We start from the raw sequence: 115343 nt of genomic DNA on the forward strand, positions 1-115343 counted from the left end.
TCTTTTTTTATAGACCGCTCTCAATTCATCTAAAAAGGAGGAATCATCAGCTAACGCCTGTACAGCAGCCATTTGAATAGGATAAAAAACGCCATAGTCAAGGTTAGACTTTAGATTACTTAAAAGAGAAATAACTTTACGATTTCCTGCAGCATAAGCCACACGACACCCTGCCATATTAAAGCTTTTAGATAACGAGTTCATTTCAATCCCTACATCCATCGCACCATCAACTGATAAAAAACTAATTGGCACCTCTTCAAAATATAATTCAGAGTAAGCAAAATCGTGGAGAATGACAATCTCATTTTCTTTCGCATATTCGATTGCTTGTCCAAAAAATTCTTTTGTCGCCAGGGCAGGAACCGGATTTCCAGGATAATTTAGAATCATTATCTTTGCTTTTTTACTAACTTCTTTTGGGATATCAGCGAAAGAAGGTAAGTAATCATTTTCTTCTTTTAAAGGCATACGATACATTTGCCCTCCTGCAAGATTCACACCTGCTTCGTACGCTGTATAACCAGGATCTGGAACGAGTACTATATCACCAGGATTACAAAGCACCATTGGTAAATGGACCAAACCGTCTTGTGAGCCCATCAGTAACGTGGTTTCTTCCTTCGCATCGAGGGTTACGCCGTATTTTCTACTGTAATAATTCGCCACTGCCTCATGAAACTCCGGAATCCCTTTTAATGTGTAACCATAAAGCTTTGGATCACTTGCCATTTCGCCCATTATCTTTGTTATAATTGGAGGAGGTGGTAAATCGGGACTACCGACACTAAGATCGATCATTTTTATGCCTTCTTCTAGTTTCCGTTGCTTGATTTCAGCTAGTTCCGAAAAAATACTCTCTTGGAATTGCTCCATTCTCGCTGCCATTTGAATATTCATGTTCATTGCCTCACAAAATTTTTCTTTTATTCTACCATATTTTATCACTTTTTGGGCATTGGTTCATGATTAATTGCTGCTTTTTTGGGGGATATATACAAATAAGAAAATAAGAAGGGGGAAGGTACATAATGGATTCTAGTTGGATTGCGCTTGTTGGTGGTTTAGTACTACTTGCTTACTTTGTTTATATGTGTATCACTGATTAAAAAACGTTTGCCATTAGTTTCGATTGCTGTAGCCATTAGTAAGGCAACAGCAATCTTTTTATCTTTTTTCCCACACACCGTAGTGGAATTTCGCTGATTTACGTTTGATTTGCTGAAATGCAAAGGCTTGGAATCTTTCACTACGGAAATGATCCTTCAATACCACTCTCTCTTTAGACACGCGCTTCGCCTCAATAATCATATCCTCAGTCAAATCACCTTTGTATGTAATCGAATGTAATGCATTGATATTAGGCGATTCTTTTATCGTTGTTTCAAACATGGGGTCAATATAGACACATTCAAAGGAAGCATCAGGGACAGATTTCAAGTAATTGATGGCTAAATCATGAACTACTTCGATTCTTTCCATACTGCCTTTCATGATTACGTTGTCATTTGGCCATTCTTTCAAACCTTGACCAACGAAATACGCTATCACCTTACTTGCTTCTAACCCAATTACCTTCCCTGTCTCACCTACAGCATAACTTGCCACAATGCTATCTGAAGCTAGCCCAAGTGTGCAATCAAGAAAAGTAGAACCCGCTTTTAGTTGACAAATTTCTATAAAAGGATCATGTTCACCTTTTTGCAGACGCTTAAGGCGGAACATTGCTGAACTAGGATGAAAGAAAAAAGGGCTTTCCTCACCTACTTTATATAGTTCCATTCGCTCTTTTCCAACGACAATTCCGTTCGTTTCGTATTGATTGACCATACTCTTTATTGTTCTTTTTCTTCTATGTATAAAGGGAAGGTTCAGCGTCCTTGCTACCTGCTTTGCCTTATTGGTTTCGTCAGGATTTGTCCTCGCTGATGTTGTAACAAACATCAAAACACCTACTTATTTTATTGAAATTAAAAAGCAACAGTTAGGATAAGAATGCTCCTAACTGCTGCACTCAATCACCTTTTATCGTGTGATCCTTTTTATAATTTATTATCAAACGCTGCTAATAAATTGTGCATAATTTCTTCCATAGAGTGATCTTCAATATCATGACGTGGAATAAAATGTACCACTTCTTTCCCTTTAAGAAGGGCCATAGATGGAGAAGACGGCTCAATACCTGTGAAATATTCACGCATTTTTGCTGTTGCATCTTTATCTTGACCAGCAAAAACGGTCACTAAATTGTCTGGTTTCTTCTCTGCATTTAATACAGCCTGAGTCACTGCAGGTCTTGCTAATCCTGCTGCACAGCCACAAACAGAATTCACGACAACTAATGTTGTACCTTCTGCTTGCTCCATATAATCGTTTACTTCTTCTTCAGTTGTTAACTCGCTAAAACCGGCCTGAACAAGCTCAGCTCTCATCGGCTTCACAACTTGTTTCATATACTCTTCATAAGCCATAGACATAAATATTCCCCTCCTTTACTAATGATTGCACAGTAAGCATACTATATTTCAAGCCTATATTGCAAAGTTATCGTTCTCGGATAAAAGGAATAGCCAATGATAGACGATTGAATAATTGGAAATCCAAAATATTTATGACTGGACGGATGCTTCTAAGTCTATTGCAGGGTTTCGCCTTTTTTGAGGTGTTGAAGCATGTGTTTTTTTCGGATAATACCAAAAGTGCGGTGTTAGATCACGTCTCAAAGGGAGACATCCCCACACACATTAAGCTAACAAACACAAGAGCCCACAATTGAATAGTCCTACTATAAATTTTTGACTAAGGTTAGTCAATTAGCCATAAAAACTGCTACTAGCTGAAGTTACTATTGATTGCCCTTCCACTCTTTTCTAAGCAAACTATAAGTGACAATATTGTTATAACATCCGTTGATGAACTCAGCTTCACGGTTTATACCTTCTTGTTTAAACACTAGACGTTTAGGTATATTTCTACTTTTAATATTTGCTTCTGCACACTGAATCTCGACTTTATTAAGCCCTAAATCACAGAGAATATAGTCAAGCAGTGCTTTTACACAACATTGAAATTATCCCCTTACCTTCAATAGTATCCAATGCTCGTATGTTTTGTCTTCCAATTGATAAAATGAAGTGAACTCATCCCAACTAATCTACCATCGTAAAATATACCTGTGTTAAAACCTTGATTTCTGCAAATTGCTTAACCAGATAGGAACTCAATCTCTTTTGCGAATCTGAGTGACTTGCAAAACCTGTTTGCTCTGCTCTCAATCTCATTTGGGAAACTGAGTGACTTGCAAAAACTGTTTGCATTGCTCTCAATCTCATTTGGGAATCTGAGTGACCTGCAAAACCTGTTTGCATTGCTCTCAATCTTATTTGCGAACCTGAGTGACTCGCAAATCCAATTTGCTCTGCTCTCAACCTCATTTGGGAGCCTGAGTGATCTGCAAAACCTATTTGCACTGCTCTCAATCTTATTTGCGAATCTGAGTGATTTGCAAAATTTGTTTGCACTGCTCTCATTACTTTTTTTCGACCTGAGTGACTTGCAAATCCAATTTGCTCTGCTCTCAACCTCATTTGGGAGCCTGAGTGATCTGCAAAACCTATTTGTACAGCTCTCAAACTCATTTGTGGAATCTGAGTGACTTGCAAATCCAATTTGCTCTGCTCTCAACCTCATTTTCGAATCTGAGTGACCTGCAAAAACTGTTTGCATTGCTCTCAATCTCATTTTCGAATCTGAGTGACCTGCAAATCCAATTTGCTCTGCTCTCAACTTCATTTACGAATCTGAGTGGCTCGCAAATCCAATTTGCACTGCTCTCAAACTCATTTCCAAACCTGAGTGACTCGCAAATCCAATTTGCACTGCTCTCAAACTCATTTCCAAACCCGAGTGACTTGCAAATCCAATTTGCATAGCTCTCATTCCCTTTTTCTAACCTGGCCGACGTGCAATTCCGGTTTGCCCACTCTTTTTCACTCAACTCATGGAGGCACGCACACATCTCGACATAACACTATTCCTGCCAATGTAAAAACCTTCTATATCTATGTCTCTATCTCTACTTTTTGATCGAGTTTCTTTTGGACTGAACCCTGCTTATCCTCAGTTCTAACACAAAAAAATTACCTACGGGCTTCGTCGTATACTGGTTATGATTGAAAAAGGACACCTGCATGTTGCGCATGCAGGTGTCCTTCTAACTCATCCATTTTTCCGTGATTCTGTCATTTGCTTCCATACAGACCCTTTTGCTTCTTCGCCTTGCTCAATTCTTTCAATTGCTAGTTTAATTTGCAGACTTACTTCAAATTCATTATCATTTTCAGCTGCTTTTAAGGCAGGAAGCGCTTTTTCGTCGCCTACTTCGTATAAGAACATTGCTGCACGCCAGCGAACCAGCTTGCTTTTATCAGATAATGCTTCCATCATTTTTTCAGAAGCTTCAGGGAAGCCGAGATCTGATAAACAATCCCCCGCTGTTCTTCGCACTGTGACTGATTTATCTGTTAGCGCTTTATATAGATAAGGTAGTACTTGAACGTCTTCAATCATCCCTAAGTAAACAGTTGCTAATCTTCGCACAGACGCTTTTTCATCTTGAAGGGCAAAGTCAAGTACATCTAAATCATCTAGAGAAGGATCAGCCATTTGCTCAAGCTTTTGATAGCGTATACGCCAGTCTTCCACTTTTAAATCATCTGGGGTAAGTTTAAGACGGACTCTTGGTGCCAATGCTTCTTCTGATTCTGGACTTTGGGCTGCAGTGATGAGTGTTTTTACTCTTTCCTCTGGGTATGCAGCTAGAATCTCATCCACTACTTCTTTACCTACTTGTTCGAATTCACCATAACGCACTCCTAGTTCTTTCCACTTTCTCACCATGACTACATTATCATCAGGTGCTTGTGCATCACCTACAGCTTTAACATAAAGTTCCGGTAAGCCAAAGCGCTTTTCTTCTGTACCATCTGTTAATTTCACTTGCATCGGTATGCCTTTATACGTTTGCACAAAAGCTTGTACTTCACCAAAATGTTCATTTACTTCCGTTCCCCCAGCACTCTCAGCTTCTTCACCAAAGGCTGCTCTCACTTGAGGAAGTAAATCTTTCCAATCGAATTTCGCATTTCGTTCGACTGCAAGAAAATCGGCTACATGATAGACACCTTTAATTCCATCTATTTTTAAGATATCAACAATGACTTCCGGCGCTCCTTCAGCCTGACCTACTTTGTAATTATTGCTTGTCCCCATAGGCAGTTCTTTATCTAAGATCACCTTCATCGTATTCGGACTTGGTGTAGGTTCAATCGCTTTTATAATCAATGAAATCACCCTTTACTTTAATTGTTCTCTCATGATAATTATTCTAACATAAATCATCGTCTACTTTCATTTATCTACATTGATTAAGCATCTGCCCATTCAGACAGATAACTCCAACGTTCAATGAGATATTCTAAATCATGATTTAGCTTTTTTTGTTCATCCATGAGCTGTTGAGCTTTTTCGAAATCACTACCAATATTGTTCATATCCTCATCGATTTCTTTCAAACGACTTTCAATCGCTTCCATTTTGTCATCGATTTGCTCCCATTCTCTTGCTTCATTATAGGAAAGCTTTTTCTTTTTTGGTTTACTTTCTTCCTTTACTTCTACTATCTTTTTCTCTTCCGCTTTTTTACTTGATGCTTGTTTTGATTTCTCAAGGTATTCACTATAATTCCCATAATAACTTGTTATTTCCCCATTTCCTTGTAATACAAGTAATTGAGTGGCGACTTTATCGAGAAAATAACGATCATGTGAAACCGTTATAACCACACCAGCAAAGCTTTCTAGATAATCCTCTAGCACCGTTAACGTCTGTGTATCAAGATTATTTGTCGGCTCGTCTAAAAGCAAAACATTCGGTGAAGTCATTAAGATTTTCAATAAATATAATCTACGTTTTTCTCCACCTGAAAGTTTTCTAATTAATGTACCATGCATATAAGGTGGAAACAGAAAACGCTCAAGCATTTGAGCAGCAGATATCGTTTTTCCGTCAGTTGTTTCGATTACTTCGGCCGCTTCCTTTAAGTATTCAATCACTCTTTTGCTCTCATCCATTTCTTCACTTTCCTGTGTGTAATAAGCGATTTTAACCGTCTGACCGATGATTCTCTCACCTTGGTCTAACGGTAAATTGCCGGCTAAAATATTTAGAAAAGTGGTTTTTCCTGTCCCATTTTGACCAATAATGCCTAGTCGGTCACCTGGTTTCACTAGCAGGTCATAGTTTTTTAGGATGGCTAAATCACCATAGTATTTTGTCGCTGATTTCAACTCAAATACTTGCTTTCCTAACCGACTACCACTTAAAGACATGTCTAATTTTTCACTTGAAGTAACATTTGTCAATTTTTCATCTAATTGATCAAAACGATCTATGCGCGCTTTTTGTTTGGTTGTTCGCGCCTTGGCACCACGTCTCATCCACTCTAACTCTCTACGATATAAATTCCGTTGTTTATCGATTACAGCTGCTTCATTCTCCTCTCGGACCGCTTTCGCCTCAAGGAATGCTCCATAGTTACCTTTATAACTGTATAATTGTGCCGCATCAAGTTCAAACATCCGGTTTGTCACACGATCAAGGAAATAGCGATCATGTGTCACAAGCAGAATTGCTCCCCGGTATCGGGTAAGATACTCTTCTAGCCATTGAACCGATTCATGATCAAGATGATTCGTTGGCTCGTCGAGAATTAATAAATCACTATCTTGTATCAACGTTTGTGCTAACGCTACCCGTTTTTTTTGTCCACCGGACAATTCACCAACTTTTTTTTCAAAGTCGGCAATACCTAGTTTTGTTAGGATCGTTTTGGCATTTGTACTTGCTTCCCACCCATTATTAGCATCTAATTTTTTTTGTAATTGGAAAAGATGCTCCTGTACTTCGCTATGTTCTGGATGTTCATTCAAAGCGATTAATGCTTGCTCATACTCTCTTAAAAGCACGAGTAAAGGAGAATCGCCTGCAAATACTTGTTCAAGTATAGTCAATTGTTCGTCTAATTTAGGTTCTTGTTCAGCGTAGGAGACTGAATAATCCTTAGGCGCAATAATCTCTCCAGCATCAGGCAAATCAATACCAGCGACGATTTTTAACAGTGATGACTTTCCTGTTCCATTTACACCAATTAAGCCAACGCGGTCATTTTCTCCGATAGTAAAATTAATTTGCTTAAATAGCTCTTTTTCACCGTAAGTTTTTGTTATATTTTCTAATGATATATTTTTCATTTCATTTCGACCATCCATTCATTAATCTATCTAAACCAGCTATATTGCGGTTAGGCTATTAACTATTCTAATAGCTAATTGTAACATGAAAAATGGTGACCCGTGATATATTCATGCTTATCAACTTTACTCATAAAATTTTTTATAAAAAAAGTCGAGACAATAGGAACTGGATTGTTCTACTGAGCACCGCTTTTTAGCGTTGCCATGTAAGAATACCATCTCACCTATTGTCTCAAACCTCTAATATTGATCTAATACTATTAATGTTTGTTGTGTGTAGTCAATTAAATCAAGTAAGTCTTCTAATTGATCTTCTGTTATCAGTCTGTCAAAATTGACTACTATCTCTTGCGTCCATTCATTCTCTACCTTAGTTAATCGTTGTTGAATGGTACGGCGATTCCCCCATTGTTTAACGACTTGCTCGTAAGCTGATTCTAACTTATTTTTTTCCTGTTTTTGCAGGATAAAAGAGATGGATAGATGAGCACCGATTTCATTTGTGAATGGGTGCGCAGGCTGCAATTCCGCCGTAATTTGTTGCAAATTGGCCTGTAAGGTAATTTTTGCTGATAAAGTGTTAGCAACGGTTGTATCCGTAAATGAGATGTCATAGCGTCGGCTAAATTTCGCTAGATTCATCCAATCATTTCGATCGATTATCTTCATTTCACCCGTTAAATCAAAATCATAAATATGCCCCTCTAAAACAACCTTCATATTATCAAAAGCTATTGGGTCAAACAATGTATCAATTCCCCTTTATATTGATTAAAATAATCCTTTCGCTTGTCCTTGTTGATCCACATCCATTTGCATCGCTGCGGGTACTTTAGGTAACCCAGGCATTGTCATAACAGCTCCTGTTAATGCCACAATAAAACCGGCACCTACAGAGGGCTTTAATTCTCTTATAGTTATTGTGAAGTCAGAAGGAAGACCTAATTTTGCTGCATCATCGGATAATGAGTATTGGGTTTTAGCCATACATATAGGGAGCTGAGACCAGCCAAAGCGTTCAAAATCGGCTAATTGTTTCTTTGCTTTCGATGTAAACTCAACTCCGCTTGAACCATACACATTTTTAGCAATTGTTTCAATTTTCTCTTCTAAGCTGTCATGTAAATTGTAAAGTGGCGTAAACGATTGGTCTGTTTTTGCAATTTGCTCTAACACTTTCTCTGCTAACTGTAAGCCACCTGTTCCTCCTTCTGCCCATACTTCTGTTAGTGACCATTGTATATTTTGCTCTTCACACAACTCTTTAAAAGTCTCAATTTCATCTGCGGAATCACCATTAAAGCGATTAAGTGCAATAACGAACGGCAATCCGAAACTCTGAACTGTTTCAACATGCTTTTTCAAATTAGAAAATCCTTTTGCTAGTGCAGCCGTGTTCTCTGAGCTGAGATTTTCCTTAGCGACGCCCCCATGCATCTTAAGTGCACGAATCGTCGCCACAATGACAACTGCATCAGGACTTACACCCATATTTCTCGCTTTTATATGTAAAAATTTCTCTGCTCCTAAATCGGCGCCAAATCCCGCTTCTGTTACAACATAATCAGCTAACTTCAAAGCAGTGTTTGTCGCGATCACACTATTACAACCATGTGCAATATTCGCAAATGGTCCACCGTGTATAAGTGCAGGTGTATGTGCTAAAGTTTGTACTAAATTAGGCTTGATTGCCTCTTTTAATAAAAGGGTTAAAGCACCTTCAGCACCTAAATCAGCCACCGTAACCGGTTGTTTGTTAATATTATAAGCAATAATCATTTTGCCTAATCTTTTCTTCAAATCATGTAGGTCTTTCGCTAAACATAGTACTGCCATTACTTCAGAGGCCACTGTAATATCAAAACCATCTTCTCGCGGAATACCTTGAGCAGGACCTCCCAGACCAACAATGACATTTCTTAACGCACGATCATTTAAATCCATCACTCTTTTCCAAATAATTCTTCTCTGGTCAATTTTAAGATCATTTCCTTGTTGGATATGATTATCGATTAAGGCAGATAAGGCATTATTTGCTGTAGTAATCGCATGGATATCACCTGTAAAATGAAGGTTAATATCTTCCATCGGTACGACTTGTGAATATCCCCCTCCTGTCGCTCCACCTTTAATGCCCATTGTTGGACCTAGAGATGGTTCTCTCATGGCAATCATCGACTTTTTCCCTAACAGATTTAATGCATCACCTAAACCTACAGTAACAGTTGATTTCCCTTCGCCTGCAGGTGTGGGATTAATGGCTGTAACAAGAATTAATTTCCCATTTTCCTTACTCTCCACTCTTTTAAGTGTTTCGGCTGTAAGTTTCGCTTTATATTTACCAAATTGCTCTAAATCATCGGCCGTAAGTCCGAGCTTTTCCCTAATCTGGTGAATTGGTTTCATCGTTGTTTCTTGAGCAATTTCAATATCTGACTTCACATATTTCCCCATCGCTTTTCCTCTCCTCTATACCAGTTGTCATTGCAAGCGTTACTATTGTATCACTTCCTAAATCTAAATAATGATATGTGACAAGAAATTTTCAAATTAATGATAATTTTAAGGTTTTCAGGTTGCTCAATAAGTTAAACGTCTTTATAATAAGTTTATTGAAATTTCACACAGTAGGGGATGATCACTTGCCAATCACCATTCCACAAGGACTTCCAGCACGGGAAATTCTCGAGGAAGAGCAAATATTCATTATGGATGAAGGTCGCGCTAAGGGGCAAGATATTCGCCCATTAAACATACTTATACTTAACCTCATGCCGCAAAAAGAAAAAACAGAAACACATTTATTAAGATTATTAGGTAATACACCGCTTCAAGTCAATATTACCTTGTTGAAAACCGTTACACATCATTCAAAAAATACAAGCCACATCCATCTTGAGCAGTTTTATTCAACATTTTCTGAAATCAAACAAAAAAAGTTTGATGGCATGATTATTACGGGTGCTCCGATTGAATTACTCTCCTTTGAAGAAGTCGATTATTGGGAAGAGTTAAAAGAAATAATGGACTGGACAAAAACCAATGTCACGAGTACACTCCATATTTGTTGGGGAGCACAAGCAGCACTTTACCATCATTTCAATATTGATAAGTTTGAGCTACCGGAAAAATGTTTCGGCGTGTTTGACCATGATGTAGAAAATTGGTCAGAAAACTTATTACGCGGTTTTGATGACTCTTTTGTCGCACCCCATTCAAGGCATACGGATATATCATTAGAAGAGTTAAAGAATCATAGTAAGGTCAAGGTTCTTGCTGCATCACCTCAAGCGGGTGCTTTTATTATGAGCGCCAATGAAGGTAAACAAATTATGATTACCGGTCACCTTGAATATGAAGCAACGACACTTGCTGAAGAATATGAGCGAGATCGGGCAAAAGGATTGCCCATAGCCATTCCGAATCACTATTATCCCAATGATGACCCAACCAAGACACCAAAAAACAAATGGCGTTCGCACGCCCATCTATTATTCTCCAACTGGTTAAATTACTATGTTTATCAACAAACACCCTATGAATGGGATTAAAAATAGCCGATCCGTAGAATATACGGATTGGCTATTTTTTTATTTTGCATACATTGTGAATAGGAATTGATTTTGAAGAACTAGACAGTTGACAATTAAGAGGATTCTACTCGGACAAAAATGGTCACAATAGCAATTTCGGCAATAATTTTGATTACTCCGTTTCGAGCAATAGTAGAACTATTATTGAGAGATTCCTTAATTCCTCTCCTTGGGAAACAGTATTTTAAAAACTGAGTTTCATTATTGCATTATGATCAGGTCAGTTTCCATAATCAAAAGCGGTGTTTTCCCCCTTTTTGCACTACTCCCTATAGTCACTTTCATCGCCCATGAGCAGCGCCTCTCTTTTGAGGCCCTTTTAAAAAATTCCGCTATACAAACAACCAATACATGTACACTAATTCTGCTGCACATAGCCACCTTCTTCATACGGTTGGACAACGACAAAACCTTCACCTGAAAATTTCATTTGCACTGAGTCACCGCTACCACGGCCTACAAATGTTTTGAATGAGACATCCGCAACGAATTCCGGTTGCAAATGGCCAGACCAAGCGACCGTTGCATGCGGATCTGTTAATACCGGTTTATCAGGAGTTACCTTTAGTGTTAATGGTTCATAATGAGTCGTTATTGCCGCCATTCCCTCCCCTTCTAAGCGAATATTGAATAGTCCACCTGAAACGATGCCAGCTACTTTTCTCATAAGCTTGACGTCCCACTTCAAACTTGGTTCAAACGCTAATAAATCATTGGCACTCACGCATAATGTATCATTATGAAAGCGGATGATGGAAATCTTCTTTCCTTGATCCGCTAAATAGAGTTTCCCCCTACCTGTTGCCTTCATAAGAGCTGTGCTCTCCCCAGAGAAAGCACGTTTGAACATTTTCCCAATTCCATGTTCTAAAATCCCTTCACGAACAAATTTGATTTGACCTTCATACGCAATCATGGAACCAGCTTTTGCCCAAATCTGCTGTTGTAAGTTCACTTCTAATAACCGGTCCGTTTCTAACTCAAATAGGCCCTGACCCCTATCTTCTTGCTCTGTTTTCTCTACAAACTCTGATAATGAGTACCTACTCATAAGCTCACTCCTTTTGAAAAATAAAAATCCACATAAAAGATAGTGCTTGTTGCAATGGAAGAGGTAATCCTCCTTTAGGTAACGACTCTGCAGCCTTTTTATAAACACCTTGCTCTGCCACTTTTTTCATTGGGAGCCCTTGCATTAGCTGTTCAAACTCCCATGGCATCATCGTGTTGCAAATGACCTTTTCTCCTAGTAATCTAGGAAAACTATTGTTTCTAGGTCCCGCAGTTGGTCCCAGTATCCCAAAACATCCATAACCACCCGGCTTCAATATTCTCACAGCCTCTTTCATTGCATTATACGGATTTTCTGTCCATTCCATAGAATTTATTGCCAACACCCCGTCAAAATGATGCTCAGCAAATGGAAGTTCTGATAAATCCCCTTTGATAAATTGGTTATCATTCGTTTGGTTCACCCGGTTTGCTTTTATAAGCATTTCATCAGATACGTCGACCCCAACTACATTGATGGCATGTGTTGAAAGCTTATAAGCTCCCATTCCATCACCACAACCAAGGTCACATACCTGATTATTCGCCTTTAGGTACTGAAGGAAGAAAGGGATAATTTCCTTGCGGCTCCCTTCATTCCACATACTTTCTGATCTTTCATGCCAACTATCCGACCGCTTATCCCATTCTGTAGCAGATGCCTTTTTCCAATCAAATTCAGCCATCAAATATTCACCTAACCCTCTTTATACCTATTTTTACATTATGCGATATAAAATATTTAATTTTCTGTCTATATTAATGTAAAAAAAGCAGAGTTATCCACCCTCCATAACTCTGCTTTTATTCTTCTTCATTTTTTCGTTGCACCACTCTTAATGACTCTACTCTATCTTTATTCTCTTCGAAAAACTGTACTAAATCACCAATGCGGTCAATAGCATCCCAACTTAAATGATGTTCAATTCCTTCAACATCTTCATATATATGTTCTTCTTTCACACCAATAATTCGAAGCATTTGCTCTAATAACTCATGGCGGTAAACGAGGCGTTTGCCTATTTTCTTTCCTTTTGTCGTTAATACTAAACCACGGTATTTTTCATATACGAGATATTCATCTTTATCTAATTTCTGCACCATTTTAGTGACTGAAGAAGGGTGGACAGATAGTGCTTCTGCGATATCAGAAACGCGTGCATAGCCTTTTTCTTCAATTAATAAATAGATTTGTTCTATATAATCTTCCATACTAGGTGTTGGCATGTGGATCCTCCCAAAAAAGGCTAACATCTATGATAAACGATATTTGTTACATACAGTATAGCCGCTTACTTGATCAAAAAAAGCATAATGATAGTGGTTTCATAAGCTGTTATAACGCAAATGAAAAACCACTACTTAAAATATTACTATAAGAATCCTCATGAAACAAGGAAGATATGGGAATAGACGGAAAGACTTAGGTTGGAAACTTAAATTTAATTTTATTTTCCTTTTTATCCCACACCAATGCTGCTGCAAACAATTTGTCTTTCCCTTGGAAACCCTCCAGCACATCAGTCTCACCACTTTTCAACAGTTGTTTCACTATTTTTTGTGTCATTGACTTACCGAGAATTTTCTTAGATAAGGTAAATGTACAATTCTTTTTCTGATAGTTGCTGCAACCAAAAAATTTACCCTTGTCTACCACTTGACCATCACATAATTGACAATTGCCTAATGGGGATTGTCGCTTTTTCTTAAATGTTTTTGGGATAAATTGTTGTTTATCTTCTTCAGAGAATATCCATTCATTCGTTACTTCCTTCGTAGCGGCAATTAAATGATGGACCATTTGACTTGTTTGATCCATAAATTGTTTAGGCGATGCCTCTCCTTTAGAGATTTGCTTTAAGCGTTGCTCCCATTTCGCCGTCATTTCAGGAGATGCTAATATCTCTTTACCAACCGCGATAATGAGAACCTTAGCTTTTGAAGTAGCATAGACTATATTCTTTTTCACATCAATATAACCACGATCTTTTAGCATCGTAATAATGCCCGCTCTTGTTGCTTCAGTTCCAAGTCCTTCTGTCTGTGTTAATACTTGTTCAAGTTCTTTATCATCGATATGTTTTCCTGCTGTTTTCATCAACGTTATTAATTGACCTTCAGTGTATCTTTTAGGAGGCTGTGTTTTACTCTCCTTTACTTCTGTTTTTTCTGTTATTCCTTTATCTCCTTTATCTAATAAGGGGAGATTCACATCCTTATCTTTCTCAACTGGAGAAATCACTTGGCGATAGCCTTGATCAACAATTACTTTTCCTTTAGAAATGAACATCGCTCGCTCATCAACCTTAGTTCTAATTGTTGAGTACTCGATTATTGCTTTCTTATGGTGGGCAGCGATGACACTTTTCGCAATTAGGTCATAAAGTTTTTTCTCCTCAGAAGCAAGTTTGGAGAAGTCTGGAATTTGCTCAGTCGGAATAATGGCATAATGGTCAGTCACTTTCTTTTCATCCACATAGCGCTTATTCTGAATGATGGAGGAAAACGGTAAAGGAAAGAAATCCTCATAATCCTTTATTTTTTCATAACGAGCCAAAATTTGTGGCAATGTGTTGGCCTCCTCCGTGGTAATATGCCTTGAATCGGAACGAGGATAAGAAACCCACCCTTTTTGGTATAACTTTTGAACAATATCAAGTGTTTTCTTAGGTGAGAATTTATAACGCCGATTTGCTTCTGCCTGAAGTGCTGACAAATTATACAATTGAGGCGGTAGGAATTCTTTCTTTTCCTTTTTTATATCTGCTATTGTTGCTTCCTTCCCTTGGCAAAACAAAGCAATTTTCTCAGCTAATGCGCTGTCCATAATACGACTATTACCCTTATCTTCCCATTTCCCCTTATATTTTTTCCCGGTGATCTTGAAGGTTGCTTCTACTTCCCAAAAAGGTTCAGAAACAAAAGATTCAATTTCAAGCTCCTTTTTTACAATCAATGCTAATGTAGGTGTTTGTACTCTACCAACCGAGAATACATCTGAGAATCCTTTTTGTTGTAATAATAACGTATATAGTCTAGAAGCATTCATTCCGACAATCCAATCGGCACATGACCTTGTATAAGCTTCGAAAAAAAGGTTTCTCGTATCTTCTTCATCTAATAGCTGTTGAAACCCTTTTTTAATGGCATTCGGCGTTAATGAAGAAATCCATAATCTCTTCATTGGCAAATTTGATTTTGCTTGACGCAATATATTTCTTATTATCAGTTCCCCTTCTCTCCCTGCATCTCCCGCATGAATAACTTCATTCACCTCTGGATGTGATAAGAGCTTTTTAATGACCTGGAATTGCTTTATTTTATCTTTGGAGACTTCGTGCTGAAACTGGTTAGGTAGAAGAGGGAGTGTATCTAATGTCCATTTTTTCCAAGTTGTATTATACACTTCAGGAGGAGAGAGTTGACATAAATGCCCGATAGCCCATGTGATAAAGCCACCATCTGTCAAAATAGGATTAGGAAGAATTTCGATATAGCCTTGGTGTTTCTTTTTGGGGAAAACAGAAGCGAGTGTAGCTCCTTGGTCTGGTTTTTCTGCAATAATTAGTTTCATTCTTACTCTCTTTTCTATCAAAATATTATGTTTCTATCTTACTAAAAAATGTGAAGAAAGCAAGAAGTAAGAGGTCGATATCTTAAGATGGATTACTATAAATGATTTACTACATTCCCATTCGTAAACTTTTATTTAACAAAAGTAGAATAAAGGCTGCTATTTTAAATAACAGCCTTTATTACATATGAACACGATTTAAGGAGCAGTAGTTCCTGATCGAAAACGTTTATGATTCAGCTTTTTACCTAACAGTCCTTTTGTTGGTGAAAAGATAAACACGAGCGCGAATAGAACCCCACTCATCATCGCCATTGAACCAGAGATTGAACTGTCAATCCAGGTAGCTACATAATAACCACTAATCGCTGCTATTACTCCGAAGAATGCACTTAAACACAGCATATGACTTAGTTTATTGGTTAATAAATAAGCAGAAGCACCTGGTGCTATTAACATCGCTACGACAAGTATGGCACCGACACTATCAAATGAAGCGACAGTTGATACTGAAACCATGCCCATCAATAAGTAATGAATAAACATAACTGGAATACCGATAGAAGCAGCAAGTGCAGGGTCAAAAGATGTAATTTTTAGTTCTTTATAAAATAACATCATCAAAATAATATTTAATATCAGTATACTCATTAACATGATGAATGCTTTTGGAAGCGGTGGTAAAAAACCGATTTCCACCATATCGAATGGAACAAAGGCAATTTCACCCATTAAAGCATGGTCGACATCTAAATGAACACTATCAGCAAACACTGTGATAAGTATCACGCCAATAGCAAAAAAGAAGGTAAACACGACGCCAATTGATGCGTCTTCCTGAATGCCCTTATGATTAAGAAATTGGATAAGCATAGCCGTAAATAAACCAACTATTGCAGCACCGATGAGCATATAAATTCCATTCATTGATTGACTGATTAGAAAAGCAAGCACAATCCCCAACAAGACTGTATGACTAATTGCATCAGCAAGCATCGCCAACTTCCGTAAAATGAGGAAACAGCCGATTACACCACAAGTAATGCCCACTAATGATGCGACAATAATAATCCAAATTTCATAACTCATCTACTTCACCTGCCCTTGTTCACGAAGAAGCTTTTGATTGGTCATTCTCCGTTTGATTTTAAGTGTGATGATACCACGGGCAGGTGCAAATAGAATGGATATAAAAAAGATAATCGTAGCAGTTACTACGATAAAGGGGCCAGTTGGAATCCCTCTATCTAGTGAACTAATCAAAGTACCAATCACACCTGATATCGCTCCGAACATGCCAGAAATCATGACCATTTTACTAAGTGAATTCGTCCAATAACGGGCAGATATCGCAGGTGTAATAAGTAATGCCGCCATCAGAATGACACCGACTGCCTGAATACCGATTACAACAACAGCTACTAAAAGGGTCATAAACAAAAAGTTTAACGCGCTAACCGGTAAACCTAAGCCTTTAGCGAATTCCACATCAAAAGTAATTAGTTTAAATTCTTTAAAGAAAATAATGGTCACCATAAGTAATAATGCCGCTGCCCCTGCCATTAATTTCACATCACTACTAACCATTCCTGCTGCCTGACCAAAGATAAAAGAATCTAGACCGCTCTTATTGCCAGAAGGCATTTGCTGTACTTTCGTTAATAAGACAATACCTACGCCGAAAAACGTGGATAGAATTAAACAAATGGCCGTATCTTCTTTTAAAATAGACGCGGAGGCAATGTATTGAATACAATAAGCAGCTAGTAAACCTGTAAGGGTCGCTCCTATTAAAAGGATGATGAGCGACCGCTCTCCTGTTAACATAAACCCTATACATATTCCTGGTAATGCAGCATGTGCAACAGCATCTCCGATTAAGCTTTGTTTTCTTAGTAAGGCAAAACTCCCTAAAATACCGCTAGCTAACCCTAGAAGAAGCGTACCAATTAACACCCACTGCGTATTTGCTGCTAGTAGCATTTGCCCTATTTGTTCCATCACTCATGTCACCTCTTTTGTTCCACCATTACTTTTCCTTTATCTAAAAAAGCTAGCTTGCCCCCGTATGTTTGGTGTAATTGTTCTACTGTAAAAACCTCTTCAGTCACACCAGATGCAATGACTTCTTTATTTAATAAAATACAATGGTCAAAGTATTCTTCAACTGTTTGTAGGTCGTGATGAACAACAATGACTGTTTTCCCTTGATCTTTAAGGTCTGTTAATAATTGTATAATCGCTTTCTCTGTTGCTGCATCCACACCGACAAAGGGTTCATCCATAAAGTAAACTTGTGCATCTTGAACGAGCGCTCTTGCTAAGAATACCCTTTGCTGTTGCCCCCCGGATAATTGACTTATTTGCCTATTGGCGTAGGAATCCATTCCCACTTTCTTCAAACTTTCTTTTGCGAGTGCCGTATCCTCTTTACCTGGTCGTTTAAACCAACCGATATGGCCATACCTTCCCATTAAGACAACATCTAATGCACTTGTTGGAAAATCCCAATCCACTGACCCTCGTTGGGGCACATAACCCACCAGACGATCTTTTGCTTTGTAAGGTTTTCCGTATATTTTAATCTCACCTGACACTTTAGGAATTAGGCCCAATATCGCTTTAATCAAAGTAGATTTTCCGGCACCATTTGGTCCAACAATTCCGGTTAAACTGCCTTTTGGTATTGAGAATTGAATATCCTTTAGTACTGCCGTTTTATCATAGGCTACAGTTAAATTTTTTATTTCTATTGGATTTGTCACTATAATCACTCCTATATACACTTACATAAAAACAACCTTTATTTTAATGATTGAACAATCGTATCTACATTATGTTTATACATACCAACATAAGTGCCTAGTTCAGTGCCCTCTTCTCCCATAGCATCAGAGTATAATTCTCCACCTATACTTACCGTATGGCCCTTTTCCTTCGCTCCTTCAATCACTGCATTAATTGATCGTTCGGATATACTTGACTCTACAAAAACGGCATTGATTTCTCTATCTGCAATTGTATTCACTAAATGTTGCACATCCCCTAAACCATATTCAGCGTCTGTACTTAACCCTTGTAAACCCATAACTTCCATATCATAAGCATTACCAAAGTAATTAAACGCGTCATGAGCAGTGACTAGAACACGTTTCTCTTCAGGAATTGAATGAATTTGTTCTGTGGCATATGCTTTTAATTCTCTCAGCTCTGTAAAATAGGCTTCTGCATTCGCTTCATAATCATCTTTATTTTCAGGATCAACTTCAATCAATGCATCCTTTGCTGTAGTCAATGCCTCTATCCACAAATCAATATCGAACCAAATATGTGGGTCTACCGCATTTTGATTATCTTTATCAGCTAGTAAGTTGGATTCTTCTAATGAATCGCCTACTGCCACAACAGTAGTTTTCTCGCCCATTTTCTCTAACACTTCAAGCATCTTGCCTTCTAAGTGCAAGCCATTATACATAATTAAATCCGCATCTTGAAGCAGACTAATGTCACTTTGCGTAGCTTTATATAGATGTGGGTCTGTGCCTGGTCCCATCAGACTATTTACTTCCACATGTTCACCACCGATATGCTCAATACCATCAGCTATTTGAGCAATAGTCGTTGTTACTTTCAATTGATCATTTTCGGTATTTCCTGCTTCATTACTTGAACAAGCGGCAAGCACCATTAAACTAAACATAGTAACTAATATTCTTTTCATCTCTACCCTTCTCTCCCTTTATATTCCTTATTTGATTATATGCATACTTTTTTAATCGATACACTTTTTTTAACTAAATCTATAAAAGTTTCCTATGTGCAACATTTTAACTCATGGTGAAAAAACCGTCAATAAGTAAACATGACAAAACAGAAAAAACCCGCAAACAGCGGGTTTCTCAATTTCTATTATAAACTGCATCAAACTAAGGTTCGTTTATCAACTTCAGGAACCATTTTTTTCTCATAAGAGACTAAAGAATCACTAATGCTGATCTTTTTTCCTCGAAACGATGCCATTTTTTATTTGGAACCAATCGACTTCATTTATAATGTTAGCAACGGTGAGGATATATGATGGGATCGTCTCAATTGAAAAAATGATCGCACCGATATCTTTGTCAAATAAAATAAAGGAATCCCCATGATTATAGTGTAAAATCTCATGTCCCATTTTAACAATCGATTGAAAAATAATATTCTTTTCTATATCATCAGCATCCACATTAATAGCAAAACGCAAAATCCACTCCCTCTCATTGATGCGAAAACGATACATATGGCCACCTTCTTTGATTGATTTACCTATCATATGAATGCCGCGATTAATTATGACACTTTCTTCCTAATAACCATAATAGAAAAACATGTATCTAAGCTTGTCATTCTTACTTTGAACCAATCATTTAGGAGGGTTATATTCTTCTAAATAAAGCTACTTCTATCACCAAAATATCCATTTGATAACTCAACTTAGTAGCGCCACTCCACACCCTGGAGAAAAAACTGAAATTTTTACAATATTTTAAAGAAAAAACTTTCAGATTTCTTGACGGAATTCGATTAGTATTGTATATTTAATACATCATTTAACAGAATATATTTCCTATATTCCATGATAATATTGCAGTATGTTTATGTTGGATGAAAATTTTTTCTGAAGGCTTGGAGCCTTCAAAGTTTTAGGAGGAAAAGTTCACATGCAAAACGGTAAAGTAAAATGGTTTAACAATGAAAAAGGTTTCGGTTTCATCGAAGTTGAAGGTGGAGACGATGTATTCGTACATTTCACAGCTATCACTGGCGAAGGCTTCAAATCTTTAGAAGAAGGTCAAGAAGTTTCTTTCGAAATCGTTGAAGGTAACCGCGGACCTCAAGCTGCTAACGTTGTAAAACTTTAATCTGTATATAATCAAGGCTGGCAAAATTGCCAGCCTTTTATTATGTAAAATTTTTGCCAATACTTTGGATTTTTTCTCCCACAGTACATTTGGTTATACAAAATCGGTGAGCAAAGTTTCGTCCATATTCTTTACGATGATATTTGTATAAGAAACAATCCTCACAATAAAAATCAATGACTTGATCAACCTCTTTTACTAATTTCTTTTTCTCATCCACAATAAACCTTCCTTCCTATAACAACTGCATTTTACTATAGATTCTTTTCCCGTTTAAACTTTGTGTCGCTAACTTATGTGCTTCCTGATTATCTTTTCTTACAATAGGAGTGTACGTTACATTTAATGATAATAGGCTCAGCTTTTCCTCAATCCGATCTAACCAATCATTTAATACTTTCTCATAACAAGGCCATTCGCCAGCTAATTGCATTAATAGTCCTTTTGCATCTCCTCTTATTTCACAACTCTGCCGACTGACATTTAATTCTTCTAATTGTGAAAGAGCAAAGAAAAGGGCAGCATATTCCGCTTCATTATTTGATTCTAACTCGTGAAAACATTCATTGGCTCTTATACGATACTTTTTCTTTCCTTGTCGATAGTAGATAACAGCACCTAAGCCTGAGGTCTTCGTTTCGTCATGAAAGCCACCATCAAAATAAATCACTAAATCATGCGGTTCTTCCTCTACTTCTTCTAATAGCTTATTTAATTCTTTTATGGTCCAAGATGTACCGTTTTCATCCAAACACTTTATTTCTGTCCATTTAGGATGATGAGAAAACTCTTCTCCCATATCAAGAGCAGACTCACCATCTAACCATTCGGAAGAAAATAAATAGCTTTCGTTATTTTTTAGTTTATAAGCTGCAATCAATTGATATTTCATTTATTTTAACACGCCTTTTAATAAAATGATGATTCAAAAATAAGGTGCTTGTATGCTACACTTACTTGTAGTTTGTATTTTTCATCATATGTCTTTCTGTAGCAAAATATCTCTTTAATGTTATACGATTATTATGAACATTTCTCCTTCATCGCATTACAAAGAACTCCCACTATTTTATCACAAAAGGAGGAATTGCATTGATTGAAGTATATATAGACGGTGCAAGTGCTGGTAATCCTGGTCCGAGTGGTGCAGGAATATTTATAAAAGCGAACGGAATTGTAGAGAGGCATAGTATTCCACTTGGAAATATGGAGAACCATGAAGCGGAGTTTCAAGCATTGATTTTAGCATTAAGAATTTGCATAGAAAATAATTATCGAACCGTTTCCTTTCGCACGGATTCACAAGTGGTAAATGCGAGTATTGAAAAGGAATTTGCCCGTAATAAAAAGTTTGCTCCACTTCTTGATGAAGCACTTGAATTAAGTAAGCAGTTCGACCTTTTCTTTATGAAGTGGATACCAAGTATACAAAATAAACCTGCGGACGAATTGGCAAGAGCGGCTATTCGAAGAAATAAAAAATAATGTGGCAGTCAACTAAAACGGCAGACTTCTCTCTTCTACTTGTCGCGTTCATTTGGGGAACTACTTTTGTTCTTGTACAAAATGCTCTCCACTCTCTTAGCGCCTTTTCATTTAATGGTATCCGCTTTCTTATTGCTGCATTTTTCTTAACAATAATGGCGATTATTTTTTATAGGAAGCAGTGGGAAAGACTAACTAAACGTACACTAATGGCAGGTATCTTGTTAGGTTTATGTCTCTTTATCGCCTATACATTTCAGACAATTGGGCTTCATTATACTTCTTCAAGTAAAGCAGGTTTTATTACTGGTTTGAGTGTGATTCTTGTCCCTATATTATCAATTTTTATATTAAACATAAAGATTACTCGTAATGCTTTTATTGGCGTATTTGTCGCTACCTTAGGACTTTACTTACTAACAGCACAAGATATCTCTGCATTTAATAAAGGTGATGGTTTTGTATTCATTTGTGCATTAGGCTTTGCTTTCCATATTATATTAACAAATTTATTTGCACAGGCTCATTCAGCTATTATTTTAACTATTATACAAGTAACAACTGTGGGTTTACTCTCTATTTTATCAGGTTTTGTCTATGAGGGATGGTCTTACGATAGTGAATTATTATTCAGGCAAGAGGTTATATTCGCCTTACTCATTACAAGTATTTTTGCTACAGGGCTGGCCTTTTTAGCACAAACACACTTCCAGCAATTCACCTCTCCAACAAGAGTCGCTGTTATATTTGCAATGGAGCCTGTTTTCGCTGCACTGACAGGCTATATCTTTGCTGGAGAACGTTTATCGATCATCGCCATGTTTGGTTGCCTATTCATTCTACTTGGTATGATATTAGCTGAGTGGCCGCAAAAAAAATCGTTTTACTGAGAATTCAATCGAAAAAAAATGAACTGTACCTCCAATTGTTAGCTCATATGTCTAAAATTTGGGGCGCAGTTCAGCCTCTACATCATGCTTGTTCATTTTTTATTTTTTAAATAGATATATGCAAACTCGTTTTCATATAGTTAATTGCTTCCTTGCGGTTCGGTATATTATTTCCCATAAAACGCTCTAATAGTGATAAATAAAAACTGCCATCAAATGATTTTTGCGCCTTTAATGTCATCTCTATTGCTGTATTAACTAATTCATCTGGTGCATTTGTGTAATGTTTACCGAAGTATATAAAGCCTATACTATCTTCTTCAAGCTGAAATCCTTTACCTTCCAAATGGCATAAATATTCTTCTAACGATTTCAATGGTCGCGCCAGTCCCCTCTTTTTCTCCTACTCAATACCTATATTTTAGCTTATTTTCCGACAAGTTTCTACAATATTAAGTGAAGTATTCTAACTTTGCTTCAGGAAAGAATTTTACCATATATTGATAGAGCGTCTCCTTTATATCTTCCTCTTCTTCTTTTTTATAAACATATTTTCCAATTCCATACTTTCCCCATTTATATCGTCTTTTTTCCTCATCTAGTTCAAGTTTTGTCATTGGATAGTTTTTTTCAATTACTCGTTTCGCCGGCTTAGTAAAACGATGTTGAATAAATTCAAAAGTTAAATCTTTTTTTGCTTCAATTGGCAACTCGGCTTCTAACCGTTCAAACATTTCATAATATCCTTGTTGCCAACCGTCATGTAAATAAATAGGTGCCACAATAAACCCGAGTGGATAACCAGCTCTCGCCACTTTGCCAGCAGCTGCTATACGATCTTTCAATCTTGATGTTCCAGGTTCAAAAAACTTAATTACATAATCAGCATTCACACTAAAGCGAAAACGTGTTTTACCATTATGGTTCGCATCTAATAAATGATCGACATGATGAAACTTTGTCACAAACCGCAACTTACCATATTCTGATTGCCCAAAATGTTCAATCGCTCTTTTTAATGTGTGAGTAATATGGTCAATGCCAACAATATCAGATGTACAAGAAGCTTCAAATCTTGTTATTTCTGGTGCTCTTTCCGCCATATATTCATCAGCAGCAGTTAGAATCTCGTCTACATTTACATATGTGCGAATATAAGGTTTACTTCCCATTGTTGTTTGTAGATAACAATAATGGCAATGTCCCATACATCCAGTCGCGAATGGAATCGCATATTCTGCTGAGGGCTTTGATGTATCAAACTTTAACGTTTTCCTTATACCGACAACTAACGTAGATTTAGCAACACGATATTTTTGAAAATCATTGTCCCCTGGTAAATTTCTGACTTGATTATGGGATGTTGTATATCTAATTTCTACATCAGTATTTTCAAACCGCTTCTTTAATTGTTGGCCAAGTGGATAATCCAGCGCGTTCGGTTCAAAATAAACAAGTTTTGGCTCGAATGGCTTCAATCGTCTATCCCTCCTTGAAGGGTATCATCAAAATAGTTTCCATATGTTTCATATGCTTCTGCTTCATTTGAGAAAACAGCCACTTCCTCTGTTAATGGATAATAATTTTCATATAAAAACAATGCTAACTCACCTGGTCGCTCTGGGTTATTGACGACAGCAGCAGCCTGAATATTAGCTACATCTTGTGTATGCGGATTACGATAAAATACATAAACAATATCTCCAGCAGTATAATTCATCATAACGTCTCCTTTTAATGAATGATCTATCATACATTTTGTGTTAGTTTCCTAAATACTTGCTATAATAATTTTGGTAAATTTATTGAGAGGAAGTGCAATATACGATTAACTGGAAGGTTTAGTTGGGGAAAACGTAATTTAGTATAACAAAAAAAAGCCATCAGGAATGACCATTCCCAATGACTTAAACGTTAAATCACTGCAGGATGACGCAGTAATTTAGCAATACCTCTTAGTTCAATTTCTTCTAGCTTCTGATTAACTTTATTTACGTTATATTTCCATTCAGCTTCTACTAAAGTACATTCAACAGGAACATCACATTTAATTTCTGCTAATTGTCTGCTTAAATGTAGCATGTCCAAATCTTGCTCGATTTTAGTTTTTTGCCCTTTTGTTAGTGCTTCAATGTTCTCTAATACGCCTTCTATGTGCTCGTATGTTTGTAAGAGTTTTAGTGCAGTCTTCTCACCAATCCCCTTTACCCCAGGATAATTATCGCTTGGGTCACCCATAAATGCTTTTAAATCGATTAACTGCCTTGGTTGTATCCCTTTCTCTTCATAAAAGCTATCTGGTGTGTGGACTTCATAATTACCCATCCCCTTTTTCAAAAGGGCAACCGATACATTCTTATCTAATACCTGTAAAATATCACGATCCCCTGTAAGAATCACAACCTCTGCTTCTTCTTTTAAAACCTGTGAAAGCGTGCCGATACAATCATCTGCTTCATAACCTGTAACACCGATATTTGGAATATCAAAGCTCGCTACCATATCTTTCGCCAGCTCAAATTGTGGGACCAATTCAATCGGTGCTTCCGGTCGATTTGATTTATACCCGTTATACATATCTGTTCTGAATGTTTTACTGCCCATATCCCAACAAACGGCAACATGGCTAGGGTTAAAATGGTTCACACCCATTAAGAAATGCTTCATAAATCCATATATGCCATTCGTTGGCGTTCCTTTAGAGTTATACATAAATTGACCAGTTACAGCTGTTGCAAAATAAGCTCGAAATAATAAAGCCATCCCATCTACAAGAAGGAATCGCGGGTTTTGTAGTTGTTGATTTTCGTTCAAAGTTGTTCCTCCTCCATCTAAAGTATCATTATTATAACATAGATATAAAAAATGTATGGTTTTCGCTCTGTAACTGATTTATTGCTGAAAAAAAAGAGGAAAATCCGTTGTCATCGCAACCAGTTAAGGTGACAAAGAGTTCGGATTTCCCTATAAAAATTATTTCTCTTTCGTTGCAACCGAATGCTCCTCATAAGAAATCCAGTCACTAAAGCTACCAGGATAAAGCTTTACATTTTTGTAACCTGCTTCTTTTAATGCTAAATAATTGGGGGAGGCCGTAATCCCTGAACCACAATAAACTATAATCTGCTTGTCTTTCTCAATTTCTGAAAACCGTTGCTTTTGCTCAACAATTGATTTAAACTTGCCTTCACTTAGAGTGTCCATCCAGACTTTATTCATTGCTCCAGGTATATGACCTGCTTTCTTATCAATCGGTTCAATCAAACCGAGATATCTCTTTTCTTCTCTTGAATCAATTAACACCACTTCATTATTCGGATGCTCAATTGCTTCTTTTACTTGTTTGTAATCGGCAACCATGTCCGTTTGAATGGTTGCTGTGAATTCACCGCGTCCAAATGACTGAACCTTGCTTTCAGTAGGATGACCTGAAGCTAGCCATTCTTTAAAGCCGCCATCTAAAATATATACTTTCTCATGACCAAAATAGTGAAACACCCACCAACAACGAGCAGCAAATGACCCTTCCCCGTTGTCATAAACGACAATTTTTGTATCATTCGTTAAACCGACCGCTTCTGCCTTTTCGACAAATTGCTCTGTTAAAGGCAGTGGATGTCTACCCCCATGCTTTTCTACTTTTGATGATAGATCTTGTTCTAGGTGAAAATAAACAGCGCCGGGAATATGACCGGTGCGATACTGCTCAAATCCTTCTTCAGGATTAGCGAGGTTAAATCTACAATCAATTACTCTCACATCATTTAGATGTTGGAAGAGCCATTCTACGTTAACTAAGCTGTTCATCCCCGTCACCCTTTCTTTTTTCAATGAGTCTTTTCACATGATCCTTAGGCTCCCAGCAATTAAACTGGTAATTAGGCTTCGTTTCATAACCTAAACGTTCACAAAAATATCTCATTCCATTTTCATTTTTAACGGCTAAGAAGTTTATACAAGTTGCACATACATGAAAGGTATTTACATCTTTCAAGCATGTCACCTCCAATGCCTTAATAGGCCCTCAGACGTTCTTCTGTTGCAACTAACTGTTCAATTGGGAAGTCTTGAGATAATGTTGCTAACAACCCTTTATAATACTCTTCTGATTCAGCAATTAAATCAGACAGTAGTTGTTGATAAACGGTTGAAAGTTTCTCATCATAATAATCTTTGAGTTGTTTAGATGATTCATGTAAATATACATCTGTTGGTTCTTGCAAGCTTTCCTCAAGACTTTCTGCCAGTAATTTTCTTTCATTCTTCTCAAAGAAGTTCTTAGGGTTTTTAAAATAACTCATTGCTTTTTTAAATGTAGTGCGATCCACGTTACTGAAAGCAGACTCAAAATTCACCCCTTCAAAAGAAGGATTTTCTGGACGACTAAAGGTTACATCGCGATTCAATTGGTTTACTTGGTTACTTCGTTTCTCGTATGTTTGTTGTAATAAATTTCCTATAAATACTTCTAGACGAATGGTCGTCGCTCGCAATTCTTGGGCAAAGTCAAATCCGAAACTTTGTAAAAAGTCCTCTAAAGCTACTTGGAGCGCTTTTTTCATATCACGGCCATCCTCTTTTAATTGTCCTGGATTAAAAGATTCTTTTAAGAAATCATTAAATCGTAAGAAAACTCTTTGTTTGATATAAAACACTAGTTCGTCCGCTTCTTGATTTAATGCTTGAGTTAATAAATCAAGATCATCTTTAGCAATCTTCTCTTTAATAATCGCTAGTTCATTCGTTAGAAGTTCTCTTTTTGCTAACTTTGCTTCTTTACTTTCTTTAGAAGATTCAATAAATGTACGCAATTGGTTCATTACTCGATTCCACTCAAGTTCAGCAGCAGATAATGAAAGTGACATCAAATCGTGATTAATGAAACGATAGAAACTTTCTTCAAAATCCTTCATTCCAGAAGAATGTTCTTCACCTGATTGTTTTTCGAATAATGCCTGTAAACTCGATAACCCATGTAAGGTTGGTCTTCTAATGCCGTATTGAATGAGCTGATCATGAACATATTGCAAGACATCGTTTTTCTCTTCTTCATCACTTGCAAGGTCAATAGCGTTGACAACAAAGAACATTTTATCAAGTTCAAACGCATCTTTAACCCGGCCCAACTGTATAAGGAACTCACGATCGGCTTTGGAGAAAGCATGATTATAGTACGTCACGAAAAGAATGGCATCTGAGTTTTTAATATAGTCAAAAGCTACTCCTGTATGACGTGCGTTAATGGAATCCGCACCTGGAGTATCAACGAGTGTAATGCCTCTGTCAGTCAATTCACATTGATAAAATACTTCAATCATCTCAACAAAACATGATTTTTCTTCTTTAGCAACATAATCTGCTAGTTCTGTGAGGTCTGTAATCACTTCTTTACCAAGCTTTTCTTGAAAATTATTATACCCTTTGGCAAAGGCCGCAAGAAAGGCAAAGTGCGTTTTTTCATGCGCATCAAAATCATGATGCTCTTTTAAAATCACATCTATCTTCCCTATAGCTTCAGTAAATGATTGTGCTTGTTGATTAAAGACTTGTAGCGAACGATTAATATCTGCAAACATGACTTTTTCACTTTTTACAAATACCTTAACGGTACCATGAGGGTACTCTGCAGTAACAGGCATAATTTTATTAATGGCAGCAGTTGTTGGATTTGGCGATACCGGCAAGATTTTTTCACCAATTAATGCGTTGGCAAACGAAGATTTTCCAGCACTAAAGGCACCAAACAAAGCAACAGTGAAACTGCGTGATTGTAGTCGGTCAGCTTTCTCTAATAGCTCTGCTGATATTTTGTGGAAACCTGGGATATCTCGTAACTCTTTTGCGGTATGCTCGAGCTTACTAATTAGAGCCTCGATATCAGCTTCATGATTATTTTCTTGGTTCATTTCTTTTTCAACAATTGAATGAGTACTCACTACTTGTTTAGTATCAACAAACTCTTCTTCACCTTCACGAATAATTTGGACATCTTCATCCTTTGGTCTCATTAACTCTTGGACGGAAGCTGAAACTTTTTTATGGTCTAGCTCTCCTGCCAATAGTTTCTTAATTTCTGCTTTTTGCTCTGATTGTTTTGCTTTAATTTCCTTTAATATACTAAGTGCCTCACCGAAACGAGCATAAGCATCCCATTCATCTTTCATTGCGAGAATTTTTTCATTAGCTAACTCTTCTAACTCTTTCAAATACAACTCTTTCCAGTTGATTATTTGTTTCTTCGTTTCTTTTTTTACAGCATCAGACACATCCCGTGTATATTGCAAAACATAATCACCTGAGAGCCTCGCCCCTTCTTTAATAGCTGTCTTTAACAGGCTTTCTGGTATATTGATATTAATGTTTTGAGCTTGTGACTGTAACTCATTATGATGTATGTGATCATCTTTTAATTTTTTTAAGAATAACTCTTTCACATGCCATTCAATTTGCGATTGGACTTTTTCCTTTAAATCGTTATATAAAAGACTTAGCCTTGTACTTCGTTCTTGTTCAGTTTTAGCCTTCGCAAATAATAGGCCCACTTTAAAGCCAGGTTGCATTGATTCTAAATAATTCTCAGCTAATTCTCTCGTTTGAAACGGCATTAAATAAGCATTATTTAAGATATCTTCCATATCATGATTCAAATCAATTTCTGCCTGATATTTTTTTTGCTGCAATGCTTGTTTATGTGACTGTAATTGTTCAATCTTTTCAAATACGAGCGCTCGTTCATCTTCAGGCAGAGCTGCTAAAATTTCCTCATTAGCTGCTATGTCATGAGCGTCTTTTTCTTCTAAGAAAATAAAATGTTCTTCAGTTAATTTCTGTAATGAGTGAAGAACAGATTGTGGTAAGAGCCTATCTCTTTGGCCAATTTGTTCGTAGATGAACTTCTGAAGAGAAGAAAAATCATTATGTGGTAACTCTGGTTTCTTCAACGATGTATAGAAGATTCTTTCAGGTTGAACGCCCCACGAGGCGAAAGAATCCTTTACACTTTCAGTAAAATGTTGAAAACTTAATTCTTCTTCTCGATGCTTATCTATTTGATTGATAATTAAGTATACTTGTTTACCCGCTGCAGTTAAGTCTTTAGTGAATAAGAAGTTGAGTTCTGATTGCACATGATTATAATCCATCACATAAAAGACCATATCAGCTAAATGTAGAGCCGACTCAGTAGCAATTCTATGCGCATCATCTGTTGAATCAATTCCTGGTGTATCCATAATAACCGTATCTTTTGGCAAATTTGTTTCCGAATGGCTAATTTCTACAGTATGAATGAGGTCTCCATCTTTACTATATTTTTTAATTTTTTCATAATCATAAGGTGCAGGATAGAGCTTTGGCATCCCTTCCTTAAGATACACCTTGGCATAATCCTCTCCAGATTTCACTTTAACTAAATTCGCACTTGTTGGGATAGGGCTGGATGGCAGTAAGTTTTCTCCCACAATTTTATTGATCATGCTCGATTTACCCGCAGAGAAATGTCCACAAAATGCAATCGCGTATTGTGAATCTCGTAATTTATAGACGAGGTCTCTTGCTCTTGAAGCAGAAACATTATCTCCATTTTGTTCAAAAAACAATGATAATGCTGCTATTCTTTCAATTAATTCATTTTGACTAAGTTGTTTACCCACTGTTTGAACCATAATTAATCCCCTTGTCACATCAATTTACTACTATTATAATTGCGCAAGCTTTTTTCCTATATAGGTATTAATATATTATAAATATGGGGTAAAGTGAACCTTTCGTTATGAAAATTGGTATTTTCACCAAAAAAAAGAAGAAGCCTCACTCACTAAGGCTTCTTCCTATATGTAATAAAGGGGTAAACGCTAATTTAAGATTTTGCTTCTGACTTTGTAACACCATTCAACACATATTTCATTACTGCACCATAAACAGCGATAGTGCCAACCACAAAAAGAGCTGTCAAATGTATCACGCCTTTCATTAATTGAGAATAAGTATCATCTTCAATTAATAATTTATCATAATCGAGAATGATTTTCAATACTAAAATAAACCTTTTTCAAATTTTTCCTATTTCTTCATCTCTCTTCATAGGAAACGCTTCTTCATATTTCGTTAATGCTTTTAATGCTTCTTCCTCAACTGGAATACGAATGGCTAAAATAAAGAAATTTAACAGAGTGAAAACCAGGGCAGTATAGTAAGCTTGAAACAATAGAGGCATAATAAGAAACTCCATTGCAACGACTGTATAGTTTGGGTGCTTTAGCCAACGGTATGGTCCTTTAGTTACCACTTTTGCTTTGGGTAAAACAATAATCTTTGTATTCCAGAACCTCCCTAAGGAAGATAACGCCCATATTCTTATCACTTGTGTGAGTATAAATAACGGCAGTAAATAATACCAATAAGGAGATAATCCTTTACCGAACACAATTACCTCAACTGTTAAAACAATAAAAAACAAACTATGTACCATAACGATTAGTGGATAATGACTTTGACCAAATTCAATGCCACCTCTTTTTTTCATCCAATCCTCATTGAATCTTGCGACGATTAACTCGATACACCGTTGAGAAATAACAAATAGAAGAAAATAAAAAAACATTTAATTCACCTCCATTTTAATAAAAGTAATTCCGAGCTAAAACCCGGCCCTAAGGCAGTTGCCAAACCTATATCATCCTTTTTTCCAAGGAGAAAAAACCTTCGCAAAACATATAATATTGTGCTTGATGACATATTGCCGAACTCCCTTAGAACGTCAAGTGAAGTGGCGGTCATCTCAGCAGGAATTTGTAAAGACGCTTGATAAGCATCAATCACTTTTTTTCCACCTGGATGAGCAATAAAATGTTGCAAATCGGTTATTTGTAATGAGAATTGATTTAAGAATGTCTGTACATTTGGCTTCAGCCAGCCTTCAATAATTGTGGGAATATCTCTTGAGAATATGACATATAAACCATCATCCTTTACGTCCCAACCCATTACATCAAGCGAATCCTTTTTTGTCGTTGATTGTGTCCCGTATATATGGGGGATGGCAGGCAATTTCTGATATTTTTGATAACCACTTTCATCACCAGCGATTAATGCACAGGCAACACCATCAGCAAATAAAGAAGTACCAACAAGATTACTCTTAGAGCGATCATTTCTTTGAAAAGTTAAACTGCATAATTCAATTGTTAATACTAAAACCTTTGCTTTTGGATAAGCTAAGCAATATTCATAAGCCCTTGATAAACCCGATGCACCACCTGCACAGCCTAAGCCCCATATTGGGATCCTTTTTGTTTGCTCAGAAAAGGGTAATAGATTCATTATTCTTGCCTCAAGCGATGGTGTAGCTAAACCTGAGCTAGTAATCGTAAAAATCGCATCTATCTCTTGATACTTAATAGGTTGATTTAGAAACTCCCTCGTTGTTAAACACTTTTCAATCGCCTCACACCCAAGTTTTACTCCCGTTTCAATGAAGGCATCATTTTTATCAGCAAAGCTATGGTCCTCTTTAAACCAATCTAGTTCTTTGGCAAAATGACGTTTTTCAATTTGTCCGTTTTGGAATACTTTTAATAAACGATCGATATCTTTGAAAGATTGCCCAAATAAGTGGCGTGCAAATGCTACCACTTCATTTTGAGTAATTTCATTTGATGGGGGTACTTCTGAGATAGATAAAATAGCTGGCATAAGGAACTCCCTTTCTGTCTATGTACGGGTATTTTTTCCTTAATAAGGATATTTATGCATTGATTGGTTTTTAATCTTTCTCGTTCATTTTTTGCATAAAAAAAAGCCGAATGAGTTATCTCATTCGGCTCAGAAAGATGTGTTTTGAAGGAGTTGCTGTGCCCTTTTATCATATCTTAAAGTGGCTCTCTTGGCATTACGCAAACTTTACCAATTATAATTGCTTATTTATTGCCTTGCTTATGCACATCAATGATAATCGTTTTATCAATGATTTGACCACAGACACGACAAACTCCTTGTTCTTTATATAGCGTTTTACAATAATCACAATAATATTGCTGCATTTGCTCACATCCAATATCTCTAATAGATTATTTTATGTAAGCTATGATGAATGTGCTTCTATTATGAAGCTTTTTTCAACTGAGATTTTGTTTCATTTTTTGGTTTATAAGAGACAAAGTAAGCTAGGCCAACAAACACAGCCCCTCCAACTACATTACCTAAAAAGGCAGGTATGATATTGCCAATGAAATCTACCCAAGTAAACGAACCTGCAAAAATCGCAGCTGGAATAACGAACATGTTGGCAACAACGTGCTGGAATCCAATCGCAACAAATGCCATAACCGGGAACCAAATAGCCAAAATTTTACCTGCAAAATCATGAGCACCATAAGCTAACCAAACAGCTAGGCATACGAGCCAGTTACAACCAATCGCTGAAACAAATGTTTGTAAGAATGTATCATCAATTTTTGCACCAGCAATCGCTACTGTTTTATCAAGGTATGGACCTGTCTCTGTTAATCCAACGACATGTCCAAAGAAATAAGCAACAAACAGTGCCCCTACAAAATTGGATAATAACACCCAAAACCAATTATTCAATAATTGCCCAAGACTAATTCTCTTTGAGAACAAAGCACTCGCAACTGACATCATGTTACCTGTAATTAATTCAGCCCCAGCCAATACTACTAATACAAGGCCTAAAGGGAAAACTGCTGCACCTAAAAACGATCCGAAACTTCCCCACTCTGCCGGTAAATTCCCAATAACACGAATGTCTAATAAAAATCCTAGTGCAATAAATGCCCCACCTAAAAAGCCTAAAACCAACAGCGACAAAAGTGGTATTTTCGTTTTTGCAACACCTGTTGCAATCGTCTGTTCCATAATTTCTTGCGGTTTACTAAATCCCATTCTAACTACCCCCTAAATAAAAAAGGCAGCACTCAGACATCCCTTACTTTTGTAAAGGATTTCAAAGAATGCTGCCTAACCCTTCTGCAATCCCCTACAGAAGTATCAGTCATCATATTTATATTGTTTGTAAAAAGAAATAAAACAGTGCTTGCCTTACTTCCATTTACCCATTGCAAACTATATGCTACCAAAAAACAAAAAATTTTACTAGACTATTTTTTATTTTTTTCGTGTAGCGAAGTATTTCTTTTTATAATAGGATTCGTTCAGGATAAGTATATATATTCATGTTGCCATTACGAATAAATCCAACAGTCGTAATTCCTAATTCCTCTGCTGAGCGCAAAGCAAACTCTGTTGGTGCAGATTTTGAGAGAATCATTTCACAACCAATTTTTGCTACCTTTAAAAGTATTTCTGAGGAGATTCTTCCTGTGAAAACAATAATCTTCCCTTTCATGCTGATGCCCTCTCTTAAACTATAACCATATATCTTATCAAGCGCATTATGCCTACCAATATCCATTCTGCTTAATAATATCCCATTTTTGTCACAAAGCGCAGCGCTATGTACACCACCTGTTTGTTTAAATGTAGTCGCAGACGCTTGTAATTGTTCCATTAACTGATTACATTCATTGACAGTTAATCGAATATTAACATCTTCCATTTTCTTAGCTGTTAATGCATCATTAACAAAAACAAAGCCTTGTCTACTCATACCACAACAAGAAGTAATATATCTTTTATTTTGGAAGTTTTGTATATAAGGATTTGTACGATCTGTTGTAACATGAACGAACCCTTCCTTTTCTTGTACCCATATATCTTTAATATGCTTGTAAGATCTTATGATACCTTCTGATGCAAGATAACCTATCACCATGTCCTCAATATATTCTGGTGTACATACCATTGTGACTAGCTCTTCTCCATTCAGCTTAACCGTTACTGCATATTCGGTAACAATGGTATCTTCCATTTTTTCAACTTTATTTCCAGTCACTCGTATGATTTTACGACTCGTTTCCACTTGCTTCATCTTTTCTCCTCTTTCTATGAATCTATGATATTTTTATCGAATACAAATACAGATATCGCCATATTCTCTTCCACTTTAATATCAGAAAACAAATGTAACAGCGTCGCACCGACCAATTCTTCCATTCCTTCTGGCGTACCTTCTGCATATACATCTTGAATCATTTTTGTTCTTGCTGAATGCACCATTTCTTTGCCATCTTCTGTACGAGAAATAAATTGTTCTGTCGGTGTGAGATTACCGTATAAAGTCGAAACGGCCATATTCTCTACAAACACTGTGTGGATTTTCTCCGGTCCCTTACCAAATAAGTCTTTTCTTAATTTACGAATGATATCATTAAACTCATGCACCATTTTTGACATCTTCTTTACCCCTTTATATAAGATTCTGTCTCAATTGTATAATCATAGTACATGCTTAAAAAAAATGAAAGGGGCTGCAAATAGGAAAAAAATTGCACGATGATTGCTTCACTGTTTCACAATACCAAAATTACCCTATTGGACTGTAATCGTTATAAGATTAAATTCATTATTGTTAAATTTAATTTTTAGCGCTATAATAACTAGTGGAATTGTTGGAGGGGTAATATTTTCATGTTGTCTCTCTATCAATGGTACTTTCTACATACTAAAAATGGTATGGATTGGTATAATAGCAAGCGTTGTTATTTAACTATTCCACCATGGATTATGCTCGCTTTTTGAAAGCGGTATAGTACATGGTGGTTTTTTTATTGGTTTAAGCAGAAACACTCACTTTATTCTCTTTAAACCATTGTTTGATCAAGTGTAAGGGGGAAACAAAATTGACTTCCAATGTAAACATTACAATTAATGGTGTGGATTATGAGGGGCATGAGGGGCAAACCATTCTCCAAATCATTAATCAAAATCAAATTGAACATCCACAGATTTGTTATTTACCAGAGGTTGACCCAATACAAACATGTGACACATGTATTGTAGAAGTAAATGGTCAACTTATGCGCTCATGCTCGACTGTAGCAGAAAGTGGTATGAGTGTTAGCTTAAGCTCCAACCGTGCCAAAGAGGCACAAACAGAAGCAATGGACCGTATTTTAGAAAACCATTTACTGTATTGTACAGTTTGTGATAATAATAACGGCAACTGTAAAGTCCATAATACAGCTGAATTATTAGAGATTGAGCATCAAAAGTATCCTTATACGCCTAAAGAAGATAAATCGGCTGTCGATATGTCGCATCCTTTCTATCGTTATGATCCAAATCAATGTATTGCCTGTGGACAATGTGTTGAGATTTGTCAAAGTCTACAAGTAAATGAAACACTTTCAATTGATTGGGAAAGAGAAAGACCAAGAGTTATTTGGGACCAAGGTGTATCCATTGATGAATCGTCATGTGTTTCATGCGGACAATGTGTAACGGTTTGTCCATGTAATGCCTTAATGGAAAAATCAATGCTCGGTAATGCAGGTTTCATGACAAAGATTGATGATGAGATCATGACACCAATGATTGACCTTGTAAAAGAAGTAGAACCGAACTATGGCACGATTTTTGCTGTATCAGAAGTTGAAGCTGCGATGCGTGAAGAAAGAATCGAAAAAACAAAAACCGTTTGTACTTTCTGTGGTGTAGGTTGTTCGTTTGAAGTATGGACAAAAGACCGTGAAATTTTGAAAGTGCAACCAAGCCACGATGCACCAGTAAATGCAATTTCCACTTGTGTCAAAGGTAAATTCGGTTGGGATTTTGTTAATTCTGAAGAGAGAATTACAAAACCATTGATTAGAAAAGAAGGTCGCTTTGTAGAAGCTAGTTGGAACGAGGCATTAGACCTTGTAGCTAGTAAACTAGGAAGTATTAAAGAAGAATTCGGCAAAGATTCAATTGGCTTTATTTCTTCTTCAAAAATTACAAATGAAGATAGCTATTCATTACAAAAATTAGCTAGACAAGTATTTGAAACGAATAATATCGATAACTGCTCTCGTTATTGCCAATCACCAGCCACTGATGGCTTATTCAGAACTGTAGGTATGGGCGGTGACGCTGGAACCATTAAAGATATTGCTGAAGCAGGTCTTGTCATTATTGTTGGTGCAAACCCAGCAGAGGGTCACCCTGTTCTTGCTACACGTGTAAAAAGAGCCCATAAATACCACGGTCAAAAGTTAATTGTCGCAGACTTGCGTAAAAATGAGATGGCTGAACGTTCTGATATATTTATAAGTCCGAAACAAGGAACAGACCAAGTTTGGTTAATGGCTGTAACCAAATACATGATCGATCAAGGTTGGCATGATGCTGAATTTATTAAGGAAAATGTCAATTACTTCGATGATTTTAATGAAGTTTTAGAGAAATATACGTTAGCATATGCTGAAGAAACGACTGGTTTATCACAATCACAAATCATCGAAATTGCCGAAATGATTCGTGATGCTGACGGTACTTGTGTCCTTTGGGGTATGGGCGTTACGCAAAATACTGGTGGTTCTGATACTTCAGCTGCTATTTCTAACCTGTTATTAGCAACAGGTAACTATCGTCGCCCAGGTGCTGGAGCTTATCCATTGCGTGGACATAACAATGTACAAGGTGCATGTGATATGGGTACCTTACCTACTTGGTTACCAGGCTATCAACATATTACCGATGATATCGCTCGTGCGAAGTTTGAGAAAGCTTACGGAGTTGAAATCTCAGGTACACCAGGTTTAGATAATATTCAAATGTTACAAGCGATTGAAAAAGATGAAATGAAAGCAATGTACCTTGTTGGTGAAGACATGGCACTTGTTGATTCGGACGCGAACCATGTAGATAAAGTACTTTCTAGTCTTGACTTCTTTGTTGTTCAGGATATATTCTTCTCTCGCACAGCTCAATACGCTGACGTTATTTTACCTGCCGCACCATCACTAGAAAAAACAGGTACATTTACAAATACTGAACGTCGTGTACAAAGATTGTACCAAGCGTTACCAACATTAGGAGACTCTAAACCTGACTGGTGGATTATTCAAGAAGTAGCTAATCGCCTAGGGGCAAATTGGACATATACACACCCTAGTGAAATCTTTGCTGAAATGGCGAGTCTTGCACCACTATTCTCTCAAGCAAGCTATGATGTACTAGAAGGTTGGGGTAGCTTCTTATGGGGAAGTCTTGATGGAGCAAGCACACCATTGTTATATGAAGATGGTTTTAACTTCCCAGACAAAAAAGCGCGTTTCGCCTTATCTGATTGGGCAGAACCTGCATATTTCCCTGAAGAATATGACCTCCATATTAATAATGGGCGTATGCTTGAACACTTCCATGAAGGAAATATGACCAATAAGTCAAGAGGCCTGACTGCAAAAGTACCAGATGTATTTGTGGAAGTATCAGAAGAACTAGCACAAGAAAGAAAACTTTCAGATGGCTCGACAGTAAGACTCGTCTCTCCATTTGGTGCAGTTAAATTGAATGTTCTAATTACAGACCGAGTGAAGAAAAACGAACTGTACTTACCAATGAATTCAGTTGATAAGGATTCTGCTATCAATTTCTTAACTGGTCCTTTATATGATAAACGAACGCGTACACCGGCTTATAAACAAACGAAAGTTCGTATGGAAATTTTAAATAACAAAGCCGGCGACAAACCATTACCAAAAACGAACCCGCGTAATAAAAAACGCAATCCACAAAACGGTGTGGAAGTTCAACGTAAATGGAATCGCGAAGGGTATGTTCATTTAACAGATCAATAAAGATTGGAGAGGTGATTCATTATGGCAGCGCCTATTACTGAAATTCATCGTGAGAGAAATGAAGCACTTGAACAAGAGCAAAAGCTTAACGAATTAAAATCATTACTCACTGAAAATGATCAAGCAGTACAAAGTATCATGGCTCTTATTGGCGAATTACAACAAGCAGGTATGCTTGATGCAGCCAATTCCATGTTAAAAGGGAAAGAACAAATTGCTAAAGTAGCACTTGGTCAAGTCACAAAAGAACCTGTAACCAACTTGATTAACACATTAATGGGTGCAACTGGTGCACTTATGCAAGCTGACCCTGAACAAACAACAAAACTCATTAAAAGTGCAGTATCAGGCATGGACGAAGGAAAAAACTTCTTACATGAAGAAAAGAAAATTGGTATTATGCAATTGGCCAAAGTTTTAAATGACCCTGATATTAATCGCGCTATTGGATTCGGTATTCATTTCCTTAAAGGCATGGGTAGGGAATTAAAAGAAGATAAATAATGCAGTAAACCTCCCACTCGATTGTTGTGGGAGGTTTTTCATTATCATTCACCCTGAGCAATATAAGTTATACAAAGAAAGATTCTCCCCCCTCTTCCTCTGGCTACATATAAAACCTAACTTATCGAGATAGAGGACTTCATCATCCTCCTTTCTTTTCTAGTTAATCGTTCACTTCCTAAAGCTATTCTTATACCATGACTTAATCTCATAGATGAGTGTCTATTTTGGTGCTCGATCTTCATTTCTGTTTTTTTCCTAAATGCTGCTAAGATTATCTACCTTATACAGCTTTGATGATCTATCATTAATCAAATACGACCGTTAGTTATCCCCCACGCAACCTCAACAAGCCCGTAAAAAAGGCTAACCCTATCAAGCTTTCAAGCCTGATTCTCTCATATGGAATCAATCCCCTTCAAATGTTTGTCAAGGTCCGTCACAGCAATGGTGGCCTTCTAAAAGGAGGTTTTATACGAAACGGGGTTTGCGCTATTTATCTTGTTGGTTCTTCTCTTTTATTGCGGGAATTGGGTTGCCCTACTTATCTTGTTGGTTCTTCTTTTTTTAGTAGCAGGGGTTAATTTCGCGCTACTCATCTTGTTGATTCTCCTCTTTTTAGTAGCGCTTTTTGGGATTACCCTACTTATCTTGTCTCTTCTTCTCTTTTTAGTCGCGCTTTTTGATTTTGCCCTACTCATCTTGTTGATTCTTCTCTTTTTAGTCGCGCTTTTTGGGGTTACCCTACTCATCTTGTCTCTTCTTCTCTTTTTAGTCGCGCTTTTTGATTTTGCCCTACTTATCTTGTCGCTTCTTCTCTTTTTAGTCGCGCTTTTTGATTTTGCCCTACTTATCTTGTTGGTTCTCCTCTTTTTAATCGCGCTTTTTGATTTTGCCCTACTTATCTTGTTGATTCTTCTCTTTTTAGTCGCGCTTTTTGATTTTACCCTACTCATCTTGTTGATTCTTCTCTTTTTAGTCGCGCATATTGGGGTTACCCTACTCATCTTGTTGATTCTTCTCTTTTTAGTCGCGCATATTGAGGTTATCCTACTCATCTTGTCGCTTCTCCTCTTTTTAGTAGCGCATTTTGGAGTTACCCTACTCATCTTGTCTCGTGCCCTTTTTTTTAGTAGCTTAAATTGATTTACGCTACTCACTTTACCCTCACATTTTAAGTAGCTCAGCTTGATTCTAATTATTGGCTTCCAAATCCAATTTACGAGGCGCTCAACTCTATTTTCTAATTTGAGTGACTTTAAAAGATACCCCCATTTTTTATCCCTACTTGGATATAAGAGCAGTTTTGTAACCTTCCATTATCTCTACTATTTTTATATCCACAATTAGTTATTTTTTTATAAAAGGCAAAATTGATAGTCTTAAATTTAGCATATCTCTCTCTTTTTCTTCATAAGCATTTTAATAGAAAGGATGGATGATATGCAAAAATCACAAGGCTATCAGTTATTTCTATTTATTAACACTACTGCTCTCTCCATTACTATTGCTTGCATTTTTTTAGCAAGTACCGTCGCACTCGTCACAATAAAGATGTCTTCTGATATTGCTAGTTCTGTCATCAATGGACCTCAATCGCATTCCATTTATCTACACTTATTAAAAAGTGCTAACCAAAGTTTTATTAGTGAGGATGCGATTGAAGAAGTGGCTATCTCTGACCTTGCTTTTAAGTTTGCAACAAGTATTACACCTGAGGATCCAAGAACATTCCTTGGTAGAGAACTTCCTTTATTCTCCTTTTTCGATGGCAAAATTCACATCGCTGGAAAAGGAACAGATTATACAACTTTACCAATTGAGTCAACAAACGTACCAATGGATAAATTAATAAAAGACAAAGAGACTATCGGAAACGATGATGATAATAACGATGACGAGCAGGAAGGAACAACTTCACCTAAAGAAAAAAATGTGTATATTTATCATTCACATAGCTATGAATCTTACCTTCCATTTATAAAAGAAGCACAAACAGCAGACGACGCTGTAAGTAATGATGAAAAGTATAATGTGATCTCAGTTGGTTCTAAACTACAAAAGGATTTACATGCTGAGGGTATCGGCGTTGAACATAACAGAACAAATATGACAGAAGCATTGCATAGTCAAGGATTACAGCATAATGATGCTTATACAAGGGCAAGAGATTTCGTTTCTGAGGCATTGGCTAGTAATAAAAACTTAACTTACATTATTGATATTCATCGAGATTCACAGAGAAAAGATGTCACTACTATTGACATTAATGGTAAAAGTTATGCTCGACTCTTCTTTGTTGTCGGTGCAGAGAGTAAGAATTACGAAAAGAATTTAAAACTGGCAGAAGATCTTAATAAAGCTGTAGAGGAAAAATACCCTGGTCTAAGTAGAGGAGTCTTAAAGAAAGATTACTCAGTAGGCAATGGTGTCTACAACCAAGACTTATCCGATCGCGCCATCCTTCTAGAAGTCGGCGGTGTCGACAATAACCGTGAAGAACTTGATAATAGTACAGATGCCTTTGCCGATATTTTTAGTGAATATTACTGGAAGCAAAAAGAAGTAGAATCTCAGTAATTAAACAGCGACTATTCATTTTGAGTAGTCGCTTTTTACTGGGGATATATTTAACTGTCACATTTCACCCTACTTACAATTGATATAGATAAAGAAATCAAAGGAATTTATAGTAGGGTTGATATAAACTTAATTATTGGGGAGATTATAAGATTCAAGTTCCGATTGGTGCAAGTGGAACGAACTCGAATTTTTAATTAAGTTGGTTAAGTAAATCGCTATTAAGCATTAATTAGTTTCTTTCATTCTTTTTTCTTAATTGACTTCATACTTATTTTAAATTTTACAAATCTGTGATGCAAATCTAATGTAATATCCCTTATAATGATAGTTGGAAACAATCGACTAATTATATTACAGAGGGGCGTATTTGAATGTTTAAAAAAATTGCTTCAGATGCATTAGGCTTATCAGATATCGGAAAAATTATAAAACCAGAGGATTTTGATAAAACACAATCAGATGATTTTGTACGTCATGAAGATAATGAAAAAATCTATTTTCTTATCATGACGAAAAGTGATGAATATTGCTTTACTAACTTAGGTTTAATTCATATTGATGGACAAAACGCAATCTCTTCAAAAAGAGTCATGAAGCGTTATCCTTACTTCCAATTTGACGTCAGTGACGTAAAGTTAGAAACTGCTGGTAAAATTGACTTAGATGTAGAGATTAAATTTAATCTTGGTAGTATCCCATTCAGTATTGATGTTGATAAAAAACAAGTAGATGAATTGAAAGATTTATATAAAGCCTTATTATATATTGCTGAAAAAGTGTATGAAAACAAAATTATGTTAAAAATGGCCAATGATAGTCTTGATAAAGCTGTGCAAGTTCTACATAATTCGAGAATCGGTGAACAAGATCTAGCAAAACAATTCCAAGCACTCACGGAATTTTCATTTAATTGGCTTGACTCAAGTAAAAATCAACTACATGAAAAAGACTTCGGTTCAGTGTTCGAAAAATACATTAATAACTAAACAGAAAAGGTTCTTGCCGATTATAGATGAAACAAAAGGCAAAGGCATGTCGTTTATACTTTCTTATGTATCAGCAGTTCGTAGTACATATCTAATAAAACGAGTTTTGCTCGAATATCTTGCATTTCCTTTAGATGTACGAGCAAATCCCTTTTGACGATTTCTCTCTCGATGAACGAGCAATCCTTTTTTCCTCTGCTATCATCCATTTTTATATCAAAGACGAATAATCAAATCGACTTTTAATGAATCGGATTTGAACCGCCTTTTTTTGAAGAAAAGAAAAGCAGCTGACTTGAATATCAGCTGCTTTCCATTACCTATTAAGAAGCTTTCGCTTGCTCAACTTCCTCTTCATTTACTCCATTCTTTTTGCCAAGCATATTAAAAACGATATTTAAAATAATTGCCGTTAAACTCCCAACCACAATTCCGCTTTCAGTAATTATACGGATATTTTCTGGTAGATTCGCAAAGATCGTTGGAACAAATGTAACCCCTACACCTAGCCCAACAGAACAAGCGATAATGAGTAGATTTTCTTGTGAGTTAAAGTCTACTTTGCTTAACATTTTAATTCCTGATGCTATAACCATACCAAACATAGCAAGCATGGCTCCACCCAGCACAGAAGATGGGATAACTGTTGTTAAGGCACCGATTTTAGGTACTAACCCTAAAATGACTAAAAATGCACCAGCAACATAAATAACATTTTTGGTCTTTACACCTGATAATTGAATTAAACCTACATTTTGCGAAAAAGTTGTGTATGGAAATGCGTTAAAAATACCACCAAAGACGATCGCTAATCCTTCTGCACGATAACCGTTTGCTAAGTCTTTATCTTTTAATTTTTTATTCGTAATATCACCTAATGCGAAATATACACCCGTAGATTCGACAAGGCTGACCATTGCCACGAGAATCATTGTAAGAATCGGAATCAAATCAAATGTAGGCATTCCGAAATAAAATGGCTGTGGCATATGGAAGAATGACGCCTCGCCAACCGCTGAAAAATTCACTTTCCCCATGATAGAAGCAATAATCGTTCCGACAATAATACCAATTAAAATCGAAATAGCACGTACAAAGCCTTTTGTAAACTTATACAAAACTAAGATAACAAGAAGCGTTGTAAAAGCTAAGATAACATTTTCCGTTGAACCAAAATCTGGGCTACCTTCCCCGCCAGCCATATTATTCATAGCTACAGGAACTAAAGTTAATCCGATAATTGTCACAACTGATCCTGTTACAACAGGAGGGAAAAATCTAACCAATTTACCAAAGAAAGTAGCAACCAATATTACAAACAATCCAGAAACAAGAATGGCACCATAAATGGATGTAATACCATAGTTTCCGCCGATTGTAATCATCGGCCCTACTGCTGTAAATGTACAACCTAGGACAACAGGCAAACCGATACCAAAAAATTTATTCTTCCAAACTTGCAATAATGTCGCAATCCCACACATCATAATATCAATTGATACAAGATAGGTTAATTGCTCTGCTGTTAAACCTAGGGCACCACCAACAATCAATGGGACAATAACTGCTCCAGCGTACATGGCCAGCACATGTTGTATTCCTAGGGAAGCTAATTTCAACGGATTTTGATTCATTTTGAGGATTCCTCCATCTCTTCAACTTGTGTAAAAGTAACCTTGCTATTCGCAAGTGATTGAACAATTGCTAAAGATTCAACTTTATAACCTTTTTCGCGTAATTGTTTTCCTCCATCTTGGAATCCCTTTTCAATGACAATGCCCATACCAGCGATAGATGCTTTCGCTTGGTCCACGATATCCGCTAAGCCTAGAGCTGCCTGCCCATTTGCTAAGAAGTCATCAATAATTAACAGACGGTCATTTTCACTTATAAATTTTTGCGATACTGAAATCTCATTGGTTTCTTGTTTTGTAAATGAATACACCTCTGCAGTTAACAAATCATTAACCAATGTCAAGGATTTTCTCTTCCTAGCAAAGACAACAGGTACATTCAAATATAATCCAGTCATGACAGCTGGAGCAATTCCTGAAGATTCTAATGTAAGTATCTTCGTCACGCCTTCTTCTTTAAACCGAGCTGCAAATTCTTTGCCTATTTCTAACATAAGCTCAGGATCAATTTGGTGATTAAGAAAAGAATCTACCTTCAAAACAGTATCTGAAAGTACTTTTCCTTCTTGTTTGATTTTTTCTTTAAGCAGCTCCATAATTATCCCCCTTGGCTATAATACAAAAAACCTAAAAGTCATCCGCTTCACTTTCAACTTGAGTGCAGCAAGGACCTTTAGGTTTTAAAGGTGTGGAAACAAGAGCAGATAAAGACTACTCCTCCACTTGCTCACCCATAGTCAAATAATTTACGGTTATTCGGTAGAAACTCGCGGACCATATTTCCGCTATTATATGAATGACAACTATTAAGTTATTTAATTTGAATTACTATCATTATATCATGCGACTTCAAAAATTCAATAGGATAATGATAGAAAAAACGAACAATAGAGAATTTCATGTAATTATCATTCGTATATTATTGGTAATTTTCTAAAATCTCATTTTCCGTTACTCCGTTTATATAAAGAAATAACCATGATAAAAATGTTCCCTTCCCTTAAAATCATCTTTACTCTTGATATTTCTGTAAACAATATCATTTCTAACAAAAAAACATCTAAGCCTACTTCAATGAATAGGTTCAGATGTTTAAATATCTTAATAATCGTCATTATTGGGTGATTTCATCGCTTGTATAGCGCTTCCTTTTCTTTTGCGGTAAGTTCACCACAACAACTGAACTGACAATAAACAGGGCACCCACTACTTGTAACCAAACAAGGCTTTCATTAAATAATAATACACCCATTATTGTAGCAACCACAGGTTCAACTGTGGAAATGACTGCGGCTGTACTTCCTTCTGTTTTCTCTAACCCTTTTGTATAAAGAATATAAGCAAGTACTGTTGGTATAAGCCCTAGGCCAACACTTAAAAGCATGACATCAGTTTGCATGAAGAGTGTACTTTTCTCCCACAAACTTGTTATTGGTATAAGCACAACAGCTGCGATAATAAAAGTAAAAAATGTTACGGCAAACGGAGAATAGCGGTTGAGCGCAAATTTACCAAATATTGTATAAAGCGCATAACCAATACCTGAGCCTAAACCAGTAATTATACCTAAAATGGTTATTTGACTCTCTCCTAAAGCTAAGCCTGCAATTAATATACAACCTGCCATTGTCATAATAACGGCGATAATTTTATTTATTGTCATTTTCTCTTTTAAAAACATAAATGATAGAATCGTTACAAATGCAGGTGCTGTATAAAGAAATATAACTGCCATGGAAATACTCATCTCACTCATTGTCGTGAAATAACAAAAATTGAATAACACGATGCTACAAATGCCTGTACCCAGGAAGTACCGTACATCACCTACAGCGTGTAACTTCATCTCTTGGCGATAATGGATAACACCTATCAGCAATAAAAATAAAACAGCAAAAATAGCGCGAATCGCTACGATTTCCATTGAAGTGAAACCAGCAGAAGCTAATCCCTTCACAAATAAGCCAATAATTCCCCATAAACTTGCTCCAGCCGCAATCATTATAAAGGGCAGAATACGTTTCATCTTCCACTCCCCGTTTCTAGCGATATCTAGTTTAGTTGATAAATTGCACGATACTTATCTGTTAAATAATCAATAAGATATTGTACATTTAAGCCTTCTCCAGTTGCTGATTGAATGATTTCTAATGGCTCTTTCATACGCCCGTAGCGATGGACATTCTCAGTTAACCACTCTCTAATAGGGGTAAGATTGCCCTCTTCTAATAATTGATCAAACTCAGGTATACTCTTCAACATACTTTGTTTTAATTGTGCTGCGTACATATAGCCTAACGCGTAAGATGGGAAATATCCAAAGCTTCCGCCTGCCCAATGAACGTCCTGCAACACACCCTCAGCATCAGTTTTAGGGGTAACCCCTAAATATTCTTCATATTTTTCATTCCATAGCTGTGGTAAATCCTTCACTTCTATTTCATCATTAAATATTGCCTTTTCTAATTCATAGCGAATCATAATATGAAGTGGGTAGGTTAATTCATCCGCCTCAATACGAATCAAAGATGGCTTAGATTCATTAATTGCACGATAAAATTCATCTAAGGTAATGCGGTCAAATTGGTCTGGGGCATATTGATTGAGCAGTTCAAAATTATGTTCCCAGAACCCTTGATGACGACTAACAAAATTTTCGTAAAACAGTGATTGCGATTCATGGATTCCCATTGATGCGCCATCACAAAGAAGTGTATCTACCAACTCCTTAGAAATATTTTGCTCATATATGGCGTGTCCACCTTCATGAATCGTACCAAATACAGCCATGCGAAAATCATTCTCGTCATATCTCGTTGTAATACGGACATCTCCAGGATTAATACCAGTGGCGAATGGATGTACCGTATCATCTAGACGACCTGCATCAAAATCATAACCCATTTGATCAAGAATTTGCAGTGTGAATTCCTTTTGTTTTGCCTTCGGGAAAGTATCATAAAGGAAATCTGTACTTGGTTTATTCAGTGAGTCAGCGATGTCTTTCACTAATGGAACAATCGATTGACGTAACTTACCAAACACTTCATCTAAGGTTTTTACTGTCATCCCTGGTTCATATTGATCTAATAATGTATCGTATTTATGTTCTTTATATCCCCAGTAACCGATAAAACGTTTATTATAATACACAAGTTTTTCTAAATAGGGTAAAAACATTGCGAAATCAGACTTTTCTCGCGCTTCTTCCCAAATCGTTTCTGCATGTGCTTGAATTGTAACATATTCTTTATATTCATCTGCAGGTATTTTCTTGTTTAAGTCATACTCTTTCTTACATTCTTCTACCAATCTATTTGTCCGTTCTGAAAGACTCTCTTTTGCCTCTTTATTACTTAGTTTTCCTATGTATGCTGCCATCTCCTCGCTCGTTGACATTGCAAATAATTCAGAAGATAACATACTGATCGTTTCAGATCGTTGCTCGGCACCTTTTCTCGGCGCACCGGTTCTTAAATCCCAGTACATGAGTGAAACAGCCTCTTTATAAGCCATCATTTTTTTAACAAACGCTAAAAACTCTTTTTCAATGCTTAACATCGTCGCATTCATCTTCGTCTTTCCCCCTTCTTATTTCTAGGTTTATTTTAGCATATTCCTTTCTATAAAACTTGTTGTTTAATATCACTATATTGGCCTAACAGCGCTTCATTCTCAATTAACCATTTGTTTTTTCGCTTAATTTTAAGAAAAAAACTATTCATATATAATAAAAATCAACCAGTAGAATCAAAAAAAGAGAGACCAGACAAGTCTCTCCTTTTTCATTTTTACCGTATATTCACTTCCACAGGAAGTATTTTAAACACTTTATCTTTCACATCTCCAGGTTGATCATCTTCTAGTAATATATGCACTGTACCATGATCCTCATTTGTACGAATAAGACGGCCAATTCCTTGTCTCATGCGCAACAACATATAAGGCATGTCCACCTCTTCAAAAGCCTTACTTGTTTGTTCTCTTTTTGATTGGAACACTGGGTCATTAGGTGGAAAAGGTAATGAATAGATAAAGACATTTTCAAGCGATGCACCAGGAATATCCAGCCCTTCCCATAAATGAACCGACGCAAGAATGGACTGCTCTTCATTTTGGAATTTTGAAACGAGTGTACTGATTTCTGCTTCACCTTCAAAATAAATCGGGTAGGTAAGTTTTCCTTCTGCATAGTCTTTAAACAATGCTAACTCTTCTTTCTTTGAAAAAAGAAGTAAACTACCACCTTGCACTTTATTTAATTGCGCAATCATATAATCCATTTTTTGTTGATGGTCGCCTGTCTCAAAGAATGGTGCCAAGGCAGTCATATTATTTTCGTAATCAAATGGTGATTCTACTGTGAAGGAAAGAAAATCATCCACACCTAAGCTTTTCGCAATATAGTTAAACGATTGGTCTTCAGATAAAGTTGCTGATGAAAAGATAAAAGGAATGTTCTGAGAGAATACTTCCTCTCTCATAATTTCTTCTACCAATCTCGGCATAATGATCAATGTTCTTTCTTCTTTTTCTTCTTCAAACCAGGCGATACCACTTTGGTCTTTAATAAATAGTGATAAAGAATAGGATATCTGCTCAAGATACTCTTCAACAACCTTTAGTTCGTATTCATTAATGACATACATTTCACTCTCAAACACGAGTTCTTCTTCTAGCTGACTAATATGGGCAAATAGTTTTTTCGCCTCGTCTATTAAAGCTTTCTCTCGTTTAATCATTTGTTTTTCAGAGCCTGTAATTTTCTCAGTCGTTTGTGATAGTATGCGAAAGAACATTTCACTTTGGTAAATTGTATCTTCAATTGTATGCAATGTTTTTTCACGTACATCGTTCGCCATTAATCTCGTTAATAAAGACTCTAAAATTTGTTCAGTTAGTCGATAAGTTAAAGCTTTTTGAGCAGCATATTCTAACAAATGTCCTTCATCAAAGACAACACTTGAAGCTTCTGGCAATAGTGGTAGCTGTCCTTCTCGCTTCCTTGATTCCTTTGTCCAAATATGTTCCATATAAAAATCATGCGAGCAAATAATGATGTCTGTTGATTGGCGATAATGGTCTCGATGCAATGTTTGTCCACAACGGTGACGTTTTTCACAAGTGAAACAATCTTGCAAAGAGTCCCAACCAATCTGCTCCCATTGATCATCAGTCAGCTCCGGATAGCTTTTGCGATCACCATAAGGAGTAAACTTTTTCATCGAGACATTTTCCTCAACAAAAGATGGGAGGCTTTCGTGTACATCCATAAAGATATCATCACTATCAATCGATGCTAGCTGTTTATCCAGCTTATTCAAACATAAATATTGCTCTCTTGATTTAGCTAAACGAACATCGATATTTAAATTTAAAGCTTTCTCTAACTTGGCAATATCTCCTTCTGGCTTTACTAACTGTTCAATTAACGTTTCATCAGCACAAGCAATAATCGCAGGCTGGTGGCGGTACCGCGCGTAACAAAGGGCATATAATAAATAGACTATGGTTTTTCCTGTTCCCACTCCTGCTTCAGCAAATACGACCTTTCGATCTTTCATCGCATTTTCTAATTGGAAGGCCATATAAATTTGTTCATCGCGTATATCAAATCCACTCTCTGGAAGTAGATCATAGAATACATCACCAATCCAATCCCCAAGTTTCTCGTAGAATGATTCTGTTTTTTCAACCGTAAACGGCATCTGACTCTGTTGCATGACGTTCCCCCGTTTTCTTCTTTTATGAACCCTATTGTAGCAAAAAAAAGTCGAAACCCCTCAATCATACAAGGTTTCGATAAGCGATTACTATCTCTTTAATTTATTTTTGATAATGAATACGATAATGCATGCCTAATTTCTTGTTGGGCAGATTGCAATTTTTTTAGTGCATCACTATCTTTCATTTGATCTGTTGATATCGCTTGTATAGATCCATCAATTGCTTGCATTATTTTGTGAAAATCAATTTGCGTATCTTTCATTATCATGACCTCCATGAACCATTCGATATATGTATTCTATTCACTTTTATGGCATCATATACCTGCTTTAAAAAGAGAAATACAATCATAAATCTCATGGAGAGTCCATTAATTATTGCGTGGAGGTCGCTTGCCCCAATATTGATAGTAGTCTGTTTTAATAAACCCATTAAAAAGTTTTCTTTTCTTTGTTGCAGGTTTTCCAAACACTTGTTCAAATTCTTCATCAGAAGTAAGGATATAAATAGACCATGTATCAAGTAAAGACAAAGCTTCACCCATTTCTTTATACATTCTTTGGACTGCTGGTTTATCACCTAACCGCTCACCATATGGCGGATTTCCTACAATGACACCGTAGTCCTTTGTTGTTGTAAAATCACGTACTTGCATCTGTTTAAATTGCACAAGATCGCCAAGTCCCGCTTCAAAAGCATTCTCTTCAGCAATTTTCACCATTCGATGATCGATATCCGTTCCAGTAATGTCTAGTGGTTGATCATAATTAGCAAGATCTTCCGCTTCCATTCTTACCTCATCCCAAACTTTAGTAGGGATAATGCCCCAACCTTCTGAAACAAATTCTCTGTTAAAACCAGGAGCGATATTCTGACCTATTAAAGCAGCTTCAATAGGTATCGTTCCTGACCCGCAAAAAGGATCGACAAATGGTTTGTCTGGATGCCAATTAGTAAGCATGATCAGTGAAGCTGCTAAAGTTTCCTTTATTGGCGCTTCACCTTGTCCAGTTCGATAACCTCTTTTATGCAATCCACTTCCACTCGTATCGATTGTTATTGTTGCTACATCCTTAAGAAGAGCCACTTCAATCTTGTACAATGGGCCATTCTCATCTAACCAACCATTTGTTTTATAATGATGCCTCAATCGTTCGACAATCGCTTTTTTTACAATTCCTTGACAATCAGGAACACTGAATAGTTTGGACTTAACGGATTTACCCGAAACAGGAAACTCTGCATTTTCCGGAAGAAATGCTTCCCATGGTAAAGCCTTTGTTTTCTCAAATAATTCATCAAAAGTTTTTGCTTTAAATTCTCCCACTTTGATTTTGATACGATCAGCAGTTCTTAACCACATATTGCTTCGTGCAATCGCATGCGCATCACCTTCAAAAGTGATTTTTCCATTATCAACTTGACATTCATAGCCAAGCGCACGAACTTCCTTGGCTACAAGTGCCTCTAGCCCCATTGCAGAGGTGGCAATCAATTGAAATTTAGACACAACGTTCATCCTTTTATCTCTTATTCGGTCTCGCTTAACAGCAAGTTTATTAAGTCTAAGCATATAATTTCGTTTATTAAAGTACACCTAATTAACTGATTTCTATTCTTTAATTGAAAGAAAAGCTCTCCTTATAATAGGAGAGCCTATAATTTCTTTTTTTACATTAATTCCGTTCTGTAAGCCATGTTTTGTTCTACGTACTACAAACGGCAATGTATTGCCTCGTACATAGTGGTAATCATCTATCTACAGACGAATACGCCTGTCCTTCCTATCAGTTCATTTCCTTTAGGAAAGTGCCCCTACCATAATTTGGGTTTCTCACTCGCGGGGTTTACCTCGTTCCACTCTTCTCATTTCTGAGAAGACTTCGTCACTGTGGCACTTTTATAGGTATTCATACCCTATCTTTAAAAAGACTTAGGTATTTTCCCTGCCGTCAACTGTTAAAGTTGCCCTAGCTTATGTCTTCGCCAGGCACGAACACTACTGGCATCTCAGCCTGTGTGAGCATGGACTTTCCTCTACAATTTAAAAAATTGCAGCGATTACCCGAACGTTATTAATGATACAACGAATATTATATGTAATATTCTTATGAATAGCAAGGGCTTTTTTGAAAGTCACTAATGTTTAATTAATCGTACAATTTACTCCCAAATACATGCTTCTCTAAATTTGATAACCTTTTAAGGATATCAAAATTTGTTGTACCAGCTGGTTGAGAAGCTGCTTGAGGTCTTTTATTATTAGACTCCTCAAGTTCTTTTCTTAATTTCAAGTTTTCATGTTGTAATTCTTCAATTTCAGTGTGGAAGGTTTCATAATCTTTAATAATTAAATCTAAAAACTTATCTACATCTTCAGGTTTGTAGCCTCTCATGGCGGTTTTAAATTCTTTTTCTAATATATCCTTACTCGTTAATTTTACTTTATCAGATAGCATTATACTCACCTCTAGTATCGCCAATAGTATTCTTTATTTTTTCAAATAACAACACTTTTGTCAATTTAATTTATCGGTTTCACGCGTTAAAATCCATCTTGGGTCATTTGATCTTCTTCTACTATTAATTGTATATCATAAAACGAGATTTGATGTATGGAGTAATTTTTTTTATTTTGATAATTAAGTGCCTCTTCAAATAAATATTTGGGAGACCCTTCTTTTTCCGTATCATAAAAAAGGATAAGACAATCACTCTTCGATAGATGAAAAATGTTTTTCATTTTAAATTGATTAGGATTTTCATAAGGCTTACGCGAAACTGCATCAACATAATCAGCACTTGCTACAATTGATTCATACCATTCCTTATTATCTTCTTTCCAATTCCCCTCTACATTTAAAAAAGGCGTAATCACACCTAACTGTAAGTGTTCAAATCCTTCCTCCTGCAACTCGTACACGACCTCTGCAGCCCATAGCTCCGTTCCAAGCTGTCCACTAATGAGCACCCACTCTAATCCTTCATCAAGTAATGAAAGCAATTGTTTTTTTATGGCTCTTTTAATATACGTCACTGCTTGTTCATCTTTTTTAAAAATTCCTAATTCGAAAGGCTTATAACCTGATACAGTGGTTACTTTTACCAATTTTAACTTCTCCTTGCGTCTATTTCAAATACTTATTAGCCTAATTTTAACATATTCCCTTATTTAAATCGAAAGATTATAAAGAGAGGACAAGATATCTTTAGTTTTAACGTGATGATACCTGGAAATGATAGAGTTTCTCTTCCCTTATATGTCGAACCAATCTTTTCTAATAAGTGAACTTTTTAAACCAGCTTTATTTTTATTCCTACATTAATCGTATATTTACGAGCAAGTTTCTCAGCTTTCTTTCCTCACTTTGCTCATTATTGAGAAAGTTCGGATAGCAAACCGAAATTCAATCATAATATGCCCTTCAAATACATGTTGTATATTCTTTTTCTCACGCTATTAGTGAATAATTAAAAAAGGACCCATACAATATTATGAGCCCTTTAGTGATTCATGTTCAATATCTTCTAAACCTTCTGTTGAAAGGATGAACTGGCAAAGGGCGATACGGTACTTGCCCATGTAAAGCCGGTACTTCTGAAGAAGGATGATTGAAATGTACATGCTGATAATTAATATGTTTCACTGTTGTCGTATGACTGGGATGAAAATGTGGAATAATGATGGTCTCATAAACATGGTTAACATGATGATTAGTTGGATGAACAATCGGTTGCAAGTCATTTGGTTTAGGTGGAAATTGGTGCATAAAAATCTCTCCTCTCAATCGATAAAAAAACCTTTTTTTCATTCTATGAGAAGTTAGGAAATCTGCCCTGAGAAATTCACCTATAATCGCACCCAAATTATTTCATTATATAAATAGTAAACTATAAAAACTATCCTTCATCGTGGTCATAAACACGGCTGTAATAATAACGACAAAAAAGAAAATATATAAAATAGCTCTGTACATTTAAATATCATCCTCGCAATTAGCATTCATTTCATACACGGAATATTGTACAAGGAAATATCTTATAAAACAACTAAGAAAGTTGTCCTTTTTAGTGGTGTTTTTTTACAAATACAAATCCGAATGTCGCAAACGAAGTAAGTCTAAAGTCTTATAAAATTTCAGACAGCAATCTGTCGGCAAAGAACCTTTCCTCTTTCTATAATAGGATTGAAGAAAGAAATGGAGGTTTTCCAATGACAAAGATATGGTCAAACGGCGCAGCTGTTGCTCAAGTAAGAGTCGCACGTCCGACAAATCAACTAACAGAAATAGAACGGTTTTATTGCAGCGGTTTAGGGTTACAAAAGATAGGGTCTTTCCAAGGTCATAGTGGATATCAAGGTATAATGATTGGTTTACCAAATGCTAGTTATCACTTAGAAATAATCCAACACGAATCTGGACAGCCTGTTCCTTCACCTACAAAAGAAGACCTATTAGTTTTTTATATTCCTCAATTATCAGAAATCCTAGAAATAAAAAATAGGTTGCATAGCTTGGGATACCACTCTGTTTTACCAGAGAACCCGTACTGGGAGGAGAAGGGTTTCACATTTGCAGACCCTGATGGCTGGGGAGTCATTTTAATGAATACTTCAGGTATATAAACAAAGCTTTCCACCGGGACAATTACTCATCCTGGTGGATCCTTTTCTGTAATTTCCTTAAGAGTCTTTCACGCCGTTTATACAGACTCTCTTTATGCTTTTTATATTTCTCTTTCGTTTCAATTTGCTTTAACGCCTTATCTGTATATTGTATCGCTCTCATGAGATCAGGCAGCCTGTGTTCATATATTTTTGCCAATTCAACACATGCACTAAATTTTTCTTGGTCATCACCATCAGAGGAAACCATCTGCCATAACTCTGCTGCTTTAACCCATTGCTTTTTCTTTTTTAACTGCCAAGCCAGCTGATGTTTCGCTTTTATACCTGCCACATCATTCATTTGTGCTAATTCTTCATACCCCTCTTGCGCTTTTTTGATTTCACCAATAGAGCTAAACCACCTTGCTGTCTCATAGGCTTCTCTTGTGGTTTGCTCTTTATCTAACCCTAGTAATTGGTTAGACAAGTGGATATATAATGTGATCAGTGAGAGGATGTCTATTTCATTATGTTTCATTATACCTAGCATGCCTTCAGGGTTTTTAGTATCTAAATAATCAAAGTAAATCATCGGCGCAAGATAACCTGGGATATCATCCTCTCTTTTTACTCCTAATACTTCTCTTTCAACAATAGATAACTTCGTCCGCTCAAGTTTATGTTTCCATAACCTTCTTGAAGCATGATATAAATCAAAATGACCGAATGGCGGTAGTTTGGGTAAATGTTCTCGAATTAATGTATGCCGTGTTTGTAACTGGGGCCAATCAAACGCTTTACCGTTATAGGTCACCATGGTTGTATAATCAATTGATTCTAAGAAGCTTTTATATAGAGCGATTTCTCCTCCAGGGTCAGGTAATATATGTTGTTTTAATGTGACGCCTTTTCGACTCACGCTCGCATACCCTAATAAGAAAATCGTATTGCCTACTCCACCTCCAAGCCCTGTCGTTTCAGTATCAAAAAAGAACAAATCCTCTGCTTGATGGCCTCTCGCTGTTAATGGGTGACTCTCGGTAGTTTCGTTCCATTTTTCAATGACCTTATATAATTCTTGAAAGCGGTAATTTCCATGTAAGTAATCTAAGGGATAATGAATTTCTCTAATGAGACAAGTACTACCTTCTATATCATGATAAGGAGAAACATGGTGTTGTTGCCATACGTCTTGGAAAGGGAAAACGGATGGGGATTTCTGCTCTACTTCTACTTTTTTTTCGGTAGTATGAGACATATGTGATTGTAAACGATTCAATTTATTTTTTAATGACACACTTCTCACCTACTCCTTATAGCCATGTTTGAAATAACTTTAACACATCACCTTTAGCCGTCTCAGAAGAAAGATCTGTTCCAATACAAGAAGGACAACCTGAGTCACAAGGGCATCTCTCAATCATTGAGATGGCTTCTCTTATTAGTTGATCAATTTCATCGTAGACTTTCTCACTTAATCCTACACCGCCAGGGTATTTATCGTAGAAAAATAATGTTGGTTTTTCATTATGAATAGCTTTTACTTGCGGAACGACATGAACATCCGTCTGATCACACATAACGAATAATGGCACGATTGCTTTAAGGGCATGAGCGGCACCTATTAAACCTTGCTCCAGTCGTTCTTTTCCGAACATCAATCCTTCTGCAAAAAAGGTCACCCACGTAGCACTTGTATGCAATTCTTCTTCTGGTAAAGAAATGGGTCCAGAGCCGATGTTATCATGCGTATCAAATTTAATTTTTTTGAATATCGTTGCCATTGCCGTTACACTCACATCACCATAGCCAATCTGTTCGTTTCCTATTCGCTTTGTTTTATCTTCCTCTAATACTTTTAATTCGACGGCTAAGTTGGCGTCTGTATAATAATCGACTGCCACTTCTCGTACAAAAGCTTTTTTCTCTTCCCAATCTAAATACTCAACTTGAAATTGAGTACCTTGGTGGAGATAGATGGCTTCATCATGTAACAATGTCATCGCAGAAAAACGGTCCATCTCACCAATCACCTTCACATTCGCCACATCTGATTGATCGATTATGACAACATTCTCTTGCGATGCGGACCGTAAACTGACATTATGAGCTGGAAAAGAATCATTCATCCAATAATACTTGTCTAGATTTTCGTGCAGTACCTGTTCTTCAGATAAATATTCTAATACTTCTTCAGTTTCAAAGCGACCAAATGACTCTCCTTTCTTAAAAGGCAATTCATAGGCAGCACATTTAATATGATCAATGAGAATGATTAAGTTATCTGGATTGATTCTTGCTGTTTCTGGATTTCGTTTAAAGAAATAATCAGGATGATCAATGATATATTGATCTAATGGGTTTGAGCTAGCAACCATAATAACGAGTGATTCACTATGTCTACGCCCAGCTCTACCAGCTTGCTGCCAAGAACTAGAAATTGTCCCTGGATAACCAGTCATAATACAAACTTGCAGCTGACCAATATCGACGCCAAGTTCGAGTGCGTTTGTACTGACAACTCCATATATCTCTCCATGACGCAAACCCTTTTCAATCGATCTTCTCTCAGATGGAAGGTAACCGCCACGATAACCTCTGATTGCTTTCGGTCCAATCTTATGCTTGACTAGCTCTTGTAAATACTTAAGTAATACTTCCACTCTCACACGGCTTTTAGCAAAAATAATCGTTTGTACTTTGTTCATTAGCATTTCACTTGCTAGCCTTCTTACCTCGAGTGTCGCACTTCTCCTTATATTTAATGGCTTATTGACAAGCGGTGGATTATAAAACACAAAATGTTTACGGCCGCTCGGCGCACCATTATTGTCAATTAATTTCATATTTGTTTCTGTTAGCTCCTCTGCAAGTTCAAGGGGATTGGCAATAGTCGCAGAAGTGCATATAAAAACGGGTTTACTTCCATAAAACTCACAGATTCTTAATAACCTCCGTAGAACATTGGCTACATGAGAACCAAATACACCGCGATAAATATGTAATTCATCAATAATAATAAAACGAAGATTTTCAAATAATGATACCCATTTCGTATGATGTGGAAGAATTGCTGAATGAAGCATGTCCGGATTAGTCATAACAATATGGCCAGCTCTTCTCACTTTTTGTCTAATATTTGAAGGCGTGTCACCATCATATGTATAGCTATTAACGGAAAGAGATGACTCTTCAATCAATTCATTGATTTCCATTTTCTGATCCTGAGCAAGTGCTTTTGTAGGAAATAAATATAAGGCCCTTGCTTGTGGATTATTTATGATAGTCTGCAATACTGGCAAATTGTAACATAAGGTCTTTCCCGACGCTGTTGGTGTAACAGCAACAATGGACTGATGAGCCATAACGGCATCGTAACTTGAGCGCTGATGAGTATACAGACGGGATATTCCTCTTTTTTCTAAGGCGCTCATTAAATGAGGATCTAGTCCAATCGGCATATCCGCTACTTGCGCTTCCTTCTCTTCCAATGTATGCCAATACGTTATTTGTTCTCCAAATTTATCGGATTGTTTGAGCTCTTTAATCAGTTCTTGTAAATTCTTTTTCACCTTCACGTTCTTCACCTCATCACTTTATTCTAGCGAATAAACGTTCGCAGAAAAAGGTTTTTTTACGATTTATTTATTAGAATATTATTCCATCTAGCCTATTTGAGTTTTAAAATCACCCAAACTTTATCGAGTGCATAGAATAAAAGGAATGTTTGATTTATTTGGGAGGGAGTTACATGAGTGAAAAAAGAAAGGAGCCGTTCGGAGATTTAATGAAATCCATGAATCAGTTTTTTCATGATAAACCTGTAAAAAACTTCATGCAGACAATGGACGACTTTTTTAAAAATCCGTTTCCTTTCGCTACTTCTTTTCATGTAGAAGTAAATGAAAACGCCGATGATTATATTATAAAAGCGGAACTACCAGGCATAAACCGTGAACAAATTGAATTGAATGCCATTAATAATTATATTAAAATTACGATTCACCGACTCGATATTGAGACAAGTGAAGATGACTTACAACAAATATATCAAAAAAAACAGGCATTCCAACAATCAACTAGGACGATCCCTTTACCTTTTATTATCGATGAAAGCACCATTCAAGCTTCTCACACAAATGGCTTACTCATCGTAAAAGTGCCTAAACCAAAAGGTAAAAGGATCAGCTTACAATAATATAATGACTGTAAAGCAAGTAGTAAATCTATTTTCTACTTGCTTCTGTATTTAACCACTGATTAAAAGCTCCTGAAGGTACACTGAAGTAGTCTCGTGTAAACTGAAGGAAAATTTCAGTATCTACTTCTCTTCCGGCAAACTGTTCGTAAAAGGAAGATAAATATTTCTCACCTACTTCTTCGGGACTAATCCCTCTATAAGCGTAATGTTCTTCGATTAATTCGATTATTTCCCAAGCAGGTTGTGCATTTAATATGGCTTCATGTTCAACCTCATTGATATTGGTATTGGATACTTGGCTTCCATTCACATGCTTTTCTAATGCCCCTAATTCTTCTTGTAAGTAAGCCAAAGCCTGTTGCTTACTTTCCTCACCTTGATCAACGCCGTATTGATAAGCAGCTAAATGCGATAGACCCGATCCAATCCAGCTATCATTTTGAGGATCCTGACTGATAGCCGATGCATAATAGAGAGCAGCCACCTCTTTAGCTAATATATATGGATTCCGAGCTTCTTCTGGATTCAGCATGACCATACCAGGCACACTCTCAGTTTCCAAGGAATCGCTAATAAAAATATCTGCTTGCTTAAATGGTAGAGGTGCTATCGCCTCTTCAAAATAATCAAAAACTGCCATGATCTCTTCTTCAGCTAAGTCCTTCCGTGATGAAGATTGATGCAAAAAGCTAACCTGCGTATCCTTTTGTGTAATCCTTCCACTTTTCTCCCAATTATCAGATACAATAGAAAAGGAGAAATTCTTCACATCATCGATGGAAACCTCTTCCTTGTCATTCTCAATAGCAGAAGATATAAATGTATATCCTGGTTGAAGGTCATAACTCACTTTAAATGAAGACAATAATGCATGATGATGATGAATATATGGATTATCTTTTGTCGCTTCTGCCCATCTTCCGTTTTTATATGGTGCTAAGGTAAAATACCAGTCTTGGAAAATATCAGCATCCTCTATTCCTCTCATTCTATAGTTAAATTGCACATCAAATTGACTCTCGCCTTGCCATTTTTTAGGTAACGTAATGTAATAAACGTCATCCTTTATTTCATATGGTAGATTTTCCTGGTTTACAATGATTTCATTCAGTTTTAATTGAGCTAAATTTCTCGGTGCAAAAAAAATGAGCTCTTTCCATTTATCTTCTGATTCGTTCTTAACTGACACTTCTTCTTTCACTGTAAACTCATTTGCACTTTCCATGGAAAGCTCTAAAGAATAGTCTCCTTTATTTTCATTTGTTACACCAATTTTCGAATCACTATATTGATTAACAAATATACCACCTAAAACAAATAATAGTAAAAGGATAGCAAAACCTACTTTATGTAAACTAAAGTTTAAAAATCGCTTTTCTCCTAATCTTTTTCGTGTTGGTCTCCCTTTTGGTTTAATTCCAGTTTTGATCCAAGGCATTCTAGCATAATCTGTTTGGAATTTATTTTTTAACCCCGCGGTTAATAAGCTAAAAGATATCGTGGTTATTAACAAAATGATAAGTGGCACCATTAAAATATATTGATTGCCCATCAAATTCTCTCTCGCTTGTCCAACAAGACCAGATAATTCTTTTGTAACCGATAAATAGATAACAGGATCATTTCTAACAATCGTTCCACCGATAAAAATATTTAATAAAGCTAACTGTCCCATGATTGTAATCACATAAACAATTTCCATTGTGAACATCACAAGTAAAGATTCTTTTAATTGGGGAAACACGTTACGCCATAACAGCCTCCACCTCTTTGCACCAAGAGTCATTGATGCCAAAACAAAATCTCTTTTATAAATTTCAGCTGTTTTTTGCCGAACAGAAGATACGATACTAGGAGTACCAATAAGTGAGGCAATAACGATGAAATATGCTATAAGAATAGGCGTTTCCAATATAGAACCAAAATTAATAGGCAACAAGCAGAAATATAAAATTAAAAATGCAGGTACATAACTCCAAGCTCCTTCAAAAGCGATAATGAAAGACGGTATTTTTTTCCATGTACCAATAAACATCCCCAGTACTGTACCGATTATCATCTTTATCGTAGCAACTGCAATGGCAATCCACACCGTATATCGCAAACCATAAAGTATCATTGATAATAAATCGTACCCCCACCGATCAGTCCCTAAAGGGTAAGCCATTGATTCAAATGGTTTTAATGGTGGTGAAATGACATCGCCATCAATATACTTCACCTCTAAGGCCATGAAGATGGAGTGTGGTGCTATTTTCGGACCAAATACCGTAAAAAATAAGACAATCGTTACACTAACTATACCTAAATACAATGCGTAATTTCGATTATATATCTTATTCATAAATAAACCCTCGTTTAAATAAATAAAGTAAAAGTCTAATAACTACAAAGACAAGTAGAGAAATGAATAGCATGCCAAATAGCCCGATGGCAATAGGCTGAGGATCACCAAAACTTTGAAAAACAAACTTGGTTAGACCTGACACGTTGAGCAAATATTCCACAATAAATAAATTACCGATGGCAAGGGATAAAACTTTCACCAAATCAGCTACGAGAAACGGCTCAATATTTTTATACACATGCTGAAAATTAATACGATCAACTTTCAAGCCTTTTGCTACAGCTGTACGAATATAATCTTCTCCAGCTATTAAAAAGTACCTCTCAGAAATCAATTTAAATAGATAAATAGAAGGAGCAATCGCAACAAGAACCATCGGGAACCAAATATTCAATGCACCTCCATTCGGTAAAAAGGAGACGACTCTAAAGCCCGTCCATTTATAAATATTCACCGCAAAGAGTAGAGCAAAAATAATAAAAATAAAATCTGGAATGGTTGAGATAATATTCATCATGACACGGAAAATTTTTGTTAAGTAAAATCGACTTAAGAAAATACCGAATAATAAACTTAATAGAATTGAAAGTAATACACCCACAAAAACAATATAAAAGGAAGTGAAAAAATTATCTCCAATTTCTGAAGCAATCGACCTTTGCTCCATCCCTACATAATATGTACCTAAGCTGCCGGTGCTCAACTCTTTAAAGAAATTTCCTACCATTGATGGAAATTGAGCAAAATTCAAACTAACCGTACCATTAGTAGGGTTAACTAAAACGATTGATGGTAAAGTTGCTAGAAATAAAATAAGAAAGATGACGATAATCATTTGCTGGATATAACGAACCATTTCTTTCCCCCTTCTGCTTCTTTCGTCATGCTAACTATTTTTCATCTTTCCTACATTATTGTCAATATTTTTTTGATAATTCCCCCATTTCCGAATACAGGACTTTTCATTCAGATTTATATTTATTAAATAGCCTTTCAAATGGAAGAAAAAAGGGCGGCCAAATATTACTTTGTATTACCTCTTTTTTATGATGACATGTCTGAAACAAGTCATCATAAAAAGCCATGTGATTTTTTGCGGTCACATGGCCAAAGTAAGTATATGTCTGCATTAATCCAATTAATAATTGCCACCTTAAAGAACATTGCCGTTTACTTATTCATCAATGAACCTTATGATCCTCTTTTTAGTATTTAAACCCTACACCTTAAAGAAACCACCGACCCCTTTTACCATTGACGAGACTTGGTTTACAGCATTCATCATTTGTCCCGCTGTATCCATCATCTTATTAAAATCAAGTGAACCATCTTGTGACTTAAAGCTATTCATAATCGATTGAACATTACTAGGTTGTTTCGCAACAAAAGATTGTTTTGGATAAGGGTTCATGGTGTTATATTGGCTTTGCATATTATAAGATTTATTTACCGGCTGTTCATTGGGCTCGAGTGGATTGTGAAAATAATTCGGACTATCCTGTAAAGGGTAGTTTGGTTGGTGATTATTTACATCATGTTGAGGTGGATACATATTCCCATATGGAATTGTCTGATAGGGATAATTATTCGTGTAAGCATAATTCATTTGAGATTGATTCCATAATGGCTGTTGTTGTCCATTCATTATTGGGTGTGGAACGGACTGCATTACCGGCAGTTGTCTTATTTCAGCAGGGTAGGACATATTAGATTGGTAAGGTGCATAATATGGATTAAAGCTCCATGCAACAGGCATATTTCGTTTACTTTTCTCATTTCTTTTACGGCCAAACATGGGCAAACATCCTCCTTATTCATCATCATTATACTGTATGATGAATAGGCGAATTAGGTGATTATCCTCAATAATATTTCCATTTTAGAAAAGATATCCTTACTTTTCAATCTGTCATTAATTGTTGAACTTTGTCGGAAGTTTAAATTTTTGAAAAATAAACAATCTATTTATTTCGTGTTACTATAAATTTAAAGATTTGTTTTTTCCTACATTTCTTTAAAACTTCATATTTCATCGCATGATTGGATGAGTATCCTTTTAAGATTATTTCATTATTTGGGGGAGGAAGATTCAAATGAATATTCACGAGCTAAAGCAGAAGTTTCAACAAGTGAAGGAAGTTAAGCCAGATCACGCGAACCAACTACTAGATTTCTCTAAACGAGCTTATATCCACAATGAAATTTCCATTTTGGATTATCGAAATCTTGTTCGTGAATTAGAATCATTAGGTGCTGTCATTCCTGAAAGTTTTTTTAAAGACGGATCCCTAATTACTATGAAATAGGAAAAAACATTCATAACTCAGAAGGAAAAAGGAGTCACTTTTTTAGTGACTCCTTTTTCCTTCTATAATTTATACTGAAGCTGGCTCTCCCTTTCCACTCATTCTGTGTAAGAAAAAGTCGCTCAATTATTTCATTCGCCCGAAGTTAGGAGCTTTAAATCCTCTGTCTTAGGCTTGTTCACATTTCACTTTCTTCTACGATTCTTAACAACGTCTCAACAACATATTTTGCAGACTGCAATTGATTTGTAAATCTCGATTTACTTGTTTCAGGGTAAAAGGCTTGAATGGAGCATGTTTCAATTTGGTCATAGGCGGAATTAATTTGCATCGGCCACAGCTTCTTTGTTGCTTTGGACTGTAAAAAATGAAGTGCTTCTTCCTTCCATACATCCAACTCTTGTTTCACCTTGTCTGCATACGGCTTAACTTCGCCGAAAAAATCCGCTTTTTTATTTTCTTTTCTACCATCTATATAGCGCTTCTCTATCCATTCCAAATGCATTAACATCTCTTTTGAGTGTTTGGCTAGCTTGTTCATCATGTTCATCTCCAGTCATTCTGTAAAAATCATAGATGAGCTAACCTTATTGTAGCTTACGACTATACTACTCGTAAATGATTAGCGATAACCAAGTTTGTATTTCACAAAATGTGAATCCGTCGTATCTTGTTGATGAAGCTCGTCCATCGGAAACTTTTCTAATTCCTCTAACTTTTCATGACACGCTTCTACTTTTTCTATTTGTTCTTCTTGTTGATTGAACTTTAATTGTTGTAGATTCTTTTGCACAGCTGTCTCTAAAGCCTCCAATTGATTATAGATATCCTCTAGCATGAGTAACAATTCTTGTTTTTCTGTCATATTGGGTTTCATTGACAAGTCATGCCTCCTTTAAGGTCGCGTCTTTGATATAATGTACATTCGCTTTCCTATTTCTTTCTCCTTTGCGATTGACAAAACTAGAACTGATTCGGCAAAGAAAGAAGGATTTTTTATATAATGACCTTCTTTCGACAGCATATGAATAAACGTTTGAAAATATGACTAAACGGCAACACTGAAAAGAAAATGAAACATTTTTGCCTTCTATTACGTCAAATATTACAAAACAAGTACACCTTGTTGGATTAGTGCTTTTTGACCACCCGATTACATCTTGCTTCTGGTATGATAAGGTATAGTTTGTGAGGTGAAGTCTATGGCATTTCATTACCCGAACGGGAGGAAATACGTACCTGCAGAAAAAAGCACATTAGAAAAAAGTAAACGCAAGAATCCGTCATATGGTAAAAGAGGTATGACATTGGAGGACGATATTAACGACAGCAACCAATATTACTTAGATAGAGGGATCGCGGTCATACACAAGAAACCAACACCAGTACAGATTGTTCAAGTGGATTATCCTGCAAGAAGTGCAGCCGTTATTAAAGAAGCATACTTTAAACAGGCATCCACAACTGACTATAACGGCATTTATAAGGGTAAGTATATTGATTTCGAAGCAAAGGAAACTAAAAACACTACTTCATTTCCTTTTAATAACTTCCATTTACATCAAATTGAACATATGAGGAACATCATTAAACAAAGGGGCATTTGCTTTGTCATTTTACGCTTTTCGACAACTGACGAGTTATTTTTACTAGAGGCTAAGGAATTACTCGTTTTTTGGGAACGTATGGAAAATGGTGGAAGGAAATCGATGACAAAGGATGAAGTGAGAGAAAAAGGGCATCGCATAATACTTGGCTTTCAACCAAGAATTGATTATATTAAGATATTAGATAACATTTATCAGCTTGATAGCTCAACATAAGGTTTGAGATAGAAAGGAAGGACTTATATGTCAGAACAGTATAAATCTAGGGAGGAGCGCCGAAAACAACAACAGCAATCACCTAAACCGAAGAAGAAAAAATCAGGGAAAACGCTATTCAAGAAGATTTTTCTCACATTAATTGCACTCGGTATTGTTGGGATGATTGCAGGCGCAGCTACATTTGCCTTTATGGTTAAGGATGCTCCCGAGCTAGATCCAGCACTATTAAAGGACCCTATTCCGTCGGTACTTCTCGATATAAATGGAGAAAAAATTACGGAAGTCGGTGCTGGAAATTTAGATTATGTTGAATATGAAGATATACCCGACCTTGTTGAAAATGCTTTTCTAGCAACAGAAGATGTTCGCTTTTATGAACATAATGGCATGGATTTAATTCGATTAGGTGGAGCAGTTATCGCCAACGTAACAAAAGGTTTTGGTTCTGAGGGCGCTAGTACGATTACACAACAGGTCGTAAAGAACTCATTCTTAAATAATGAAAAAACAATTAGCCGTAAAGCACAAGAGGCTTGGCTTTCATTCCAATTGGAACGAAAATATACAAAGCAAGAAATCTTTGAAATGTATGTGAATAAAATTTACATGTCAGAAAATAGTCACGGTGTTTTAACAGCATCACGTTTATATTTTGGTAAAGATTTGGATGAACTGGAGTTACATGAAGCCGCATTACTTGCAGGGATGCCGCAAAGTCCAAACAACTATAACCCGTTTACTCATCCAGAAAATGCTGAAAAACGACGTAACATTGTTTTATCTTTAATGAACCAACATGGATTCATTTCCGAAGAGCAAAAGACTGAAGCACAATCTATTCCTATCACTGAAGGGTTAGTTCCTGAAGGTGAAAGAGAAATAGAAGATGATACACCATATGATTCATTTGTCGATGTTGTCATTGATGAAGTAACTGAAAAATACCCTGACCTCGATATCTTTTCCGATGGTTTAACAATTCATACAACAGCAGACAAAGATATCCAAAAATATGTTTCAAATATCTTAAATAGCGAAGATGTCATACAATATCCAGATGAAGAATTCCAAGCAGGGATTACTTTATTAGATTCAAGTAATGGTGAAGTTCGGGCGATTGGCGGCGGACGGAATCAAGAAGTAAAACGTGGCTTCAACTTTGCCACAGACCAAAAACGTCAAGCAGGTTCAACATTTAAACCGATCGCCGGATATGCACCTGCCATTGAATTTAATCAATGGGGCACTTATCATACACTTGTTGATGAGCCATATAAATACAGTGAAGGAACCGAAGTAAATAACTGGGATAACTCGTTTAAAGGGACGATGACTATGCGCCAAGCATTGGCAGAGTCACGGAATATACCTGCTGTTAAAGCTATTCAAGAAGTGGGCACTGAGCAATCAATGGAATTTGCTAATCGACTAGGCTTTAACTTTAAAGATGAGTATTATGAGTCATCTGTACTTGGTACAAAGGCCGTTTCTCCAATGGAAATGGCAGGTGCTTATAGCGCATTTGCCAATGAAGGTTTCTATACAGATCCTCATACTGTCAAAGCCATTGAAATGCGTGATGGTACGAAGATTGACACCACACCTGAAAGTGAAGCGGTGATGAATGATTACACTGCCTTTATGATTACAGATATGCTGAAGACAGCTATCTCAAGCGGTACCGGTACAACAGCAAATATCCAGGGATTACCTGTAGCTGGAAAAACAGGAACAACAAATTATACAGCAGAAGAAAAACAAAAGTATGATATCCCTAACGGTGCAACACCAGATGCCTGGTTTGCTGGTTATACAACGAATTATACGGCAGCAATTTGGACCGGATATGAAAGTAGGAAGACTTACCTACCATCAAACGGTTACGATCAGAAGATTGCCCAAATGCTCTTTAAAAACATTATGCAATATGCTTCAGAAGGGAAAGAAACAGCTGATTTCAAAATGCCTAACTCTGTTGAAAAAGTGGCGATTGAAAAAGGTAGCAACCCTGCAAAACTAGCAAGTGAATATACACCAAGTGATCAAATTATTACAGAGTACGCTGTCAAAGGAAATGCACCAAAAACAGTCTCTGAAAAGTTCGATAAGCTTGAAGCACCGAATGGTTTCAATGCCAAATATAATAAAGAAGCCAATACGATCGAACTCGTATGGAAACATAAAGACAAAGATAATACTCAGTTTGTGGTAACCGGCGCTATTAATGATGGCGGAGCCCAAGAGCTCACGACAACATCTGAAACATCACTTACGATTGAAAATCCTGAACCTGATAGCACATATACCTTCACTGTAAAAGCGGTTCAAGATGGTAAGGAAAGTGATGCTGCCCAAACATCTGTTAACATACCGGCCAATGAAGAAGAGCCAGAAGAAGTCGAACCACCTGAAGAAGAAACGCCAGGTGATGGACAACAACCACCTGGAGACGAAGAAGGTGGCAATGATAACGAGAATGGCAATGGTGACGGAAATAACAGCGAAAATGGCGATGGTAATGGAAATAACAATGGTGAGGGCAACGATAACAACAATGGTAATGGTAATGGTAATGGTAATGAAGATAATAGTGAAGAAGAAAATCAATCACCTGAAGAAGAACCATCACCACCAGATGAAAATCCTGAGGAATAATCGTTATTTTAAAAGCAGAGAAGATATCTTCTCTGCTTTTATCTTACCTGTGTGATTTTCTTCAAAATATTCAAGCAGGCATTTACTTAAGTTTCTGCATAAGAAAAAAACACTCTTCGCATTTTTATTGCTTCGAGTGTTTTTTTCTTATCCTATTCTTAGCATCTAATTTAATCACTTCATTTATGAGTTCAATTAATTGAATAAAAGCTAAATGAAGTGCAGGTTGCCCCATAATAAATTGTAATCGATCGGCAAAGTTGAATGGGAGATGTACCAAGCCATCACCTATTTGTTGTTCATCCAATGATACTGGTTTTTCATTTAACCAATAAACATATTGAACTAAAAGGGCAACTCCCAAAACCATGAGTTGCTCTGCTTCCTGCTTATTTCTTTGTTGATGGGCTGATTTTAGCCTGATCTTTAATTGATCCCATTCTTTAAGAATCATTGCGATGAATCGCTCTGACTCTTCCCAAGGTTTTTCAGAAGCTATTCCTTGATACAACTTTCTTTCGTAATAAAATGGGACAAACTCTCCTACTTGATCCTGTATATTATTAAAAAAAGGATGCTGTAACCTTTTTAACCGCTCATTCATATTATTTTACGCACCTAAACTTTTCATTCTCTTTTTACCTTCTCTACAAATATCAAGAACGGGACATTCCTGACACTTTGGATTTTGTGCTTTGCAATGGTAGCGCCCAAAGAAAATTAAGCGGTGGTGGGTCACAGACCACTCTTCTTCTGGTATTTTCTTCATAAGTGCTTTTTCGACCTCTAGAACTGAATCCTTCCATCTACAAAAGCCAAGACGTTTACTTACCCTCTCCACATGTGTATCAACAGCTATTGCAGGGACATTAAAAGCCACTGATACAACCACATTCGCTGTCTTCCTTCCGACTCCTGGTAACTTTGTTAATTCATCCCGATCAGCAGGAACCACACCATCATAGTCATCTATTAACATCCGACATAGTTTTTGAATATTTTTTGCCTTATTTCTATATAAACCAATCGAGCGGATATCCTGTTGTAATTCTTCAATGGATACATTTAAATAATCCTCTGGTGTTTTGTACTTTAAAAAAAGCTTGCTCGTCACTTTGTTCACTAATACATCGGTACACTGCGCTGATAATGCCACCGCAATCACAAGTTCAAAAGGATTCTTATGAACGAGCTCGCAGTGAGCATCGGGAAACATTTCTCCCATCTTATCTAAACAATATCTAATGTCTTTCTTATTTAACATATATCATCACCATTCATACTATTGTTCTAACCAATTATAAAAAGGTAGCGACTCATTTCTCTTATCACTATTCTCTACACTTTTCATTCTCTTCACTTGGTTTTGTCTAAATTTCTTCCCTTGATTCGTTGCTTGTTCTACTGTTTTTATACCATTCTTTTTCCATTCAAACAAGATACGATCAATATAGCGGAAATTCAATTTACCAGATATGACCGCTTCTTTTAATGCTGCCTTAATGATTTTCACCTCATGATGGTCATCATCTAACCAAAGCGCTAGAGTTTCACATTCAAAAGGAGAGAGCGGCCTGCCAAATTCACTTTCAAACACTGAATACAAATCAATTTCGTCTTGCTGATTTTCTTTTGCTTCATTTCTTTTATCTGCAATTAAAAAAGCATCTGCTAATTTTTCCCAAAAATTATCTAAACAGTATTTTTCAAAGCGAATACCCTCTTCACTATAACCCTCATTTATAGTGATTAACCCTTTTTGTATTAAACGGCGAAGCATCCCCGCACAGTCCTCTGCTGAATAGGTCATTACTTCTGCAAGTTCAAAAGGTGTCGGGAAGTCATTTCCCTTATCACTAATTGAAATCAAATGGAGGATAAGGACTACTTCCTCTTCTTTTAGGTTCATTGCTTTGTACTGCGTTAATAAAGCTCCAGGAATTGTAATGTCTTTTTCCTGTAACCATTTTAATAATATCTTCTTTGGCATCATACACACCTCCATACAAGTATATCATGAACCCTTTTAAGAAAAGTATAGAAATGTATTCAAATAAAAGGTGTAAAAAAGTGAAAAAGAGCCACAAAATGACTCTTTTTCGTTTGTTATTGTGTGAAAAGCTTAAGGATATAAACGGTTTAGAAGTCTTGGGAATGGAATCGACTCTCTCACATGCTCCACACCACTAATCCAAGCAACTGTTCGCTCTAGACCTAATCCAAAACCAGAATGAGGAACTGAACCGTATTGTCTTAATTCTAAATACCATTTGTATGCATCCATGTCTAATTCATGTTCTGCCAATCTTTGTTTCAATAGCTCGTAATCGTGGATACGCTCTGATCCGCCAATAATTTCTCCATATCCTTCTGGCGCTATTAAATCCGCACAAAGGACAACATCTTCTCTTTCAGCATCTGGCTGCATGTAGAAAGGCTTGATTTTTGTTGGGTAATGTGTAATAAAAACGGGTTTATCATAGCTCTCGGCAATCGCTGTTTCGTGTGGCGCGCCAAAGTCTTCTCCCCATGTAATATCATCAAACCCTTTTTCTTGTAAAAATGTAATGGCTTCATCATATGAAATTCTTGGGAATGGTGCTTGAATTTTCTCCAATTTAGACACATCTCGGTCTAATGTCTTCAATTCAACTTGGCAGTTTTTCACAACAGCTTGGACAATATAGGAGACATATTCTTCTTGCACTTTCAGATTGTCTTCAAACTCATAAAAAGCCATTTCCGGTTCAATCATCCAAAATTCGATTAGATGGCGTCTCGTTTTTGACTTCTCAGCTCGGAATGTTGGCCCAAATGAGAAAACTTTCCCTAAAGCCATCGCCGCAGCTTCCATATATAATTGACCGCTCTGAGATAAGTATGCATCTTCATCGAAATACTTGGTAGCAAATAATTCAGATGTTCCTTCAGGTGCACTACCGGTTAGAATCGGTGGATCAACCTTTGAGAAACCATTTTCATTAAAGAATTCATATGTAGCACGAATGATTTCATTACGAATTTTCATCACAGCATGTTGTTTTCGTGAACGTAACCATAGGTGACGGTGATCCATCAAAAACTCTGTTCCATGATTTTTCGGCGTAATTGGATAATCAGTAGATTCATGAATCACTTCTACATCTGTAACGAGTAATTCATAACCTAAAGGTGAACGATCTTCTTTTTGTACTTTCCCTATTACGTACACACTAGATTCTTGTGTAACCGATTTTGCTGCTTTAAATACTTCTTCAGAAACATCTGCTTTTACAACCACACCTTGGATAAAGCCAGACCCATCACGTAGCTGTAGAAAGGCAATTTTCCCACTGGAGCGTTTATTTGCAATCCATGCACCTATTTTTACTTCTTGATCAACATATTTATACGTTTCAGCAATTGTCGTTTTAATCAATTTAATACCCCTTCCAAAAACATTTACCAATTAGATTCAAGTCGCCTTTATTATACCCTTCTCTGATTCTCGAGGCAACTTTTCATCATACATAACTCTAGCATGAGAAAAGGAAGTGAAGGGCTCCACTTCCTTTAACGATTACTGCAGTTTTTGATTCACAAATTCATGTATTCGACGAACAGCTGCTTCTAATAGGTCAAGTGATGTCGCATACGATAAACGAATATTTTTCGGAGATCCAAAACCAGAACCAGGAATAACAGCTACCTTCGCTTCTTCTAATAATCCTTTTACAAACGCATCAACATCTTCATAACCTGTAAGCTTTGCTGCTTCTTCTACGTTAGGGAATAGATAAAAAGCACCTTGTGGTTTAATACATGTGAAACCTGGAATAGCTACTAATTGTTGATAGATAATATTTAAACGTTCTTCAAACGCATTTTTCATTTCTTCTACAGGTTGCTGTGAACCATTATAAGCTGCAATCGCTCCGTATTGAGAAGGAGTAGTTGGATTAGATGTACTATGACTTGCAAGGTTTGTCATTGCTTTTATAATGGCTGTATTTCCGGCAGCATAACCAATTCTCCACCCTGTCATTGAATGAGACTTTGAAACTCCATTGATGATAATCGTCTGCTCTTTCAATTCTGGACTGATTTGTGCGATCGAAATATGCTGATGTCCATCATAAGTCAACTTTTCATAGATTTCATCAGAAATAATTAAGATATTATGTTTCAAACAAAATTCACCAATCGCTTCTAGTTCCGGTTTGCTATAAAGCATGCCTGTTGGGTTACTAGGTGAATTAATGATGACGGCTTTTGTGCGATCTGTTATAACTGTCTCTAACTGCTGAGGCGTGACCTTATATTCATTTTCTTCAAGACCATCAATAAATACCGGCTTTCCGCCTGCTAGTTTAACTTGCTCTGGATAACTTACCCAATACGGAGTTGGAATAATGACCTCATCACCTTTATTCAAGATGACTTGGAATAAAGTGTATAACGCATGCTTAGCACCACTTGTAACAATAATATCCGACGCTGGAATATCAATCCCTTGATCTTGTTTAAACTTGTTAGAAATGGCTTCTTTGAGTTTAGGAAGTCCTGCAGCTGCAGTATACTTCGTATATCCTTCATTCATAGATTGAACAGCTTCATCAATAATATGCTGGGGTGTATTAAAGTCTGGTTCACCCGCACCTAAACCAATAACATCAATTCCTTGTGCCTTCATTTCTTTTGCCTTAGCTGTAATTGCTAAAGTTGTAGATGGTGTCAGTGATTGCACTCTTTGTGCTAGTTCAAAGTTCATTATCCTAATCCTCCAGAATGTGTAATCTATCTTTATATATATAAGCTGACCATGGAATAGTCAGCCAAACCACTTATTTAAAGATTTTCTAATATTTTTAATTCTTCGTTACCTGTCTCATAATCTATTACATAATAATTCAGAAGGCCTTCGCCAGTTTTATAGGAAATCTCCCACAGAGGGATAGATTTTTCCATTCCAAGGTTGACAGAAATAATATCATTGGGATTTTTTTTATTCTTTACCTTCTCGATTGCTTCTTCTTTTGAAATCCCATCTTCTTTATTTTTTATAATCACTTCATCCTCAGAATCGGCTGAAACCCATACATACACCTCTTCATCTTCTTGTGTAATGCCATCAATAATGTAATACGTTTCATTACCATTATATAGAGTTACTCTTTTTACGGTCTGTAGATTCGCCTCATTTTCCGCTTTTTCTTTTGCCACTTTTTCCGCTTGATTTATCGGCTCCATCGCTTTTATATAAACTTTTGCCGAAAAACCGATAATGACAACCATAATGGCTAGTACGATGATTAGTATTTTTTTCATTCTTTTCACTACCTATGTACGATATATTGTAAAAACAGCTTTGCTATCATCATCCTTATCCAATGCTAAGCCGAACATTAAATCTTTTTCTTTTAATGTTCTGTTTAAACTATCAACAACTTTGTATAAATCTGGACTATTTTGAATCGTTACTGTTGATAAGATCTCAATCTTGCTTTCCATCTGTATTTCCTCCTTGACAAGTAAGGCCGATTTTCTCTGTTACGTCTAATAGTATACCAGTAAAAATGGTTTGCATAAATATTAGACGATTAGTTTTTAAAAATTATAACCATTCTTCAATGATATGAATCGTTTCATTCAAATCACACTCTTTAGCTTCAACAGACGGTATCGATTGTAGAAAAGCTTTTCCATAACTTGCAGTTTTAATTCTTCTATCAAATACAATCACAACACCCCTGTCGGTATTCGAACGAATTAAGCGGCCAAACCCTTGTTTAAAACGAATCACAGCTTCCGGTATAGCGAGCTCTTTAAAAGGATTTCCCCCATCTCTTTTCATCTTTGCAGCTTTCGCACTAGCTACAGGGTCATCAGGCGGTGCAAATGGTAGGCGAACGATAATCAAGCATGATAAGTCTTCTCCAGGAATATCTACACCCTCCCAAAAACTACTTGCGCCTAATAATATCGCTTTATCAAACTTTTGGAAATTTCTCGTCAATCGCGAGCGACTACCTCCTGAGATTCCTTGAGCAAAGATCGCGTACTCACTAAGAAAGTCCGATTCCTTTATGAGTTGATACGTTTCTTTAAGCATTTCAAATGAAGTGAATAAAATGAGCATGCGCCCCTTGGTTACTTCAGCAACGGAAATAATTTGCTCTGCGATACTGGCAATATACTCTTCCATTTTCACCGCTTTAATATCTGGTAAGTCTTTCGGTATAATCATTTTCACTTGTCTTTCATATTGAAATGGTGAAGGGATTTGCTGACTAGTACAAGGTAAACCTTCTAGGCCTAATTCTTTCTCCATATATTGAAACGACTGGTTTACGGTCATTGTAGCAGAGGCTAAAACAACACTTTTTTTCTTGGTAAAAAAGGACTGACTTAGCCGTTCAGAGACATCTAATGGTTCCGCATAAATAGAAGTGACATTCTGAATTGCACGTAAATCAACTTCTACCCATGATGCTAAGGGAGAATCTTGGCTGTTTTTAAAAAAGAAGTCCAACGAATTGACATAACCTTCTAAGTCCCTTACAGCAGATGCGACATCTTCTAATAGAGGCTGTGACTTTTCCGCAATAGGAGATGGTCCATTTTGAATAGCATGTAGCCTTGCTGTCAACATTTGAATAACCTCTTTTAGAATAGAAGAAAACCTCTCCACTTGGATATCCATTTGACGCCCATATTTAGCGATTAGGTTTTGGACATTCATTTTCACTCGCACTAATTTACTCTTCTTAGGACTAGATTTTTGCACAAGCTTCGAAATTAAGTAAAAGAACTCATCCATTTCTGTATGTAAGCTCTCCATCATCTCATTTACCTCAAATGAATGAATAACCTCATTTGAAACACCGACTTCTTCTAGCAATTGCTCAAGCTGAAAGATCCACTCTTTTTGTTCGAATAATCCTAATTTATTAATCGTGAGCCGAACAGTCATAAAATCTAGCATGCGTCCAAAATAAGGAGATGCAGCTTTTACAAAATGATGAGCCTCATCAATAATTGCATATTGATATGATGGCAAGATATCATAATCACTGATTGTATCAGAAAGTAACATACTGTGATTCGTAATAATCAATTGTGCTGACTCAGCTTGCTTCTTTGCACGATTATAAAAGTCTTTTTCTCTAAAGTCCTTGTCGTTAATAAATAACATGCGGTTATTTTTAATTTGATTCCAATACAATTGACCGCCACTAGATAAATTAAGTTCGTCGACATCGCCTGTTGTTGTTTCCGTTAACCATACTAAAATTTGCATCTTCGTTAAGCATGTATCATAGTTATCATCATGACTTCTAAGTGTATGAATAAACTTTGCTAAACTAATATAATGATTTCTTCCCTTTAGAATACTTGCCTTTATTGGCATTGGTATCATTTGCGTTAGTAAAGGTAAGTCTTTCTGAAGCAATTGATCTTGAAGTTGAGTTGTGAAGGTACTAATCACAATTCTTTCGTTTTCCTGCAAAGAAAAAATAATAGAAGGAAGTAAATAAGCCAATGATTTACCTACACCAGTTCCCGCTTCAATAAGTGAATGTTGTTCGGAAATAAATGCCTTATAAACTGCATCCATCATCTGATATTGTCCCTCTCGTGATTCAAAAGGTTTGAACACTTTTTGCAAATAAGCTTCTTTTTCTTCTTTTGTATAAGGATACAAGATACCAGATTTGTTTAATTTACCTTCTTGCTTGTTTTGACTTTTACGAAGAGCGATTCCATGATCAATTTCTAAATTGCTAGGAAGGGATTGATGGCTCTCCTCTTTCCATTGAATCCAATCATCTAAATATAAATCTAAGTCACTTTTTAAGCCAAAGGAAATATCTTTTAATTGTTTCAAAGTAAGCAATGGTAAGCTTTTCATTTTCTGTTCTAATATTAAAAGTAATTCTGCCGTTACATAAGCATCGCTATCCGCTTGATGTGGTCTCACATGAGAGAGACCTAAGTTTAGCGATAAATCAGATAGCTTATAGCTATCCTCACTTGGTAAAAAAATCCTTGCCAGTTCAACTGTATCTATAATTGGCCCATAAAAACCGGCTAAACCAGCCATTTTAAACTCTTCCTGTAAAAACGATAAATCAAAAAGGACATTATGTGCAACGAAGTAGGCACCTTCAAGCATTTGCTCCACTTTCTTGGCAATCTCTGAAAATTTAGGTGCTGTGGCCACCATTTCGTCTGTTAGTCCGGTTAGTTCTTCTATAAATGGAGGAATACTGTGACTTGGTTGTACAAGTGAAGCGTACTGTTCAGTTATCTGTCCATTTTCAATCACTACTGCTGCTAATTGTATAATTTGATCACCCTTTTTAGGTGAATTTCCTGTTGTTTCTAAATCTACGACAACATATTTATTACTCATGGTTACACCTCGAACATTCTGTCACACAAAACGTTATCATAAAAAGGATAAAAGAGAAAGTTATCTTTCTTTATTTCGCAAATGAGGAGTTTAATCATCAAAAAGATACCCTTCGTTTATAGTAAATAATTCTAATAAAATTTGCATAACCCTATCAATTTACACCTAACCAAATGAGCTTTTCTTCTCTTCTGAACACTTTTGCAAATTGTACATTCTATCTTCTTATTCACTCACGTTTTTTAAGAATATCTCACTAATCTCTTCCCAGTTATCAAGAAATGATTCCCTGTTCAGTTGATCCAGTTCAAGATAAAGATTACGTGCTTCTTTATCGACTTGTAAATAGTATGCCCGATAGTTTTCATCTAAGCGTAAGAAAACATCGGTATCTATCTTGTTTTCCTCATTTAAATAATTGATAGCCAATTGTAGATTTTTACGCTCTCTATTCATCTTTTCCTGCTCTTTTTGATGCCAGTCATTTAATTGTTTTTGCACCGTTTTATTAAGATTATTAATGGCATCATTGCTATTTCTATGCCATTCTGACCATACTTCAGCCATTTCCGTGGTTCGTTTAAATTCTGCCTTTAAATCCTCTTGATTTTGGACATTAATAAACTGTCCATTTGCAGCCCTTGCCATTTCTTTCAACTGCGTTAAGCCATCGTTATTAACTTGATAGCCAATGATTTGAACGACTGGACTTAAGTTAGAATCACTCAGTTTTTCCATTGCCTGTACAGGATTTCCTCCACAAGTTTCGATTCCATCACTCACAAGATAAATAATATTCGTATTCTCTGAACCATCATGTGATTCTAAATTAACCATTGCTTGTTCAACTGCTTTTGTCATTGGTGTCCATCCAGCTGGATTAAATTTACCTAGAGCATTTGTAAACTCTTTACTATCATAGGCTGAAAGAGAATACACTTCTTCTACAGTACTGCATGAAACTTCTTTATCTGCTTCATCTCCTGTTCCTTTATGTCCATATACAGTTAATGAAACTTTCGCTTTTTCTGGCAAACTATCAACAAATTGATTAATCGCTTCTTTTGCAAGTTCCATTCTTGTTTTTCCATTTTCTAGGGCACCCATACTACCACTAGCATCAAGTAATATAGCTACATTATAATTTTTCTTTAATTGGCTTTCCTCATCTGTAACGGTTGGATCTGCAAATTTCATTGCTTGCCATTGATCAATCGGTACATTTGGCATACTTAAATTCTCTTTAAATAGGGAAAAGATGTCACGTTCATAAGCATCAATCTCTTCTTCTGTAGCCTCCATCGTAATAGAGGGTAGCTGATCAAGTGCCGACTTTACTTCATTGGAAAATTCCTTCATCGCCCATTCCCCTGTGTAACCATAGTCAACTGATTCCTTAAACGATTGGGGAATAGGTAACGAAGTTTGAGAAACTGGATTTTCTTCATCTTTTATATCATTTGCTTTATCTGCTACAGCCTCAATTGATTCATCCTCATCTAAAACTTCTTCTTTTTTTGTCTCTCCGTTACTACACGCAACAATGATGAATATCGACAAGACTGCTAATGCTAATAATAAAGCTGTTTTTTTCACCTTGACCGTCTCCTTCAATGGTTTATTTCTCTTTATCCCTTCATACTCATACGAATTATTTTACCATTATTAACTAAAACTGTTGTCATTTTGTGCAAAAAGAAACTATGAATATAACAAGTCTGCAATGACCCCTATCTGCTTAGTAACTATTTGTATCGATAAACACAATAAAAAGCACAAACAAATCCTTTTTTAAAACAGAATTTGTTCGTGCTTATTCACTCAAGCATTTTTCTCAAACAGTTCTATAATTTTACAAAATCGTACTAGCTGGTTCCTGGTGAAGCATATCAATGATTTGATTATCTGCTCCCATAATCGCTACTTTTGGTTGATGACCTTTGAGTTTTTCCTCCGCTACTTGAGCATATGAAATGATAATCACAATATCCCCTTGTTGAACGAGACGTGCGGCAGCGCCATTAACACAAATAACACCACTCCCTCTTTCACCAGGAATAATATACGTTTCGAATCTTGCTCCATTATTGTTATTAACGATTTGTACCTTCTCATTTGGTAACATATCAACAGCATCTAAAATATCACTATCAATCGTAATACTGCCGACGTAGTTTAGGTTCGCTTCTGTTACTGTTGCTCTATGAATTTTGCCATTCATCATTGTTCTGTACATATTAAACCCTCCTCTATGACCTCATGCTGTGATGATGATATTATCGATTAAGCGGGCCTTGGTAAATTTCACGGCCAACGCTATAATGATTACACCATTAACTTCATCGCTTGGTTGTAATTCTGGATAAGAAAGAACCTCAATATAATCGACTTCACCACTTGTCTTCTCATGGAGCATTGTTTTCATCACGTCAATGATACGTGCTGTATTTTTTTCTCCTTCTGTGATGATTGCTTCCGCTGCCTGTAAACTCTCAAAAAGCACAGCCGCCTCTTTGCGCTCTATTTCTGTTAAAAATACATTTCTTGAGCTCTTTGCCAACCCATCACTTTCTCTCACCGTATCCACTGCAATAAGTTCAATCGGAAAATTTAAATTTTTCACAAGCAAATCTATTACAGCAAGTTGTTGTGCGTCTTTTTTACCGAAGTAAGCTCTTTCCGGCTGAATTATATTAAATAATTTAGAAACAACCACGACAACACCGTCAAAATGTCCAGGTCTAGAAGCACCACAAAGTCTTTCTGTTCTTTCTTCAACATGCATTGTTATTGCTTGCTTCTGCGGATACATTTCTTCTGCTGCTGGATGAAACAGGTAATCTACCTTCACTTCTGCTGCTAATTGCATATCTCTTTCTAAATTTCTCGGATAAGTGGCTAAATCTTCATTTTCTCCGAACTGTAGCGGATTTACAAAAACACTCATGACGACTATATCATTTTGTGAACGTGCTTTTTTAGCTAATGTTAAGTGGCCTTCATGCAAATAACCCATAGTCGGGATAAGCCCAATTGATTTTCCTTCTCGTTGGAAGCCTTTGATGATTTTCTGCATTTCTTTGATGCTTGTCACTTTTTTCATTTCTTTCCTCCGTAGAGACTTAAAAGTTCTTCTTCTTTCATATTAAAAGAATGGCTATCCTCTGGAAATTGTCCACTCTTAACCTCTTTTACATACGAAGAAATGGCTTCTTCCATCATTTCTCCACTATTTAAATAGCGCTTAACAAACTTTGGTACGCGCTCCACGCCATATGTGAGAATGTCGTGGTACACAAGTACTTGGCCATCTGTATGCACACCCGCACCAATCCCAATTGTCGGGATATTTAAGATTAATGATACTTCTTTAGATAGCTGTTGCGGCACACATTCAAGAACAAGAGCAAAAGCCCCCGCTTGTTCACATTTTCTTGCATCATTGATTAGTTTTTGGGCTGCTTTTGCATCTTTACCCTGTACTTTGTAACCACCTAACACACCAACGGATTGTGGTGTTAAACCTAAATGTGCGACAACTGGTATACCTGCATTTGTCATTGCAGTAATTTTATCTATTACTTCATCTCCACCCTCAACCTTAACTGCATGAGCACCAGTTTCTTGAATCAGGGTTCTCGCATTTATGAGCGCGTCTTCCATGGAAATATGGTAGCTCATAAACGGCATATCTACCACGATAAAAGTGTCTTTTGCCCCGCGCTTCACAGCTTTAGCATGGTGAATCATATCATCCATTGTGACCGGAATCGTTGAATCATAACCTAATACAACCATTCCTAGTGAGTCGCCGACAAGAATCATATCGACATTAGCTTGCTCTGATAATTTAGCCTGTGGAAAATCATATGCCGTGAGCATGGCTATTTTCTCACCTTTACTTTTCATTTTCAAAAAATCAGTCGTTTGTTTCATCCTACTTCCTCCTTTTTTAATAGGAAGAGGTGATGAACTACTGATAATGAGAAAGACATAAAAATAACCTTCTACAAAAAAGTGCAGAAGGATAGTGTGTGTTCTCATTATTAAACTCATCCCTCTGTCCTGGTCCTAAATGGATCTAGGCAGATTTCGCGTATAAATGATGGTCAAACAGGTGCAGTTCTTACCGATACTGCCCACACAAAGTATATCAATAATTGTGTTAACTTTCTATAAAAAATATATATTATTCTAAATCAATGTCTGCAGAATAAATTTGATGTCGCACACCAGCCTCATCTTCTAAAAGCAATATGCCTTCATCTGTAATTCCTATCGCTTTGCCCACTATGGTACCAGATAGTGTACGTGCTTTTATATTCTTCCCTATACTAATGGCATAACTTTCCCATAAAATTCTTATCGGTTGAAAACCATTCTGTAAATACAGTTGATACAGTTTTTCGAGCTTGAATAAAAGGGTTTGAATAATCTGTGCGCGCGAGATTTCTTCTTTCTTTTCAATTGCAAGGGAGGTGGCGATAGGTTGAATCTCCTCGGGATAGTCTTCTAATTTCTGATTCACATTAATACCAATCCCCATAATAATAGAAACGATTCGATCTGCATCTGCTTGCATCTCTGTTAATATCCCTGTTACTTTTTTGCCATTAATCAACACATCATTAGGCCATTTAATTTCAGCTGTTAAACCGGTCACTTCCTCGATTGCCTGAACAACAGCAACAGCTGCAATAAGTGTTAATTGCGGTGCACGATGAGGAGGAAGCTGCGGCCTAAGAATGACACTCATCCAAACACCTGTATATTTAGGGGATATCCATTTTCGATCCATTCTCCCTCTACCGCTAATTTGCTCTTCTGCTACTACAATCGTACCTTCACATGCACCATCTGTTGCTAATTGATGGGCGACTTTTTGTGTGGAGTCCACTGATTCTTCATAATGGATATGACTACCAAGTATATTTGTTTTCAACCCATAACGTATTTCATCAGCAATCACTTTTTTGGGTGTAGCAACGATGCGATATCCTTTTCGTCTCACCGCTTCAAATTCAAACCCTTCTTTACGAAGATTCTCTATATGTTTCCACACTGCTGTGCGTGAACAACCGAGTAAATCTGCAATAGCTTGCCCTGACAAATAATCATCTTGGTGAGTCGTGAAGGCATTTAATAACTTCTTCCTTATTTCTGATTCCATTGAAACAGCCACTCCCTGATATCTTCTTTATTATTTTGTAATTCTCCAAGTATAATTGCTTCCTCCACTTTTGCTAACAATTCCTTTAGCCAAGGACCAGCTGATTGCTGACTCCAAGTGATAATATCATTGCCATTGACTGCTAATTGTTTTCTTGAAGTAATCGCCAATTTGCTATACATTTCTACTAAATGATCAGGATATTCTACTCTTTCATGATTGTAAACTTGATGAAGTTTTTCAGCACTCACTGCTACTGATAAACCACTTTGGTAAATTGTAGTAGCTTGAAAAGGTGTTGATAGTCTTTTTTGGAACCATTGATATAGATTGAGTATTTCTTTCATGTCTTTACTTGACATCTTCCATTCTTTTAATCCTATCTTTGCTTCATGCTCATTTAATTGAAAAACCTTTAAGAGCAGAACCCATATTTCAAGCAAAGATAATGATTGAAGAGGATAAGTGACGAGCTGATTAAGTCCCTTCTCCTTTTGCGAAAGCATTGGTAAATAGTGATGCAAGTTTGAGTCTTGCAGAAGCGTCAAGGCATCTACTCGATAGTCTCCTTGTAATAATTTATTAAATTCAACGAGCTTCCTTTCAACTGCCACATGTTGCAGTAGATGCACTTTCTTTTTTAATGCATCATATGTTCCTTCTTCGAGCAGGAAACCTAATTGACTTTTAAGGCGCAGCGCTCGCATCATTCTTAAGGCATCCTCATTAAAGCGTTCTTCACTTGAACCAACGGTCTTTATTTCTCTATTTTTGATTGCTTCCCTTCCAGCGAAGGGGTCAATTAATTCACCATTTTTATCCATAGCAATGCTATTCATAGTAAAGTCTCTTCTCTGTAAATCCTCCTTTAAATGACGGATAAAACGGACTTCATCCGGTCTTCTAAAGTCACTATACGTTGACTCTGCCCTATATGTTGTTACTTCATATGCTTCACCTTTTAGAAGAATAAGTATGGTACCATGCTCAATACCTACATCAACCGTTTTAGAAAAAATCGCTTTCATTTCAATCGGTGTTGCAGATGTAGCGATATCTACATCTGCTATTTCACGACCAATTAGAAGATCCCTCACTGCACCACCGACAAAATAGGCTTCATAACCTGCTTCCTCAAGCTTTTCAATAATCGGAATAGCTCTTTGAAATATTGGTTTCATCATTTCGCCTCACTTAATAGATCAAAATAAAGCTGCTCGTATTGTGAAACAATCTTATCGGCATGGAAACTTGTCAGTACAGATTCTTTTGCTTGTAATGATAATTTTGTATGTAATTTTTCATCTTGTAAAATATCTAATGCGACTGCTGCAATACTTTCAATATCACCCAGTTCACAAATATATCCATTTACACCATCTTGGATAACTTCCGGAATACCTCCAACATTAGTCCCTATACACGGTACATTGCATGCCATTGCTTCAAGTGCGACTAAGCCAAAGCTTTCCTTTTCGGACAATAAAAGCATCAAGTCACTAATGGAATAAAGTTCCGCTAAGTTGTCTTGTTTGCCAAGAAATATAACTTGGTGTTTTAAGGATAATTGGTCTACTAATTTTGAAATATCACTCATCTGTGGACCATCACCTACAAGTAGGAGCTTAGCTTTTATATGTTCGGCAATTTTAGCAAACGAACGCACGACGTCATCTACTCTTTTTACACCACGAAAGTTAGACACATGAATAATAACCTTCTCGTCTTCAGCTATTTGAAATTCTTCTTTCAAGTAATCTACATCTTTTTTTACATATTCACGCTCATCAATAAAATTGTATACGGGAATAATTTTTTTCTGTGGATTGATTAAGTCGTAAGTTTGTGCGATTAATGCATTGGAAACAGCAGTAACACGATCCGATTGTTCAATTCCAAACTTTATCGCATCAGTTAACGATGAGTCATAACCAAGAACCGTAATATCTGTTCCATGCAAAGTTGTAACGATTTTAACATCTCGCCCGCTCATTTGCTTCCCTAATATGGCACAGATCGCATGTGGCACTGCATAATGTACATGAAGTAAGTCAAGATTTTCTCTTTTAATGACTTCTGCCATCTTGCTTGCTAACGCGATGTCATAAGGCGCATATTGAAAAACAGAGTATTGATTAACCTCTACTTGATGGTAAAAAATATTATGATATATCTTATTTAAACGAAAAGGAATGCTAGAAGAAATAAAGTGAATTTCATGTCCTCTTTCTGCCAGCATTTTCCCGAGTTCTGTGGCAATTACCCCTGACCCACCAACAGTCGGATAGCAAGTAATCCCTATTTTAAGTTTTCTATTCATTCTTACACTCCAAATAAATCGTTTTCGATCATCAAAGGTTTTTTCACCTTAAAACCTTCTGCATATTTGACACCAACTTGCTGTCCAAATAGGCGTTCTCTAGCTTCAACCATTTCCACATAGCCATTTGTTAACGGAGTATCGACAGCTCCCTCCGTTTTTGTGAATTGACTTTGGTAAGCATTTAAACTGGCGATCTTTTTGTCTATTGTTGATGTAATATCTATCATAAAATCAGGTTGGTGAAAACCATTAATCATATAATAGTAAAAGCTTTTCACTTTATGATCCGTTTGATACTCATTTGTTTGATATTTACGAATACCTGCAGAGAAGACTGCTTCTTCAACAATTTTCGTTGCATTCGCATGATCCGGGTGCCTATCTATTTCATATGGTGCAAAGACAATTGTCGGCTGATACTTCCTAATCATTTCTACTACCTGTTTGATACGCTCACTTGTTAAAAATAACTGTCTATCACCTAAATGAAGTCCTTCTCTTACAGACACATTTAATATTCGCCCTGCTGCAATTGCTTCTGTTTTCCTCAGAGTAGGATTACCGTTAGAAGACAGCTCGGCTTCTGTTAAATCGCAAATCCCTACTTTATAACCTTTTTCCACATACTTCGCTATTGTTCCTGACATGCCGATTTCTACATCATCGGCATGCGCTCCGAAAGCAAGGATATCAAGCTTTATTTCGTTCATTTCTATTCACTCTCTTTTATAATTTCTCTCCAGGAAAAATCTCCTCGTTCAAGTCCTTTAATTAGGACTTCCGCTGTGCCCATATTTGTCGCTAATGGTACAGCGTAAACATCACATAATCGGATTAACGCCGTAATATCTGGTTCATGTGGTTGTGCGGTGAGCGGGTCTCTAAAAAACAAGACGAGATCCATTTTATTTTGCGCAATCATACTTCCAATTTGCTGATCCCCACCAAGTGGTCCAGATTGAAAACGATGCACAGTTAGATTAGCTTCCTGCTGTAACCTTAAACCCGTCGTACCAGTTGCAAATAATTGGTGCTGTGAAAGAATAACTTGATACGCTTTAGAAAAATTCACAATATCATTCTTCTTTTTGTCATGAGCAATTAATGCAATGTTCATCGGCACCACCTCCATACTTACTCGATAATATTTTCTAATCCGTAAACTAACGTATCAATTTTAACTACAGTATCGACAGCTAATGCAACACCACTCATGAATGATTCGCGATTGTATGAATCATGGCGAATTTGCAGTGTTTGTCCACTAGAACCAAACATTACTTGTTGATGTGCAATTAAGCCAGGAAGTCTAACGGAGTGGATATGCATTCCATCAAAATCAGCCCCACGAGCTCCAGCTAGCGTTTCCTTTTCATTAGGATGCCCTTGTTGCTTACTCTCTCTTACATCACGAATCATCTCAGCTGTTTTAACAGCAGTGCCAGATGGTGCATCTAGTTTTTGATCATGATGCATTTCAATAATCTCTACATCATTAAAGTACTTAGCTGCCATTTGTGAAAATTTCATCATAAGCACAGCACCAACTGCAAAGTTTGGCGCAATAATCGCACCTAAATTAGTTTCATGACATAAATCCTCTAGTTCTTGTAAGTTCTCTTTGGTAAATCCAGTTGTACCAACAACTGGTCTCACTCCATAAGTAAGCGCTGTTTTCGTATGATACATACCAACTTCAGGCGTGGTTAAATCAATAAGAACATCACAATCTTCATTTTTAAAACATTTTTCTATATCAGAATAAACAGGAACATCGATTCCCTCAAAGCCTTTAAAATCACTTAAATTACCACCATCATTTTTATGATCTACAACAGCTACTAATTCATATTTATCTTTTTTCTGAACTAACTTAACTGCCTCACTCCCCATTCTACCTCTTGGACCTGCAATCACGATCTTAATTGTCTTCATTATTTTTTCCCCCTTCTTCAATACGTGTCCATCTATCTTTATCGCGCGTTTGAAACTTATGCATCACTTGGTCATGCGCTTTTGCTAAATCTATATTTAGAGAATTAGCAAGACAAATTAAAACAAAAAGCATGTCTCCCATTTCTTCTTCTATTGCTTTTTCTTTTTCTGTACTCTTTTTTGGTTTTTCACCATATGTATGATTGACTTCTCTTGCCAGCTCTCCTAATTCCTCTGTCAATCTTGCCACCATAGCAAGTGGACTAAAATACCCCTCTTTAAATTGCCCAATATAGGTATCTACTTCCCTCTGTAATTCTACCATCGACTTACTCATTGTTTCTCACCTCATATACATACCTTTTCAAATCATTTTATTCACACTCTCCATGTTAGCTAAACATAACCATTTTTACAATTCCTATCGTTTAATTCTTTATTTCTGTCCCATAAAAATAGTCTATATATGCGAGAATCGGCTGCCATGCTCCCCTATTAAAGTGTGATTGCTTATCCTCTATTGAATCTATATAATGAGATGGCAAGTAATATATTTCATCATTTCGGAGGGCACAGTGAATGTTTGGATTGAAAATTAAGAATATTATCCTTATTCTGTTTGGCGCTAGTATATTCTCTTTCGGTATTGTTCACTTTAATATGCAAAACAACTTAGCAGAAGGTGGCTTTACAGGTATCACGCTCTTATTGTATTTCTTATTTGATTGGAATCCATCTTATACGAATTTGATTTTGAATATTCCTTTATTTTTCATAGGATGGAAACTACTTGGTAAAAAAGCCTTTATCTATACGATTATTGGTACGCTAGGCGTTTCTCTTTTCCTTGAAATATTCCAAAGATATCAAATACATATGCCATTAAAGAATGATCTTACTTTAGCTGCACTGTTCGCAGGTGTTTTTATCGGTGTTGGTCTCGGTATAATTTTCAGATATGGTGGAACAACGGGTGGCGTTGATATAATTGCACGACTCGTTAATAAGTATACCGGTACTTCTATGGGTAAAACGATGTTTGTGTTTGACTTTTGCGTGATTGCATTATCACTGATTTTTTACCTCAAATATTATGAGGCAATGTATACTCTAGTTGCCGTTTTTGTTGGCGCGAAAGTAATCGACTTTATCCAAGAAGGAGCTTATTCTGCAAGAGGTGCAATGATTATCTCTGAGAAAAATGAAGAGATATCAGCGAAAATTCTCTATGAAATGGAGAGAGGTGTCACAGTTTTAAAAGGTCGAGGGTCATTTACTAAGCTGGATCGTGAAGTATTATATTGCGTAGTGGCTCGAAATGAACTAACTAAATTGAAGAACCTTATCCATTCAGTTGATCCTAATGCATTTGTCACCGTATCACAAGTGCACGATGTCTTAGGAGAAGGATTTACATTGGATGAAAACAAAAAACCTTTAGAACGCTGAGATTACTAAAAAACTAACAAAAAGCAACTACCTCAAGTGAGCAGTTGCTTTTACATTTAAAATATATTAATCATCATTGTTCATGCCAATAAAAGCAAGAACAAAACGCAGTAATTCCATAACAGCGATAACTGTTGCCGCTACATAAGTTAGAGCTGCTGCATTTAATACTTTTTTAGCGCCAGACTCTTCATCATTTCTAATCACACCAGAGCTTACCATAACATTGAGTGCTCTTGATGAGGCGTTAAACTCAACCGGTAATGTAATTACCTGGAATAATACCGCTGCTGCAAAGAAAATGATACCTAGTAACATCATACCAGTAAATTGAAACAATAATCCTCCTAAGATGAAAAAGAAGGATAAGTTAGAGCCAATGTTCGCAACTGGAACAAGCGCATGTCTAAAGCGTAAGAAAGCATAGTCTTCAGCATCTTGAATGGCATGACCCACTTCGTGTGTCGCCACTGATACAGAAGCAATGGAAGATCCATAATAATTATCCTCAGATAACCTCACGGTCTTATCTCTCGGATCATAATGGTCTGAAAGTTGCCCCTTTACTGGTTCGATAGAGACATTATAAAGCCCATTTTCATCTAAAACTTTTCTAGCCGCTTCTGCTCCAGTCATATTTGAAGAAGTAGATATTTGTAAATGTTTCTTATACGTCTTCTTCAAGTACATTTGAATAGCAATCGGGACAATCATAATAATGATAAAGTAAATCAAAAACGACATAGGTGAACCTCCTAATAAAGTATAAGCTTATCATCTACATGTGCATCATGTAGACAAACACTGGAAGAAATATTCACATACTAAGTTAAAGCTTTTAGTTAGTCTCTTAGTATGACAGAATGGCCTTGTAAATAGTGAAAACACGACTTTACATGGATACTTGTTTCTAAAAAAACTTGATTATTGGTCCATTCTTGCTTACAAACAATTCAAAAAAAAATGGGTAGCTTCGTCTCTAGATGCCTCAAGATGAAAGTCCATTTTTCCTGCCATCTCATTCTCCCATTACCTTTTCCTTCTTTAATTTATCTAAAGGAAAAGCTTATCATGTTTATGCTTTGATTTTATTTTACCTTTTTCTTATAAGACAATTCAAGCGTTTAGCCTTAGCTCTCTGGATTTTTTTCTTTTTTCTTTCCGCCCTTATATTTTTTAAAACCGACATACGAAAGCGTTAAGATAATTATACTTCCAGTTGAAATAATTACCCACCATAGTGATGGATCAGCTTCATCATCCGTAATTGTATCAAAAATGTCTTCTAGCTCACTATTCAATAATTCTAGTTCCCTTTTACCTTCTTCTTTCACCATTACATCTCGACGATATTGATCAATATATTGAATGCGTGTATGCAATTGTTGAATAGTTGCTGGCTCTACTTCTAATTTTAATGAAGGATAAATCGTATCATAAAGAGAGAGAAAGGTATTATACTGTGTATGAAAGCTCTCGCTATCACCCGCTTCTATTGACTCCCTTACTTCCCCAAGTGTACTTAACATCGGACCTTTCATTTCATGCCACATCGGTTCTTTCGCAGGAGATAGGGCGTCCATTAATATCCGAAGTTTTGTTGCTTTTTGTACTTTCGTCTCATAAGAGCTTTGTTCTTTATTTATTTCTTCAACTACTTCTTGGTGAACAGATGTGACAGTTCTCAAACTTTCCCTCGTCATCGCAGTTGATGTGCTTGTAGCCAATACAAATTGGTCTGTGAAATAATTCAACATTCTACTAGCATCTTCATATTTTTGCGCTTTAACCAAGTGTAGAACTTCATCTGATAATAGATCCAATTGATTCATCATACCATCGTCATTTTCTGTCTCTGCTACTATCATGTAAGGGAAAATGAGTGCAATAACTAAAATAATAGCCACAACTCTCCATTTCATACGTACCTGTCCTCCTTATCGGATTGCTAATAGCATTGTATGACAATGTGGACAAGGTTAGACCATTAATCAATAGATTTATCTACGAAACACTAGAAGCAATATGGCAATAATGAGGAAATAAAGCTAGAAGGCTTCTATAAGGAAGTTCTAACTTTATTTTTTATTGATAGGCTATGTTAATCTTTGTTGTTGATATTTGTTTTTATCGAACAAACGAGCTATGAATAGCGAGGTTGGTGATGAATGTGAAGGTAACTGATATTTTAAAAGCAATCCATAAACTAAATCCAGCTGAGAAACACCGATTAAGAAAATATCTAATTGAAAAACCAACTGCATCATCTAAGGAGATAAAGCCTCGTAAGTGTGATGCTTCAAGGAAACGTGGCATAAGCAAAGAACAAGTATGTGTTCTAGTCGCAAGAGGCCGTGATAAATTAATAAATTTCACGTACATTGGGTATGGGTAGAATAACCAAAGGGAAATTAGATAAAGCAATTGGACATAAGCTTTCAAAAGGTAATATATAATGTACTGATGCCTGAAGAGCTTTTAAAGTTTACGCGAATAAAAAAAGAGGATGGAAATATATCAACTCAAATCAGATGGAAAAGTACGCACAAAAGGTCTTTATCATATTCAGAACGTAAACAATTATCAAGGAATGCAAAAAGGTTGGATACAACGATATCACGATAGACAATTACCTCTTGGTTTCAAGTCTTAGAAAGCATACAGTATCAGAACAATGTAGTTACTATAAAAGACTTGATTATCCAAGGGAACCTTACACAAAATACAGAAGCATATATATGATACATTAAAGTTAAGAAAATTCACGATATAGAAATTATTTTCATACGGCAAACGGCCTTTAAGGGAGAAAGGATTGTTTGTACTAATAATCGAGACTGGAGAGTGAAGGTGGTTTAATTGTTTAGGTCAGCAGTATATTTGGTACACGTATTAATATTCATATTAGTAGCTCTTATTGGTATAGGTCCAATGTTTAGCATTGCTGCACCAGACCCACACCGAGCCCCAATTTATAATTGGGGTTGGGGTTCATTGATTGGTATTTTTATTTTTCTTGTGTTGGTATCTGCTTATGTACAGTTAAGGATAAAAAAAGTTTGGGTGTTTTTAATATCCGTAATAGGCTTGATTGCTTTTTTTATTCTCACTTTACTATACTTATACCCTTTCGTTATGAATTTTTTTTAGAATTAACAAGGTAACAAGTGTTTGATTAAAGATTGCGATAATAGAAGAAGCAAATATTAAGCAAAAGAACTTCCATAAATCGGAAGTTCCTTTTTTCTATAAATATAAACATTAATTTTTAACATAGCTTATTGATAAAAGGTTATTGATGAATCGAAGGCATTTTCAGCTGAAATCGCCCTTTTCGAATACATAATAGATAGGTCAAGCCTAAAGAAAATATGCTAAGCCAGAAAGTAAAATAACCGATTTGAGGAATATATTCATTAAGTACAGAATATCTCGGTAACATAAAGAAAACGTAGTCAATCACATCATTATGCAAAGTCCAGATAGCAGCAATTATAAGATGCCAAGCCTTTATGCGATAAAAAGGGGCATAGAGCACACCTTGTACAGCCATAGCACCATGGGAAATAATAAGCATGAGCGCCGTTATCTCCACTTCACCAGTCACTTGAAACACAAGTAAATTCATCACAACTGCCCAGATACCGTATTTCACGAGTGTAACAATTGCGAGTGCTTCAAAAATAGGCCAATTTCTACCTAATAAAAAGGCAATAAGAACAATAACAAAAAACAAACTAGCAGTTGGACTATCAGGAACAAATGGAAGGAATATTGCTGGTGTATCAACTAATTGCCACATATACCAATCGTAACCATATACAGTCCCGGCAATATTGATGATTAATAGAAGAATTAAAAAGCTTCGATTACCCAATATCGTATATATTTGTTTCATAGACTACCTCACTTACTACTTTTTATGTACGATACGAAAAGAAGCTGACAACTGCTGGTCAGCTTCTTTTTCACTTTATTCAGATTCTATACTGTCGATAAATTCGACCACTTTATCAAGTTCTTCATCACTACCTGTGAATATACCTGCTGGCATAGCTCCACGGCCGTTTTGAATCACATCTTTAATTTCTTCAGGTGATAATTCAACATCGATTAAAGCAGGTGCACCTGCACCACCTTGCAATTCATTACCGTGGCAAGTTAAACAAGTATTCGCTTCCATGAGCTTATACCCCTCTGCCTCGGTATCGACTTCAGCATCAGCAACGATTTTCCCTTGTTCTGCTGCAGCCTCCCAGTCATGGTGAGCAACTGATTCCCATGTAAGGAAGGTAACCCCCGCCAATGCAAGTAACATAAAACCTGTGGCAAAAGGACGTTTTGAAGGTCTACGTTCAGGACCGCGATCGATAAATGGCGCCAATGCAAGTGCACCAAATACTAATCCTGGAATAATAAATGCACCAATAACATTATATGGTCCTGATGCATATGTGTATTTTAGCAATTGATATAAGAATAAGAAATACCAGTCTGGTAGCGGAATATAAGCTGTATCACTCGGATCCGCGATTTTTTCAAGCGGTGGTTCGTGCGCAATTGTTAAACATAAGAAACCTACTAGGAAAACGGCTCCTACCATCCATTCTTTCAGTAAGAAGTTTGGCCAGAAAGCTTCTGTTTTGCCTGGATATTCCGAATAATCTTTCGGAATGAAAGTCTTACGTTCAGCAGATATACGGGAATCACCTACGAATTTCATTCCTTTTCCGCGATGCATGTAATAATTCCCCTCCTTTTAATAGAAGATTTCATTTTACAATGGACCAGAAATACCTTGTTTACGAATCATAATAAAGTGAGCAGCCATTAAGCCAAATAATACTGCTGGTAGGAAGAAAACGTGAATGGCGAAGAATCGTGTTATCGTTTGAGCTCCGACAATAGATGCATCCCCAGCAATAAGTGTTTTTAACATTTCACCAATAAATGGAGTTGATTCGACAATTTGAATGGTAACTTTTGTTGCAAATAAAGCTTTCATATCCCATGGTAATAGATAGCCTGTTAATCCAAGTGCTAACATTACAAAGAATATTCCTACTCCAACGAGCCAGTTTAATTCACGTGGTTTTTTGTAAGCACCTTGGAAGAATACGCGTAAAGTATGTAAAAACATCATAACAATAACTAAGCTAGCTCCCCAGTGATGCATGCCACGAACAATTTGTCCGAATGCTACATGGTTTTGTAAATAATACACAGACTCCCAAGCATTTTTGATATCTGGAACATAGTACATCGTTAAGAACATTCCAGATAAGATTTGAATGACAGTTACAAAGAACGTTAGACCTCCGAAGCAGTAAACAAACGCCGAAAAGTGATGCGCTGGGTTTACATGCTCAGGTACTTCGTGGTCAGCAATATCTCGCCAAATTGGCGTAATATCCAAACGTTCATCAATCCAATCATAAATTTTATTGAACAATGATTACGCCTCCTTATCGCGGTTCTGCCTTACCTAAGTGTAAGAACCCATCTACTTCTTTTGTTGGAAAAACATCAAGTGCTGCAATTGGTGGTGTACCTGGAACATTTGTACCATCTTTTGTATAAAGACCTCCGTGACAAGGACAATAGAAATGATTTTCATTTGCCTTATCTCCATTCCAGTTAACTGTACAACCTAAATGTTTACATACAGGTGATAATGCGACAACTTTATCATTCTCATCTTTGTAAACCCATGCAGTTCCAGTTTCTTCCGAAGAATACCAGCCATCTTGTTGTTCAAACGAATAGTCAACCCTAGTAGGCTCAGTTGTTAGGTCAGCTACCTTCTGATTTGTTGCAATAAAATCGCTTTCACCTTTCTTTTGTAGGACCGGATCTACTGCAAACCGCACCATAGGTAACAACATTCCTGCTGCCATGAATCCGCCTACACCTGTGAGTGTGTAATTAAGGAATTGACGTCTTGTCACACGATTTTTGCTCATACTTTTCCCCCCTCTATTATGAAGTTAAGTCCAACGGACAAAGTTCAACACAATATAAAACTAGGACATACCAATGATATATCAATCTTTATGGAAGGTCAATATAATCCTTCACTGAATCATCACAACTATGAGATTTATGTGACTCTTCAATCATTATTCTGCCATTTTTTCACAAATACATTCAGTAATTGTTTTACCTGATCTTCTAAAATTGAAAGCTTGTACTGATCATCCATGTTATCAAGCGGAATTGAAGGCATCCAAATTAACCCTCCATCTAACTGTTCTTCTACAGTTTTCCAATCACTATCAGAAGTTATGTAAAAAATATGTTTAAAATCTTGAGAAATTAATTCTTTTTCCCATTCTATTAAATCCGCAAGCCGTTTTTCCTCAGAAATTGTCTTTAGATAGCTCATTCCTGGTAACATAAGAATTCTGCCTTTAAATTGCTTTTCAAGTTGCCCAGATAAGAGGTTAATAAATTCGGTCATTGCTACTGTTTGCTTTATATCATCTGCAAAAGATACCGGATAAAGAGGAAGTATGACTGTATCAATATAATCTCTTTCTTTCAAAAACAATTGTATATCCTGTGTATGCCACTTCATCCTAATCACTCCAATTACGCCTTAATATTCCTTATTTATCATACCACGGAAATGACCTTCTATCAAAAGGCAACAGTGTCTATTTTTTGAACATTTCAGAATTAATTAAATATACTTTTTATACTTAGACGACGATGGAAAAGGGATTATAAATATTCCTAAGATTCATTAGCCTCTTACATGCCCATTGTTTTAATTAAAACCTTAAAACTCTAGAATTAAACTCAAAAAGCTTGGTGCTTTATTAGGACTTTCCGCATTCGCTTTTCACAAGAATAATATGCCCCCTGTTTTCATTTCATCATCTATTCGTCTTAACATATAATGAAATCAAAAAAAAAGATATGACTCCCTTGAAAAACAGGAAGCATATCTTTTTTATCTGTACTTTTCTATAAATATAAAGAAAAAACCTATGTTTGAAGTTTATTCAATTTTGTTGTTAATTGAATAAATCTTTCTTTATCTTGTTTATCTAATGCCTCATCAATTTCTTTGAGTAATTTTTCCTTTTGAAAACGCGCTAAGCTCTCTGTTAAGAATCTTTCAGCTATCATACGGTCTTTTTCACTTATTCTTAATGTCTTTGGCATAAAAGGATTTTCTTCTAACACCGCTGCATATTGATGAGCTTTATTGGCAGCATGGAAGTTCAACTGAATAAATATATCTTCTTCTCTATTTAAGCGGATATCATGAAATGACTTTTCTGCGTCAGTTGTCATTACATTCTCTTTGTAAAAACGAAAAGGCGCTTCATCGACACAATGTGTAGACATAATTAATCCTCTCGGACAATACTGAGCCTGTTCCACAAAATGAACCTTCTCCATTAATTGATCATGACTCATTAAGTAGTTAAGAATCCAAACACACTCTCTTCTTTTTAACTGATAATGATTAAGAAACCAACGAATAAAGTCTTTCTTTTCATTGACAGATACAGGGGCCGTCATTTTGATTCCCTCCTCTGCTGCAGCTTTAATTTTTTTTACTTAAGCTTCAGGTAGACTTTCTGATGATGCAAACCTCTACGACTCATCTGAAAGCCGCTGCAGGATATCCTGATATTCTTCGTTGTGAGGTTCCAAACGAGTAAGCTTACTAAAAAGTTCGGCAGCCTCCTTTCGTTTTCCTTCTTCAATTAGAAAATATCCATAGTCTGCCAAGAAATCCGGCTGCTGTTTAAAATAAGTATATGCTTCATTGTATTTGTTTAATGCCTGTGAATATTCTTCTATTTCTTGATAACTTTTTGCTGCATCCCATAATAGTTGTGGATCAATCACTTCTGCGCTTTGCATTAATTCTGCAATTTCAATTACATCATTGAAACGCTCGTTATTCATAAAAACTTTATTTATCACAATAGCAGCATCAATATATTCTGGATCAATCGCTAACGCTTCTCTTAGGAGGTCAACTGCTAGTTGTTCATCTGGAATTTTCAAGGCTAGCTTACCACCATAAAAATAAAGTTCTTTATTATATTCATCTTGTTTAATTCCCAGTTTTACTGTTGCTAAAGCTTCTTGAACTTGTTCTTCACGTTCATATGCCTTTGCCAGATGCAAATACAGCGAGTGAAATTCTGGATCTATTTCTTTGAGTTCATTAAATTTCTCAATGGCTACTTGATTATAACCAGCTTGTAAAGCTGTGAATGCATAGCTAAATAGCGTATGTATTTCCAACTTTTCTTCAAGCGCTTTTTCATAATAAGGCAATGCTTCCTCAAAAGCTCCACCTGCACTTAAACTTTCAGCCATTCTTTGGTTAACGTTTACACCGCCAATAAGCTCCTTTTTTGTCAGTACTTTTTCATATAATTTAACTGCTTCTATAAATTTTCCTTGCTCTGCACTCAACTCACCTAAGGCAAAATCGATAATTGGCTCATCGGGAAGTATCGCTTTCGCATCTAATAACTTCCTTTCACTGACCTCATATAAACCTTCCATCTGATATAAGTCTGCCAACAATAATAAGGCTTGGGGATAACTAGCATCTTGTTGATTTACTTGCTCTAATACGAGCACTGCTTCTTCTTCATTTCCTAGATCAATGAAGATTTCTGCTTTCATTACAAGCAGTTCGCCTTCCTCAGGGTAGGCATCTAACAGCCTCTCTATTAGTTGGTGTGCCTCCTTTAGAAACCCATATTGCATCAGTTCTTCCGCTAAAACAAACCTTTCTTCATGTGTACCGTGAGAAAGTATTTCTTTATATTTTTCTAATGCCTCATCATGTAACCCATTTTCTAACAAGGCAATAATCTTTTTTACTTTATCCATATCTATATCCTTTCAATACTATTATGATAGCTGGTAGTATGATGGTGTCTTAATCATGACTCTCTTACCAAATCCTTCAAGCGGATGATGCCAATCACCTGCCCGTAAGACTCTCCCACGTAAACATGAGATGACCAGCCTCTCTCTATGATAATGATATACATCTAATTCTTCAATATTTGTGATTTCCCTGCCTCGTTTGTAAAAATTATAATTCGCTTCTAATCCAGGTTGTAATTGTGTTTTAAAAGGGTATATACCGATTGTTGCTTGCGTTTGCTCATTGATTAATTCACCATTTCTCAATGGATGAGCCACATATGGCAGGCGATGCTTTTTCATATAATACACCCACTTTTGTTGCAGTAAAGGGTAGTCTTTTTCATTATCAACATGCTTAAAAATAGGGATTAAGGTACTAAAGTAAGGAAAGAACGCTTCTTTCACCCATCCCCATGGCATATCGTCTAAATCATTGATTCCCGTTATTTCCACAAAAACAGCAGGAATTTTTTCTTTTCTTAATAATCTTATCATGTCTGGTTGCAGTGAAGCCAATGGCAATTGCACCCCTAACAAATAATCAATTGGAGAAATTTTCAGCTTATCATCCAACAGTTGGATAGCTGACTTTAATTGATGTTTATAGCTTATTTCCACCTTCGTCATAAACACTAGACATCCCTTTAAAATCAGCTCAGAAAGAAAGAAGTTAGGCATATCGTCAGGTATTGTCTCAACATACTTAACAAGGGGAGGAGAAATCACGTACGGATCTCCGTCTATTTTCATATACGTATATTGCCTAAAGGGTGCTTCTCTAACGGCAAGGATTTTCTCATTACCGATAACGTAAGAGGTAGGAACATAGGCGCCCTTGCTTTTATTCTGCCGATAAACGTTCTCAATCATATATACCATTTATCATCATCCTTATCTCATCTTTTTAGACAAGCTATGATGAAAACAAGAATATATGATTAGTTTTTACATTTCGCTCACAAAAAGAAAAACTTGTGGTGCATACCGTATGTCATCATTGGCATGTACCACAAGCGAATAGATATGATTTATTTTACTAATAAATGATCAATATGATCAAAGAAGCTTGGATATGAAACAGCAATAGCATCTGGCTGATAGAGTTCTATATCCCCGTCTGAAATTAGTGAAGCAATGGACAGCATCATACCAATACGATGATCACCATAGCTCTCGACAGTTCCTCCCGATAGAGAAGTTTGACCTTCAATAATCATCCCATCATCAGTTGCTTCAATATTTGCACCTAGTTTTTTCAACTCATTCACAACTGTATCAATACGATTCGTTTCTTTTACTTTTAATTCTTGCGCATCTTTAATAATCGTTTTCCCGGTAGCTTGTGTCGAAAGTAGGGCAATAATTGGTATTTCATCAATTAATCTCGGAATCTTATCTCCGTCAATTGTCACACCTTTAAGTTCAGATGTTTCAATAAAGATATCACCCGTAGGCTCCTCGTGACCGTTACTCTCATAAGGCTCAATCGTCATTTTTGCACCCATTTCTTTTAGTACATCAATGATACCTGTTCTTGTTGGATTTAAACCCACATTTTTAAGGACGATTTTACTATTAGGTACGATAGCTCCTGCTGCTAGGAAAAAGGCAGCTGAGGAAATATCTCCTGGTACAATAAGATTCGTTGCTGTAAATGACTGACCACCTTCAACTGAAATCGTTCCATTATCATTTGAAACATTTCCACTGAAGGCATGAATCATTCTTTCTGTATGATCTCTCGTTTTTTCAGGTTCAATAATCTTTGTTGTCCCTTTTGCTTGTAATCCAGCAAGGATGATGGCAGATTTCACTTGAGCACTAGCTACTGGTAAAGTGTAGGTGATTGATTCAAGCTCACCACCAGTAACAGATAAGGGAGTGAACTCACCTGATTGACGTCCCTCTATTTTAGCACCCATCTCCTTTAAGGGTCCAACCACTCTTGTCATAGGACGTTTACCAATGGACGAATCACCGATTAAAACACTATGAAAAGGGCGCCCAGAAAGGATACCCATAATGAGACGAATGGTTGTTCCTGAATTACCGACATCAAGCACTTCTTCTGGTTCTTTTAGGGCGTCAATACCTTCACCATGAATAATAACTGTTTGATCTTCATGCTCTATTTTAACACCAAGTTTTCTAAAACAAGCAATTGTACTAAGGCAATCTTCACCAGCTAAAAAATTCTTAACGACTGTTTTACCTTTTGCAATTGAACCGAACATAATCGACCGATGAGAAATCGATTTATCACCAGGGATATGAATCTCACCAGATAATCCATTATGTGTAAAATTCAAATTCTTTACACTCACACTTAATCACCCTTTTTTTTTTAACATAGTTACATGCCAATTGTATGTTCAAAAGATGTTTGTCTATTTATGCAATCTATTGCACGATCACGATCCTCTTCTGTTTGAAAGCTAATCACAAGCACGCCAGTTATTTCTTCTCTCGTTTCTCTAATACTAATATTTGTGATACTAATCTCTTCTTTTGCTAAATAACCAGTAATTTCCGAAATGACCCCTGGATAATCAGGGACATCGACAAATAGGTCATAAAAGGCCGGAATGGCTCCTTTTTGTTTTTGTGGCATTTCATCACGAAAGGTTTTGGCAGATTGAAAATATTGATAGATCTCTTCATTATCCGCAGTAGTAAGCATATCATAGACATAGTTCATTTCTTTTTTCCAGTCTTCTAATAAACCTAATAACACCTCATTATTTTGCAAGAGTATATCACGCCACATCGCTGGGCTACTAGAAGCAATTCTTGTGATATCCCTAAAACCACCTGCAGCAAGACGAGGAATGAGCTTTTGTGTTTGACTACTCTCTTCTGCTCGACGAACGAGAGAAGCAGCAATAATATGCGGGAAATGACTAATCACACCTGTTAAGTAATCGTGCTCATGTGGTGTCACTGTAATAAACTTAGCATTTGTACTTGTCAGCCACTCTTTTAAACGATCGATTTTCTCTTCCGTAATATGTGGTTCAGGTGTTAAAAGATAGAAGGCATTCTCAAATAAAAGTCGTCTGGCTGCAGATACACCACTCTTATGTGAACCGGCCATCGGATGACCGCCAATGAATGTAAAACCTTTTTGTTTTAAATAATTGGCAGATGATATAATTTCTTTCTTCGTACTTCCCGCATCGGTTATAATTACATCTCTTTTAAGATTCATGTGTGCGAGTTCTTCTACTATTCTTTTTGTCTCATTTACTGGTGTAGCAATAATAATCAGGTCAGCCTTCTCAGCACCTTCACGAATAGTTGAAACTGACTCATCAATTACACCCAGCATCTTACCGAGTTTTAACTGTTCTTTATTTACATCATAACCGCTACATTTGGCTTCAAGATGAGTATGCTTAATTGAAAGTGCAATAGAACCACCGATTAATCCTAGACCAATAACAAATACTTGTCCATTCATGTTTTAACACACCTCTTGTTAGAAAACTCATTGATTGACGAAGGTATGAGGGTAAACTATTAAATAGAAAAACACCACTACCCTACAAATACTTTTTCGTGTAAAACAATTTCAGAGACGAATTTCGCCTCTGAAATAAAAAATTCCTAATTAAGATACTGTCTTGATTTCAGATAGAAATTGAGACATCGCTTGTATAACACCGTCATTTTGTTCCTTTGATCCAACTGTTACGCGAACAGCTGTAGGAAACCCTAAGGCTTGACCCGATCTAACAATATAGCCCTTTTCTAATAGTGATTGAAACACGCGATTTCCCTCCACAGCAAAGTCGATCAAAATAAAATTTCCTTGGGATGGGTAGTAATCTAATCCGTTTTCCTCACAAAATTGATAAAATTGCGCTAATCCACTTCGATTTTCTTGTCTACATTTTTCAATGAACACATCGTCAGATAATGCCTGTATAGCTACCTCTTGACCGAAGCGGTTGGCATTGAATGGTTCCCTGACTGGCTCTAACGCGCGAATGAGTGGTGCTTGAGCAATCCCGTAACCAATACGTAGGCTAGCAAGTCCATAAATCTTAGAGAAAGTACGAAGAGCGATGACATGTGGAAAAGCCTCAACAATTTTAATGGAATCATGATAATCTTCTGCTGTCGTATATTCACAATACGCTTCATCTAGTACAACTAATACATCTTCAGGAACTTTACTTATAAACGCCACTAGTTCATCGTTGGGAATATAGGTGCCAGTTGGGTTGTTTGGACTACAAACCCAAATGATTGCTGTTTGCTCATCAATTTGCGCTAACATATTCTCTAGATCATGTTGCCCTTCTTTAAGCGGTACCTCACGTACCTCCGCTCCTTCAATGATTGCATTATGTTTATATTGAGGAAAGGTTGGTGTAGCCATAACAGTATTTGTTTCAGGACTTAATAATGCACGAGAAAGCATCATAATTGTCTCATCCGAGCCATTTCCAAAGATTAATTGATCCTGACTCACACCAAGATGACTAGCTAGGGCTTCACGCAAATTTGTAGCATAGCCGTCCGGATATAAAGCAAAAAATGCAGAAGGTTGCTGAATTGCCTCTGACGCTTTTGGTGAACAACCGAAGGGATTTTCATTAGAAGCAAGTTTTGTTATTTCACTTAGGCCATATTGTTTTTTAACTTCATCTATAGATTTTCCAGGTTGGTAAGGGGTCAAATTTAATATTTGCTGCTTCCACTTCATTTTCCTCATACTCCTCTTCTTTATCTATTTAATTCTTGTTGTAAATCCGGTCGTAATGATACTGCATTTCCTAAATAAATATGAGAAATTTTTTCTTGAGCAATCTCCGTGTTCACATGCATCATTACCCGAATACATTTTGTTAAACCTTTTGGAACAGGAATTTCTCTCATACACATGACTGGCACATATGTCCATCCCTCAATTGCCCGGAGCGCCTTTGCTGGAAAGGCTTCTGTGATGTCATCTGTTACAGAAATAAATACACTTACGACAGAATGTGCGTCTATATGATTCTCCTTAATCATTTCCCGTAGCAACTGCTCGGTAGCTGCCACTATTTCTTTTTCTTCATTCTTTTCAACAGTAACCGCACCTCTCACCCCACGTATCACCTTTATCCCCCCTTATGAAAGCTTGCCAATTCTTCTAGTATGATTTCATCGGAAATATCCTCTAAAACTGGTTTCCCGATTCTGGTTAACAACACAAACTTTACTTGGCCTGCCACACTCTTTTTATCTTGTTTCATTCTTTTTAATAGTTTTTCATGACTTATATGATCGGGAATCGTGGTTGTATATCCTAAAATCTGTAACCATTGTGTGAAATCTTCTACATTAAATGAAAGATTTAATTTTTTCTGACTTAATTTAAGAGCAAAAATCATTCCAACTGCGACCGATTCACCATGCGTCCAACCGCCGTAGCCCATTTCAGCCTCAATCGCATGACCTAATGTATGACCAAAGTTTAAATATGCTCGCACACCTTTTTCTTTTTCATCCGCTGCGACAAACTCTCCTTTTATTTCTATGCCTCTTGTTAAAAAGGATGAAAGTAACGTAGGAGAAAGTTCTTCTAGCGTATGGAGTTCACTACGCATCTGTGCATAAAACACTTCATCATGAATGAGTCCATGCTTAATTACTTCAGCGAACCCTGAGCGTTTTTCTTGCAAGGATAGTGATTGCAAAAATTCTAAATCATAAAAAACTGCTTCCGGCTGATGAAAAGAACCAATCATATTCTTTCCTAAAGGATGATTGATGGCTACTTTACCACCTACTGCACTATCGTGAGCAAGAATGGTAGTTGGTATCTGTATAAAAGGGATACCTCTCATGAATGTAGAAGCAACAAACCCTGCCAAGTCACCAATTGCCCCTCCACCTATTGCAATAATAAGCGATTTTCTATCGAGCTTTTTCTCAAGTAAAAAGCCGGTAATGTCATAATAGACATCAAAAGTCTTGGCATTTTCTCCGCTAGGTGCAATGTAAACGGAGAAGGGCAGCTCACTAAAAGCTGCCTTTAAGTCGTTCCAATAAATATCCGCTACCTTTTCATCAATAATGATGCCAATATTGGTGACTTCCTTCATATTTTCTTGAATGAATGCTTGTACACCATGAATAGCACCGCTACCAATAACGACTGGATAAGAGTGATGTTGAGTTGAAATTTGCAGCTGCACCATCTTTAAAACTCCTTTGCATACCGTTTTTGATCGGCAATTATATCCTTTAACGTCTCAAAGCGATCTGCATAGAATTGTTCAACAATCGCGCTTGCTAACTCCCAAGCAATTACATGCTCTGCCACTACTGCCGCCGCTGGTACTGCACAACTATCTGAACGTTCAATACTAGCATTAAAAGGCTCTTTCGTATCAATATCTACACTTTCTAATGGTTTATATAGTGTTGGTATAGGTTTCATTACACCTTTAACAACAATCGGCATACCAGTTGTCATGCCTCCTTCAAAACCACCAAGATTATTCGTTTTACGATAATAACCTTTCTCCTCACTCCAAGCAATCTCATCATGTACTTGACTACCTGGCTTTCTAGCGGCTTCAAAGCCAATACCAAATTCAACACCTTTAAAGGCATTTATACTCAACATCGCATAAGCAAGTTTTGCATCTAGTTTACGATCATAATGAACATAACTACCAACTCCCGAAGGCATACCTTCTACAACTACTTCAACGACACCACCAATAGAATCACCATTCTTCTTGGCATTGTCAATCGCTACCATCATCTCTTCTGCTGCTACACTGTCTAAACAACGAACTGGAGACTCTTCAGTTATTGTTTTTAATTCTTCCATTGAAGAATAACTTTTCACATTTGAGACGATTCCACCGATCTCCACAACATGCCCCACAACTTCAATGCCTAAAGATGATAATAACTTTTTCGCTACAGCACCCGCTGCAACTCTCACTGTTGTTTCTCGAGCTGATGAGCGCTCTAATACATTTCTCATATCTCTATGACCGTATTTTACAGCACCATTTAAGTCCGCATGACCAGGTCTCGGTCTTGTTATTTTTCTTTTTACTTCTTCTAATTCCTCCGGTTCAATTGGTGCTTGCCCCATAATCTTAGTCCAATGCTTCCAATCATCGTTCTCAACGACAAGGCCAACCGGTGATCCTAATGTATATCCATGTCTAACGCCGGATGTAATCTGAACAGTATCTTTTTCAATTTGCATTCTACGGCCACGACCATATCCTTTTTGCCTTCTTGCAAGTGACTCATTAATATCTGTTTCTAGTAATGGCAACCCTGCAGGCAAGCCTTCAATAATTGTTGTTAATTGGGGTCCATGTGATTCCCCAGAAGTTAAATATCTCATTACTCTTTCCCCCTTCAACGCTTTAAAGGATTATGTATCAATATAACATATGAACATCTATAAACATAGTATAAATTTAAAAATAATCTTTTATTTCTATAAAAATTATGTAACTAGTTAGGTTGAAAAGCCTATTTATTTTATTAACGGCAGTCCGCTTGTCTTTTTATAAAAAAAAGATTGCTGATTTTTCAAGTCATATAGAGAGGGATTAAATATTTGTTCCGTACTTCCGACAAATAAGTAACCACCATTTTTAAGTGCTTTACTAAATTTGCTATAAATCATTGCTTTTGCTTCTTCGGTAAAATAAATAAGGACATTTCGACAAATAATTAAGTCATAGTCTTTTAAAAAAGAATCGGCAAGTAAATTTTGCTTTTGGAAGACTACTGTTTGTTTAATCTCATCTGATAGAATATATTGTTTTCCTTCTTGAAAAAAATACTTCTTTTTCATTTCATCAGGTATCTCCTGAAGAGAACGTTCATGGTAAATGCCTGTTTTCGCTCTCAGTAGTGCAGATTCATCAATATCAGTAGCAAAAATTCGGATTTTTGAAAGAGGTAAATATTTAGATAAGATCATCGCTAGTGTGTATGGCTCCTCTCCTGTTGAACAGGCAGCACTCCATAGCTTCAATGGCTCTTTCTTCTGTAACAATGGAGGTAGTATTTCTTTTTCTAACACTTCCCACCTCTTTCGATTTCGGTAAAACTCAGAGACATTAATCGTCATACGATCTAAAAACTCAGCCAACAGCTTTTTGTCTTTAACCATCGCAAGATATAACTGGTTAAAAGATGTATACCCCTTTTTATCATAGAAAGCTTGGAGTCGCCTTTTCATTTGTGTTTCTTTATATTGAGCCAAATCAATACCCGTATATTGTTTAACCTTTTCAATAAATTGCTCATATTCATGTTCGTACATGAGGTGTACACCTCCCTTATAAAGCTACATTTTCTATCTAGTATAAAACAAAAGTGCAAATAATGTTGAAATTTTTTTGAATTGCCGTAAATAATTCGATCTACTTTATAAAAAGTATACAAAAGGTCAACGGAGAGTTTATCATTTTCTCTCTACTCTTGATAAAGCAGCTTAATGAATTGTCCTTAACGACTTTGCTCAGCTTTCTTTTTTCTCTTCATGGATGCGTTATTCCCTTTGGCACGCTATCTTTTTCGTTTTTTAATCCAGACGGATGCGTAATACCATTTTGCTACGCCATCTTTCTCTTTTTCACTCCAGATGGACGCGCTAATCCCTTCTCCTCAACTGTATATAAACACCAAAATTATTAGAGCCATTATTTAAGCAAAAAAACGCCTGGCAATTGCCAGACGTTTTTAGAGTGAATAGATTAGTTAGACCAATCGTTAATTAACTTTTTGTATTCGACAATCTGCTCTTCTTTAAAGAACAGACCGATTTCACGTTCTGCACTTTCTTTTGAGTCTGAACCATGAATAACATTCTTACCAACAGTTACTGCGAAATCGCCACGGATAGAGCCTGGTACAGCATCTTTAGGGTTAGTTGCACCCATCATTTGACGAGCTGTGGCAATCACATTTTCACCTTCCCAAACCATTGCAAAAACGGGTCCAGAAGTAATGAAGTCTACTAATTCACCAAAGAAAGGACGCTCTTTATGCTCTCCATAATGCTCTTCTGCAAGCTCAGTAGGAATACTCATTAACTTTGCGCCTTTTAGTTGGAAGCCTTTCTTTTCAAAACGAGAAACGATTTCTCCAATTAAATTACGTTGTACACCATCTGGTTTAACCATTAAAAAAGTTTGTTCCATTTTCAAACACTCCTCTTGCTCTATGTATTATTTATCATCCATAATCCATCAAAAATATTATCATTGTTTTGACAATTTAGCAACTTCCAATTGATAAAATGACAGTTTCGATTAAAACTTTCTTTTACCAATTGTTTTCGCAATATCTCGCAGTAAATTTTTTGCGCGGTTTTGTGGAAGCTCAGCAATCAATTTTAGCGCTTTTTCAAGGTATAATTCACTTAATGTTAGGCTACGATCAATCGCATCGGAATTTTTTATCAATTCTAATGCTCGCTCAATTTCTGCTTCTGTTGAATGGTCAGTTATTTTTACTAAATTGTCTTTAATAGCAGGTGTTTCCATAGCAAGTAATACAGGTAAAGTAATATTCCCTTGCTTCAAATCACCACCAGCAGGTTTCCCTAGCTCTTTTTCTGTCCCCACAAAATCAAGCACATCATCAATAATTTGATAACTCATTCCAATATAATAACCTATAAAATATAACTTTTTATGTAACTCATCCTCTACATCAGCTGCGATCGCTCCTAATTGACAGCTCGCTGCAATGAGGATAGCGGTTTTTCTTCTAATTCGACGTAAGTATTTTCGCAAATTTTGATTAAATTGAAATTTATCCTCAATCTGTTCAATTTCACCTAAACATAATTCCACAAGCGTATGAGCTAAAATTTGGTGCGCAATCGGCTTATTAATGTTAGAGAGAACATCCAGGGCTCTCGCAAAAATATAATCACCGGTATACATAGCAATCCGGTTATCCCACCTAGATTTAATTGTCGGCTGTCCGCGACGCAAATCTGCATCATCAATTACATCATCATGAACAAGTGACGCCATATGGATGAGTTCTAATGAAACTGCTACATTTTTTATGTTATTAATATCATAGTTGCCAAATTTACCACCAAGTAAAACAAATACTGGTCGTAATCTTTTTCCACCAGCCTGTAATAATGAAAGGGATGCCTCATGAAGCAAAGGCGATTCAGCCTGTATAGTGTCCTCTAATTCTTTTTCAATAATATTGATGTCAGCATTCAAAAAAGAATAGATCATCTTTAATTTCATATCGATACTCACCCAGCTTTAAATCCTTCATGCACATTCATACTTGTCAATGATGAATTACATTTCAGAACAAATTATTATTTATGTCCAATATGGACCGCCGCTACGCCACCAGTATATGGCTTATACTCAACATCACGAAAACCTGCTTTTTTAAACATTCCCGCTAATTCTTTTATACCAGGAAAATCTTTAGCAGACTCTTGTAACCATGAATATTCCTCATAGCTTTTTGCAAAGATTTTACCAAATGCCGGCATAATAAAACGGAAATAAAAACGGTAGCCTTGTTTAAAGCCAATCATTGTTGGTTGAGAAGTTTCTAAGCAAACAGCTATCCCACCAGGCTTCACTACACGATACATTTCCTTTAAGACTTGCATATAATCAGGAACATTCCGTAAGCCGAATCCGATTGTTACATAGTCAAAGCTATTATCAGGGTATGGTAATTCCATCGCGTTTCCATGGACTAATTCTATGTTCTTGATTGGGTGGTTGCTCACCTTCTCTTCACCAATCTTAAGCATATTTTTGCTAAAATCTAAACCAATGACTTCCCCATTTTCACCTACAGCTTCTGATAATGCTATCGTCCAATCGCCCGTTCCACAACAAATATCGAGCGCTTTTGCCCCAGGCTTTACATCCATTCGTTTCATCGTATCTTTCCGCCAGCGCAGGTGCTGTTGAAAACTAATGACTGAGTTCATCTTATCGTAATTACCATATATTTTTTCAAATACTTTATGCACACGTTCTTCTTTCGATTGTACCATGTATTTAACCTTCCTCTACAAATGATTGAACAGCTTCTTGTTGCTGGCTTTTCATCCATTTTAGTTTTTCTCTAAATAGCTCTGTATGTTCGCATTTATCAATGGATTGCTCAATTTCTTTAAAGGATAAGGAGACGTATTTATCACAAATATGAATAAGACTTTGTTTATTATTATGCAAAGTAAATGGTACACTTTGCTCTGTCTCAAATAATTTAGATAAAGCGTCAAATAAAATGGACGGTTTACCAGCTAAAAATTGCTTTTTCTCGAGTAACACTCTATTAATAAAAACAAGATTTGCTGCTAATTCACCAAGCTCACCTCTATTGTAAAAGTGAGTAATACGATCAAATAAAGAGGACTCCGTCTTTTTTAAAGACTCCATTAACGATTCTACAGTAACTCTGGCATGGCTATAAACAGAAACTTTATGTTCATTTACTTCCATAATTCCTTCAGCTAAAGTACGTATCATAAAAATATCATCTATTTCAGCTAAAATTTGGTAGTATAATCCACTATAATAAGTTCCTGCTAAAATGGTGAGCTGCCTTCCCTTTAGACGCTCTAATGGAAGAGGTTCATTTTGAACGCTTTCGTGTGTATCAAGGGCGATTTGCACAAGCATGGTCGTTATGATATATTTATCTGCTTTAGATTTCGGTATTTGCAGGTTATCGACAATAAACATGATTAAAAGAAGCTTGTCTTCGTCAATATATGGTTGTTGAATGATCTTTGACATATAAGGTTGACGCGTTTTTTTCTGAAGAACTTCCTTTAAGTTCATTAATCGTGTATTCATATCTTGTAGTTTGGCGTTCTTGTTTGCATTCATTATATATTCCCCCGATACGGGCAATCCTTATGATCGACATATGAACCAATCATTTACTAAAGATTATTTATAGTAGCACTTCCCTTTTACATTGCCCAAAAAGTGACTTAATTGTTCTCCCTTAGACATAAAAAAAGCCTCTCACTTTTATAAAATCATTGCGTCCATTCCTTTTTTAAAGCTTATTTAACTTGAATGGTAGAGCGCTTGACTTCAATGATAAGCCAGTGACAATTATATCATAAAACAAAGTGACTTGTTAGGGGAATATAAAGGAAAGGCATATAAATTCATGTCAATCGATCATACCTTTAAGCTTTCTTTTCACTTTCTACTTCTCCATATGCTGTTACGATGGACGCATGCCCCCGTATTTTAATAGCAGAAGTATGCTCTGTAAATTGAGCAATCATGACTTCTCCCTCATCTAATTTCTCCGAATGATGAAACCTCGTGTCTGAGCCTCTTGTTAAACCAATCACATTTACGCCATCTTCTTTTGCTTTAATGACGACATATTCATTGCCAGGATTTGTTCTCTCCATTTGAGTCACCTCTATCCTATTACCCTTTTATAAATGACAACACTTCTGCTCTTGTATTTCCATCTTCCGCAAAAACACCTCTAACCGCAGAGGTGACTGTTTTACTACCAGGTTTTTTCACACCACGCATGGTCATACACATATGTTCTGCCTCTACGACTACCATCACACCATGAGGATCTAATTTATGTAATATTGCATCTGCTACTGTAGCTGTAATGCGCTCTTGAAGTTGCGGTCTTCTTGCAACAGTTTCTACAGCCCTTGCTAACTTGCTTAATCCCGTCACCTTACCATTTCTAGGAATATAAGCAACATGCGCCTTCCCAAAGAATGGGACAAGATGATGTTCACACATTGAAAAGAATGGAATATCTTTTACAAGGACAAGTTCTTCATGGTCTTCACCAAAAACGGTTTCAAAATATTCTTCAGGGTCCTGGTGTATGCCCGAAAACACCTCTTCATACATTTTTGCTACTCTTTTTGGTGTATCTAATAACCCCTCTCGGTTCGGATCTTCTCCAATAGCGTCTAATATAAGCCTTACAGCTTCTTCAATTTGAGCGCGATTTACTTCTGACATTCAGCTACCTCCTATTACGGAACTATAAACTATTATCTTACATGCTAGCATAATTATTTCCTAACAGACAAAAAGTTATAGAAAAATAAAGGATAAACTTTCTTCCTTTTAGGATACTATTATATAAATGAACACAAGTACCGTCAAACTCCTATGATGGTTTTGAGAAAGAAATCTATATGTTAAGTACAAATAGTAGTAAAAAACATAGTTTTTTATAACTCATTCATAAAATGGTCATTCACTTGATATGGTGGAATGTGCATTGATTTTGTAAAGAGAATGAAGATCAAGAATCATTCATTTTGTTGTAAGTCAGTTATTGGGGTCTTCTTAATCATTTAACGAAGAGAAAAAAATCCGTAGTCTTTAGCCCCTTTACCTTTGTGGATTGCACTACTGTTGTATGGGACTAGGCAATATTTGAAATTAATCGTAAATTTATAAGAAAAACCGCGAAAAAATTCGCGGTTTTTCCTTAAGCAATTAATTATGTAATTAATTACTTTACTGCATCTTTAAGCGCTTTTCCTGGTTTGAAAGCAGGAACTTTGCTTGCAGCGATTTCGATTTCTTCGCCAGTTTGTGGGTTGCGGCCTTTACGTGCTGCACGTTCACGAACTTCAAAGTTACCAAAACCAATTAGTTGTACTTTATCACCATTTTTAAGTGCATCAAGCACTGTATCGAAAACAGCATCAACTGCTTTAGTAGCATCTTTCTTAGAAAGCTCGCTAGCTTCTGCAACTGCATTAATTAGTTCAGTTTTGTTCATTACTTTCACCTCCTCCCAAAAAATATCGTAAACCCAGTAAAATAAAGATTCCTTACATTCATTTGTAAACAAAATTACTGAATTCTATACGTTGTAACGCATTTTTGTTGAAGCAGAAACTTATCATATCTCAAAAAAAGAAGAATTTCAACTTTTTTGATGCAAAAAGCCTTATTTCATAAGGGTTCTTACCGTTACAACGTTAATTCTGCTTAAAAGATTATCATAATCAATTGAGCATATCAAGGATATTTCATGATTTGATGGCAATCTTTTCTTATTTGAAACAAATTTGTAATAAGGGGAGAGAAAACCCGTCAATCTAGGCTTAAAGCTTGACAAATTTGTAGAGATAAAAAATGTAAGCTCTTTCATTTTCATAGTGTAATTCTTTATAAAGAACAAACCAAAGTAACCATACTGTATTTTTATTCGTTTCTATGTTACGAAAGGTTGATTGGTCTTTTTATAGGGTAATTCAAATAAGACTTCTACCGAAATTCCACGCTTCTGTCATTTTAGATAATACTTTATTTATCAACAAAAGTATACTAATCCGTTTTATACTTTTATTACCCATAAAAAAAAGACAACTTTTCATCCGAATAGAATGAAAGTCGCCTTTTATTTCTACAAAATAATGGCAATGAGTCCCCCAGAGCCTTCGTTTATAATTCTTTCTAAAGTCTCTTTGAGTTTATATCTAGCATTCTCAGGCATCAATGATAACTTTGCTTGGATTCCTTCTCTAACAATCGAGCTAAGCGATCGACCAAAGATATCTGAATTCCAAATTGAAAGCGGATCATCTTCAAAGTCTTGCATTAAGTAACGAACTAATTCTTCACTTTGTTTCTCTGTTCCGATAATCGGAGAAAATTCAGATTCAACATCAACTTTGATCATATGAATCGACGGTGCAACAGCTTTCAAGCGTACACCGAACCTTGAGCCATGCCTTGTTATTTCAGGCTCATCTAAACTCATATCAGACAGTGATGGAGCTGCGATGCCATATCCTGTCTGTTTCACCATTCTTAGCGCATCTGAGATTTGATCATATTCTGATTTTGCATGGGCAAATTCTTGCATCAGTTCAAGAAGATGATCTTTACCACGTATTTCAACACCGACAATTTCTTTTAATACCTCATCATATAAATCATCAGGCGCATATAAATCAATTTCAGCGATCCCTTGACCCATTTCTATACCGGCTAAGCCCGCACGATCAATAAATTCGAAATCACTAAACTGATGTACAACACGATCAACATCTCTTAACCTCTTAATATCTTTGACAGTCTCTTTTACGGCTTCTTGATAACTCTCACGTAACCAATGATCTTCGTGAAGGACCATTACCCAACTTGGTAAGTTTACATTTACTTCTAAAACAGGGAATTCGTACAACGCTTCTCGCATCACGCTATATACATCAGATTCCCTCATTCCTTCTACACTCATAGCAAGTACAGGGATATCATATTTCTCTGATAGCTTCAAACGAAGGTCCTCAGTTGCCGGATGGTGTGGTTGCACACTATTGATGACCATAATAAATGGTTTTCCTACTTCTTTAAGCTCTTCAATTACTCTTTCTTCAGCCTCGATGTAGTTTGCACGAGGAATTTCTCCAATTGTACCATCGGTCGTAATGACGACACCAATTGTAGAGTGTTCTTGAATGACTTTTCTTGTACCGATTTCAGCAGCTTCGTGAAATGGAATCGGCTCCTCATACCAAGGAGTATTAATCATTCTTGGACCATTTTCATCCTCATATCCTTTTGCTCCTGGGACTGTATATCCAACACAATCGACAAGACGGATATTAACCTCCAATCCTTCATCCACATGGACATTAGCAGCTTGATTCGGCACAAACTTCGGTTCTGTAGTCATAATTGTTTTTCCTGCTGCACTTTGAGGGAGCTCATCCTGGGTACGTGCTCGATCAGCCTCATTGTCCATATTTGGGAGGACTGCTAGCTCCATGAATTTCTTAATAAATGTCGATTTTCCAGTACGGACTGCACCTACTACTCCAAAATAGATATCACCGCCTGTTCGTTCGGCAATATCTTTAAAAATATCTACCTTTTCCAAGTGATCCCCTCCTGAATCATGAGTTAGTGGGATAATATTATCCAATAATTTATATTTGTACACTATATATCTATGATGTTGTCCGATATGAATATGCCAACTTTTTAAAAAAATCCCCTTTCTCACTTTTTCTTTATGCAATCAATAGTTGCTTTTCATTATTGAATTAAAAGAGAAAAAAACCCTCCCTCTACAATATATTTTGTAGAGAGAGGGTTATGACTAATTCACTAAAAATATTGGTTCATTCTTTTTTTCATCTATTGTATACGGTAATGAATAAGATGGTACAAAAGGTGAATCTTCGACTAAATGGAAGCGTATATCATTGTTTTCAGCTTTAATATCCCCAGCCTCCATTAATTGCATTAAGTCGGTACGATAATCAACGAATACTTCTCCGTCGGTTGTCACCACATACGATAGTTCGTTACCACTAAACGGGCTAACAGCTTTCGGTTCATCATTATAACCGATTTTAGAGAAATCTAATGAGTATACATTTTCACCGATATTATCCTTATATGGTGGATATCCTTCCATGCGAATTCGGAGAGTAATATCTCTTATTTCATCAGCAATACGTAAATCAGACAATTTCACTTTCGGATCATCTTCAACATCAATCAGTACATATTGAAAAACGCCTCCAGATTCAAATGCATTGCTAGGATACTCAGCCATGTATTTTGGTACAAGTTTCTTAAAATCAATTGGATATTTTTGAAAAAGCGGTGTATCTTCTTCGGTCGTTTTTATAGGTAATAGACCACCTGTCTCATCTTGATATTGCTTGATGGCTGTTTGTACGCGATTAATTTCATCCTCGTAAGGAATTTGATTTTTTGCTCTTTCTTCTTCTGGGTACATACATCCAGATAAAAGAAGGGTAATGAGTATAAATAAGCTAGTTACATAGCTCTTTTTTTTCATATACATCAACCTTTAATTATGTATTTTCAGGGAGAAACCCCTTGCGATGTTCTATTCTGAAACGGGACCGCTAAATACGACTAGAAAAATAATGAGACCACTTACTACCATAAAACTATAGGCAAATAGAGCAGTTACCCCTTTCAATACCCCATTTTTCAACTTAAAACGACTTAAATAAATAAGTAAGATAGCAATAAACATAAAGCCCATTGAAGCAAGGGCAATCCACATTTTCATTAAACCAGGTGACATCTCATTCACTCCTTTTTCCGAATTGTATTATACCATACAGTTCGTTCGCTTTGACAGCATTATCAGATAATTTTATGTATTGCAGTAAAAGGCAAGCAATTATTGGACTACTCTAATATTCTCAATATCCATTTTAGGAATCCCCTAATTGACTTCTTATTCTCCATATTAAATGAATTGTAACATAGCAAGTAAAGTACAAAAAAATAACCGAGGAATAAGAAGGGGCTTCCTTATCCTCGGCAAATGACTAAAATACCCTATTCACCCTGTTCATTTTACCAGTTTGCTTCAAAGGCATTGTATGCAGAGGATAAGCCGCCCGTCTCCTCATATGCCTATATTTTTATAAACAGCACCAAATTATTAGTTAATCCTGATTTTGAGCCATAAAAATATCCGCAATATCTTCCATTTCATTTGTTTTTGTACGTGCCATTAGACGGTCAACTCCATCTTTAGCATCGATATCATTAAATAAAATGTCATATAGAACAGATGTTATGGGCATTTGCACATCGTATTTCTCTGCTAATTGATAGGCTGCTCTTGTTGTTCGAACGCCTTCAACAACCATACCCATATTTTCTAATACTTCGTCTAAGTTTTTGCCTTTGCCTAGAAGATTCCCTGCACGCCAGTTTCTCGAATGAGTACTTGTACAAGTCACAATTAAATCACCTATGCCAGCTAGACCTGAGAAAGTTAGCGGACTTGCGCCCATTTTTACACCTAGTCTTGTGATTTCTGCTAATCCTCTAGTTACTAGCGCAGCTTTAGCATTATCTCCATAACCAAGTCCATCTGAAATGCCAGCTGCTAATGCAATAATATTTTTTAAAGCGCCACCAATTTCAACGCCAACAATATCTGGATTAGTGTATACTCTAAAGTTTTGATTAATAAATAAATCTTGGACTTTTTCAGCTGCCTTCATATTTTTAGAGGAGACAGCTACAGTTGTCGGGTGGCGCAAACTAACTTCTTCTGCATGACTAGGCCCTGATAGTACAACCACATCTTTTAAAAGGGCTGTAGGTGTCACTTCTTCAATCATTTCGGAAATTCTTTTTGAAGTATCTGGTTCAATCCCTTTACTCACATGGACGATGGTCAACGGTTCTTTTCTCACTTCAGCTATGCTCTGTAAAACTTCTCTAATCGCTTTCGTAGGTACAGCTAAAATGATTGTTTCGATACCTTCTAATACTTGATCAAGCTTTGTATAACCTACAATATTTTTTGGTAAAGTAATCGCAGGTAAATATGCTTCATTTGTATGGTTCTCATTAATTTCTTTGATTTGTTTTTCCTTGTGACCCCATAAACGCACTTCATGGTCATTATCTGCCAGCACCATCGCAAGGGCTGTACCCCAACTTCCGGCACCAATAACAGCTATTTTATCTTTTTGACTCATCTTGCATTCACCTCATTTCAATTCATTTCGCCTATTTAAAAGAAGGAAAGGAACCGCCAATCTGAGAAAAACATTAGTCGAGCGGATGAATAGTCATTTTTTTACCTTTACTAATTGGCATATACTAAAGAACCGGTGGTCCCATAAAGCTAGAAACATAATTATGTAAGAGACAGCTTATTATGAAATGATGAGTCATCAAATCATACAGCTGTCCGCTTTTACTATGCTAATAGTGAATAGTTTATTTTCGTTCTCTTGCAATAATTTTAATTGGCGTCCCTTCAAATCCAAAAGCATCTCTAATTCTGTTTTCAAGAAATCTTTCATAAGAGAAATGTAGAAGCTCAGGATCATTAACAAACACAACGAAGGTCGGCGGTTTGATTGCTACTTGGGTAGCATAGTATATTCGCAGCCTTCTTCCCTTATCTGTTGGTGTTGGGTTCATAGCTACTGCATCCATTATAACATCATTTAAAACATTTGTTTCCACGCGCATCATATGATTTTCACTAGCAATGTTCACCATTGGAATCAATGTATGAATTCTTTTCTTTGTCAATGCTGATAGAAAAACAATCGGTGCGTAATCAAGGAATTGGAAATGATCCCTAATATTTTGTTCGAACTTCTTCATCGTTTTCTCATCTTTTTCAACAGCATCCCATTTATTCACAACAATAATGACAGCCCTACCAGCTTCATGTGCATAGCCTGCAATTCGCTTATCTTGTTCAATGATTCCTTCTTCTCCATCTAGTACAATGAGAACCACGT

Annotated in this window: 113 protein-coding genes, 1 other RNA gene, 1 pseudogene and 1 riboswitch (2 of these 116 only partly in view); of the genes and pseudogenes, 15 read left to right on the forward strand and 100 right to left on the reverse strand. The window is 36.5% G+C overall.

Going from position 1 to position 115343, the window contains the following annotated elements; genetic code table 11:
* From MKY26_RS08550 to MKY26_RS08590, 9 genes are all read right to left on the reverse strand, one after another.
* Nucleotides 1–900, reverse strand: partial view of an LL-diaminopimelate aminotransferase gene (locus MKY26_RS08550; protein WP_322909532.1) — the 5' portion only. It extends 267 nt beyond the left edge of the window; the window shows 900 of its 1167 coding nt (coding positions 1–900); the start codon lies at nt 898–900; the stop codon falls past the left edge of the window.
* A 267-nt stretch (nt 901–1167) separates the two neighbouring features.
* On the reverse strand, nt 1168–1944 hold the full coding sequence (locus MKY26_RS08555) for a class I SAM-dependent methyltransferase (RefSeq protein ID WP_095372851.1): 777 nt from the start codon (nt 1942–1944) through the stop codon (nt 1168–1170).
* 98 nt (nt 1945–2042) lie between these two features.
* Entirely contained in the window at nt 2043–2477 is a 435-nt protein-coding gene (locus MKY26_RS08560) for a BrxA/BrxB family bacilliredoxin (protein WP_095372850.1), read from the reverse strand.
* A gap of 672 nt (nt 2478–3149) precedes the next feature.
* Nucleotides 3150–3668, reverse strand: coding sequence for a hypothetical protein (locus MKY26_RS08565; protein WP_341095567.1), 519 nt, complete (start codon nt 3666–3668; stop codon nt 3150–3152).
* Between the two features lie 124 nt (nt 3669–3792).
* Nucleotides 3793–3930, reverse strand: coding sequence for a hypothetical protein (locus tag MKY26_RS08570; RefSeq protein WP_341095573.1), 138 nt, complete (start codon nt 3928–3930; stop codon nt 3793–3795).
* Nucleotides 3931–4218: 288 nt separating this feature from the next.
* Nucleotides 4219–5343 carry a conserved virulence factor C family protein gene (locus MKY26_RS08575; RefSeq protein ID WP_095372847.1) on the reverse strand — a complete coding sequence of 375 codons (1125 nt, stop codon included), beginning with the start codon at nt 5341–5343 and terminating at the stop codon, nt 4219–4221.
* A gap of 83 nt (nt 5344–5426) precedes the next feature.
* Nucleotides 5427–7310: an ABC-F family ATP-binding cassette domain-containing protein gene (locus tag MKY26_RS08580; RefSeq protein ID WP_341095582.1), complete on the reverse strand. Its 1884-nt coding sequence runs from the start codon at nt 7308–7310 to the stop codon at nt 5427–5429.
* Between the two features lie 243 nt (nt 7311–7553).
* Nucleotides 7554–8060 carry a hypothetical protein gene (locus MKY26_RS08585; protein WP_328197668.1) on the reverse strand — a complete coding sequence of 169 codons (507 nt, stop codon included), beginning with the start codon at nt 8058–8060 and terminating at the stop codon, nt 7554–7556.
* A 24-nt stretch (nt 8061–8084) separates the two neighbouring features.
* A complete protein-coding gene (locus tag MKY26_RS08590) occupies nt 8085–9767 on the reverse strand; it encodes a formate--tetrahydrofolate ligase (RefSeq protein ID WP_341095594.1) in 1683 nt (560 codons plus the stop codon).
* A gap of 188 nt (nt 9768–9955) precedes the next feature.
* Between MKY26_RS08590 and metA the strand changes: the two genes are divergently transcribed.
* Nucleotides 9956–10864: a homoserine O-acetyltransferase MetA gene (gene metA / locus MKY26_RS08595; RefSeq protein WP_095372843.1), complete on the forward strand. Its 909-nt coding sequence runs from the start codon at nt 9956–9958 to the stop codon at nt 10862–10864.
* Between the two features lie 400 nt (nt 10865–11264).
* Here metA and MKY26_RS08600 read toward each other — a convergent pair whose 3' ends face one another.
* The 9 genes from MKY26_RS08600 to MKY26_RS08640 form a co-directional block, all read right to left on the reverse strand.
* Nucleotides 11265–11957 carry an AIM24 family protein gene (locus tag MKY26_RS08600; protein ID WP_095372842.1) on the reverse strand — a complete coding sequence of 231 codons (693 nt, stop codon included), beginning with the start codon at nt 11955–11957 and terminating at the stop codon, nt 11265–11267.
* 4 nt (nt 11958–11961) lie between these two features.
* A complete protein-coding gene (locus MKY26_RS08605) occupies nt 11962–12642 on the reverse strand; it encodes a class I SAM-dependent methyltransferase (protein WP_095372841.1) in 681 nt (226 codons plus the stop codon).
* Nucleotides 12643–12760: 118 nt separating this feature from the next.
* A complete protein-coding gene (gene mntR / locus MKY26_RS08610; protein ID WP_095372840.1) occupies nt 12761–13183 on the reverse strand; it encodes a transcriptional regulator MntR in 423 nt (140 codons plus the stop codon).
* Nucleotides 13184–13379: 196 nt separating this feature from the next.
* A complete protein-coding gene (locus tag MKY26_RS08615; protein WP_341095614.1) occupies nt 13380–15530 on the reverse strand; it encodes a DNA topoisomerase III in 2151 nt (716 codons plus the stop codon).
* 198 nt (nt 15531–15728) lie between these two features.
* The gene (locus MKY26_RS08620) at nt 15729–16619 is read right to left on the reverse strand and encodes a metal ABC transporter permease (RefSeq protein ID WP_095372838.1); all 891 of its coding nucleotides are present in this window, start codon (nt 16617–16619) and stop codon (nt 15729–15731) included.
* On the reverse strand, nt 16620–17531 hold the full coding sequence (locus MKY26_RS08625) for a metal ABC transporter permease (protein ID WP_341098681.1): 912 nt from the start codon (nt 17529–17531) through the stop codon (nt 16620–16622).
* A gap of 8 nt (nt 17532–17539) precedes the next feature.
* Complete coding sequence (locus MKY26_RS08630) at nt 17540–18295, reverse strand: metal ABC transporter ATP-binding protein (protein WP_370873260.1); 756 nt, start codon at nt 18293–18295, stop codon at nt 17540–17542.
* Nucleotides 18296–18333: 38 nt separating this feature from the next.
* Nucleotides 18334–19251, reverse strand: coding sequence for a metal ABC transporter solute-binding protein, Zn/Mn family (locus MKY26_RS08635; RefSeq protein WP_095372836.1), 918 nt, complete (start codon nt 19249–19251; stop codon nt 18334–18336).
* A gap of 264 nt (nt 19252–19515) precedes the next feature.
* Nucleotides 19516–19842, reverse strand: coding sequence for a hypothetical protein (locus MKY26_RS08640; protein ID WP_095372835.1), 327 nt, complete (start codon nt 19840–19842; stop codon nt 19516–19518).
* 388 nt (nt 19843–20230) lie between these two features.
* Here MKY26_RS08640 and cspD point away from each other — a divergent pair, with 388 nt between their 5' ends.
* Complete coding sequence (gene cspD / locus MKY26_RS08645; protein ID WP_053476725.1) at nt 20231–20431, forward strand: cold-shock protein CspD; 201 nt, start codon at nt 20231–20233, stop codon at nt 20429–20431.
* A 40-nt stretch (nt 20432–20471) separates the two neighbouring features.
* On the opposite strand, the gene MKY26_RS08650 is transcribed toward cspD, so the two are convergent.
* Nucleotides 20472–20651, reverse strand: a complete 180-nt coding sequence (locus MKY26_RS08650; protein ID WP_095372834.1) for a zinc-finger domain-containing protein — start codon at nt 20649–20651, stop codon at nt 20472–20474.
* Nucleotides 20652–20666: 15 nt separating this feature from the next.
* Complete coding sequence (locus MKY26_RS08655; RefSeq protein WP_095372833.1) at nt 20667–21323, reverse strand: reverse transcriptase-like protein; 657 nt, start codon at nt 21321–21323, stop codon at nt 20667–20669.
* 200 nt (nt 21324–21523) lie between these two features.
* Between MKY26_RS08655 and MKY26_RS08660 the strand changes: the two genes are divergently transcribed.
* A complete protein-coding gene (locus tag MKY26_RS08660) occupies nt 21524–21916 on the forward strand; it encodes a reverse transcriptase-like protein (protein WP_095372832.1) in 393 nt (130 codons plus the stop codon).
* Nucleotides 21916–22806, forward strand: a complete 891-nt coding sequence (locus MKY26_RS08665) for a DMT family transporter (RefSeq protein ID WP_341095654.1) — start codon at nt 21916–21918, stop codon at nt 22804–22806. Before MKY26_RS08660 ends, MKY26_RS08665 begins: the two co-directional genes overlap by 1 nt.
* 106 nt (nt 22807–22912) lie before the next feature.
* Here the strand turns inward: MKY26_RS08665 and MKY26_RS08670 are convergent, their stop codons facing one another.
* From MKY26_RS08670 to MKY26_RS08730, 13 genes are all read right to left on the reverse strand, one after another.
* A complete protein-coding gene (locus MKY26_RS08670; RefSeq protein WP_191811007.1) occupies nt 22913–23182 on the reverse strand; it encodes a DUF6123 family protein in 270 nt (89 codons plus the stop codon).
* Between the two features lie 76 nt (nt 23183–23258).
* The gene (splB, locus tag MKY26_RS08675) at nt 23259–24284 is read right to left on the reverse strand and encodes a spore photoproduct lyase (RefSeq protein WP_095372829.1); all 1026 of its coding nucleotides are present in this window, start codon (nt 24282–24284) and stop codon (nt 23259–23261) included.
* The gene (locus MKY26_RS08680; RefSeq protein WP_341095667.1) at nt 24281–24529 is read right to left on the reverse strand and encodes a transcriptional regulator SplA domain-containing protein; all 249 of its coding nucleotides are present in this window, start codon (nt 24527–24529) and stop codon (nt 24281–24283) included. The genes splB and MKY26_RS08680 overlap by 4 nt, the downstream gene beginning before the upstream one ends.
* Before the next feature lie 191 nt (nt 24530–24720).
* Complete coding sequence (locus MKY26_RS08685) at nt 24721–25620, reverse strand: 5'-3' exonuclease (protein WP_307313135.1); 900 nt, start codon at nt 25618–25620, stop codon at nt 24721–24723.
* A 159-nt stretch (nt 25621–25779) separates the two neighbouring features.
* Nucleotides 25780–26613: a sulfurtransferase gene (locus MKY26_RS08690; RefSeq protein WP_341095675.1), complete on the reverse strand. Its 834-nt coding sequence runs from the start codon at nt 26611–26613 to the stop codon at nt 25780–25782.
* Nucleotides 26597–26800, reverse strand: coding sequence for a hypothetical protein (locus tag MKY26_RS08695; protein ID WP_341095680.1), 204 nt, complete (start codon nt 26798–26800; stop codon nt 26597–26599). Before MKY26_RS08695 ends, MKY26_RS08690 begins: the two co-directional genes overlap by 17 nt.
* Before the next feature lie 19 nt (nt 26801–26819).
* Nucleotides 26820–30470 (reverse strand): dynamin family protein, encoded by a 3651-nt coding sequence (locus MKY26_RS08700; protein ID WP_341095690.1) that lies wholly within the window; start codon nt 30468–30470, stop codon nt 26820–26822.
* A gap of 194 nt (nt 30471–30664) precedes the next feature.
* Nucleotides 30665–30838 (reverse strand): hypothetical protein, encoded by a 174-nt coding sequence (locus MKY26_RS08705; RefSeq protein WP_157733949.1) that lies wholly within the window; start codon nt 30836–30838, stop codon nt 30665–30667.
* 18 nt (nt 30839–30856) lie between these two features.
* A complete protein-coding gene (locus MKY26_RS08710; RefSeq protein WP_095372824.1) occupies nt 30857–31408 on the reverse strand; it encodes an isoprenylcysteine carboxyl methyltransferase family protein in 552 nt (183 codons plus the stop codon).
* A gap of 5 nt (nt 31409–31413) precedes the next feature.
* Nucleotides 31414–32499, reverse strand: coding sequence for a type III polyketide synthase (locus tag MKY26_RS08715; RefSeq protein WP_095372823.1), 1086 nt, complete (start codon nt 32497–32499; stop codon nt 31414–31416).
* Between the two features lie 408 nt (nt 32500–32907).
* Nucleotides 32908–33708: a formate/nitrite transporter family protein gene (locus MKY26_RS08720; protein WP_095372822.1), complete on the reverse strand. Its 801-nt coding sequence runs from the start codon at nt 33706–33708 to the stop codon at nt 32908–32910.
* 253 nt (nt 33709–33961) lie between these two features.
* Entirely contained in the window at nt 33962–34753 is a 792-nt protein-coding gene (gene fdhD, locus MKY26_RS08725) for a formate dehydrogenase accessory sulfurtransferase FdhD (RefSeq protein WP_095372821.1), read from the reverse strand.
* 14 nt (nt 34754–34767) lie between these two features.
* Nucleotides 34768–35118 carry a DUF2294 domain-containing protein gene (locus MKY26_RS08730; protein ID WP_095372820.1) on the reverse strand — a complete coding sequence of 117 codons (351 nt, stop codon included), beginning with the start codon at nt 35116–35118 and terminating at the stop codon, nt 34768–34770.
* A gap of 446 nt (nt 35119–35564) precedes the next feature.
* Between MKY26_RS08730 and fdhF the strand changes: the two genes are divergently transcribed.
* Nucleotides 35565–38504: a formate dehydrogenase subunit alpha gene (fdhF, locus tag MKY26_RS08735; RefSeq protein WP_095372819.1), complete on the forward strand. Its 2940-nt coding sequence runs from the start codon at nt 35565–35567 to the stop codon at nt 38502–38504.
* A gap of 21 nt (nt 38505–38525) precedes the next feature.
* Complete coding sequence (locus MKY26_RS08740; RefSeq protein WP_095372818.1) at nt 38526–39008, forward strand: DUF1641 domain-containing protein; 483 nt, start codon at nt 38526–38528, stop codon at nt 39006–39008.
* 518 nt (nt 39009–39526) lie between these two features.
* On the opposite strand, the gene MKY26_RS08745 is transcribed toward MKY26_RS08740, so the two are convergent.
* Complete coding sequence (locus tag MKY26_RS08745; protein WP_341095728.1) at nt 39527–40117, reverse strand: hypothetical protein; 591 nt, start codon at nt 40115–40117, stop codon at nt 39527–39529.
* 334 nt (nt 40118–40451) lie between these two features.
* Here MKY26_RS08745 and spoIIP point away from each other — a divergent pair, with 334 nt between their 5' ends.
* Both spoIIP and MKY26_RS08755 read left to right on the forward strand, forming a co-directional pair.
* Nucleotides 40452–41588 (forward strand): stage II sporulation protein P, encoded by a 1137-nt coding sequence (gene spoIIP / locus MKY26_RS08750; protein ID WP_157733948.1) that lies wholly within the window; start codon nt 40452–40454, stop codon nt 41586–41588.
* 374 nt (nt 41589–41962) lie between these two features.
* Nucleotides 41963–42577 (forward strand): PH domain-containing protein, encoded by a 615-nt coding sequence (locus MKY26_RS08755; protein WP_095372815.1) that lies wholly within the window; start codon nt 41963–41965, stop codon nt 42575–42577.
* A gap of 323 nt (nt 42578–42900) precedes the next feature.
* On the opposite strand, the gene MKY26_RS08760 is transcribed toward MKY26_RS08755, so the two are convergent.
* The 11 genes from MKY26_RS08760 to MKY26_RS08810 form a co-directional block, all read right to left on the reverse strand.
* Nucleotides 42901–44211 carry a nucleobase:cation symporter-2 family protein gene (locus MKY26_RS08760; RefSeq protein ID WP_095372814.1) on the reverse strand — a complete coding sequence of 437 codons (1311 nt, stop codon included), beginning with the start codon at nt 44209–44211 and terminating at the stop codon, nt 42901–42903.
* Nucleotides 44208–44807, reverse strand: a complete 600-nt coding sequence (locus MKY26_RS08765; RefSeq protein WP_095372813.1) for a xanthine phosphoribosyltransferase — start codon at nt 44805–44807, stop codon at nt 44208–44210. Before MKY26_RS08765 ends, MKY26_RS08760 begins: the two co-directional genes overlap by 4 nt.
* A 118-nt stretch (nt 44808–44925) precedes the next feature.
* Nucleotides 44926–45027: riboswitch (purine riboswitch) on the reverse strand.
* A gap of 298 nt (nt 45028–45325) precedes the next feature.
* Nucleotides 45326–46237, reverse strand: a complete 912-nt coding sequence (locus MKY26_RS08770) for a DMT family transporter (protein ID WP_322909544.1) — start codon at nt 46235–46237, stop codon at nt 45326–45328.
* 26 nt (nt 46238–46263) lie between these two features.
* On the reverse strand, nt 46264–47784 hold the full coding sequence (locus tag MKY26_RS08775) for a carboxypeptidase M32 (RefSeq protein WP_095372811.1): 1521 nt from the start codon (nt 47782–47784) through the stop codon (nt 46264–46266).
* A gap of 218 nt (nt 47785–48002) precedes the next feature.
* The gene (locus MKY26_RS08780) at nt 48003–49934 is read right to left on the reverse strand and encodes an ATP-dependent DNA helicase (RefSeq protein ID WP_328197633.1); all 1932 of its coding nucleotides are present in this window, start codon (nt 49932–49934) and stop codon (nt 48003–48005) included.
* Between the two features lie 98 nt (nt 49935–50032).
* Nucleotides 50033–50200, reverse strand: coding sequence for a hypothetical protein (locus MKY26_RS08785; RefSeq protein WP_157733946.1), 168 nt, complete (start codon nt 50198–50200; stop codon nt 50033–50035).
* Nucleotides 50201–50308: 108 nt separating this feature from the next.
* Nucleotides 50309–51457, reverse strand: a complete 1149-nt coding sequence (locus tag MKY26_RS08790; protein ID WP_285840841.1) for a THUMP domain-containing class I SAM-dependent RNA methyltransferase — start codon at nt 51455–51457, stop codon at nt 50309–50311.
* A 166-nt stretch (nt 51458–51623) separates the two neighbouring features.
* Nucleotides 51624–52011, reverse strand: an RNA gene (gene rnpB / locus MKY26_RS08795) — RNase P RNA component class B.
* Between the two features lie 77 nt (nt 52012–52088).
* Entirely contained in the window at nt 52089–52397 is a 309-nt protein-coding gene (gpsB, locus tag MKY26_RS08800) for a cell division regulator GpsB (protein WP_095372809.1), read from the reverse strand.
* Nucleotides 52398–52483: 86 nt separating this feature from the next.
* On the reverse strand, nt 52484–53047 hold the full coding sequence (locus MKY26_RS08805; protein ID WP_340975371.1) for a DUF1273 domain-containing protein: 564 nt from the start codon (nt 53045–53047) through the stop codon (nt 52484–52486).
* 409 nt (nt 53048–53456) lie between these two features.
* Nucleotides 53457–53708, reverse strand: coding sequence for a CotD family spore coat protein (locus MKY26_RS08810; protein ID WP_095372807.1), 252 nt, complete (start codon nt 53706–53708; stop codon nt 53457–53459).
* 443 nt (nt 53709–54151) lie between these two features.
* Between MKY26_RS08810 and MKY26_RS08815 the strand changes: the two genes are divergently transcribed.
* Nucleotides 54152–54565 carry a VOC family protein gene (locus tag MKY26_RS08815; protein ID WP_095372806.1) on the forward strand — a complete coding sequence of 138 codons (414 nt, stop codon included), beginning with the start codon at nt 54152–54154 and terminating at the stop codon, nt 54563–54565.
* Nucleotides 54566–54587: 22 nt separating this feature from the next.
* Here the strand turns inward: MKY26_RS08815 and MKY26_RS08820 are convergent, their stop codons facing one another.
* A complete protein-coding gene (locus tag MKY26_RS08820) occupies nt 54588–55844 on the reverse strand; it encodes a ribonuclease H-like domain-containing protein (protein WP_341056092.1) in 1257 nt (418 codons plus the stop codon).
* A gap of 16 nt (nt 55845–55860) precedes the next feature.
* Nucleotides 55861–58125: a DEAD/DEAH box helicase gene (locus MKY26_RS08825; RefSeq protein ID WP_328197624.1), complete on the reverse strand. Its 2265-nt coding sequence runs from the start codon at nt 58123–58125 to the stop codon at nt 55861–55863.
* 173 nt (nt 58126–58298) lie between these two features.
* Between MKY26_RS08825 and MKY26_RS08830 the strand changes: the two genes are divergently transcribed.
* Entirely contained in the window at nt 58299–58745 is a 447-nt protein-coding gene (locus MKY26_RS08830; RefSeq protein WP_095372803.1) for an Hsp20/alpha crystallin family protein, read from the forward strand.
* A 28-nt stretch (nt 58746–58773) separates the two neighbouring features.
* Here MKY26_RS08830 and MKY26_RS08835 read toward each other — a convergent pair whose 3' ends face one another.
* The 3 genes from MKY26_RS08835 to MKY26_RS08845 all read right to left on the reverse strand — a co-directional run bounded on the left by MKY26_RS08835 (nt 58774) and on the right by MKY26_RS08845 (nt 62890).
* Entirely contained in the window at nt 58774–61092 is a 2319-nt protein-coding gene (locus MKY26_RS08835) for an ABC transporter permease (protein ID WP_341095807.1), read from the reverse strand.
* Nucleotides 61085–61951 (reverse strand): ABC transporter permease subunit, encoded by an 867-nt coding sequence (locus tag MKY26_RS08840; protein WP_307313084.1) that lies wholly within the window; start codon nt 61949–61951, stop codon nt 61085–61087. The genes MKY26_RS08835 and MKY26_RS08840 overlap by 8 nt, the downstream gene beginning before the upstream one ends.
* Before the next feature lie 363 nt (nt 61952–62314).
* Nucleotides 62315–62890: a YppG family protein gene (locus tag MKY26_RS08845; protein WP_233435226.1), complete on the reverse strand. Its 576-nt coding sequence runs from the start codon at nt 62888–62890 to the stop codon at nt 62315–62317.
* 298 nt (nt 62891–63188) lie between these two features.
* Between MKY26_RS08845 and MKY26_RS08850 the strand changes: the two genes are divergently transcribed.
* Nucleotides 63189–63401, forward strand: coding sequence for a YppF family protein (locus tag MKY26_RS08850; protein ID WP_095372800.1), 213 nt, complete (start codon nt 63189–63191; stop codon nt 63399–63401).
* A 178-nt stretch (nt 63402–63579) separates the two neighbouring features.
* On the opposite strand, the gene MKY26_RS08855 is transcribed toward MKY26_RS08850, so the two are convergent.
* The gene (locus MKY26_RS08855; RefSeq protein ID WP_341095818.1) at nt 63580–63945 is read right to left on the reverse strand and encodes a DUF1798 family protein; all 366 of its coding nucleotides are present in this window, start codon (nt 63943–63945) and stop codon (nt 63580–63582) included.
* 78 nt (nt 63946–64023) lie between these two features.
* On the reverse strand, nt 64024–64284 hold the full coding sequence (locus MKY26_RS08860; protein WP_307313076.1) for a hypothetical protein: 261 nt from the start codon (nt 64282–64284) through the stop codon (nt 64024–64026).
* 319 nt (nt 64285–64603) lie between these two features.
* Between MKY26_RS08860 and recU the strand changes: the two genes are divergently transcribed.
* Together recU and MKY26_RS08870 are read left to right on the forward strand one after the other, a co-directional pair.
* Entirely contained in the window at nt 64604–65224 is a 621-nt protein-coding gene (gene recU, locus MKY26_RS08865) for a Holliday junction resolvase RecU (RefSeq protein WP_095372797.1), read from the forward strand.
* A gap of 27 nt (nt 65225–65251) precedes the next feature.
* On the forward strand, nt 65252–67882 hold the full coding sequence (locus tag MKY26_RS08870; protein WP_341095826.1) for a transglycosylase domain-containing protein: 2631 nt from the start codon (nt 65252–65254) through the stop codon (nt 67880–67882).
* 124 nt (nt 67883–68006) lie between these two features.
* On the opposite strand, the gene MKY26_RS08875 is transcribed toward MKY26_RS08870, so the two are convergent.
* From MKY26_RS08875 to MKY26_RS08965, 19 genes are all read right to left on the reverse strand, one after another.
* Nucleotides 68007–68486 (reverse strand): YpoC family protein, encoded by a 480-nt coding sequence (locus MKY26_RS08875; protein ID WP_095372795.1) that lies wholly within the window; start codon nt 68484–68486, stop codon nt 68007–68009.
* Between the two features lie 6 nt (nt 68487–68492).
* Complete coding sequence (gene nth / locus MKY26_RS08880; RefSeq protein ID WP_095372794.1) at nt 68493–69146, reverse strand: endonuclease III; 654 nt, start codon at nt 69144–69146, stop codon at nt 68493–68495.
* Nucleotides 69147–69164: 18 nt separating this feature from the next.
* A complete protein-coding gene (locus MKY26_RS08885) occupies nt 69165–69872 on the reverse strand; it encodes a DnaD domain-containing protein (RefSeq protein ID WP_307313069.1) in 708 nt (235 codons plus the stop codon).
* A 132-nt stretch (nt 69873–70004) separates the two neighbouring features.
* Nucleotides 70005–71297, reverse strand: coding sequence for an asparagine--tRNA ligase (gene asnS, locus MKY26_RS08890; protein WP_157734009.1), 1293 nt, complete (start codon nt 71295–71297; stop codon nt 70005–70007).
* Between the two features lie 144 nt (nt 71298–71441).
* The gene (locus MKY26_RS08895; RefSeq protein ID WP_095372791.1) at nt 71442–72632 is read right to left on the reverse strand and encodes a pyridoxal phosphate-dependent aminotransferase; all 1191 of its coding nucleotides are present in this window, start codon (nt 72630–72632) and stop codon (nt 71442–71444) included.
* Nucleotides 72633–72709: 77 nt separating this feature from the next.
* Nucleotides 72710–73189: a cell wall elongation regulator TseB-like domain-containing protein gene (locus tag MKY26_RS08900; RefSeq protein ID WP_095372790.1), complete on the reverse strand. Its 480-nt coding sequence runs from the start codon at nt 73187–73189 to the stop codon at nt 72710–72712.
* A gap of 12 nt (nt 73190–73201) precedes the next feature.
* Nucleotides 73202–73372 carry a YpmA family protein gene (locus MKY26_RS08905; protein ID WP_095372789.1) on the reverse strand — a complete coding sequence of 57 codons (171 nt, stop codon included), beginning with the start codon at nt 73370–73372 and terminating at the stop codon, nt 73202–73204.
* Between the two features lie 103 nt (nt 73373–73475).
* Nucleotides 73476–76277, reverse strand: coding sequence for an ATP-dependent DNA helicase DinG (dinG, locus tag MKY26_RS08910; protein WP_341095841.1), 2802 nt, complete (start codon nt 76275–76277; stop codon nt 73476–73478).
* Between the two features lie 225 nt (nt 76278–76502).
* Nucleotides 76503–77873 carry a vWA domain-containing protein gene (locus MKY26_RS08915; RefSeq protein ID WP_095372787.1) on the reverse strand — a complete coding sequence of 457 codons (1371 nt, stop codon included), beginning with the start codon at nt 77871–77873 and terminating at the stop codon, nt 76503–76505.
* Between the two features lie 256 nt (nt 77874–78129).
* Nucleotides 78130–78513 (reverse strand): aspartate 1-decarboxylase, encoded by a 384-nt coding sequence (gene panD / locus MKY26_RS08920; RefSeq protein WP_095372786.1) that lies wholly within the window; start codon nt 78511–78513, stop codon nt 78130–78132.
* A 21-nt stretch (nt 78514–78534) separates the two neighbouring features.
* Complete coding sequence (gene panC / locus MKY26_RS08925) at nt 78535–79380, reverse strand: pantoate--beta-alanine ligase (protein WP_307313061.1); 846 nt, start codon at nt 79378–79380, stop codon at nt 78535–78537.
* The gene (gene panB, locus MKY26_RS08930) at nt 79377–80213 is read right to left on the reverse strand and encodes a 3-methyl-2-oxobutanoate hydroxymethyltransferase (protein WP_307313060.1); all 837 of its coding nucleotides are present in this window, start codon (nt 80211–80213) and stop codon (nt 79377–79379) included. The genes panC and panB overlap by 4 nt, the downstream gene beginning before the upstream one ends.
* A 253-nt stretch (nt 80214–80466) precedes the next feature.
* Nucleotides 80467–81447: a biotin--[acetyl-CoA-carboxylase] ligase gene (locus tag MKY26_RS08935; protein ID WP_095372783.1), complete on the reverse strand. Its 981-nt coding sequence runs from the start codon at nt 81445–81447 to the stop codon at nt 80467–80469.
* Entirely contained in the window at nt 81432–82631 is a 1200-nt protein-coding gene (locus MKY26_RS08940; RefSeq protein ID WP_341095874.1) for a CCA tRNA nucleotidyltransferase, read from the reverse strand. The genes MKY26_RS08935 and MKY26_RS08940 overlap by 16 nt, the downstream gene beginning before the upstream one ends.
* A complete protein-coding gene (gene bshA / locus MKY26_RS08945; RefSeq protein WP_095372781.1) occupies nt 82628–83767 on the reverse strand; it encodes an N-acetyl-alpha-D-glucosaminyl L-malate synthase BshA in 1140 nt (379 codons plus the stop codon). Before bshA ends, MKY26_RS08940 begins: the two co-directional genes overlap by 4 nt.
* 2 nt (nt 83768–83769) lie before the next feature.
* A complete protein-coding gene (gene bshB1 / locus MKY26_RS08950) occupies nt 83770–84480 on the reverse strand; it encodes a bacillithiol biosynthesis deacetylase BshB1 (RefSeq protein WP_095372780.1) in 711 nt (236 codons plus the stop codon).
* Nucleotides 84481–84482: 2 nt separating this feature from the next.
* Nucleotides 84483–84887: a methylglyoxal synthase gene (gene mgsA, locus MKY26_RS08955; protein ID WP_224937444.1), complete on the reverse strand. Its 405-nt coding sequence runs from the start codon at nt 84885–84887 to the stop codon at nt 84483–84485.
* Between the two features lie 17 nt (nt 84888–84904).
* The gene (dapB, locus tag MKY26_RS08960; RefSeq protein ID WP_095372778.1) at nt 84905–85705 is read right to left on the reverse strand and encodes a 4-hydroxy-tetrahydrodipicolinate reductase; all 801 of its coding nucleotides are present in this window, start codon (nt 85703–85705) and stop codon (nt 84905–84907) included.
* Nucleotides 85692–86042 carry a nucleotide pyrophosphohydrolase gene (locus MKY26_RS08965; RefSeq protein ID WP_341095895.1) on the reverse strand — a complete coding sequence of 117 codons (351 nt, stop codon included), beginning with the start codon at nt 86040–86042 and terminating at the stop codon, nt 85692–85694. The genes dapB and MKY26_RS08965 overlap by 14 nt, the downstream gene beginning before the upstream one ends.
* A gap of 242 nt (nt 86043–86284) precedes the next feature.
* Here MKY26_RS08965 and MKY26_RS08970 point away from each other — a divergent pair, with 242 nt between their 5' ends.
* Entirely contained in the window at nt 86285–87154 is an 870-nt protein-coding gene (locus tag MKY26_RS08970; protein ID WP_095372776.1) for a YitT family protein, read from the forward strand.
* Nucleotides 87155–87220: 66 nt separating this feature from the next.
* On the opposite strand, the gene MKY26_RS08975 is transcribed toward MKY26_RS08970, so the two are convergent.
* Nucleotides 87221–87898 (reverse strand): zinc metallopeptidase, encoded by a 678-nt coding sequence (locus MKY26_RS08975; protein ID WP_095372775.1) that lies wholly within the window; start codon nt 87896–87898, stop codon nt 87221–87223.
* Nucleotides 87899–88284: 386 nt separating this feature from the next.
* Entirely contained in the window at nt 88285–89076 is a 792-nt protein-coding gene (locus tag MKY26_RS08980; protein WP_095372774.1) for a sporulation protein YpjB, read from the reverse strand.
* Between the two features lie 326 nt (nt 89077–89402).
* On the opposite strand from MKY26_RS08980, the pseudogene MKY26_RS08985 reads away from it, so the two are divergent.
* Nucleotides 89403–89927, forward strand: a pseudogene (locus tag MKY26_RS08985) (IS1595 family transposase); the annotation flags it as partial.
* Nucleotides 89928–90446: 519 nt separating this feature from the next.
* On the opposite strand, the gene MKY26_RS08990 reads toward MKY26_RS08985, so the two are convergent.
* From MKY26_RS08990 to der, 27 genes are all read right to left on the reverse strand, one after another.
* Nucleotides 90447–91052: a DUF1405 domain-containing protein gene (locus MKY26_RS08990; RefSeq protein WP_095372772.1), complete on the reverse strand. Its 606-nt coding sequence runs from the start codon at nt 91050–91052 to the stop codon at nt 90447–90449.
* Nucleotides 91053–91127: 75 nt separating this feature from the next.
* Entirely contained in the window at nt 91128–91895 is a 768-nt protein-coding gene (locus tag MKY26_RS08995) for a menaquinol-cytochrome c reductase cytochrome b/c subunit (RefSeq protein ID WP_095372771.1), read from the reverse strand.
* A 36-nt stretch (nt 91896–91931) separates the two neighbouring features.
* A complete protein-coding gene (gene qcrB, locus MKY26_RS09000; RefSeq protein ID WP_095372770.1) occupies nt 91932–92606 on the reverse strand; it encodes a menaquinol-cytochrome c reductase cytochrome b subunit in 675 nt (224 codons plus the stop codon).
* 13 nt (nt 92607–92619) lie between these two features.
* On the reverse strand, nt 92620–93117 hold the full coding sequence (locus MKY26_RS09005; RefSeq protein WP_095372769.1) for a ubiquinol-cytochrome c reductase iron-sulfur subunit: 498 nt from the start codon (nt 93115–93117) through the stop codon (nt 92620–92622).
* A gap of 149 nt (nt 93118–93266) precedes the next feature.
* Entirely contained in the window at nt 93267–93731 is a 465-nt protein-coding gene (locus tag MKY26_RS09010) for a YpiF family protein (RefSeq protein ID WP_095372768.1), read from the reverse strand.
* A gap of 413 nt (nt 93732–94144) precedes the next feature.
* Nucleotides 94145–94687: a ReoY family proteolytic degradation factor gene (locus tag MKY26_RS09015; protein ID WP_095372767.1), complete on the reverse strand. Its 543-nt coding sequence runs from the start codon at nt 94685–94687 to the stop codon at nt 94145–94147.
* Between the two features lie 75 nt (nt 94688–94762).
* A complete protein-coding gene (locus MKY26_RS09020; protein WP_341095927.1) occupies nt 94763–96025 on the reverse strand; it encodes a tetratricopeptide repeat protein in 1263 nt (420 codons plus the stop codon).
* Nucleotides 96026–96046: 21 nt separating this feature from the next.
* Nucleotides 96047–96946, reverse strand: coding sequence for a hypothetical protein (locus MKY26_RS09025; protein WP_341095929.1), 900 nt, complete (start codon nt 96944–96946; stop codon nt 96047–96049).
* 149 nt (nt 96947–97095) lie between these two features.
* Nucleotides 97096–98391, reverse strand: a complete 1296-nt coding sequence (aroA, locus tag MKY26_RS09030) for a 3-phosphoshikimate 1-carboxyvinyltransferase (protein WP_233435225.1) — start codon at nt 98389–98391, stop codon at nt 97096–97098.
* Between the two features lie 29 nt (nt 98392–98420).
* Nucleotides 98421–99527: a prephenate dehydrogenase gene (locus MKY26_RS09035; protein ID WP_341095940.1), complete on the reverse strand. Its 1107-nt coding sequence runs from the start codon at nt 99525–99527 to the stop codon at nt 98421–98423.
* A 150-nt stretch (nt 99528–99677) separates the two neighbouring features.
* A complete protein-coding gene (hisC, locus tag MKY26_RS09040) occupies nt 99678–100778 on the reverse strand; it encodes a histidinol-phosphate transaminase (protein ID WP_341095945.1) in 1101 nt (366 codons plus the stop codon).
* A 20-nt stretch (nt 100779–100798) separates the two neighbouring features.
* Complete coding sequence (gene aroH, locus MKY26_RS09045) at nt 100799–101173, reverse strand: chorismate mutase (RefSeq protein WP_095372762.1); 375 nt, start codon at nt 101171–101173, stop codon at nt 100799–100801.
* A gap of 2 nt (nt 101174–101175) precedes the next feature.
* A complete protein-coding gene (gene aroB, locus MKY26_RS09050) occupies nt 101176–102258 on the reverse strand; it encodes a 3-dehydroquinate synthase (RefSeq protein WP_095372761.1) in 1083 nt (360 codons plus the stop codon).
* Between the two features lie 2 nt (nt 102259–102260).
* Entirely contained in the window at nt 102261–103433 is a 1173-nt protein-coding gene (gene aroC, locus MKY26_RS09055) for a chorismate synthase (RefSeq protein ID WP_095372760.1), read from the reverse strand.
* Nucleotides 103434–103568: 135 nt separating this feature from the next.
* On the reverse strand, nt 103569–104366 hold the full coding sequence (locus tag MKY26_RS09060; RefSeq protein ID WP_095372759.1) for a CheR family methyltransferase: 798 nt from the start codon (nt 104364–104366) through the stop codon (nt 103569–103571).
* 433 nt (nt 104367–104799) lie between these two features.
* On the reverse strand, nt 104800–105246 hold the full coding sequence (gene ndk, locus MKY26_RS09065; protein WP_095372758.1) for a nucleoside-diphosphate kinase: 447 nt from the start codon (nt 105244–105246) through the stop codon (nt 104800–104802).
* 111 nt (nt 105247–105357) lie between these two features.
* Nucleotides 105358–106320, reverse strand: coding sequence for a heptaprenyl diphosphate synthase component II (hepT, locus tag MKY26_RS09070; protein ID WP_095372757.1), 963 nt, complete (start codon nt 106318–106320; stop codon nt 105358–105360).
* Nucleotides 106321–106397: 77 nt separating this feature from the next.
* Complete coding sequence (locus MKY26_RS09075) at nt 106398–107099, reverse strand: demethylmenaquinone methyltransferase (protein ID WP_095372756.1); 702 nt, start codon at nt 107097–107099, stop codon at nt 106398–106400.
* A gap of 4 nt (nt 107100–107103) precedes the next feature.
* Nucleotides 107104–107940 carry a heptaprenyl diphosphate synthase component 1 gene (locus tag MKY26_RS09080; RefSeq protein WP_095372755.1) on the reverse strand — a complete coding sequence of 279 codons (837 nt, stop codon included), beginning with the start codon at nt 107938–107940 and terminating at the stop codon, nt 107104–107106.
* Between the two features lie 311 nt (nt 107941–108251).
* Nucleotides 108252–108485, reverse strand: coding sequence for a trp RNA-binding attenuation protein MtrB (gene mtrB, locus MKY26_RS09085; protein ID WP_095372754.1), 234 nt, complete (start codon nt 108483–108485; stop codon nt 108252–108254).
* Between the two features lie 19 nt (nt 108486–108504).
* Nucleotides 108505–109071: a GTP cyclohydrolase I FolE gene (gene folE, locus MKY26_RS09090; protein WP_095372753.1), complete on the reverse strand. Its 567-nt coding sequence runs from the start codon at nt 109069–109071 to the stop codon at nt 108505–108507.
* Nucleotides 109072–109573: 502 nt separating this feature from the next.
* Complete coding sequence (hbs, locus tag MKY26_RS09095) at nt 109574–109846, reverse strand: non-specific DNA-binding protein Hbs (RefSeq protein ID WP_066200607.1); 273 nt, start codon at nt 109844–109846, stop codon at nt 109574–109576.
* A 630-nt stretch (nt 109847–110476) separates the two neighbouring features.
* Nucleotides 110477–111955 carry a stage IV sporulation protein A gene (gene spoIVA / locus MKY26_RS09100; protein ID WP_095372751.1) on the reverse strand — a complete coding sequence of 493 codons (1479 nt, stop codon included), beginning with the start codon at nt 111953–111955 and terminating at the stop codon, nt 110477–110479.
* 222 nt (nt 111956–112177) lie between these two features.
* Nucleotides 112178–112888 (reverse strand): hypothetical protein, encoded by a 711-nt coding sequence (locus tag MKY26_RS09105; RefSeq protein WP_095372750.1) that lies wholly within the window; start codon nt 112886–112888, stop codon nt 112178–112180.
* Nucleotides 112889–112939: 51 nt separating this feature from the next.
* Nucleotides 112940–113143: a DUF2768 domain-containing protein gene (locus tag MKY26_RS09110; RefSeq protein WP_095372749.1), complete on the reverse strand. Its 204-nt coding sequence runs from the start codon at nt 113141–113143 to the stop codon at nt 112940–112942.
* A 370-nt stretch (nt 113144–113513) separates the two neighbouring features.
* The gene (locus MKY26_RS09115) at nt 113514–114563 is read right to left on the reverse strand and encodes an NAD(P)H-dependent glycerol-3-phosphate dehydrogenase (protein ID WP_307313038.1); all 1050 of its coding nucleotides are present in this window, start codon (nt 114561–114563) and stop codon (nt 113514–113516) included.
* Nucleotides 114564–114807: 244 nt separating this feature from the next.
* Nucleotides 114808–115343 carry the final stretch of a ribosome biogenesis GTPase Der gene (der, locus tag MKY26_RS09120; RefSeq protein WP_095372747.1) on the reverse strand. It continues 775 nt past the right edge of the window, so only the last 536 of its 1311 coding nucleotides appear in the window; the start codon falls outside the window, past its right edge — the gene reads right to left on this strand; it ends in the stop codon at nt 114808–114810.

Origin of the sequence: Cytobacillus sp. FSL R7-0680, assembly GCF_038009245.1 — a bacterium.
Lineage (GTDB): Bacteria > Bacillota > Bacilli > Bacillales > Cytobacillaceae > Cytobacillus > Cytobacillus kochii.

Bases quoted from the DNA above. Each gene is read 5' to 3' on its own strand.
- MKY26_RS08555 (WP_095372851.1), bottom strand. From the start codon at position 1,944: ATGTTTGTTACAACATCAGCGAGGACAAATCCTGACGAAACCAATAAG.
- MKY26_RS08560 (WP_095372850.1), bottom strand. From the start codon at position 2,477: ATGTCTATGGCTTATGAAGAGTATATGAAACAAGTTGTGAAGCCGATG.
- MKY26_RS08570 (WP_341095573.1), bottom strand. From the start codon at position 3,930: ATGCAAATTGGATTTGCAAGTCACTCGGGTTTGGAAATGAGTTTGAGA.
- MKY26_RS08580 (WP_341095582.1), bottom strand. From the start codon at position 7,310: ATGAAAAATATATCATTAGAAAATATAACAAAAACTTACGGTGAAAAA.
- MKY26_RS08590 (WP_341095594.1), bottom strand. From the start codon at position 9,767: ATGGGGAAATATGTGAAGTCAGATATTGAAATTGCTCAAGAAACAACG.
- MKY26_RS08600 (WP_095372842.1), bottom strand. From the start codon at position 11,957: ATGAGTAGGTACTCATTATCAGAGTTTGTAGAGAAAACAGAGCAAGAA.
- MKY26_RS08605 (WP_095372841.1), bottom strand. From the start codon at position 12,642: ATGGCTGAATTTGATTGGAAAAAGGCATCTGCTACAGAATGGGATAAG.
- mntR (WP_095372840.1), bottom strand. From the start codon at position 13,183: ATGCCAACACCTAGTATGGAAGATTATATAGAACAAATCTATTTATTA.
- MKY26_RS08615 (WP_341095614.1), bottom strand. From the start codon at position 15,530: ATGAAACTAATTATTGCAGAAAAACCAGACCAAGGAGCTACACTCGCT.
- MKY26_RS08620 (WP_095372838.1), bottom strand. From the start codon at position 16,619: ATGAGTTATGAAATTTGGATTATTATTGTCGCATCATTAGTGGGCATT.
- MKY26_RS08625 (WP_341098681.1), bottom strand. From the start codon at position 17,531: ATGGAACAAATAGGGCAAATGCTACTAGCAGCAAATACGCAGTGGGTG.
- MKY26_RS08635 (WP_095372836.1), bottom strand. From the start codon at position 19,251: ATGAAAAGAATATTAGTTACTATGTTTAGTTTAATGGTGCTTGCCGCT.
- MKY26_RS08640 (WP_095372835.1), bottom strand. From the start codon at position 19,842: ATGATAGGTAAATCAATCAAAGAAGGTGGCCATATGTATCGTTTTCGC.
- cspD (WP_053476725.1), top strand. From the start codon at position 20,231: ATGCAAAACGGTAAAGTAAAATGGTTTAACAATGAAAAAGGTTTCGGT.
- MKY26_RS08655 (WP_095372833.1), bottom strand. From the start codon at position 21,323: ATGAAATATCAATTGATTGCAGCTTATAAACTAAAAAATAACGAAAGC.
- MKY26_RS08665 (WP_341095654.1), top strand. From the start codon at position 21,916: ATGTGGCAGTCAACTAAAACGGCAGACTTCTCTCTTCTACTTGTCGCG.
- MKY26_RS08680 (WP_341095667.1), bottom strand. From the start codon at position 24,529: ATGATGAATTATACTGCTGGAGATATTGTTTATGTATTTTATCGTAAT.
- MKY26_RS08690 (WP_341095675.1), bottom strand. From the start codon at position 26,613: ATGAACAGCTTAGTTAACGTAGAATGGCTCTTCCAACATCTAAATGAT.
- MKY26_RS08700 (WP_341095690.1), bottom strand. From the start codon at position 30,470: ATGGTTCAAACAGTGGGTAAACAACTTAGTCAAAATGAATTAATTGAA.
- MKY26_RS08710 (WP_095372824.1), bottom strand. From the start codon at position 31,408: ATGTTTTTTTATTTTCTTCTATTTGTTATTTCTCAACGGTGTATCGAG.
- MKY26_RS08715 (WP_095372823.1), bottom strand. From the start codon at position 32,499: ATGCCAGCTATTTTATCTATCTCAGAAGTACCCCCATCAAATGAAATT.
- MKY26_RS08720 (WP_095372822.1), bottom strand. From the start codon at position 33,708: ATGGGATTTAGTAAACCGCAAGAAATTATGGAACAGACGATTGCAACA.
- fdhD (WP_095372821.1), bottom strand. From the start codon at position 34,753: ATGAAGCAAGTGGAAACGAGTCGTAAAATCATACGAGTGACTGGAAAT.
- MKY26_RS08730 (WP_095372820.1), bottom strand. From the start codon at position 35,118: ATGTCAAAAATGGTGCATGAGTTTAATGATATCATTCGTAAATTAAGA.
- MKY26_RS08740 (WP_095372818.1), top strand. From the start codon at position 38,526: ATGGCAGCGCCTATTACTGAAATTCATCGTGAGAGAAATGAAGCACTT.
- MKY26_RS08745 (WP_341095728.1), bottom strand. From the start codon at position 40,117: ATGAGTAGGGTAACTCCAAAATGCGCTACTAAAAAGAGGAGAAGCGAC.
- spoIIP (WP_157733948.1), top strand. From the start codon at position 40,452: ATGCAAAAATCACAAGGCTATCAGTTATTTCTATTTATTAACACTACT.
- MKY26_RS08755 (WP_095372815.1), top strand. From the start codon at position 41,963: ATGTTTAAAAAAATTGCTTCAGATGCATTAGGCTTATCAGATATCGGA.
- MKY26_RS08760 (WP_095372814.1), bottom strand. From the start codon at position 44,211: ATGAATCAAAATCCGTTGAAATTAGCTTCCCTAGGAATACAACATGTG.
- MKY26_RS08765 (WP_095372813.1), bottom strand. From the start codon at position 44,807: ATGGAGCTGCTTAAAGAAAAAATCAAACAAGAAGGAAAAGTACTTTCA.
- MKY26_RS08770 (WP_322909544.1), bottom strand. From the start codon at position 46,237: ATGAAACGTATTCTGCCCTTTATAATGATTGCGGCTGGAGCAAGTTTA.
- MKY26_RS08775 (WP_095372811.1), bottom strand. From the start codon at position 47,784: ATGAATGCGACGATGTTAAGCATTGAAAAAGAGTTTTTAGCGTTTGTT.
- MKY26_RS08780 (WP_328197633.1), bottom strand. From the start codon at position 49,934: ATGCAACAGAGTCAGATGCCGTTTACGGTTGAAAAAACAGAATCATTC.
- MKY26_RS08785 (WP_157733946.1), bottom strand. From the start codon at position 50,200: ATGAAAGATACGCAAATTGATTTTCACAAAATAATGCAAGCAATTGAT.
- MKY26_RS08790 (WP_285840841.1), bottom strand. From the start codon at position 51,457: ATGAACGTTGTGTCTAAATTTCAATTGATTGCCACCTCTGCAATGGGG.
- gpsB (WP_095372809.1), bottom strand. From the start codon at position 52,397: ATGCTATCTGATAAAGTAAAATTAACGAGTAAGGATATATTAGAAAAA.
- MKY26_RS08810 (WP_095372807.1), bottom strand. From the start codon at position 53,708: ATGCACCAATTTCCACCTAAACCAAATGACTTGCAACCGATTGTTCAT.
- MKY26_RS08815 (WP_095372806.1), top strand. From the start codon at position 54,152: ATGACAAAGATATGGTCAAACGGCGCAGCTGTTGCTCAAGTAAGAGTC.
- MKY26_RS08830 (WP_095372803.1), top strand. From the start codon at position 58,299: ATGAGTGAAAAAAGAAAGGAGCCGTTCGGAGATTTAATGAAATCCATG.
- MKY26_RS08835 (WP_341095807.1), bottom strand. From the start codon at position 61,092: ATGAATAAGATATATAATCGAAATTACGCATTGTATTTAGGTATAGTT.
- MKY26_RS08840 (WP_307313084.1), bottom strand. From the start codon at position 61,951: ATGGTTCGTTATATCCAGCAAATGATTATCGTCATCTTTCTTATTTTA.
- MKY26_RS08845 (WP_233435226.1), bottom strand. From the start codon at position 62,890: ATGTTTGGCCGTAAAAGAAATGAGAAAAGTAAACGAAATATGCCTGTT.
- MKY26_RS08850 (WP_095372800.1), top strand. From the start codon at position 63,189: ATGAATATTCACGAGCTAAAGCAGAAGTTTCAACAAGTGAAGGAAGTT.
- MKY26_RS08855 (WP_341095818.1), bottom strand. From the start codon at position 63,945: ATGATGAACAAGCTAGCCAAACACTCAAAAGAGATGTTAATGCATTTG.
- recU (WP_095372797.1), top strand. From the start codon at position 64,604: ATGGCATTTCATTACCCGAACGGGAGGAAATACGTACCTGCAGAAAAA.
- MKY26_RS08870 (WP_341095826.1), top strand. From the start codon at position 65,252: ATGTCAGAACAGTATAAATCTAGGGAGGAGCGCCGAAAACAACAACAG.
- MKY26_RS08875 (WP_095372795.1), bottom strand. From the start codon at position 68,486: ATGAATGAGCGGTTAAAAAGGTTACAGCATCCTTTTTTTAATAATATA.
- nth (WP_095372794.1), bottom strand. From the start codon at position 69,146: ATGTTAAATAAGAAAGACATTAGATATTGTTTAGATAAGATGGGAGAA.
- MKY26_RS08885 (WP_307313069.1), bottom strand. From the start codon at position 69,872: ATGCCAAAGAAGATATTATTAAAATGGTTACAGGAAAAAGACATTACA.
- MKY26_RS08895 (WP_095372791.1), bottom strand. From the start codon at position 72,632: ATGAACTTTGAACTAGCACAAAGAGTGCAATCACTGACACCATCTACA.
- MKY26_RS08900 (WP_095372790.1), bottom strand. From the start codon at position 73,189: ATGAAAAAAATACTAATCATCGTACTAGCCATTATGGTTGTCATTATC.
- MKY26_RS08905 (WP_095372789.1), bottom strand. From the start codon at position 73,372: ATGGAAAGCAAGATTGAGATCTTATCAACAGTAACGATTCAAAATAGT.
- dinG (WP_341095841.1), bottom strand. From the start codon at position 76,277: ATGAGTAATAAATATGTTGTCGTAGATTTAGAAACAACAGGAAATTCA.
- panD (WP_095372786.1), bottom strand. From the start codon at position 78,513: ATGTACAGAACAATGATGAATGGCAAAATTCATAGAGCAACAGTAACA.
- panC (WP_307313061.1), bottom strand. From the start codon at position 79,380: ATGAAAAAAGTGACAAGCATCAAAGAAATGCAGAAAATCATCAAAGGC.
- panB (WP_307313060.1), bottom strand. From the start codon at position 80,213: ATGAAACAAACGACTGATTTTTTGAAAATGAAAAGTAAAGGTGAGAAA.
- MKY26_RS08935 (WP_095372783.1), bottom strand. From the start codon at position 81,447: ATGGAATCAGAAATAAGGAAGAAGTTATTAAATGCCTTCACGACTCAC.
- MKY26_RS08940 (WP_341095874.1), bottom strand. From the start codon at position 82,631: ATGATGAAACCAATATTTCAAAGAGCTATTCCGATTATTGAAAAGCTT.
- bshA (WP_095372781.1), bottom strand. From the start codon at position 83,767: ATGAATAGAAAACTTAAAATAGGGATTACTTGCTATCCGACTGTTGGT.
- bshB1 (WP_095372780.1), bottom strand. From the start codon at position 84,480: ATGAACGAAATAAAGCTTGATATCCTTGCTTTCGGAGCGCATGCCGAT.
- mgsA (WP_224937444.1), bottom strand. From the start codon at position 84,887: ATGAACATTGCATTAATTGCTCATGACAAAAAGAAGAATGATATTGTG.
- dapB (WP_095372778.1), bottom strand. From the start codon at position 85,705: ATGAAGACAATTAAGATCGTGATTGCAGGTCCAAGAGGTAGAATGGGG.
- MKY26_RS08965 (WP_341095895.1), bottom strand. From the start codon at position 86,042: ATGAGTAAGTCGATGGTAGAATTACAGAGGGAAGTAGATACCTATATT.
- MKY26_RS08970 (WP_095372776.1), top strand. From the start codon at position 86,285: ATGTTTGGATTGAAAATTAAGAATATTATCCTTATTCTGTTTGGCGCT.
- MKY26_RS08975 (WP_095372775.1), bottom strand. From the start codon at position 87,898: ATGTCGTTTTTGATTTACTTTATCATTATTATGATTGTCCCGATTGCT.
- MKY26_RS08980 (WP_095372774.1), bottom strand. From the start codon at position 89,076: ATGAAATGGAGAGTTGTGGCTATTATTTTAGTTATTGCACTCATTTTC.
- MKY26_RS08990 (WP_095372772.1), bottom strand. From the start codon at position 91,052: ATGAAACAAATATATACGATATTGGGTAATCGAAGCTTTTTAATTCTT.
- MKY26_RS08995 (WP_095372771.1), bottom strand. From the start codon at position 91,895: ATGCATCGCGGAAAAGGAATGAAATTCGTAGGTGATTCCCGTATATCT.
- MKY26_RS09005 (WP_095372769.1), bottom strand. From the start codon at position 93,117: ATGAGCAAAAATCGTGTGACAAGACGTCAATTCCTTAATTACACACTC.
- MKY26_RS09010 (WP_095372768.1), bottom strand. From the start codon at position 93,731: ATGAAGTGGCATACACAGGATATACAATTGTTTTTGAAAGAAAGAGAT.
- MKY26_RS09015 (WP_095372767.1), bottom strand. From the start codon at position 94,687: ATGACGGCCCCTGTATCTGTCAATGAAAAGAAAGACTTTATTCGTTGG.
- MKY26_RS09020 (WP_341095927.1), bottom strand. From the start codon at position 96,025: ATGGATAAAGTAAAAAAGATTATTGCCTTGTTAGAAAATGGGTTACAT.
- MKY26_RS09025 (WP_341095929.1), bottom strand. From the start codon at position 96,946: ATGGTATATATGATTGAGAACGTTTATCGGCAGAATAAAAGCAAGGGC.
- MKY26_RS09035 (WP_341095940.1), bottom strand. From the start codon at position 99,527: ATGAATGGACAAGTATTTGTTATTGGTCTAGGATTAATCGGTGGTTCT.
- hisC (WP_341095945.1), bottom strand. From the start codon at position 100,778: ATGAAGTGGAAGCAGCAAATATTAAATTTGACCCCTTACCAACCTGGA.
- aroB (WP_095372761.1), bottom strand. From the start codon at position 102,258: ATGGTGCAGCTGCAAATTTCAACTCAACATCACTCTTATCCAGTCGTT.
- aroC (WP_095372760.1), bottom strand. From the start codon at position 103,433: ATGAGATATTTAACTTCTGGGGAATCACATGGACCCCAATTAACAACA.
- MKY26_RS09060 (WP_095372759.1), bottom strand. From the start codon at position 104,366: ATGTACGAACATGAATATGAGCAATTTATTGAAAAGGTTAAACAATAT.
- ndk (WP_095372758.1), bottom strand. From the start codon at position 105,246: ATGGAACAAACTTTTTTAATGGTTAAACCAGATGGTGTACAACGTAAT.
- hepT (WP_095372757.1), bottom strand. From the start codon at position 106,320: ATGAAATTAAAGATGATCTATTCTTTTTTGAATGCTGACATCAATATT.
- MKY26_RS09075 (WP_095372756.1), bottom strand. From the start codon at position 107,099: ATGGTACAATCGAAAGAAGAACGTGTGCATAAAGTATTTGAAAAAATA.
- MKY26_RS09080 (WP_095372755.1), bottom strand. From the start codon at position 107,940: ATGAATGCAAACAAGAACGCCAAACTACAAGATATGAATACACGATTA.
- mtrB (WP_095372754.1), bottom strand. From the start codon at position 108,485: ATGGAGAGAACAAATCCTGGCAATGAATATGTCGTCATTAAAGCAAAA.
- folE (WP_095372753.1), bottom strand. From the start codon at position 109,071: ATGTCAGAAGTAAATCGCGCTCAAATTGAAGAAGCTGTAAGGCTTATA.
- hbs (WP_066200607.1), bottom strand. From the start codon at position 109,846: ATGAACAAAACTGAACTAATTAATGCAGTTGCAGAAGCTAGCGAGCTT.
- MKY26_RS09105 (WP_095372750.1), bottom strand. From the start codon at position 112,888: ATGAAAAAAAAGAGCTATGTAACTAGCTTATTTATACTCATTACCCTT.
- MKY26_RS09110 (WP_095372749.1), bottom strand. From the start codon at position 113,143: ATGTCACCTGGTTTAATGAAAATGTGGATTGCCCTTGCTTCAATGGGC.
- MKY26_RS09115 (WP_307313038.1), bottom strand. From the start codon at position 114,563: ATGAGTCAAAAAGATAAAATAGCTGTTATTGGTGCCGGAAGTTGGGGT.